99 protein-coding genes and 1 other annotated feature (2 of these 100 running past the window's edge) are annotated in these 114,048 nt (G+C 71.5%); of the genes, 34 read left to right on the forward strand and 65 right to left on the reverse strand.

The features are described from left to right. The 4 genes from EV292_RS00560 to EV292_RS00575 all read right to left on the reverse strand — a co-directional run. Nucleotides 1-157: the 5' end (the start) of a hypothetical protein gene (locus EV292_RS00560; RefSeq protein WP_132907260.1), read on the reverse strand. Its footprint begins 1,997 nt before the window's first position; 157 of the gene's 2,154 nt are visible here — the first part of the coding sequence; the start codon lies at nt 155-157; the stop codon falls past the left edge of the window. Between the two features lie 16 nt (nt 158-173). Beyond that, on the reverse strand, nt 174-2,987 hold the full coding sequence (locus tag EV292_RS00565) for a TonB-dependent receptor (protein ID WP_165926985.1): 2,814 nt from the start codon (nt 2,985-2,987) through the stop codon (nt 174-176). Nucleotides 2,988-3,063: 76 nt separating this feature from the next. Then, nucleotides 3,064-3,807 carry a FadR/GntR family transcriptional regulator gene (locus EV292_RS00570; protein WP_207913307.1) on the reverse strand — a complete coding sequence of 248 codons (744 nt, stop codon included), beginning with the start codon at nt 3,805-3,807 and terminating at the stop codon, nt 3,064-3,066. Between the two features lie 101 nt (nt 3,808-3,908). Beyond that, complete coding sequence (locus EV292_RS00575) at nt 3,909-5,246, reverse strand: MFS transporter (RefSeq protein WP_132907262.1); 1,338 nt, start codon at nt 5,244-5,246, stop codon at nt 3,909-3,911. A 70-nt stretch (nt 5,247-5,316) separates the two neighbouring features. Between EV292_RS00575 and EV292_RS00580 the strand changes: the two genes are divergently transcribed. Next, nucleotides 5,317-6,264, forward strand: coding sequence for a DUF4861 family protein (locus EV292_RS00580; RefSeq protein WP_132907263.1), 948 nt, complete (start codon nt 5,317-5,319; stop codon nt 6,262-6,264). Between the two features lie 178 nt (nt 6,265-6,442). On the opposite strand, the gene EV292_RS00585 is transcribed toward EV292_RS00580, so the two are convergent. Further along, nucleotides 6,443-8,539: a TonB-dependent siderophore receptor gene (locus EV292_RS00585; RefSeq protein ID WP_132907264.1), complete on the reverse strand. Its 2,097-nt coding sequence runs from the start codon at nt 8,537-8,539 to the stop codon at nt 6,443-6,445. 263 nt (nt 8,540-8,802) lie between these two features. Continuing rightward, nucleotides 8,803-10,029 carry a Gfo/Idh/MocA family oxidoreductase gene (locus EV292_RS00590; protein WP_132907265.1) on the reverse strand — a complete coding sequence of 409 codons (1,227 nt, stop codon included), beginning with the start codon at nt 10,027-10,029 and terminating at the stop codon, nt 8,803-8,805. Nucleotides 10,030-10,284: 255 nt separating this feature from the next. Here EV292_RS00590 and EV292_RS00595 point away from each other — a divergent pair, with 255 nt between their 5' ends. Beyond that, entirely contained in the window at nt 10,285-10,998 is a 714-nt protein-coding gene (locus EV292_RS00595) for an SDR family oxidoreductase (RefSeq protein WP_243693528.1), read from the forward strand. 42 nt (nt 10,999-11,040) lie between these two features. Here EV292_RS00595 and mntR read toward each other — a convergent pair whose 3' ends face one another. Then, on the reverse strand, nt 11,041-11,484 hold the full coding sequence (gene mntR, locus EV292_RS00600; protein ID WP_132907267.1) for a manganese-binding transcriptional regulator MntR: 444 nt from the start codon (nt 11,482-11,484) through the stop codon (nt 11,041-11,043). Between the two features lie 114 nt (nt 11,485-11,598). On the opposite strand from mntR, the gene EV292_RS00605 reads away from it, so the two are divergent. Then, a complete protein-coding gene (locus tag EV292_RS00605; protein ID WP_132907268.1) occupies nt 11,599-13,593 on the forward strand; it encodes a TonB-dependent receptor in 1,995 nt (664 codons plus the stop codon). A 156-nt stretch (nt 13,594-13,749) separates the two neighbouring features. Here EV292_RS00605 and EV292_RS00610 read toward each other — a convergent pair whose 3' ends face one another. The 4 genes from EV292_RS00610 to EV292_RS00625 all read right to left on the reverse strand — a co-directional run bounded on the left by EV292_RS00610 (nt 13,750) and on the right by EV292_RS00625 (nt 16,704). After that, the gene (locus EV292_RS00610; RefSeq protein WP_132907269.1) at nt 13,750-14,157 is read right to left on the reverse strand and encodes a hypothetical protein; all 408 of its coding nucleotides are present in this window, start codon (nt 14,155-14,157) and stop codon (nt 13,750-13,752) included. 75 nt (nt 14,158-14,232) lie between these two features. Next, nucleotides 14,233-15,297 (reverse strand): serine hydrolase, encoded by a 1,065-nt coding sequence (locus EV292_RS00615; protein WP_243693529.1) that lies wholly within the window; start codon nt 15,295-15,297, stop codon nt 14,233-14,235. 46 nt (nt 15,298-15,343) lie between these two features. Then, complete coding sequence (locus EV292_RS00620) at nt 15,344-16,351, reverse strand: NAD(P)-dependent alcohol dehydrogenase (RefSeq protein ID WP_243693530.1); 1,008 nt, start codon at nt 16,349-16,351, stop codon at nt 15,344-15,346. 155 nt (nt 16,352-16,506) lie between these two features. Beyond that, complete coding sequence (locus EV292_RS00625) at nt 16,507-16,704, reverse strand: hypothetical protein (RefSeq protein WP_132907271.1); 198 nt, start codon at nt 16,702-16,704, stop codon at nt 16,507-16,509. A gap of 466 nt (nt 16,705-17,170) precedes the next feature. Between EV292_RS00625 and EV292_RS00630 the strand changes: the two genes are divergently transcribed. Both EV292_RS00630 and EV292_RS22455 read left to right on the forward strand, forming a co-directional pair. Further along, nucleotides 17,171-20,302, forward strand: a complete 3,132-nt coding sequence (locus EV292_RS00630) for a glycoside hydrolase family 2 TIM barrel-domain containing protein (RefSeq protein WP_132907272.1) — start codon at nt 17,171-17,173, stop codon at nt 20,300-20,302. Between the two features lie 71 nt (nt 20,303-20,373). After that, nucleotides 20,374-20,976, forward strand: a complete 603-nt coding sequence (locus tag EV292_RS22455; RefSeq protein ID WP_165926986.1) for a hypothetical protein — start codon at nt 20,374-20,376, stop codon at nt 20,974-20,976. 5 nt (nt 20,977-20,981) lie between these two features. Here EV292_RS22455 and EV292_RS00645 read toward each other — a convergent pair whose 3' ends face one another. Then, on the reverse strand, nt 20,982-22,010 hold the full coding sequence (locus tag EV292_RS00645; RefSeq protein WP_132907274.1) for an oxidoreductase: 1,029 nt from the start codon (nt 22,008-22,010) through the stop codon (nt 20,982-20,984). Nucleotides 22,011-22,142: 132 nt separating this feature from the next. Here EV292_RS00645 and EV292_RS00650 point away from each other — a divergent pair, with 132 nt between their 5' ends. After that, nucleotides 22,143-24,083, forward strand: a complete 1,941-nt coding sequence (locus EV292_RS00650; RefSeq protein WP_132907275.1) for an EAL domain-containing protein — start codon at nt 22,143-22,145, stop codon at nt 24,081-24,083. 21 nt (nt 24,084-24,104) lie between these two features. On the opposite strand, the gene EV292_RS00655 is transcribed toward EV292_RS00650, so the two are convergent. The 8 genes from EV292_RS00655 to EV292_RS00690 all read right to left on the reverse strand — a co-directional run bounded on the left by EV292_RS00655 (nt 24,105) and on the right by EV292_RS00690 (nt 32,145). After that, on the reverse strand, nt 24,105-25,019 hold the full coding sequence (locus EV292_RS00655) for a crotonase/enoyl-CoA hydratase family protein (RefSeq protein ID WP_132907276.1): 915 nt from the start codon (nt 25,017-25,019) through the stop codon (nt 24,105-24,107). Nucleotides 25,020-25,141: 122 nt separating this feature from the next. Continuing rightward, entirely contained in the window at nt 25,142-26,635 is a 1,494-nt protein-coding gene (locus EV292_RS00660) for a SulP family inorganic anion transporter (protein WP_132907277.1), read from the reverse strand. Between the two features lie 62 nt (nt 26,636-26,697). Then, nucleotides 26,698-26,753 (reverse strand) — a sequence feature (sul1 is cis-regulatory element that is thought to sense ions involved in sulfur or methionine metabolism; They are found in Alphaproteobacteria). A 57-nt stretch (nt 26,754-26,810) separates the two neighbouring features. After that, a complete protein-coding gene (locus tag EV292_RS00665; RefSeq protein WP_132907278.1) occupies nt 26,811-28,082 on the reverse strand; it encodes a sulfotransferase in 1,272 nt (423 codons plus the stop codon). A 141-nt stretch (nt 28,083-28,223) separates the two neighbouring features. After that, nucleotides 28,224-29,504, reverse strand: coding sequence for a glycoside hydrolase family 130 protein (locus EV292_RS00670; protein WP_132907279.1), 1,281 nt, complete (start codon nt 29,502-29,504; stop codon nt 28,224-28,226). Between the two features lie 94 nt (nt 29,505-29,598). Further along, complete coding sequence (locus tag EV292_RS00675; RefSeq protein ID WP_132907280.1) at nt 29,599-30,021, reverse strand: cupin domain-containing protein; 423 nt, start codon at nt 30,019-30,021, stop codon at nt 29,599-29,601. Next, nucleotides 30,018-30,656, reverse strand: a complete 639-nt coding sequence (locus tag EV292_RS00680) for a DJ-1/PfpI family protein (protein WP_132907281.1) — start codon at nt 30,654-30,656, stop codon at nt 30,018-30,020. The genes EV292_RS00675 and EV292_RS00680 overlap by 4 nt, the downstream gene beginning before the upstream one ends. Then, the gene (locus EV292_RS00685; protein ID WP_132907282.1) at nt 30,649-31,227 is read right to left on the reverse strand and encodes a GNAT family N-acetyltransferase; all 579 of its coding nucleotides are present in this window, start codon (nt 31,225-31,227) and stop codon (nt 30,649-30,651) included. Before EV292_RS00685 ends, EV292_RS00680 begins: the two co-directional genes overlap by 8 nt. 48 nt (nt 31,228-31,275) lie before the next feature. After that, nucleotides 31,276-32,145 carry an alpha/beta hydrolase gene (locus EV292_RS00690; RefSeq protein ID WP_165926987.1) on the reverse strand — a complete coding sequence of 290 codons (870 nt, stop codon included), beginning with the start codon at nt 32,143-32,145 and terminating at the stop codon, nt 31,276-31,278. 116 nt (nt 32,146-32,261) lie between these two features. Between EV292_RS00690 and EV292_RS00695 the strand changes: the two genes are divergently transcribed. After that, nucleotides 32,262-33,173, forward strand: coding sequence for a LysR family transcriptional regulator (locus tag EV292_RS00695; protein ID WP_132907284.1), 912 nt, complete (start codon nt 32,262-32,264; stop codon nt 33,171-33,173). Between the two features lie 10 nt (nt 33,174-33,183). Here EV292_RS00695 and EV292_RS00700 read toward each other — a convergent pair whose 3' ends face one another. After that, nucleotides 33,184-34,071: a LysR family transcriptional regulator gene (locus EV292_RS00700; protein WP_132907285.1), complete on the reverse strand. Its 888-nt coding sequence runs from the start codon at nt 34,069-34,071 to the stop codon at nt 33,184-33,186. Between the two features lie 119 nt (nt 34,072-34,190). On the opposite strand from EV292_RS00700, the gene EV292_RS00705 reads away from it, so the two are divergent. The 3 genes from EV292_RS00705 (at nt 34,191) to EV292_RS00715 (ending at nt 36,859) form a co-directional block, all read left to right on the forward strand. After that, entirely contained in the window at nt 34,191-34,370 is a 180-nt protein-coding gene (locus tag EV292_RS00705) for a hypothetical protein (protein ID WP_132907286.1), read from the forward strand. A gap of 99 nt (nt 34,371-34,469) precedes the next feature. After that, a complete protein-coding gene (locus EV292_RS00710; protein WP_132907287.1) occupies nt 34,470-35,213 on the forward strand; it encodes a DUF1080 domain-containing protein in 744 nt (247 codons plus the stop codon). A 53-nt stretch (nt 35,214-35,266) separates the two neighbouring features. Next, nucleotides 35,267-36,859 carry a sodium/sugar symporter gene (locus EV292_RS00715; protein ID WP_132907288.1) on the forward strand — a complete coding sequence of 531 codons (1,593 nt, stop codon included), beginning with the start codon at nt 35,267-35,269 and terminating at the stop codon, nt 36,857-36,859. A 33-nt stretch (nt 36,860-36,892) separates the two neighbouring features. Here the strand turns inward: EV292_RS00715 and rnhA are convergent, their stop codons facing one another. The 3 genes from rnhA to ispH all read right to left on the reverse strand — a co-directional run bounded on the left by rnhA (nt 36,893) and on the right by ispH (nt 39,516). Then, on the reverse strand, nt 36,893-37,357 hold the full coding sequence (rnhA, locus tag EV292_RS00720; RefSeq protein ID WP_132907289.1) for a ribonuclease HI: 465 nt from the start codon (nt 37,355-37,357) through the stop codon (nt 36,893-36,895). Further along, a complete protein-coding gene (thrB, locus tag EV292_RS00725) occupies nt 37,354-38,307 on the reverse strand; it encodes a homoserine kinase (RefSeq protein ID WP_132907290.1) in 954 nt (317 codons plus the stop codon). The genes rnhA and thrB overlap by 4 nt, the downstream gene beginning before the upstream one ends. A gap of 243 nt (nt 38,308-38,550) precedes the next feature. Further along, nucleotides 38,551-39,516: a 4-hydroxy-3-methylbut-2-enyl diphosphate reductase gene (gene ispH, locus EV292_RS00730; RefSeq protein ID WP_132907291.1), complete on the reverse strand. Its 966-nt coding sequence runs from the start codon at nt 39,514-39,516 to the stop codon at nt 38,551-38,553. Between the two features lie 117 nt (nt 39,517-39,633). Here ispH and EV292_RS00735 point away from each other — a divergent pair, with 117 nt between their 5' ends. From EV292_RS00735 to EV292_RS00750, 4 genes are all read left to right on the forward strand, one after another. Continuing rightward, nucleotides 39,634-40,299: a hypothetical protein gene (locus tag EV292_RS00735; RefSeq protein WP_243693531.1), complete on the forward strand. Its 666-nt coding sequence runs from the start codon at nt 39,634-39,636 to the stop codon at nt 40,297-40,299. Nucleotides 40,300-40,427: 128 nt separating this feature from the next. Continuing rightward, complete coding sequence (locus EV292_RS00740) at nt 40,428-40,805, forward strand: hypothetical protein (protein ID WP_132907292.1); 378 nt, start codon at nt 40,428-40,430, stop codon at nt 40,803-40,805. Nucleotides 40,806-40,865: 60 nt separating this feature from the next. Next, nucleotides 40,866-41,888 carry a Holliday junction branch migration DNA helicase RuvB gene (ruvB, locus tag EV292_RS00745; protein WP_132907293.1) on the forward strand — a complete coding sequence of 341 codons (1,023 nt, stop codon included), beginning with the start codon at nt 40,866-40,868 and terminating at the stop codon, nt 41,886-41,888. 97 nt (nt 41,889-41,985) lie between these two features. Then, nucleotides 41,986-42,975 (forward strand): bile acid:sodium symporter family protein, encoded by a 990-nt coding sequence (locus EV292_RS00750; protein ID WP_132907294.1) that lies wholly within the window; start codon nt 41,986-41,988, stop codon nt 42,973-42,975. On the opposite strand, the gene EV292_RS00755 is transcribed toward EV292_RS00750, so the two are convergent. Next, on the reverse strand, nt 42,962-43,867 hold the full coding sequence (locus EV292_RS00755; RefSeq protein WP_132907295.1) for a pirin family protein: 906 nt from the start codon (nt 43,865-43,867) through the stop codon (nt 42,962-42,964). The genes EV292_RS00750 and EV292_RS00755 overlap by 14 nt on opposite strands. Before the next feature lie 133 nt (nt 43,868-44,000). On the opposite strand from EV292_RS00755, the gene EV292_RS00760 reads away from it, so the two are divergent. Further along, nucleotides 44,001-44,360 carry a hypothetical protein gene (locus tag EV292_RS00760; RefSeq protein WP_132907296.1) on the forward strand — a complete coding sequence of 120 codons (360 nt, stop codon included), beginning with the start codon at nt 44,001-44,003 and terminating at the stop codon, nt 44,358-44,360. Between the two features lie 22 nt (nt 44,361-44,382). Here the strand turns inward: EV292_RS00760 and EV292_RS00765 are convergent, their stop codons facing one another. Continuing rightward, nucleotides 44,383-45,036, reverse strand: a complete 654-nt coding sequence (locus EV292_RS00765) for a TIGR02117 family protein (RefSeq protein WP_132907297.1) — start codon at nt 45,034-45,036, stop codon at nt 44,383-44,385. Between the two features lie 22 nt (nt 45,037-45,058). Between EV292_RS00765 and phhA the strand changes: the two genes are divergently transcribed. Next, nucleotides 45,059-45,928: a phenylalanine 4-monooxygenase gene (gene phhA, locus EV292_RS00770; protein WP_132907298.1), complete on the forward strand. Its 870-nt coding sequence runs from the start codon at nt 45,059-45,061 to the stop codon at nt 45,926-45,928. A gap of 89 nt (nt 45,929-46,017) precedes the next feature. Continuing rightward, nucleotides 46,018-46,725, forward strand: coding sequence for an NAD-dependent deacylase (locus EV292_RS00775; RefSeq protein ID WP_132907299.1), 708 nt, complete (start codon nt 46,018-46,020; stop codon nt 46,723-46,725). 159 nt (nt 46,726-46,884) lie between these two features. On the opposite strand, the gene EV292_RS00780 is transcribed toward EV292_RS00775, so the two are convergent. From EV292_RS00780 to asnB, 6 genes are all read right to left on the reverse strand, one after another. Then, nucleotides 46,885-48,921 (reverse strand): ATP-binding protein, encoded by a 2,037-nt coding sequence (locus EV292_RS00780; protein ID WP_243693532.1) that lies wholly within the window; start codon nt 48,919-48,921, stop codon nt 46,885-46,887. Next, nucleotides 48,918-50,405 (reverse strand): ATPase domain-containing protein, encoded by a 1,488-nt coding sequence (locus EV292_RS00785; protein ID WP_132907300.1) that lies wholly within the window; start codon nt 50,403-50,405, stop codon nt 48,918-48,920. Before EV292_RS00785 ends, EV292_RS00780 begins: the two co-directional genes overlap by 4 nt. Nucleotides 50,406-50,697: 292 nt before the next feature. Further along, the gene (locus EV292_RS00790) at nt 50,698-51,972 is read right to left on the reverse strand and encodes an L-fuconate dehydratase (protein ID WP_132907301.1); all 1,275 of its coding nucleotides are present in this window, start codon (nt 51,970-51,972) and stop codon (nt 50,698-50,700) included. Between the two features lie 326 nt (nt 51,973-52,298). Next, nucleotides 52,299-53,087: an IclR family transcriptional regulator gene (locus EV292_RS00795; RefSeq protein WP_132907302.1), complete on the reverse strand. Its 789-nt coding sequence runs from the start codon at nt 53,085-53,087 to the stop codon at nt 52,299-52,301. Between the two features lie 372 nt (nt 53,088-53,459). After that, nucleotides 53,460-55,787, reverse strand: coding sequence for a TIM-barrel domain-containing protein (locus EV292_RS00800; protein ID WP_132907303.1), 2,328 nt, complete (start codon nt 55,785-55,787; stop codon nt 53,460-53,462). Between the two features lie 100 nt (nt 55,788-55,887). Then, nucleotides 55,888-57,855 (reverse strand): asparagine synthase (glutamine-hydrolyzing), encoded by a 1,968-nt coding sequence (gene asnB / locus EV292_RS00805; protein WP_243693533.1) that lies wholly within the window; start codon nt 57,853-57,855, stop codon nt 55,888-55,890. Between the two features lie 41 nt (nt 57,856-57,896). On the opposite strand from asnB, the gene EV292_RS00810 reads away from it, so the two are divergent. After that, on the forward strand, nt 57,897-59,225 hold the full coding sequence (locus EV292_RS00810; RefSeq protein WP_132907304.1) for a lipopolysaccharide biosynthesis protein: 1,329 nt from the start codon (nt 57,897-57,899) through the stop codon (nt 59,223-59,225). On the opposite strand, the gene EV292_RS00815 is transcribed toward EV292_RS00810, so the two are convergent. The 10 genes from EV292_RS00815 to EV292_RS00860 form a co-directional block, all read right to left on the reverse strand. After that, nucleotides 59,198-59,965 (reverse strand): nucleotidyltransferase family protein, encoded by a 768-nt coding sequence (locus tag EV292_RS00815; protein ID WP_132907305.1) that lies wholly within the window; start codon nt 59,963-59,965, stop codon nt 59,198-59,200. The two genes, EV292_RS00810 and EV292_RS00815, sit on opposite strands and share 28 nt — an antisense overlap. Beyond that, complete coding sequence (locus EV292_RS00820; protein ID WP_132907306.1) at nt 59,962-60,861, reverse strand: hypothetical protein; 900 nt, start codon at nt 60,859-60,861, stop codon at nt 59,962-59,964. The genes EV292_RS00815 and EV292_RS00820 overlap by 4 nt, the downstream gene beginning before the upstream one ends. Continuing rightward, nucleotides 60,858-61,901, reverse strand: a complete 1,044-nt coding sequence (locus tag EV292_RS00825; RefSeq protein ID WP_132907307.1) for a diacylglycerol kinase family protein — start codon at nt 61,899-61,901, stop codon at nt 60,858-60,860. Before EV292_RS00825 ends, EV292_RS00820 begins: the two co-directional genes overlap by 4 nt. A gap of 106 nt (nt 61,902-62,007) precedes the next feature. After that, the gene (locus EV292_RS00830; protein WP_132907308.1) at nt 62,008-62,481 is read right to left on the reverse strand and encodes a DUF2141 domain-containing protein; all 474 of its coding nucleotides are present in this window, start codon (nt 62,479-62,481) and stop codon (nt 62,008-62,010) included. Between the two features lie 52 nt (nt 62,482-62,533). After that, nucleotides 62,534-63,667 carry a CDP-alcohol phosphatidyltransferase family protein gene (locus EV292_RS00835; protein WP_132907309.1) on the reverse strand — a complete coding sequence of 378 codons (1,134 nt, stop codon included), beginning with the start codon at nt 63,665-63,667 and terminating at the stop codon, nt 62,534-62,536. Between the two features lie 11 nt (nt 63,668-63,678). After that, nucleotides 63,679-64,782, reverse strand: coding sequence for a hypothetical protein (locus tag EV292_RS00840; protein WP_132907310.1), 1,104 nt, complete (start codon nt 64,780-64,782; stop codon nt 63,679-63,681). After that, nucleotides 64,779-65,498 (reverse strand): NTP transferase domain-containing protein, encoded by a 720-nt coding sequence (locus EV292_RS00845; protein ID WP_132907311.1) that lies wholly within the window; start codon nt 65,496-65,498, stop codon nt 64,779-64,781. Before EV292_RS00845 ends, EV292_RS00840 begins: the two co-directional genes overlap by 4 nt. Continuing rightward, a complete protein-coding gene (locus tag EV292_RS00850) occupies nt 65,486-66,214 on the reverse strand; it encodes an HAD-IB family hydrolase (protein WP_132907312.1) in 729 nt (242 codons plus the stop codon). Before EV292_RS00850 ends, EV292_RS00845 begins: the two co-directional genes overlap by 13 nt. A 54-nt stretch (nt 66,215-66,268) precedes the next feature. Beyond that, the gene (locus EV292_RS00855) at nt 66,269-66,640 is read right to left on the reverse strand and encodes a response regulator (RefSeq protein ID WP_132907313.1); all 372 of its coding nucleotides are present in this window, start codon (nt 66,638-66,640) and stop codon (nt 66,269-66,271) included. Between the two features lie 95 nt (nt 66,641-66,735). Further along, on the reverse strand, nt 66,736-67,734 hold the full coding sequence (locus tag EV292_RS00860) for an SDR family oxidoreductase (protein ID WP_132907314.1): 999 nt from the start codon (nt 67,732-67,734) through the stop codon (nt 66,736-66,738). A 161-nt stretch (nt 67,735-67,895) separates the two neighbouring features. Between EV292_RS00860 and EV292_RS00865 the strand changes: the two genes are divergently transcribed. The 3 genes from EV292_RS00865 (at nt 67,896) to EV292_RS00875 (ending at nt 73,656) form a co-directional block, all read left to right on the forward strand. Further along, a complete protein-coding gene (locus tag EV292_RS00865) occupies nt 67,896-70,997 on the forward strand; it encodes a type II toxin-antitoxin system ParD family antitoxin (protein WP_132907315.1) in 3,102 nt (1,033 codons plus the stop codon). A gap of 128 nt (nt 70,998-71,125) precedes the next feature. Further along, on the forward strand, nt 71,126-72,640 hold the full coding sequence (locus EV292_RS00870; protein ID WP_243693534.1) for a permease: 1,515 nt from the start codon (nt 71,126-71,128) through the stop codon (nt 72,638-72,640). Then, entirely contained in the window at nt 72,637-73,656 is a 1,020-nt protein-coding gene (locus tag EV292_RS00875; RefSeq protein WP_132907316.1) for a serine hydrolase, read from the forward strand. The genes EV292_RS00870 and EV292_RS00875 overlap by 4 nt, the downstream gene beginning before the upstream one ends. A 28-nt stretch (nt 73,657-73,684) precedes the next feature. Here EV292_RS00875 and EV292_RS00880 read toward each other — a convergent pair whose 3' ends face one another. The 7 genes from EV292_RS00880 to EV292_RS00910 are packed head-to-tail and all read right to left on the reverse strand — an operon-like array spanning nt 73,685 to nt 80,194. Further along, complete coding sequence (locus EV292_RS00880; protein WP_132907317.1) at nt 73,685-74,032, reverse strand: L-rhamnose mutarotase; 348 nt, start codon at nt 74,030-74,032, stop codon at nt 73,685-73,687. Beyond that, nucleotides 74,029-74,736, reverse strand: a complete 708-nt coding sequence (locus tag EV292_RS00885) for an SDR family oxidoreductase (protein WP_243693615.1) — start codon at nt 74,734-74,736, stop codon at nt 74,029-74,031. The genes EV292_RS00880 and EV292_RS00885 overlap by 4 nt, the downstream gene beginning before the upstream one ends. A gap of 17 nt (nt 74,737-74,753) precedes the next feature. Beyond that, nucleotides 74,754-75,737: an aldo/keto reductase gene (locus EV292_RS00890; protein WP_243693535.1), complete on the reverse strand. Its 984-nt coding sequence runs from the start codon at nt 75,735-75,737 to the stop codon at nt 74,754-74,756. After that, nucleotides 75,734-76,543 (reverse strand): amidohydrolase family protein, encoded by an 810-nt coding sequence (locus EV292_RS00895; protein WP_132907319.1) that lies wholly within the window; start codon nt 76,541-76,543, stop codon nt 75,734-75,736. Before EV292_RS00895 ends, EV292_RS00890 begins: the two co-directional genes overlap by 4 nt. Then, a complete protein-coding gene (gene fucP, locus EV292_RS00900; RefSeq protein ID WP_132907320.1) occupies nt 76,540-77,769 on the reverse strand; it encodes an L-fucose:H+ symporter permease in 1,230 nt (409 codons plus the stop codon). The genes EV292_RS00895 and fucP overlap by 4 nt, the downstream gene beginning before the upstream one ends. Then, complete coding sequence (locus tag EV292_RS00905) at nt 77,766-79,397, reverse strand: alpha-L-fucosidase (protein ID WP_132907321.1); 1,632 nt, start codon at nt 79,395-79,397, stop codon at nt 77,766-77,768. The genes fucP and EV292_RS00905 overlap by 4 nt, the downstream gene beginning before the upstream one ends. 2 nt (nt 79,398-79,399) lie before the next feature. Further along, nucleotides 79,400-80,194 (reverse strand): SGNH/GDSL hydrolase family protein, encoded by a 795-nt coding sequence (locus EV292_RS00910; protein ID WP_243693536.1) that lies wholly within the window; start codon nt 80,192-80,194, stop codon nt 79,400-79,402. Between the two features lie 419 nt (nt 80,195-80,613). Here EV292_RS00910 and EV292_RS00915 point away from each other — a divergent pair, with 419 nt between their 5' ends. Then, on the forward strand, nt 80,614-81,522 hold the full coding sequence (locus EV292_RS00915; RefSeq protein WP_132907323.1) for a VOC family protein: 909 nt from the start codon (nt 80,614-80,616) through the stop codon (nt 81,520-81,522). 10 nt (nt 81,523-81,532) lie between these two features. Here the strand turns inward: EV292_RS00915 and EV292_RS00920 are convergent, their stop codons facing one another. From EV292_RS00920 to map, 4 genes are all read right to left on the reverse strand, one after another. Next, nucleotides 81,533-81,982 (reverse strand): DUF3429 family protein, encoded by a 450-nt coding sequence (locus EV292_RS00920; RefSeq protein ID WP_132907324.1) that lies wholly within the window; start codon nt 81,980-81,982, stop codon nt 81,533-81,535. 16 nt (nt 81,983-81,998) lie between these two features. After that, on the reverse strand, nt 81,999-82,622 hold the full coding sequence (locus tag EV292_RS00925) for a YbhB/YbcL family Raf kinase inhibitor-like protein (protein WP_132907325.1): 624 nt from the start codon (nt 82,620-82,622) through the stop codon (nt 81,999-82,001). A gap of 107 nt (nt 82,623-82,729) precedes the next feature. Then, complete coding sequence (locus EV292_RS00930; protein ID WP_132907326.1) at nt 82,730-85,084, reverse strand: TonB-dependent receptor; 2,355 nt, start codon at nt 85,082-85,084, stop codon at nt 82,730-82,732. Nucleotides 85,085-85,203: 119 nt separating this feature from the next. Further along, a complete protein-coding gene (map, locus tag EV292_RS00935) occupies nt 85,204-86,028 on the reverse strand; it encodes a type I methionyl aminopeptidase (RefSeq protein ID WP_132907327.1) in 825 nt (274 codons plus the stop codon). Between the two features lie 52 nt (nt 86,029-86,080). Here map and EV292_RS00940 point away from each other — a divergent pair, with 52 nt between their 5' ends. Beyond that, the gene (locus EV292_RS00940) at nt 86,081-86,839 is read left to right on the forward strand and encodes a molybdopterin-binding protein (protein WP_132907328.1); all 759 of its coding nucleotides are present in this window, start codon (nt 86,081-86,083) and stop codon (nt 86,837-86,839) included. Nucleotides 86,840-86,960: 121 nt separating this feature from the next. On the opposite strand, the gene EV292_RS00945 is transcribed toward EV292_RS00940, so the two are convergent. The 7 genes from EV292_RS00945 to EV292_RS00975 form a co-directional block, all read right to left on the reverse strand. Further along, the gene (locus EV292_RS00945; RefSeq protein WP_132907329.1) at nt 86,961-88,535 is read right to left on the reverse strand and encodes a serine hydrolase; all 1,575 of its coding nucleotides are present in this window, start codon (nt 88,533-88,535) and stop codon (nt 86,961-86,963) included. Then, a complete protein-coding gene (locus tag EV292_RS00950) occupies nt 88,532-89,635 on the reverse strand; it encodes a hypothetical protein (RefSeq protein WP_132907330.1) in 1,104 nt (367 codons plus the stop codon). Before EV292_RS00950 ends, EV292_RS00945 begins: the two co-directional genes overlap by 4 nt. Next, nucleotides 89,632-90,642, reverse strand: a complete 1,011-nt coding sequence (locus EV292_RS00955) for a DUF1611 domain-containing protein (protein WP_243693537.1) — start codon at nt 90,640-90,642, stop codon at nt 89,632-89,634. The genes EV292_RS00950 and EV292_RS00955 overlap by 4 nt, the downstream gene beginning before the upstream one ends. Before the next feature lie 8 nt (nt 90,643-90,650). Continuing rightward, the gene (locus tag EV292_RS00960; protein ID WP_132907332.1) at nt 90,651-92,894 is read right to left on the reverse strand and encodes a TonB-dependent receptor; all 2,244 of its coding nucleotides are present in this window, start codon (nt 92,892-92,894) and stop codon (nt 90,651-90,653) included. Nucleotides 92,895-92,983: 89 nt separating this feature from the next. Continuing rightward, nucleotides 92,984-94,231 carry a peptide MFS transporter gene (locus EV292_RS00965; RefSeq protein WP_132907333.1) on the reverse strand — a complete coding sequence of 416 codons (1,248 nt, stop codon included), beginning with the start codon at nt 94,229-94,231 and terminating at the stop codon, nt 92,984-92,986. Beyond that, on the reverse strand, nt 94,228-95,220 hold the full coding sequence (locus EV292_RS00970) for a dipeptide epimerase (RefSeq protein ID WP_132907334.1): 993 nt from the start codon (nt 95,218-95,220) through the stop codon (nt 94,228-94,230). The genes EV292_RS00965 and EV292_RS00970 overlap by 4 nt, the downstream gene beginning before the upstream one ends. Beyond that, nucleotides 95,220-97,226 (reverse strand): serine hydrolase domain-containing protein, encoded by a 2,007-nt coding sequence (locus EV292_RS00975; RefSeq protein ID WP_132907335.1) that lies wholly within the window; start codon nt 97,224-97,226, stop codon nt 95,220-95,222. Before EV292_RS00975 ends, EV292_RS00970 begins: the two co-directional genes overlap by 1 nt. Nucleotides 97,227-97,331: 105 nt before the next feature. Here EV292_RS00975 and EV292_RS00980 point away from each other — a divergent pair, with 105 nt between their 5' ends. Then, nucleotides 97,332-98,042, forward strand: a complete 711-nt coding sequence (locus EV292_RS00980) for an XRE family transcriptional regulator (protein WP_132907336.1) — start codon at nt 97,332-97,334, stop codon at nt 98,040-98,042. Further along, on the forward strand, nt 98,039-99,292 hold the full coding sequence (locus EV292_RS00985) for a dipeptidase (protein WP_132907337.1): 1,254 nt from the start codon (nt 98,039-98,041) through the stop codon (nt 99,290-99,292). The genes EV292_RS00980 and EV292_RS00985 overlap by 4 nt, the downstream gene beginning before the upstream one ends. Here the strand turns inward: EV292_RS00985 and EV292_RS00990 are convergent. After that, nucleotides 99,245-99,709, reverse strand: a complete 465-nt coding sequence (locus EV292_RS00990) for a YaiI/YqxD family protein (RefSeq protein WP_132907338.1) — start codon at nt 99,707-99,709, stop codon at nt 99,245-99,247. The two genes, EV292_RS00985 and EV292_RS00990, sit on opposite strands and share 48 nt — an antisense overlap. Before the next feature lie 210 nt (nt 99,710-99,919). On the opposite strand from EV292_RS00990, the gene EV292_RS00995 reads away from it, so the two are divergent. Genes EV292_RS00995 through EV292_RS01005 form a run of 3 tightly spaced genes read left to right on the forward strand, consistent with a single transcriptional unit; the run spans nt 99,920 to nt 103,751 of the window. Continuing rightward, entirely contained in the window at nt 99,920-100,426 is a 507-nt protein-coding gene (locus EV292_RS00995) for a 2Fe-2S iron-sulfur cluster-binding protein (protein ID WP_132907339.1), read from the forward strand. Further along, nucleotides 100,423-101,412 carry a xanthine dehydrogenase family protein subunit M gene (locus EV292_RS01000; RefSeq protein ID WP_132907340.1) on the forward strand — a complete coding sequence of 330 codons (990 nt, stop codon included), beginning with the start codon at nt 100,423-100,425 and terminating at the stop codon, nt 101,410-101,412. The genes EV292_RS00995 and EV292_RS01000 overlap by 4 nt, the downstream gene beginning before the upstream one ends. After that, entirely contained in the window at nt 101,409-103,751 is a 2,343-nt protein-coding gene (locus EV292_RS01005; protein ID WP_132907341.1) for a xanthine dehydrogenase family protein molybdopterin-binding subunit, read from the forward strand. The genes EV292_RS01000 and EV292_RS01005 overlap by 4 nt, the downstream gene beginning before the upstream one ends. A 7-nt stretch (nt 103,752-103,758) precedes the next feature. On the opposite strand, the gene EV292_RS01010 is transcribed toward EV292_RS01005, so the two are convergent. Further along, the gene (locus tag EV292_RS01010) at nt 103,759-104,610 is read right to left on the reverse strand and encodes an ABC transporter permease (RefSeq protein WP_132907342.1); all 852 of its coding nucleotides are present in this window, start codon (nt 104,608-104,610) and stop codon (nt 103,759-103,761) included. 61 nt (nt 104,611-104,671) lie between these two features. Here EV292_RS01010 and EV292_RS01015 point away from each other — a divergent pair, with 61 nt between their 5' ends. After that, nucleotides 104,672-105,409, forward strand: coding sequence for a GcrA family cell cycle regulator (locus tag EV292_RS01015; protein ID WP_132907343.1), 738 nt, complete (start codon nt 104,672-104,674; stop codon nt 105,407-105,409). Nucleotides 105,410-105,570: 161 nt separating this feature from the next. On the opposite strand, the gene EV292_RS01020 is transcribed toward EV292_RS01015, so the two are convergent. Beyond that, complete coding sequence (locus EV292_RS01020) at nt 105,571-106,431, reverse strand: outer membrane beta-barrel protein (RefSeq protein ID WP_132907344.1); 861 nt, start codon at nt 106,429-106,431, stop codon at nt 105,571-105,573. 130 nt (nt 106,432-106,561) lie between these two features. Here EV292_RS01020 and parE point away from each other — a divergent pair, with 130 nt between their 5' ends. The 3 genes from parE to EV292_RS01035 all read left to right on the forward strand — a co-directional run bounded on the left by parE (nt 106,562) and on the right by EV292_RS01035 (nt 111,353). After that, nucleotides 106,562-108,538 (forward strand): DNA topoisomerase IV subunit B, encoded by a 1,977-nt coding sequence (parE, locus tag EV292_RS01025; protein ID WP_132907345.1) that lies wholly within the window; start codon nt 106,562-106,564, stop codon nt 108,536-108,538. Beyond that, nucleotides 108,535-109,194: a YoaK family protein gene (locus tag EV292_RS01030; RefSeq protein WP_132907346.1), complete on the forward strand. Its 660-nt coding sequence runs from the start codon at nt 108,535-108,537 to the stop codon at nt 109,192-109,194. Before parE ends, EV292_RS01030 begins: the two co-directional genes overlap by 4 nt. Nucleotides 109,195-109,703: 509 nt before the next feature. After that, the gene (locus tag EV292_RS01035) at nt 109,704-111,353 is read left to right on the forward strand and encodes a winged helix-turn-helix domain-containing protein (RefSeq protein WP_132907347.1); all 1,650 of its coding nucleotides are present in this window, start codon (nt 109,704-109,706) and stop codon (nt 111,351-111,353) included. Between the two features lie 16 nt (nt 111,354-111,369). On the opposite strand, the gene EV292_RS01040 is transcribed toward EV292_RS01035, so the two are convergent. Next, on the reverse strand, nt 111,370-111,708 hold the full coding sequence (locus EV292_RS01040) for a UrcA family protein (RefSeq protein ID WP_132907348.1): 339 nt from the start codon (nt 111,706-111,708) through the stop codon (nt 111,370-111,372). Between the two features lie 214 nt (nt 111,709-111,922). After that, nucleotides 111,923-112,585 carry an alpha/beta hydrolase gene (locus EV292_RS01045; RefSeq protein ID WP_132907349.1) on the reverse strand — a complete coding sequence of 221 codons (663 nt, stop codon included), beginning with the start codon at nt 112,583-112,585 and terminating at the stop codon, nt 111,923-111,925. Between the two features lie 191 nt (nt 112,586-112,776). Here EV292_RS01045 and EV292_RS01050 point away from each other — a divergent pair, with 191 nt between their 5' ends. Together EV292_RS01050 and EV292_RS01055 are read left to right on the forward strand one after the other, a co-directional pair. After that, nucleotides 112,777-113,511: a TlyA family RNA methyltransferase gene (locus tag EV292_RS01050; RefSeq protein WP_207913309.1), complete on the forward strand. Its 735-nt coding sequence runs from the start codon at nt 112,777-112,779 to the stop codon at nt 113,509-113,511. A 73-nt stretch (nt 113,512-113,584) separates the two neighbouring features. Then, nucleotides 113,585-114,048 carry the 5' portion of a TspO/MBR family protein gene (locus EV292_RS01055; RefSeq protein ID WP_243693538.1) on the forward strand. It continues 97 nt past the right edge of the window, so 464 of the gene's 561 nt are visible here — the first part of the coding sequence; its start codon is at nt 113,585-113,587; its stop codon lies beyond the right edge, outside the window.

The following is a 114,048-nucleotide window of genomic DNA, read 5'->3' on the forward strand; positions in this document are numbered from 1 at the left end:
CCGCGGCGGTACGCGCGACGCGAACGTCACCCGCCAGAGCCTTGCCCGACGAGCGGAAGCCGCTGGTCGCCTGCGCGGCGACCGCGGGCGGGAGCAGCGATGCCGCGGCCGCGACCAGCGCGAGCCCCATCCATCCTCGAGCGCGCCTGCGTGCCATCATCTTGCTCCCCATCTCAGAAGTTGAACCGTACGCCGAGCGAGTAGGTCGTGTCGTCGTTGCGCACCTCGCGCACGAAGTCGGGGCGCGACTCGAACGAGCGCGTCCGCTGCCCCGTGACGTTCGTGCCCGCCACGTTGATCGTGATGTGGTCGGTCAGGTCATAGTTCAGGCCGAAGTCGAGCCGCCCCGCGGCGCGGATGCCGTTGAGGCCCACGGGAATGTCGATCGGGCGCAGCGACAGGCCGTTGGTGATGTCGGCGTCGTAATATCGCGAGCGATAGGTGTAGATCACGCGGGCGGAGACGCCGTATTTCTCATAGACCAGACCGGCGTTGTAATTATACTTCGACACGCCGAGCAGCGACAGTCCCTGGAGGCGGTCGCCGGGCGTCGTCACCTCACTGTCGATGACGGTGAAATTGCCCAGCACGCCGATCCCGTCCAGCCCCTCGGGCAGGAAGTCGAGGAAGAGCTGGCCGCTGACCTCCACGCCCTTGATCGTGGCGGAGCCGAGGTTGCGCGGCGTGGAGATGACATATTGCAGCCCGTCGATCGTCCGCGCCTCGGTGCCGGTGACGACGCGGTCGGTGATGTCGCGATAGAAGGCGACCGCCGACACGTAATTGCTGCGGCCGAAATAATATTCGAGCGAGGCATCGAAGCTGTCGGCCTTCTGCGGTCGCAGGTCGGGGTTGCCGCCCGAGCCCGAGTTCTGGATCGTGTTGACGTAGGAGACGACGTAGCTCAGCCCCGGGTTGAGCTGGGAGAAGCTCGGGCGCGACAGCGTCTTCGAATAATTGAAGCGCGATTGCAGCCCGCCGCCGAAGTCGAGACGCGCGCTGGCGTTGGGCAGCAGGTCGGTGTCGCTGGTGGTGCGGTCGACCACGACCACGCGTGACGTACTGGTCGCAGGATCGGTGACCCGCCCGGCGCCGACGATGCGGCGGTCGGTGCGGGTCAGCCGCGCGCCGACCAGGCCGTCGATCGAGAGCGCGCCGAACAGCGACAGCGCGTAGCGCGCCTGGAGAAAGCCGGCATAGTTCTTCTCGCGCGCGTCATAGTCGCGCGTCGGATCGAAGCCGGGGCGCTCCGGAGAGATGCGGTACAAGGTGCGCAGCTGGCGCTTGAAGCCCTCGTCGAGCAGATAGTCAGGATCGACCTGCAGATAGGTGGCGCCGTCATTCATCTGCGGCACGCCCGGCGCCGAGACCAGCAGGTCGGACGGCAGGCCCGCGCCGGCCACCGGCGTGGCAAACGAGCCCCCGGGCGCCGGCGGGCCACCGAGATATTGTTCGAACGAGGCGACCCGCTTGGCGACGCGGACGCCGGCCTGAACATAGTCGAGCACGCCGTCGAAGTCGTATTTGGCGTCGCTCATCACCGCCCACAGCGTCCCCTTGCTGCGGTTGATGTCCTCGGTCATGCCGTTGGTGAAGGCGAGGCCGGCGGGGTCGTTCATCGGGTTGCCCGGCGTGGTGGCGCGCACCTCGTGATCGACGTCGCGCTCCTGGATCAGCTCGGCGATGCGCTTGCCGACGTCGACGCGGAAGCTGTCGTTGCGGTTCTTCGACAGCTCGTAGGAGATGTCGGTGTTCCACGTCAGCGCGCCGATCGTCTTGTTGAAGCCGGTCGCCGCGACGAAGATGTCGGTGCGCGCGCGGTTGGCCACGGTGGCGGTGTAATATTCCACGTCGCGCGCGGTATAGCCCGTCGCGTTGCAGAGGTTCTGGACCGTGCCGGTGCCGCGCGGGTTCTCGGGCGTGCGCAGGTTGCCGGAATAATAGCCGTCCGGCCCGACGCCGAAGTCCTCGCACCGGTCGCCCGCCGTCGCCGTGAACGACGTGCCGGTGAAAGCGCGGAAGGTGGGGCGGGCCTGGAGGACGTTGCCGCGATAGCCCGCGAACAGTCCCTCGACGTACAAGGTCGTGTCGTTGTCGGGCGCCCATTCGAGCGAGACGTTCGCCTGCGGCCGCTCATAATGGCCGAACTCGGTACCCGCGGCGAAGCCGGTGGGCGCTTGCAGATTGGGCGTGGTCGAGGTGGGGGCGGCGTTGGTGCTGCGGGTCCAGTCGTTCCAAGCGATCGGCCGCGCATATTCATTGCGCTGGTACGACAGGCCGAGCATCGCGGCGACGTCGCCGATCCCGGTCGACCAGCGGTCCGCGATCAGCGCGCTGACCGCGGGGTTGATCGTGTCGTCGGAGCCGGCCTCCTTCGCATAGGTGGCGCGCGCGCTGCCCGCGAGCGTGAACTCCTTGAAGTCCAGCGCGCGACGCAGCCGCATGTTGACGCCGCCGGCGACGCCGCCCTCGATCCGGTCGGCCGAGTTGGACTTGTAGACGTCGACCCCGGCCAGCGCCTCGGCAGGCAGGTCCTGGAACGAGAAGCCGCGCCCCACCCCGGTGAAGATCTCGCGGCCGTTGAGCGTGGTGACGATGTCTTCCAGACCGCGGATGCGCGCGCCGACGATCTCGTTGTTGCCGCCGACCACGACCTGAACGCCGGGCACGCGCTGGAGCGCCGAGGCGGTGGTCAGGTCGGGCAGCTTGCCGATGTCCTCCGCGACGATCGAATCGACCACGTTGACCGACTGGCGCTTGATCTCGGCGGCGCGCGCGAGGCTCTGGCGGATGCCGGTGACGACGATGTCGGCGACCGCGTCCTGCGGCGCGCCCGCGGCGGGCGCGGCGTCGGCGGCGACGGGGGCGGTATCGGGCACGCTGCCCGCCGGCACCTCGGGCGGGGCGGCGCCGGTCTGCGCGCGCGCGCCGTCGCTCATCACCAACGCGATCAGGGCGACGGAGCCGTAGCGATAGCCCTTCTTCATGTTCCCTCTCCCATATGACATAGTATGACTATGCTTCGCGTGCGCGATCGCCGGCTAGGACGCCGGTCGTCGTCGCTTATTTCTTGGCCAGGCGCTTGATCTCGCGGTGCCGCTTGAGGCTCTCGCTCATGTGCGTGCGCGCCGCGGCGTGCGCGCGCTCGGCGTCGCGCGCCGCGATGGCGTCGAGGATGGCCTCGTGCTCCTGCCCGATCACGGCGCGATAGGCGTCGTCCATATAGGCGTCGCTCTGGCGCAGATAGACCGAGCGGGGCGGCACCAGCCGCACGCCGAGGAACTCGATCAGCTTGCCGTAATAGGTGTTGCCGCTCGCCTTGCCGATCGCGCGATGGAAGGCGACGTCGGCGGTGACGGAGCGATCCATGCCAATGTCGGATTGGCCGAGGATGCGGAGCTGACGGCGCATGTCCATCAGATCCACTTCGCTGCGCCGCTCCGCCGCCAGCCCCGCCATCTCGGTCTCCACGCCGAGGCGCAGCTCGAGCAGCTGGATCACGTCGTCGAGGTTGTCGAGTTCCTCGCGCGTCACCTGGAACGCCTGGTAGCGCGCCGTCTCGCTGACGAAGACGCCCTTGCCCTGACGCGCCTCGACGAGCCCCTCCGCCGCCAACCGCGCGACCGCCTCTCGCACCACCGTGCGGCTCACGCCGAGCGACTCGACGTACACCGCCTCGGTCGGCAATTGCGAGCCGGGCCAATGTTCCCCGTCCCGGATGCTCGCGCGGATATGCTCGCACGCGGCGTCGACCAGCGAGGGGCGGCGTCGGGCGCGGGGCGGGTCGCTGGGCGTCATATCGTTCATCAATGGTGGCCATGCCCTGCCGGCCGCTGCGCTGGAGCGCCGACGCCGGTGATCGGTCGTTCCCCGGTACAAAGCTTCGCGGCGTCCGGCAAGGCGAGTCATCATATGACCGTACCGAACGAGCGGGTCGGCTGAAGCCGCGGGCTGATCACGTGGATCGCCAGCAGCGCGAGCAGATAGGCCGAGCCCGCCACCGCGAAGATCGGCGCGTAACTGTCCGACAGGTCGAGCACATAGCCGACGAACTTGGCGATGAGCATGCCGCCGATCGCGCCCGCGGTGCCGCCGATGCCGACCACCGATCCGATCGCGCGGCGCGGGAACAGGTCCGAGGGCAGGGTCAGCAGGTTGGCGGAGAAGGCCTGGTGCGCGGCGGTGGCGAGCCCGATCAGCAGCACGGCGAGCCACAGCCGGTCGACATATTGGACGGTGACGATCGGCACGGCGGCGAGCGCGCACGCCAGCATCGTCGCCTTGCGCGCGGCGTTGACCGACCAGCCGCGCTGGAGCAGCCGCGACGAGGCCCAGCCGCCCGCCACGCTGCCCGCGTCGGAGAGCAGGTAGATCACCACCAACGGGATGCCGAACGACGTGAGATCGAGGCCGTAGCGCTTGCCGAGGAAGTCCGGCAGCCAGAACAGGAACATCCACCAGATCGGGTCGGTCAGGAACTTGGGCACGACATAGGCCCAGGTCTCGCGCACCGCGAACAGGCGCAGCCAGGGCACCTTGCCGGCGACCTCGACCGGGTCGCTGCGGATCAGCGCGAGCTCGGCCGGCGCGACCTTCGCGTGCTGCTCCGGCCGGCGATAGAAGGCCAGCCACGCGACCAGCCAGACGAGGCTGATCACCCCCGTCGCGATAAAGGCCATGCGCCAGCCATAGGCGAGCGTGATGGCGGGCACGATCAGCGGCGTGGCGATCGCCCCGACATTGGCGCCGGCGTTGAACAGGCCGATCGCGAAGGCGCGCTCGCGCTGCGGGAACCATTCCGCCACCGCCTTCAGCCCGGACGGAAAATTCCCCGCCTCGCCGAGGCCCAGCGCGAAGCGCGCCGCGGCGAACTGCGCGACCGATCCGACGAGGCCGTGCGCGATATGCGCCGCGGTCCACAATGTGAAAGCGACCGCATAGCCGAGCCGCGCGCCGACCGCGTCGACGAAGCGACCCGCGACGAGGAAGCCGATCGCATAGGCCGCCTGGAACCACAGCACGATGTCGGCATAATGCGCCTCGCTCCAGCCGAACTCCTGTTCGAGGACGGGCTTGAGCACGCCGATCATCTGCCGGTCGACATAGTTGATCGCGGTGGCGGCGAAGAGCAGGCCGCAGACGGTCCAGCGCACACGGCTCACGATCGGCACGTCCGGCTCGGCGCATGATGCGGCCACGTTGCTCTCCTCCGCGTCGCCGTCCCACTCCACGGGTTCGGTCAACATCCTCTTGCTATCAGGTCATCGGTCATCATACAACCACTGAAATAGCGACCGGGTGAGTGGGAGAGCTGAGATGACGAGGATCACGGTCACGTGCGCTTGCTGCGTCAGCGCCACCGCCCTGCTGGTCGCCGCACCGTCGACCGCGCGTCAGCAACCCGCGGCGGAGCGGCCGCCGGTCACCGGCGCGCTCGCTCCGCCCGAGCGGCGCGAGCCGGCTGCGGTCGTGACCGAGGCGGGCTATCGCTACGACGATCTGCTGTGGGAGAACGATCGCACCGCGCACCGCATCTACAGCAAGCGGCTCGAACAGGCCGAGCCGCCCTCCGGATCGGGGATCGACTCCTGGGGCAAGAACGTGCGCTGGCCGTTCGCCGACCGCCAGCTCCGCACCGGCGACCAGCACGGCTATCACGGCGAGGGTCTCGACTTCTACAATGTCGGTACCACGCGCGGCGCCGGCGGGCTGGGGATATGGCATGACAACAAACTGTGGACCTCGCGCAACGCCGTGCGCCACCGCATCCTCGCCAGCGGCGGCCAGGTCGCGGACTTCACCGTGGAGTACGCGCCCTGGCCGGTCGACGTCGATCGCAAGGTGTGGGAGACGCGGCGCTTCACCTTGCCGCTCGGCACCCACTTCACCCGGCTGGTCTCCACCATCTCGTCCGATCGCGACGCGCCGCTGCTGGTCGGGATCGGCATCGGCAAGCGCACCACCGGGCAGGGGGCGGGCGAGCTGACGGTGGATCGCGCCAAGGGCCTGCTGTCCTGGTGGGGGCCGCAGGACGGCGACCACGGCCGGATGGCGATCGCGCTGCGCGTCGCGCCGGAGATGATCGCCGAGGTGCGGTCGGATGCCGACAATCACCTCGTGCTGCTTCGGGTCACGCCCGGGCGCCCGTTCGTCTATTTTTCCGCCTCGGCCTGGACCGGGGGCGAGGGCAATTTCCAGCGACGCGCCGACTGGGACGCGTATGTGGCAGGCGAGCGGCTGGACTTCCGCCCGCCGTCGCCATGAGGGTCGCGGCGGTGTGCCTCGGCCTTGCCGGCGGGTGACGCCCCCGCATTCTATCCGCGCTGAGAGCGAGTTTGCCGCCGAGACGTCGGGCGGCGGATGCTCGTCCAGAAGGCGCATTAGCGTTGAGCGGGCCGCGAACCGCTGCTTCCCGGCCTTCGGCGACCACGGCGAGCGGGCGTCATAGGTCGAGTCGCAGCGAGGCGCGCACGGTGCGGGGAGCGCCGGGGAAGACCCAGAAACGGCTGTAGGAACTGGCGGCGTATTGCGCGTCGAACAGATTGTCTGCCTCGAGGCGGAAGCGCAGGCCGGGCGCGACGGGCGCCTCCAGCGCGGCCTTCACCTTGAGATAGTCGGGTAGGATCAAAGGCGTGGCGTCCAGCGACCCGGCGCGATCACCGACATAGGCGAGCCCGCCGCTGACCTGCCAGTCGCCGGTCGCCACGGGAAGGCGGTGGACGACCAGCAGCGTACCGGCATGTTCGGGCACGCCGAGCACCGCCGGCGTCGCGAAGCTGCTGTCGTCGTTCCGCGCGTCGACCCAGCTGTAGTTGGCGACGACGTGCCATCGCGCGCCGAGCCGCAGCGACACGTCGGCTTCCACACCCCGACTGTTGAGTTCGCCCACGGGTGCGTTGAAGGCGGCGTCGAGCGGGTCGGTGGTGAGGATGTTCGTCTTGGCGATGTCGAACCAGGTGACACCGACATCGACTCCCGCCCAGCGACCGGCCACGCCGACCTCGTAGCCACGCGCCTCCTCGGGCGAGAAGCCCTGGCCGGTGCGGCCGGTGCCCGAGTTGAGCAGGAAGGACTCGCCCCAATTGACGTGGACGGACACGTGGTCATCCACGGCGTAGCGCGCGCCCGCGCGGAACTTGACGGGCTCGTCGACGATGCGCCCGACCGCGCCGGTGTTGTTGTTGACGATCTTCTGCCGATAGGGGTCGATCCTCGCGCCGCCGACCAGGGTCAGGCGATCGGTGAGGCTCCACATGTCCTGCACGTAGATCGTGCCCGCCCAGCGGCTCTCATCGTTGTTGGTGAAGGGCAGCAACGGCGCCGCGACGGCGCCGTTGCTCGAGCCCGGGTCGTACAGATCGACCGCATAGGGGGTCGCTGCGGTGGGATTGCGGCGCATCCAGCGCTCGCCATAGGTCAGTCGATAGCCTTTGAGCCCGGCGCTCACCCGGTGCCGCCCGATCTCACCTGCGAGTTCGACCCGCGCCGACAGGTCGTCGACGGCGAAGTCGCGCGAGCGGCGCTGGCGCCACACCTGCGTGTCGACGATCCGCGACTGGTCGGCGGAGAAGCCCTTCAGCGAGCCCGTTCGCCACACCACGCCGCCGTTCAGCGCCCAGCCCGCGCCGAGTTGCGCCAGGCCGGTGAGCTGGTGCCGCTGGTTGCGGAAGCGGGTCAGGCCATTGGCGGGGTCGCCATAGTAATTGGAGCGACGCACCGCATTGGCGTCGTTGCCCACCGCCGGCACGCCGCGGTCGAAGGGCGTGTCGAACTGCATGAACTCGCCGAGATAGGTCAGGCGCAGCGCGTCGCTGGGCCGCCATGTCAGCGATGGCGAGACGGTGCGGCGGCGGAGGGTCACCGTATCGCGCCAGCCGTCGCTGTTCTCCGCCGCGACGACGATGCGACCGGCCAAGGTGGACGCGAGCGGCCCGGTCGCGTCCAGCTCGACCCGGCGCGTGTCGAAGGAGCCGTACAGCGCGGTCGCGCTCGCGCGCGGTGCGAAGCTCGGCACCTTGCTGACGATGTTGACGCGCCCGCCGGGATCGACGTCACCGAAGACCGCGCCGGCAGGGCCCTTGAGCACCTCGATCCGCTCGATCGTCGCCGGGTCGCGCGGCGGTGCCATGCCGCGGTTGGCGACGAAGCCGTCGACGTAGAATTCCGCGCCCCCGTCGGGTGTGCCGAGGAACCCGCGGATCGCGAAATTGTCGAGGACGCCGCCGCGGTTGTTCTGCTGGCTGAAACCGCTCACGAGCTCCAGAGCGTCGCTCAGGCGGTAGGTGCCGGCAGCCTCGAGCACGTCGCGCTCGAGGGAGCGGCTCGACTGCGACAGGCGCTCGGTGGCCGGATCCGAGGAGAGCGTCCGATCGACCGTCCGCCGCGTGCCGAGCACGACGATGTCGCTTCTCTCTTCCGCTCCAGCTTGCGCCTCGGCCGGGAAGGGTGCTGTGCCGAGGGCGAGAAGGAGGCCGAAGCCTGACGGTCTGCGGCGGCCGGCGGGGCGCGCAGCGATACGGGTACGGACTTGGAGAGACATGCGATTTCCTGGTGGCACCAGCCGAACGGTACCGATTTCGGTATGGTACAACATCTCATACTGTGCCGCCGCGACAACGCAACCTGGCCTGTTCGCGCCATGTGTCGGGTAAGCTGACGCGGCCGGGAGGAACCAGCGTCCGGTCACGTCGCCTGCCCCCTCGGATGCGATTCGTGACCACTCCGACTCCGTCCGCTGCTGGTACCTAAACGGTGCGCTTGCAGCCATTCACGACAAGCTAGACCAGCAGTGCGGCGGCGGTCCTAGCCAAGCATCCGGCCATCCGGCGCGAGCCGAACCGTGCGGCCGTCGCGGGCAGCGGCATAGATGGCTTCGATCAGGCGTAGGTCGCGCAGCCCCATCTCGCCGGGCGTGCGGATCGGCGTGCCATCGCGGATCGCCGCGGCGAAGTGGTCGAGCTGCGCGCCGAACTGCACCTCCGGGTCGCCGGGCGTGAGCGTGCGTTCCTGCGATCCCTTCAGTCGCATCGTCTGGCCCGAGTAACTCGTCGCCGGGTCCATGGTGAGCACGCCCTCAGTGCCGCGCACCTCCGCGAAGTTGATGCCCGCCGAATCGTAGGAGGTCGCCAGCTGCGCCACCGCGCCGGAGGGGAAGCGCCACTGCGAGGCGACATGGGCGTAGATCTCCGCGAAGCGCGGGTCGCCTGACGGCCGGAACGCCGTCGCGGCGATGCGCTCCGGCATCTCACCGGTAAGATAGAGCGCGGATTGCAGACCGTAGATGCCATAGTCTTCGAGCGGTCCGCCGCCTGCCAACGCGCGGCTGGTGCGCCAGTTGCTGGCGGGATCGGCCGGCCCCATGCGATAGGATTGTTCGGTACGGACCAGCCGCACCCTGCCGACCGCGCGCGCCTCCATCAGTTGCATGGCCTCGCGATTGTACGGCTCGAAGTGCGAGCGATAGGCGACCATCAGCTTGCGACCGGCGCGGCGACCGGCGGCGATCATGCGCTCGCAGTCGGCGCTCGTCAGCGCCATCGGCTTCTCGCAGAGCACGTGTTTTCCCGCGGCGAACGCGCGGATCACCCACTCGGCATGGAGCCCCGTCGGCAGCGCCACGTACACCGCATCGACGCGCCGGTCGGCGCCGATCCGCGCGAAATCGTCGTAGCTGTAGCGGGCATCGCGCGGGACGCCGTAAGCGTCGCCGACGCGCCGCAGCTTCTCCGCATTGCCCGAGACGATGGCGGCGATATGCGCGCGGTCGGTCGAGGCAAACCGCGGCATCATCTGATTGAGCGCATAGCTGCCCAGTCCGACGACAGCGAAGCCGACACTGTCCGGCCGTCTTTCGCGCGGCGTGGGCGAGGGCAACGATGCTCCTTCGGGCATCCTCTGACCGGTCGCTCGCGGCGAGGGGCTGGCCTGGGCAAGCGCCCCCTCAGAGACCGCGCCGGCGAACAGCGAGGCAGCCAGGCCCTTGCCGCCGCTCTCCATGAAGGCGCGACGATCCATGGCCGTGTCGGTCATCCTCGATCTCCTGTCACTGCTGTGGTTCTGCGCATCGGGATGATGCATGGCTCGCGGCGTGAGCGCCAGACGGCACGGCACCCTGCCGCGGCGATGCGCGTTTCGTCCGTTCGGCGACTGGCCATATTGCACGGCCGTCATGACAGGGGCGGGTGTGGCGCGACTTTCATCGGCCCTGTCGGCGATGCGTCACGACCAACGGGACCCTGAGCCGGGCGACGAGCAAGGAGTAGGACGATGCAGATCGACGGGGCGGTGGTGGCGATCACGGGGGCGAGCGGCGGGATGGGAGAGGCATCCGCCCGCTACCTCGCCGAGCGCGGCGCCAAAGTCGTGCTGGGCGCCCGGAACGAGGATCGCCTCCGCCGGCTCGTCGAAGAGATAAACGCGAGCGGCGGAGCAGCGACCCACCGTCGCGTCGACGTGCGACGGCGCGAGGACGTCGACGCGCTGGCGCGGCACGCGGTAGCGACCTTCGGTCGTCTCGACGTGTTCGTCGCCAATGCCGGCGCCATGCCGATCGGACCGGTCGACGATCTCGCCCTCGACGACTGGGAGATGATGGTGGACGTGAACGTGAAGGGCGTGCTGTGGAGCATCGCCGCGGCGCTGCCCATCTTCCGCCAGCAGGGGACAGGTCACTTCATCGCCGTGGCGTCGACGGCGGCGCGCAAGATCGTGCCGAACATGGCAGTCTATGCGGGCACCAAGGCGGCGGTGGTGGCGATCTGCGATGGTGTGCGCCAGGAGCTCGCCGGGGATCTGCGCGTCACCACGCTGACGCCCGGCTTCACCGCGACCGGCTTCGCGGACCACATCCGCGACGACGCGTTGCGGGAGCGCATCGCGGCGGGTGGGTCGATCGCGATGCCGCCGGAGGCGATCGCCGAGGCCATCGCCTATGCCATCGCGCAGCCGGCCGGCGTGAACGTCGGAGAGATCGTCATCAGGCCGACCGCGCAGGCCTAGGCTCTTCCGGTCATCCGGTTCTCGGTGAGCGCTCCAGGGTCGTCAGCCCGGCTCCGGAACCCCGTCGCCGGACGCGCGGGACGTGAAGCGCTTCATCGCGGCCAGCGTCCGGTCGCTGACATGATGCTCCATCCCTTCCGAATCGATCGCCACGGTGTCCGCGTCGATCCCCAAAGCGGACAGGAAGTCGGCCACGGCCTGATGCCGTTCGCGCGATCGAGCGGCCAGCGATCGCCCGTCGTCGGTGAGGAAGAGCGCGCGATAGGGCCGGTTCTCGACCAGACCTAGGGTCTTGAGCCGCTGCACGATCTTGGCCGCGGTGGGCTGCGACACGCCCATGTGCGCCGCCAGGTCGATCAGCCGTGCTTCGCCGTAGCTCTCCTGAAGGTCTCCGATCAGCTCGACATAGTCTTCGGCCATCTCGGTCGCATGCGCCTCGCGGGTGGCACGGAACGCGGCGGCTCGGCGGTGCGCATCCTCGGTCATCGCACCCTCATGCCCCAGCCAACGCGATGCCGCCAGCTTGCATCTAGATTAGCCATGGCTAATAGATGGGAGAGTAGCTGATCTTGGCAGAAGGGCGGGCCGGTGGGATCGTGGATGATCGTGCTCGTACTTTGCGGCACCGACGCGGGATCGGCGCCACAGCAGCGCGTGCCCGAGCGAGCGCAGGCGGATCACCCGGGGGATGTCGTCGTCACCGCCCGCGCCGAGCACCGCGTCGGGCTTGACACCGCTGCCAGTGCCGGCGCGGTCTCCGGCGACGATCTGCGCCGACGCCCGCTGTTGCGCACCAACGAACTGGCCGAAGCGGTGCCGGGCCTGCTCGCCGTGCAGCATTCGGGAGGCGGCAAGGCCGCGCAATATTACATCCGCGGCTTCAATCTCGACCACGGCACCGACTTCAGCGTCGCGGTCGACGGCGTCCCGATGAACCTGCCGACGCAGGCACATGCACAGGGCTATCTCGATCTCAACGGCGTGATCCCCGAGACGATCGCCCGACTGGACTATCGCAAGGGTCCGTATGACGCGCGCGACGGCGACTTCTCGTTGGTCGCGGCCGCGGACATGACGACGCTGGATCGAGCGGCGCCGTCGCTGTCGGTCGAGGCGGGCAGCTTCGGCTACCGGCGGGTGGCGGCGATCGCGTCGGAGCGGCTCGGCGCGGGCGAGCTGCTGCTCGCGGGCGAGCTCAAGGCCAATGACGGTCCGTGGGCGCTGGCGGAACGGCTCCGTCATGCCGGGGCATTGGCCAAATATACCGTGCCGACGGCGCTCGGCACGCTTCGTCTCACCGTGTCAGACTATAACGCGACGTGGCGGCCGACCGAGCAGGTGCCGGTGCGCGCGATCGGCACGCTGCTGCCCGACCGCTTCGGCACGCTCGACCCGTTCCTGCGCGGGCGAACGTCGCGGCAGATCGTGTCGGCGGCGCTGCGTTCGTCGCGCACCGAGGTCGTCCTGTACGCGCAGCGCTACCGCTTCGACCTGCTGTCGAACTTCACCTTCTTCCTCGACGATCCGGTCCGCGGCGACGAGCTGGAGCAGACGGAACGACGATCGACCTGGGGCGTGCGTGGCCGGCACGCGGTACCGTTGCGAGACGGTGTGACGCTGACCGTCGGCGCGGAGGGTCGGATCGACCGGATCGACGACCTCGGCTTCTACCAGACCGAACGCGGCCGTCGCCTCGCCACGCGCAGTCTGGCGGACGTCCGCGAGACGGCGATTGCCGGCTATGCCGCGGTGCGCTGGCAACCATGGTCGCCGCTGACCCTGACCGGCGGCGCGCGGGTCGACCATGTACGCTTCCACTCGCGCGCGCGCGGCGGCTCGGCGGTCGATGCCGGGACGGTGGCGACGCTCGCCACCCCGAAGGCGAGCGCCGCCCTGACCGTCCTGCCCGGCGTCGGATTGTACGCGAACTACGGTCAAGGCTTTCACTCGAACGACGCGCGCGGTGTGCTGGCGACGACCGATCCCGTGCCGGCGTTGGTTCGCGGTACCGGTCACGAGCTGGGCGTTCGGATCGAGCGCGGGCCGGTGGTGCTGACGCTCGACCGCTGGTGGCTGCGCTCGGACGGCGAGCTCGTCTATCTGGGCGACAGCGGCACGGTGGAGCCGCGGGGCGCCAGTCGACGGCGGGGATGGGAAGCCACGCTCTACGCGCGCGCCGCGTCCTGGCTCACGCTGGACGCCACCGTCGCCACCAATCACGCGCGCTTCGTCGACGCACCCGGTTTCGATCGCATCCCCAACGCGCTGGAGAATGCGGCGTCGCTCGGCGTGACCGCGACGGCCGCGCCGTGGACGGCCGCCGTGCGCCTGCGGCGGATCGGACCGCGACCGCTCGTCGAGGACGGCAGCGTGCGCGGGGCGGCAACCTTGGTCGCGAACGCCCGCGTCGCGCACAGCTTCGGCAGGGTGGAGGCGTCGCTCGACCTTCTCAACGTCCTCGACAGCCGTCGTGCGGACGCCGATTATTTCTACGCGTCGCGTCTTCCCGGCGAGCCGCTGGGCGGTATCGAAGGGGTGCATGCCCGCGCCGTGGAACCGCGCCAGGCACGGGTCGCGCTGCGGCTCCAGCTGTGACCCGCGCAAACCGAACAGCCGCGATGCGAGAGGCGTCCGACCCTCTCTACGCGCTCGATTGTGACGGAGCGCAGATCGACGGGTGTTCCGAGGCGCGGCCGGCGGTCGGCGCCGTCCCGCTGATGGCCGTACCGCTCATCGCGGCTGGCCCGCGCGTTAGAGAGACACATGCTCCAGGTGGCGCATGACCAGGCTCTGCTCGTCGCGCATCTGCTCCTCCATCATCCGCCAGATCCGCGCCGCCGCGGCGCGGTAGCCCGCCCAATCGGCTGCGATCGTCGCCTCGGTCCAGTCGGCGACATGCTGGTTCGACACCAGCCGATTGGCCGCGAAGGATTGCTGCAGCGCGACCATGTCGCGCGCCGAGGCGTAGGTCGCTCCCACCAGCATGCGCGGCACCACCACCTGGTTGATGAAGCGGCTGCGCTCGATGCTGATCTGGCTCAGCGCGGTGCGCGCTTTCTCGAGATCGTCGATCGCCGGCACGTCGGCCGCGCACAGCCGCTGGATGACGGCGAGCCCATGCTCGATCCGCCGGTGATAATCCTTGAGTGTCCGCAACATGTCGTCGTGATGGCCCCCGTTCCCCGCGGCTGACCTAGATCAGGACGCGCCGTGGCGGCAAGGGCGGGCGGGGCACTAGATCGCGCCGCGCTCCGCCGCGGGAACGATGCCGTCCGCGACGAGGCGGTGAAGCGCGTCGACATGTCCCTCGTCGCGCGCGCCCTCCGATGCCGATGTCATCACCACCGTCAGCCGCAGGTCGGGCAGGACATACACCATCTGCCCGCCATAGCCCCAGGCGTAGCGCAGCGGATGTGCGCCCACCGTGCCGACGAACCAGCCATAGCCATAGCGTCCGCCGCTCCACGGCGACGTGGCGCGCGGCGTCCAGCTCTGCGCGATCCAGTCGGCGGAGAGGATCCGCTTGCCGTCGACGACGCCGCCCAAGCGGTACAGCTCGCCGAAGCGCGCCAGTGCGCGCGGCGACAGACGCATGTCGTTGCCGCCGAAGTAGATCCCTTGCGGGTCGGTGGGCCAGGCGGGGATGGCGATACCGAGCGGCTCGCCCAGCCAGGCGCGCGCGAGCTGGAGCGTGCTGCGCCCGGTCGCGCGCGTCAGCATCGCGGAGAGCAGGTGCGTGTTCCCGGTCGAGTAGAGCATCGCGCCGCCGGGCGCATCGACGAAGGGGCGCGCCAGTGCGGCGCGCACCCAGTTGGGGCTCGACACCCAGCGCCCGTAATAAGCGCCCGACGTGCGCTCCAGCCCGGCCTGCATCGACAGCAGATTGCCCACCGTCACGCGCGCCAGCCGCGGGTCGCCGTTCGGAGGGGCGTCGCGGCGGAGCACCGCCAGGATCGGCTGATCGACCCCCGAGAGCACGCCGCGATCGATCGCGATCCCGACCAGCGCCGACATCACCGACTTGGAGGCGGACTTGACGTTGACCGGCTGATCGAGCGGCGGGCCGCCGTTGAACCGATGCTCCGCCAGCGTCCTGCCGTCGCGCAGCACGAGCAGGGCACGCAGCCGCGGGAGACGCGTCGCGGCCGCGACGGTGCGCTGCATCGCGCCGGGATCGAGCCCCTGCGTCGGCGCGGTAGGAGCGTCGCGCGGCGCGCTGTTGCCCGGCGCGGGCGCGCCGCAGCCCATGAGCAGGACCAGCGTCGCACCCGCGATCGCGCGCATCGCGCCAGAGCTCACCGGACTGTCCGTTCGATCGTGCGCGGGGTGGGTGGGTCGGCGGTGCTCACCACTCGATCCCGATCTTGCCGAAATGGCTGGCACCCGCCTCGTGGCGGAACGCGTCGGCGAGCTGTTCCAGCGGGAAGCGGCGATCCACGACCGGGCGGATCCCGGTCGCGTCGAGCGCGCGCACCATGTCCTGCTGGTCGCGGCGGCTGCCGACGATCAGGCCCTGGAGCCGCGCCTGCTTCGCCATCAGTGCCGCGGTCGGCACCTCGCCCGCGCCACCAGTCAGCACGCCGATCAGCGAGATATGGCCGCCGATCCGCACCGCCTCGATCGACTGCGCCAGCGTTCCCGGTCCGCCGACCTCGACGACATGGTCGATGCCGCGCCCGCCGGTCCAACGCCGCACCGTCTGCCCCCATGCCGCATCCTCGCGATAGTTGACCGTGAGGTCGGCGCCGAGCGCGCGGGCGCGCTCGAGCTTCTCCGCCGAGGAGGAGGTGATCGCGACCGTCGCCCCCATCGCCCTGGCCAGCTGGAGCGCCCAGATCGATACACCGCCGGTGCCGAGCAGCAGCACCGTATCGCCGGGTTTGAGCTTGCCGTCGACGACCAAGGCGCGCCAGGCGGTCAGCCCCGCGGTGGTGATCGTCGCCGCCTCCACCGCGTCATAGCCGCGCGGCGCGCGCGTGAAGGCGGTCGCAGGGCGCACCACGTGATCCTGCGCGAAGCCGTCGATCCCGTCCCCGGGCGTGCGCGCGAAGTCCCCGACGCGGGGAGCGCCGTCCTGCCAGTCGGGAAAGAAACAGGACACCACCGTGTCGCCCGCGGCGAACTCGGTGACGCCCGCGCCGACGGCTTCCACGATGCCGGCGCCGTCGGCGAGCGGGATGCGGCCACCCTCCGTTGGCATTCGTCCGGTCGCGACGCCGAGGTCATGATAGTTCAGCGAGCTGCCGTGGAGCGCGACGCGGATCTCGCCCGCACCCGGCGCGCCGGGGTCGGGCCGATCGTCCAGGGTCAGTCGGTCGAGCCCGATCGGGGGCTGCAATATCATCGCCTTCACGCTCGGCCTCCTTGCTGGTCAGCGCGGGCAACGAACGAACCGGACGGGCTTTCCCTCGCACGCGGCGACGAGCACCGGCGCGACGAGCACCGCGCCCGCGGCGCAAGCCCTCTCCGCGGAAGGAGAGGGCGGCGGCCGCGGTCGTGCGGCTCAGCTCAGCCTGAGACCAAGATGCAGTAGAGCAGAAGGGGGACGCCGATCAGCAGGATCATCATCAGCAGCTCGACATCGACGTAGCGCGCGAGCGACCGTAGCGCTGACCCGCGCCGCAGGCCGGCGCCGGCGGCGCGTTTGCCGTCGTGGGAATAAGAGGGGGCGGGCATGAGCCCGCGCGGGTCATAGCCGTCGTTCATGTCACGGTTTCCGCTTGCTCGAGGTGGCGGACGCGAGGGGCGTCCAGCGCGATCAGGTCGGAAGGTCCCGAGCTCGAGCGGCCACGCCCTCGAACTCGGGCTAACCGCGTGCGGCGAGTTGGCCCGCGTGGTTGCGAAACCGCTGAAATTGAACAGCGAACGACATGAAGACAATATGTCGCCGCGGCTCCTCGACGTCAAGGTGACGGCCTAACTTGCGTCATGGATGTTGTCCGTTTTTCTGGCCTGATCGTGTGACAAACAGTGAGATGCACGCAGGCGGCGCTCTGTTGAGGGCGCGGCGCTTCTGTGACCTCAACTCCTTCTCGATCGACGGCGATCGGCTACTTGGCGTGTCACGCGCGTCGTCGCCGCATGCGGTCCGCGCGAACCATACCGCCCCGGCGCGATTGACAGCCCGCGCCCGCGCCGCGACACCCAAGCGGCGGAGAGAAAAGGAGGAACAATGCGCGGCCGACACAGAGCGACCAGCATCCTCGTCGGTGCCCTCGGCGCCCTCGCTCTCGCCTCCACGGCAGTGGCGCAGCCGGCTTCCCCCGCCGACGCGGGTGCGCCGTCGACCGAGACGATCATGCTCTCCGGCCACGGCCCAGAGGATGCCGTGCCCTGGGACTTCACGATCGACACGGGCCGTCGCGCCGGCGAGCGCGCGACGATCCCCGTTCCGTCCAACTGGCAGCAGCACGGCTTCGGCACCTATGCCTTCGGCCAGACCGACGGCCCGCGCAGCGGCGGGCGCGCCACCTATCGCCGAAGGTTCGCGGTCCCGCTCGCCTGGAAGGATCGTCGCGTCCGCCTGATCTTCGACGGCGTGATGACCGACGCGCGCGTGACGGTGAACGGCACGTTGGCGGGCGCGGTCCACCAGGGTGGCTTCTACCGCTTCGGCTATGACGTCAGCCGGCTGGTGCGCTACGGCGGCGACAATGTCGTCGAGGTGGAGGTATCGGAAGCCTCCGCCAACGCCGACACCGAGCGCGCCGAGCGGCACGGCGACTATTGGAACTTCGGCGGCATCTTCCGCCCCGTCCGGCTGGAGGCGACGCCGCCGCAGGCGATCGCGCACAGCGCGGTCGACGCGCAGGCGAGCGGCGCGCTCACCGTCGACGTCACCCTCGCCGCGCCGCGCACCGTCACCCGCCTCGTCGGACAGGTGGTGGACGCGGCGGGGCGGGCGGTCGGCGCGCCGTTCGCGGCGCCGGTACCGCCCGGCGGCGCGGGCAGCGTGCGGCTGGCGACGCGGATCGACTCGCCGCGGCGCTGGACCGCCGAGACCCCGACGCTCTACGGGCTGGTGCTCACGCTGTTCGAGGGCGAGCGCGCGGTGCATCGCACCCGCGAGCGCTTCGGCTTCCGCACCTTCGAGGTGCGCGCCGGCGACGGACTCTACCTCAACGGCCAGCGCGTGCTGCTCAAGGGCGTGAACCGGCACAGCTTCCGCCCCGACACCGCGCGCGCGCTCACCCGCCGCGACAATTACGACGACGTGCGGCTGATCCGCGCGATGAACATGAACGCGGTGCGGATGTCGCATTATCCCCCCGACGAGTCCTTCCTGGAGGCGTGCGACGAACTGGGCCTGTACGTGCTCGACGAACTCAGCGGCTGGCAACACGCGCACGACACCGACGTGGGGCGGCGACTGGTGCGCGAGATGGTCGAGCGCGACGTCAACCATCCCAGCATCGTTCTGTGGGACAATGGCAACGAGGGCGGGTTCAACCGCGAGCTCGACGGCGACTTCGCGCTCTACGACCCGCAGCGCCGTCGCGTGATGCACCCGTGGGAGCTGCACGACGGCGTCGACACGCGCCATTATCCCGATTTCGCCGACCTCACGCGGCGGCTCGCCGGCCCGAATCTGCTCATGCCGACCGAGTTCATGCACGGCCTCTTCGACGGCGGCGGGGGCGCGGGCTTCGAGGATTATTGGACCGCGCTGTCGCGCTCGCCGCGCGGTGCGGGCGGTTTCGTCTGGGTGTTCGCGGACGAGGGGATCGCACGCACCGACCGGGGCGGGGCGCTGGACAATTTCGGCACCAACGCGCCCGACGGCCTGGTCGACGCGCGCCATCGCAAGGAGCCGAGTTTCTATACCATCAAGGACGTGCTCGCCCCGGTCCAGATCGCGCCGCCACGGCTCGACGCCGGCTTCACCGGCGCGCTGACCGTCGACAATCATTATGATTTCACCGCGCTCGACGCCGTGGATTTCCGGTGGCGCCTGCTGGCCTTCCCGTCCGCGCCGGGCAAGGGACGGGAGCCGCGCACAGTGCGGCAGGGTCAGGCGCGGACGGCGGTGGCACCGCACGCGCGGGGCGAGCTGCGGCTGGCGCTGCCCGACGACTGGCGCGCGGCCGACGCTTTGTCGCTCACCGCGACGCGCGGCGACGACGCGCTATGGACCTGGGTATGGCCGGTCGAACGGCCCGCCACGCCGGTCGCCCGCGGCAGCGCGGGCGGCGCGCCGCCGACCGCGACGCGTGACGGGGCGGACTGGGTACTTGCCGCGGGCGACGTCACCGCGCGCTTCGATGGCAGCTCCGGGCTGCTCACCGGCGTGACGCGGCGCGGACGCCCCGTCGCGGTCGCCAACGGCCCGCGGCTCGTCGCCACCGGCGCGCGCGTCGACACCCCACCGGCGTGGCGCGAGCTGATCGAGGCGGCCGGGCTGTGGCGCGCCGCCGAACCGGCTTTGGCGAACGTGATCGAGGTGCTCACCTCCGACCCGCGGCGCGAGGGCTGGGTGGGCTATCGCCTCGAGGTGTCGAGCGACGGCACCGACTGGCGCACCCTCTATGACGGCAAGCGCAAGCCGGGCGATCCCAAGCGGTTCCTGCTCGCCCCGCAGCGGGTCGCGGCGGTGCGGATCAGCGGGCTGGCCGTATCCGAGGGGGCGCTGCCCCGGATCACCGCGGTGCGCGTCGCGCACGAGGCCACGCGGTTCGCGCCGCGCGCGGACGCGCCGCTGCGGCTGAGCGCGGGGCAGGCGCGCGATCCCGCGACCGGCGCGCCCTCCGCCTGGCTCGAGGCGAGCGGGGCGGGCGGCCTCGACCGCGCGCGTTGGACGCTCGCGCGCGACGGGACGCTGTCGCTCGACTATCGTTACGCTTTGTCGGGCCGGTACGAATATCACGGGATCAGCTTCGACGCGGCGCTGGCCGATGTCGCGACGGTGGAAGCACTCGCCGAGGGGCCGCGGCCGGTGTGGCAGAACCGGCTGCGCGGCAACGCGCTCGGCGTCCACCGGCTCGCGGGCCGCGGCGACGCGGCGGTACCGCTTCCCGAGCGCGCCGGCTATTTCGCGGGCGTGCGCTGGGCGCGGTTCGACGCGGCGGCGGGCAAGGGCGACTGGAGCGTGACCAGCGCGACGCCGACCTATCTGCGCCTCGGCACGCGGTTGAACGACTATCCCACCACCACCGCGGACTATCCACCCGGCGACGTCTCGTTCCTCGGCGCGATCCCCGCGATGGGATCGAAGTTCATCACCGCCGCCGCCTCCGGCCCGAGCGGCGAGCCCGCGCGCGCGGACGGCAGCTATGCGGGCACGCTGACCTTCTCCTTCAAGGATTGAGGCGAGGGCGAGGGAACGTCGCGGAGCGCCGGGTCTTTGATGATCGGGACGGAGGCGAGGAGCAGGCCATCATGATGTCGCAACGGGCGCGCGGACTCGCGCTGCTGCTGGTCGCCGGCTCGGTCGCGGCGTGTCAGCGTGAGCAACCCGCCGCCGACACCCCGTCCGCGCCCGCGACGTCCTCCGCCGAGGCCAAAGCCACACCCGCGCCGACGCCGTCGTCATCGAGTACCGCGCCGGTCAGCGCGGCACGGGATATCGCCGCGCTGACGGGGCAATGGCGGGTGACGCGGCTGGCGGTCGGAGACGGGGTACAGGCGCTCGCGGCGGACGATCCCGCTTACGTCGGGCAGCGGCTCGTGCTCGGCACCGATCGCTTCGCCTGGGCGACGCCGCGCGCATCGGGGGCGACGCTGAGCGACGTGTGCGACGGGCCGGCGCTCGCGCCGTTGCCGGAACCGGGCGCGGGCGCCGAGCAACGCCAGCACGCGACCGCGCTGGCGCGGCTCGGGGTGACGAAGGCCGACGCGCTCGCGGTCGAGTGCGATCGCGGCACATGGGGACCCGAGGCAGCGGGCGGCGCGATCCTGTTCCCCGCGGGCGACGACCGGCTGGCGATGAGCTGGTACGACGGCGGCATGCTGCTGCTGGTGCGCGAGCCCGATCTGCGCTAGCTCCGCTACAGCGCCACCTCGCGTCGTTCCGCCGCGCTGCGCAACCCGGCGTCGAGCACCTCCATCACCGCCAGCGCCTCGTGCGCGGGGACGGGGTTGGGCGCCTCCCCGCGCACCGCCGCGGCCAGCGCCTCCCAGAAGAGCCGGTAATCGCCGCGCAGGTTGGGATGCGCCCGCGCCGCACCCTGATCGTCACCGGGCGTCAGCCATCCCTCGCGCGCGTCATGCCCCCAATCGTCGCCGCCGGGCGCGCGTCCGGCCAGCGTCGCGGCCTCCTGCGGATCGAGCCCGTGCTTGATCCAGCTCGCGCGCGTGCCATGGACCGCGAACCGCAGCGCATGATCGGCGGCGAGCTTGGTCGAATGCAGCGTCACGCGCCGGTCCGGATAGCGCAGCGTCGCGCGGAAATAATCGGGCGCGGGGGCGTCGGCGCGCAGCGCGGCGAGATCGGCGTGGACCGCGAGCGGGCGGCCGAACAGCAGCAAGGCCTGGTCGACCAGATGCGGCCCCAAATCGAGCCACGATCCACCCGCGCGCGCCTCCTTCCACACCGCCGCGGCGCTCGGCCGCCAGCGATCGAAGCGGCTCTCCATCGTCGCCACCTCGCCGAGCGTGCCGTCGCGCAACAGCGCGCGCAGCGTGAGGAAATCCGCGTCCCAGCGGCGATTGTGGAAGACCGACAGCAGTCGCCCCGCCGACTCCGCCGCGGCGACGATCCGCCGCGCGTCGCCGAGCGAGGTGGCGAACGGCTTGTCGACCAGCACGTGCCGCCCCGCCGCCAGCGCCGCGATCGCGTGCTCGGCGTGGAGCGCGTCGGGGCTCGACACGATCACCAACTCGATATCGGGCTCGGCGAGCAGCGCCTCCACGGTCGGCACCACGCGCATCGTCGGCAGGTCGGCTTGAACCTTGGCAGGGTCGCGCGACACCACCGCGCGCAGCGCCAGCCCCGGGGTGGCCGCGACATAGGGCGCGTGAAAGGCCCGGCCGCCGAGGCCATAGCCGATCAGTCCCACTCCGATCATCCTCGTCATGACGCTCTCTCCCGGCTCGGCCGCTGCGACGATGGGCGCGCGCGGCGCGTCAGATCAAGAGGGGGCGACGCCGGCGTCGATCGCGGGGCGGCTCTTTAGCCGGTCTAGAGAGTTTGCGCCCAAGAGGATGGCATGGCGCGTCTAATCGATCGACTGAGGAGGTTGCGGCAGTCCGACGACCTGATCACGGCCCAGGTCCGCGCCGTCCTGGTCGAATCGCTCTACGCCTCGCCGCAGTCGCTCATCATCGGTGCGCTCACCAGCGGGACGATCGCCACCGTCGTCGCCGCGGCCAGCGGGGACATGTGGCTGAGCGTCTGCGCGGTGCTGATCGGTCTGGTCGGGCTGTTCCGGATCGTCGATGCCGCGCGGCTGCATCGCGCGGCGCGCGGCGACGACGGCGCTGCCACCGCCTCGGTGCGACGGCAGGAGGCGAGCTATCGTCTCGCCGCGCTGACCTATTCCGGGCTGCTCGGCGCGCTCGGCCTGTGCTCACTGATCCGCACCGACGATGGCGTGCTGCAACTCCTCTCGGTCACCACCGCGATCGGCTATGCCGCGGGGATCGCGGGCCGCAACGCCGGGCGACCGTGGATCGCGCTGGCGCAATTGTGCTGCGCCTCCCTGCCGCTCGCGCTGGGGCTGCTCGTCACGCTCGAGCCGCTCAAGATGGTGCTGGCGGTGGTGATCCTGCTGTTCGTCGTCGCGATGATGGACATCACGCTCCAGACCTATGACGCGATCCTCGGTGCGGTGATCGCCTCCAACGAGAAAGCGCTGCTGGCCGAGCACAATGCCAGCATGGCGCGACGCGACGACCTCACCGGACTGGCCAATCGCACCGCCTTTCACGAACAATTCGCGGCGCGGCTCGCGCGGCTAGTGCCGGGGCAGGGGCGGCTGGCGCTACTGTGGCTCGATCTCGACCGGTTCAAGGAGGTGAACGACTCGGTCGGGCATCTCGCCGGCAACGCGCTGCTCGCCGCGGTGGCGGAGCGGGTGCAGCGGCGCTTCGGCGACACCAGCGTCGTGGCGCGGCTGGGCGGCGACGAGTTCGCGATGGTGTGCCCGATCGCGCATCGCAGCGACGCGGTGGAGATCGGGCGGATCGTGCTGGCGCTGGTGCGGCAGCCGGTCGCCTTCGACGCGCACCGGCTGCGCACCAGCGTCTCGGTCGGCGTCGCGGTCGCGCCCGAGGACGGCACCGACGCCGACATCCTGCTGCGCAACGCCGACCTCGCGCTCTATCGTGCCAAGGAGAGCGGGCGCGGCCAGCTGATGTTCTACGAACCCGTGATGGACGAGAAGGTGGAGCGCCGTCGCCAGCTCGCCGCCGAGCTGGACGGGGCGCTGGAGCGCGGCGAATTCCACCTGCTGTTCCAGCCGATCTACGATCTGGCGGGCGAGCGCGTCACGGCGTGCGAGACGTTGCTGCGCTGGACCAGCCGGCGCCACGGCGCGGTCTCGCCCGCCGAGTTCATCCCGATCGCGGAGGACAATGGCCAGATCGTCGCGATCGGCAATTGGGTGATCCATCAGGCCTGCCGCGTCGCCACCGCCTGGCCCGCGGACGTGACGGTCGCGGTCAATCTCTCGCCGGTGCAGTTGCGCGCGACCCATCTGCCCGCGGTGGTGATCAGCGCGCTCGACGCGAGCGGCCTCGCGGCGGAGCGGCTCAGCCTCGAGGTCACCGAGTCGGTGCTGCTCGAGGACGTCGACGCCTCGCTCGCCGCGCTGGGCGCGCTCAACCGGATCAGGGTGCAGACGACGCTCGACGATTTCGGCACCGGCTATTCCTCGCTGAGCTATCTGACGCGCTTCCCGTTCCAGACGCTCAAGATCGACCGGTCGTTCGTCGCCGATCTGGATCACAGCCCGGCGTCTGTCGCGATCGTCCAGACCGTGGTCGATCTGGCCGCCAAGCTGGGCATGCGCACCGTCGCCGAGGGCGTCGAGACGCAGGCGCAGCTCGACCAGCTGCGCCGCACGCGCTGCGATGCGGTGCAGGGCTTTCTGCTCGCGCGGCCGATGCCGGCGGACATGGTCGCTGCCATGTTCGCCGGCACGTGCTGACCCTCCGGGCGGTCGGTGCGCTCAGTCGCGCATCCGGTCGTGCAGCCGCGTCTGCGCGCCGGTGAGCCGCCGCATCAGCTTGAGGTCGGTCTCGCTCAGCCGCAGCGCGGCGTCGGCCCAGAGCGTCACCACCGCTTCCAGCTCGGCGAGCGGCAGCGGATTGACGGCACGCGATGCCTCGTAGATCGCGCAATGCGCGCTGTGACGACGCTGGTTCTGCCGGATATAGTCCGCCACCGCGGCGCGCCCGCCGCCCGGCTCGGCGAGCGCGTGGATCAGCCCCAGCTCGTACAATTCCTCCGCTTCATAGGTCCGCCCGCTCAGAATCATCTGCTCCGCGCGTGCGGCGCCGAGCCGGCGCGACAGGAAGCAATGTGCCCCCATGCCCGGGAACAGCCCGAACAACGTCTCGGGCAGGCCGAAGCGGGTGCCGCGCTCCGCGATCACCACGTTGAAGGAGAGCAGCGCCTCGAACCCGCCGCCGAGCGCGTCGCCCTCCACCAGCGCGATCGTGACGATCGGCAGGTCCAGCCCGCTCATGTTGCGGTGGAGGATGCGAACGCACGCCCGGCCGTAGCCGATCAGCGCCTCGCGGTCGCGCGCGCGGATATGCCGCGCGAACAGGTCGAGGTCGCCGCCCAGCGAGAAGACGCCGGGACAGCGCGAGCCGAGCACCAGATAGCGGATCGGCATCGCCCCGCCGGCGCAGGCGAGCGCGATGTCGTCCTGCCAGGTGACGAAATCGCGCAGCAGGTCGGGGTTGAAGCTCGGCCGCGTGTCGGGCCGCATATAGGTCCACAAGCTCCGCGACGCCGGGTCGAAGCTGACCTCGAGCTGGTCGAGCCGGAACAGCGCGTGTGACTCCGCGCGCGCGGGGGGTGGGGGGATGCGGCGCCGGCGCGGGCCGGGCACCACCGGGGGATGTTCGACGGTCATCTGCTTTCCTCTTCTCTTGCAGCACGTTGCCGCGTGCAGAGAATAGGTCGGCGACCATCGCGATGCGGGCACGACGGTGCCGGGCGACGGGCTTTCGCGCCCGACCGCCCGGCGTCGGCCGATCAATGCGGCGTCGCGCCGAGCTCGACGCCGGTCTTGTCGTGGCGGGCGAAGCGGTCGACCAGATCGGCGCTCGCGCGATTGTAGCCGACCACGCTCACGGTCGCCCCGTCGCGCCGCAGCCGCGCGACGATCCGGTCGAGCGCGCCGACCCCCGATATGTCCCAGAAGTGCGCGCCGGCGACGTCGATCACCACCTCGGCGCGCCCCTCGCCGCGGAAGGCGCGGGTGAAGCGCTGGACCGAGGCGAAGAAGATCTCGCCCGAGACGCGATAGCGCACCGCGCCGGTCGCAGCGTCGACGCTGCGCTCCACCGCGAACATCCGCTGCACCTTGCCCGCGAAGAAGATGCCCGACAGCAGCACCCCCGCCAGCACGCCCATCGACAGGTCGCTGGTCGCCACCACCACCGCCACCGTCACCAGCATCACCACCGACGAGGTCGGCGGATGGCGGCGCAGGTTGGCGATCGAGTTCCAGCTGAACGTGCCGATCGACACCATGATCATCACCGCCACCAGCGCGGGCATCGGCACCTGCCCGACCCATGGCCCCAGCACCGCGAGCAGGAACAGCAGGAACAGCCCGGCCACCAGCGTCGACAGCCGCGTGCGCCCGCCCGAGGTGACGTTGATCACCGACTGGCCGATCATCGCGCAGCCGCCCATGCCGCCGAACAGCGCGGCGACGACATTGGCGCCGCCCTGGCCGGCGCATTCGCGGCGCTTGTTGCTGTCGGTGTCGGTCATGTCGTCGACGATCTGCGCGGTGAGCAGCGACTCCAGCAGGCCGACCGCCGCCATCGTCAGCGAATAGGGCAGGATGATCTGGAGCGTCTCGAGCGTCAGCGGCACCTGTGGCAGCGTCAGGCTCGGCAGTCCCTCGGGCAGCTGGCCCATGTCGCCCACGGTGTTGACCGGCAGCGCCAGCCCCATGCTGATCGCGCTGAGCACCAGGATGGCGACGAGCGGCGAGGGCACCGCGCGCGTCAGCCGCGGCAGCAGGTAGATGATCGCCAGCCCGGCCGCGACCAGCGCGTAGCTCTCCCAGCCGACGCCCGTCAGCTGCGGCAGCTGCGCGAGGAAGATGAGGATGGCGAGCGCGTTGACGAAGCCGGTGATGACCGAGCGCGACACGAACTGCATCACGAGGTGCAGCCGCAGCAGCCCCGCGATCACCTGGAACAGCCCCATCAGGATCGTCGCGGCGAAGAGATAGTCGACACCATATTGGCGCACCAGCGGCCCGACCAGCACCGCCACCGCCGCGGTCGCGGCCGAGATCATGCCGGGTCGTCCGCCGATCAGCGCGATCGTCGTCGCGATCGCGACCGAGGCGTAGAGCCCGACGCGCGGATCGACGCCCGCGATGATCGAGAAGCCGATCGCCTCGGGGATCAGCGCCAGCGCCACCACGATCCCGGCGAGCATGTCGCGCCGCGCGGTGGCGGCGTCGGTCGGCCATTGCTGACGATAAGCGGAGGAGAAAAGGGTCATGGCGTTTCCACATCACGGCCCATCGCGCCGGGGCAGGCGCGGCGCGGATGAAGCGCGTGTGATGTTGTCCGGCGGATCGGCGGCCGGCATAGCCACCCGGATTTGCACCGGGTCCATGCGAATGCCCGGTCCATAAGCGATGCCGTCGCCCCGACGCAAGCCGCGGGGCGGGCGATCACGCCGTCGCGGGGGACGGAGCGGGCAGCGGCACGGACGGAACGATGCGATGCGCCTCATAGACGTGGCGCGGCCGGCGCGCCGGGTCGGTGGCGCGCAGATAGCACCGCATCCGTTCGCGCACCGCGGCGGTGAGCGGCAGGCCGAGCAGGCGATAGACGCGCCGCATCTCGCCGTGCCAGTCGCGCGTGACGTCGTCGAAGCTCACCTCCACCTCCGCCGCGCCGGCGCCGCCGCGCGCGGCCTCGACGCGGCGTTCGCGCAACGCCACCTTGCGCGCCCATTCGCGCGCCACCCAGCGCGCGTCGACATGGTGCGACTGGATCCGCATCTGGTTGCACACCAGCGAGGCGGACGAGGCGACCACGTCGGCCGGGTCGCGGCGCAGGTGGATCACCCGCGCGTCGGGGAAGACGCGGAGCAGCGCGGGCAGGTCCTGGGTGAATTGCGGCACCTTGAGGATCCAGGGCCGATCCGCCGCGTCGCCGCGCGCCCAGCCCAGCGTCTGCAGCAGGTGCCGGAACTCGCGATAGACCGCGACGCCCTCGTCGCGCTCGATCGCGGCGGTGAAGTGCGGCACGCGCCACTGCGCCTCGAACGCCGCGCCGAAGATCGACAGATTGTGCAGCCCGATCTCCTCGTCGGGGGCGTGCCAGGCGGTGGGATGGAGCGTGGCGAAATCGGGGTTGAGCATCAGCGCGCAGCCCAGCCCGAGCCGCCCCTTCATCTTGCGCGCGTCGAGCCGCGCGCCGGGACGCGTCGGGATCGGGTTCCAGCTCTCGTAGAAGCGCGTGTAGGTCAGCCGCGGGTCGCAGGCGAGCAGCCGCTGCATCCGCGTGCTGCCCGAGCGCATCTGCCCCACGACGATGATCGGCGCGGTGACGGGACGCTCGGCGATCTCGGGATGACGCCGCCACAGCGCATGCGCGCGGAAGCGTGCGCCCAGCGCGGCGACGAGCTGCCCGTGCGCGAGCGTTCGGCCGAGGTCGCTCAACCGTGCGTGGCGGTCGAGATCGTCGCACAGGATGTCGAGCCGCGCGCGCCAGCCGACGCGATCCGCGTCGGGATCGAGGCGGGTGGCGGCCGCGGCCTTGGCGATCAGCACCTCCGGGTCGAGCGATGGCCGGTTCGCCCAGCCCGCCGACCAGAGCCGCCGCAGCGCCGCATTGGCGAGGCGCAGCCGGACCGAGGGGACACGCTGTGGTGCTGGCGAGCGCGGGGCAGCGAGCGCCGGGGGAAGGGGCGAGGCCATGGCGAGCGAACGCGCCATCCTCGCCGACGTGCCGCCGGGATGAAAATAGATCAATCAAATCATTGGCTTGTCACGCCACTCGTGCGGCAATCTCATGCCGGCGACGCAGACGGGGCCAGCCCGACGCTCCCGCTTGCGGGCGCCCTTCGCGTCGTCGCCTCAGCACATCGCCGAGAGCAGGTCGTCGACGCTGCCGGTGGCGAAGGCGGTATATTCGTCGCCGATCGCATAGGGGAGCAGGATACGGCGTCTGTGGAGCAAGGCGCCGCAGCTGTAAGTCACGTTGGGCACGTAACCGCCGCGCTGCTCCGCGCTCGGGAACAGCAGCGGGGAGGGCGTGCGCGCCAGCACCTTGGCGGGATCGTCCTTGTCGAGGAGGCACGCCCCGACGCAATAGCCGCGCACCAGCCCGACGCCGTGCGTGAACACCAGCCAGCCCTCGTCCAGCTCGATCGGCGAGCCGCAATTGCCGATCTGGACGAACTCCCACGGGAAGCGCGGGCGCAGGATGATCTCGCCCTGCGCCCAGTCGTGCAGGTCGTCCGAGCGGAGCAGCCAGATATTCTCGTTGTCCTGTCGACCCAGCATCACGAACTGCCTGTCGATCCGCCGCGGGAACAGCGCCATCCCCTTGTAGCCCGCCATCGCGCCGGTCAGCGGCCGCATCTCATAGGTGCGCACGTCGATCCCGCGCAGCATCTCGGCGCGCGCGTCGCGACCGTCATAGGCGGTGTAGGTGCCGATCACGCTCTCGGTGCCGTCGTGATCGGTGAAGCGCACCAGCCGCAGATCCTCGACGCCCTGGCGCTGGCTCGGCAGGATCGGGAAGATCACCGTCTCGGAGATGTCCTCACTGTCGTCGGAGCGCAGCCGCACCCAGCCGCCGTCGTCGTCCTGCTCGATGCGCGGTGGCACGCCTTGCGGGCTCGGCGGATCGATCACCAGCGAGTCGAGGCCGTCCCACGTGCCCGAGCGGAAGGTCACCGAGGAGATATGGCCCTCGCCGACCCCGCGCAGCGAGAGCAGGAAGGCGATGCTGTCGTCGTCACGGTCCTGATCGGGCAGCGCGACGATCGACGGATTGAACAGCGCGGCGCTCTCGAACGCATATTCCTGGCTGAAATAGGCACCGAGCAGCAGCCGGTCGCACGCCGCCTCGACCGTGATCCCCAGCGTCGGGCCGACCTCGTCGAAGCGACGCAGGAACACCTCGTCGACGCGGCGATGCCGCGCCCGCATCGCCTCGTTGAGCAGCCCGAGCATCCGCTGCCGCATCTGGGGATCGAGTGCCATCAGCCGCTCCGCCACCACGCGCGGGCGCGGCGCGCGGCCGTCCGCGAAGGCGGCGGGATAGCCGAAGGAGAAGGGGCGGATGACCGTGCGCGACGGATCCGGCTTCAGCTCGATCGAGAGGGTGGTGAAGACGTCGGCGGCGTCCATCGGTTCGTCCCGTGCTGGTGTCGCCAGCCTCAGCGCAGCGCGCGCCGCATCGATCCGTCTTCACCTGTATCAATATGTTGCGTGAAGGCGCCGCTCAGTCCGGCGACCAGCCGGGCGGCGCCAGCTCGAAGCCGTCGAAGGCGAAACCGGGCGCCACGACGCAACTCACCAGCGTCCACCCCGCGTCCGCCTCGGCCGACTGCCAGCGGCCCGCGGGGACCAGCGCCTGGAGCTGCTGCCCGCGCGCGACGTCGCCGCCGAGCGTCACGCGGGCTTCTCCCTCGATCGCGAGCGCGAGCGGCGCGCCCGCCTGCCACAGCCACAATTCGTCGGCGTCGACGCGGTGCCAGTGCGAGCGCTCGCCGGCCTGGAGCAGGAACAGGATCGCGGTCATCCGCGACCGCCCGTCCGGCCCGTCGGCGACGCGGACGGTCTCGCGATAATGGCCGCCCTCCGGATGCGGCGCGAGTGCCAGCCGCTCGATCAGCTCGGACGCGGTCGCTGCCGCCGCGGTCACGCGCGCGTCTCCGGCGGGGTCCAGTCGATCGCGAACGGATCCTCGTCGGGATTCTCGTTCCAGACATATTCGGCGCTGCGCGCGGTCGCCTCGGCGGTGGCGCGGTCGTACAGTTCGGCGACGAGCGCGAGTGCCATGTCGGTGCCCGCCGACACGCCCGACGCGGTCATATAGCGGTCGTCGACCACCCAGCGCGCGCGCGGCTGCCACGCCACCTTGTCGGACTGGCGCGCCACCCAGTCGAACGCGACCTTGTTGGTGGTGGCGCGTCGCCCGTCGAGCACCCCCGCGCGCGCCAGCAGCGCGGCCCCGGTGCATACCGAGGTGACCCAGCGCGCCGTCGCGCTCTGGCGCCGCAGGAAGTCGAGGAGCACGGGGTCGTCGACTCCCGCGCGCGTACCCTGGCCGCCCGGGACCAGCAGCACGTCGAACGGCGGCGCGCCCGCGAAATCATGCTGCACCACGGTCGCCAGCCCCTGCGACGAGGTCGCGGGCGCCCCCGTCGCCGAGACCGCGACGAGCCGGTGGTCGCGCAGCCGCCCGAGCATCTGGACCGGTCCGAAGACGTCGAGCGTCTCGAACCCGTCGAACAGCACGATGCCGATGATGGCCGGTGCGGCGGCGGGGTCAGTCATGATCTCTCCTCTCCTCGTCGATCGTCGTCGCGGGTGCGAGCGGCTTGCGCATCAGGCGCAGCCGCAGCGCGGTCCCGCTCGGCAGCGGCAGATCCAGGTCGCCGACCTCGCGATAGCCGAAGGCGGCGTAGAAGGGGATGGCGGGCAGCGTCGCGGTCAACTCGGCGTGGCGAAACCCCGCCGCCGCGGCGGCGCGCTCGCTGACGCCGAGCAGCAGCGCGCCGACGCCGCGGCGTGCCTGCGCCGGGTCGACGTAGAAGGCGCGAAGCCGTGCGGCGTCGCGCCCCGGTATCAGCGGCGCGGCCGCCGGATCGTCGGGGCCGTGCGCCCCGGCGATGGTGTGGCGGAAGCTCCACCCGCCTGCGCCCGCGAGCGCGCCGTCGACCGTGGCGACGAAGTAGGTCGCGTCGCGCACCAGCTGCCAGTCGACGCCATAAGCGTGCGCGACGGCCTCCTCGATCACCGCGGCGGGATAGGCGCCGGCGTGGAGCGCGCGGATCGATCGCGCCGCCAAGGCGTCGATCGCCGCGACGTCCGCGCCCACCGCCGCACGCCAGGCCAAGTCCACCATCCGATCGCTCTCCTCGCGCGCCGCGTTGTCAGCGCGACGCCCGCCGCGTCAACCGCGCAGCGACCGGCCGAGGAAATCGCGCATATGATCTGCGATCTCGCGGTAGTGCGTCTCCAGCGCGAAATGACCGGTGTCGAGCAGATGCACCTCGGCATCGGGCAGATCGGTGCGATAGGCGGCCGCGCCGGCGGGGACGAAGGCGGGATCGTGCCGCCCCCATACCGCGAGCAGCGGCGGGCGATGCGTCCGGAAATAGTCCTGGAAGGCGGGATAGAGCGCGACGTTGCTGCGATAGTCGAGGATCAGGTCGAGCTGGATCTCCTCCGCTCCCGGACGCGCCATATAGGCGATGTCGAGCTCATAGCCGTCGGGCGAGAGCCGCGTCGGGTCGGCGCCGGTGCCATATTGCCAGTCGCGGATCGTCGCCGGCGCGAGCGAATCGCGGCACGCCTCGCGGTTGGCCGCGCTCGGCTCGCGCCAATAGGCCTGCCACGCGCCCCATCCGTCGCTGAATCCTTCGAGATAGGCGTTGCCGTTCTGCGACACGATCGCGCTGACCCGCTCGGGATGCGCCAGCGCCAGCCGCAGCCCGACCGGCGCGCCGTAATCGAAGATGTAGAGCGCGTAGCGCGTCAGCCCCAGCGCCTCGACGAAGCCGCCGACCGTCTCGGCCAGCGCGTCGAACGTGTAGGCATAGCTGCCGCGTGGCGGTGCCTTGGTCTGGCCGAAGCCGGGCAGATCGGGCGCGATCACGCGATAGCGATCTGCCAGATGCGGGATCAGGTCGCGGAACATGTGGCTGGCGGAGGGGAAGCCGTGGAGCAACAGCACCACGGGCGCGTCCGCCGGGCCCGCCTCGCGGTAGAACATCTCCACCTCGCCGACCTGCTGCGTGCGATAGCTCACCGCCGACATCATCTTGCTCCTCTTATCCGTTGGCCGGGCGGCTTTCCGCCGCGCCGCCCAGGATGTAAGCATTGCAGCGACGCGCATAACCCGCCGCGCGCGCACGACAGTATTGCAGGATGTGAAACATGGACCGGCTCGATGCCATGGCGCTGTTCGTCACGGTCGCGGAGGCGGGGTCGCTCGCCGCGGCGGCGCGACGCCACGGACGCTCGCCCGCGACGGTGACGCGCGCGGTGGCGTTGCTGGAGCGCGACGTGGGCGAGCCGCTGCTGCTGCGGTCGACGCGCCACCTCAGCCTCACCGCGGCGGGCGAGCGCTATCGCGCGGTATGGCGCGACGTGCTGGCGCAGCTCGCCGCGGTGCGCGCCGCCCCCGGGGCGATGCTCGACGGCGAGATCACGCTGACCGCGCCCGAATTGTTCGGCCAGATGGCGGTGATGCCGCTGGTGGAGGCGTTCCTGCGCGACCATGTGCGCGTGTCGGCGCGCGTGCTGCTGGTCAACCGCGTCGTCAACCTCGTCGCCGAGGGGATCGACCTGGCGGTCCGGCTCGCGCCGCTGCCCGACTCGGGCCTGACCGCGGTGGCGTTGGGGCATGTCCGCGCGCTGCACTGCGCCTCGCCCGATTATCTCGCGGCGCGCGGCCGGCCGGCGACGCCGCGCGAGCTCGCCGCGCATGATTGCATCGGGCTCAACACGGGCGGCGATGCCGAGAGCTGGGGGTTCGGCCCCGGCACGCGCGGTCGCGCGGTGCGGGTACCGACGCGGCTCAGCGTCAACAGCGCGGCCGCGGCGATCGACGCGGCGCTGCGCGGGTGCGGGATCGTCGCGGCGCGCTCCTATCAGGTGGCGGCGCACCTCGCCGAGGGGCGGCTGGTGCGCCTGCTCAGCGATCACGAGGCGCCGCCCGTGCCGGCCCATCTCGTCTTCGCCGCGGAACGCGCGCGCGGCGGCGCGGTACGCGGCTTCATCGACGCGGCGGTCCCCGCTCTGCGCCGCCGTCTCGCGGAGGTGGAGGCGATGCTGCCGCCGGCGTGAGCCCGCGCGCTCAGGCGACGAAGCCGGCGAGTTCCTCGGGCGAGCCGGTCGGAAACGTGTCGCGCAGATGGTCGAGGAAGGCCGCGACGCGCGCGCTGAGCAGCCGCCGCGACGGGTAGAGCGTCCATAGCGCGATCTCGGGCGCGTCGAGATCGCCCCAGCACACCAGCCGCCCCGCCGCGATATCGCCGCCGACCAGCGATATCGGCAGCTGTGCCGCGCCCGCGCCGGCGCGCACCGCGTCACGGATCATCACCATCGACGACAGCGCGAGCACGGGCGCGACCGCCAGCGTCTCCACCCCGGCATCGCCGCGCAGCCGCCACGCGCCGGTGTCGCCGGCACGCCGCACCACCGCGGGCGCCGCAGCGCCGGGGGTGGGGCGCGCCACCGCCGGGGCCGCGACCACCACCAGCCGGTCGCGCAGGAGGGCCCGCCCGACCAACGCCACGTCGGGGGCGGGTTCGACCCGGATCGCGAGGTCATATCCCTCCTCGATCAGATCGACCGCGCGGTCCTCCGCGGTGACGTCGAGCTGCACCGCGGGATGACGCCGCGCGAATTCGGCGGCGATCCTGCCCATCGCCACCTGCGCGAACAGCAACGGCGCGCTGACGCGCAGGCGACCGCGCGGCGTCGTCCCACCCGAGGCGATCGCCGCCGCGGTCTCGTCCAGCTCGGTCAGCAGCGCGGCCGCGCGCTCGTACAGAGCGCGCCCCTCCTCGGTGAGCTTGAGGTCGCGCGCGCCGCGCTCGAACAGCCGCAGCCGCAGCGTCGCCTCCAACTCGGCGACGCGGCGCGACAGCGTCGCCTTGGGGCGCGCGGTGGCGCGCGCCGCCTTGCCGATCCCGCCGTGCCGGGCAACCAGGGTGAAGTCGGCGAGCGCGAGCAGGTCCAAGGATCGTTCCCTCCACGGAACAGGCCGAACGATCATAGCGTGATCCTGCGCGGGAATGGAACGGCGAACCGCGCGCACATCGGCTTGGCGCGGGGGAACGAAAGGCGCTAAGCCGCGTCATGGCCGAACGCTTCGAACGTCACCGCCAACCGTGGCGCCCCGACGAGATCCAGAAACTCCACACGCTCGCGAAAAAGGGCATGGCGCTGAAGGCCATCGCCAAGGCGCTGACGCGCAGCGAGGAATCGGTGAAGGAGCGGGCCAAGCTGGACGGCCTGTCGATCGCCAAGCTGCACTGACCTACCGACGCAGCGGCGTGACTTCGCGCGCGGCGCGGGGCATAGCCGCCGCGGACGTTCGCCGCCCCGCCCGAGCGGGGCGCACACGGGAGAGACCTTATGCGCCGATCGATCACCTTCGCGCTCGCGATGTTCGCGCTCGCCGCCGCGCCGGCGCCGGCGCTCGCGCAGGAGGGGCCGCTCAACCAATTGTCCGCGCAGGAGCGCGCCGCCGGCTGGCGGCTGCTGTTCAACGGCCGCGACCTGACCGGCTGGCGCGCTTATGGCGGCGGGACGCCGTCGCCCACCTGGGTGGTGCGTGACGGGGCGCTGACGCTCAGCGCCGAGGGCGGCGCGATGAGCGGCAGCGATCTCGCCACGGTGGAGGAATATGGCACGTTCGAGCTGACGCTCGACTGGAAGGTGGAGCGCGGCGGCAACAGCGGCGTCATCTATCTCTCACGCGAGGCGCCGGGTACCACGCACAGCTACGAGACCGGGCTGGAGATGCAGGTGCTCGACAATGACGGCCATCCCGACGGCAAGATCCCGTCGCACCGCGCGGGCGCGCTGTACGACATCACCGTCCCGCCGGCCGCGGCGGCGCACCCGGCGGGGAGCTGGAACCACGCGCGGCTGCTGGTCGAGCCCGGCCGGATTCGCCAGTGGCTCAACGGCACCCCCACCGCCGACGTCACCTTCGGCGACGACACGTGGAAGAAGCGCGTCGCCGGCTCCAAGTTCGCCAAGATGCCGCTGTTTGGCACCTTCCGCTCGGGGCTGATCGCGTTGCAGGACCATGGCGAGCCGGTCGCCTATCGCAACATAAAGCTGCGGCCGCTGGGCAAGGCCAAGCCGCGCTGATCGCGCGCGGCATAATATAAATAGGTTTCTGGGCCGGGCAGGGGGAGAGGGCCGTGCAGCTTGCCACGATCGACGTGCTGGTGGTGGTCGCTTATGCGATCTTCATCTTCGCGCTGGCGCAATGGGTGAGCCGCGACAAGGCGGGCGCCGGGCCCAAGAACACCACCGATTATTTCCTCGCGTCGAAGAACCTGCCGTGGTGGGCGATCGGCGCGAGCCTGATCGCCGCCAACATCTCGGCGGAGCAGATCGTCGGCATGTCGGGCTCGGGCTATGCCATCGGGCTGGCGATCGCGTCCTATGAGTGGATGGCGGCGCTGACGCTGCTGATCGTCGGCAAATTCTTCCTGCCGATCTTCCTGCGCAACGAGATCTACACGATGCCGCAGTTCCTCGAGCGGCGCTACGGCCCCTCGATCCGGACGCTGATGGCGCTGTTCTGGCTCGCGCTCTACGTCTTCGTGAACCTGACCAGCATCATCTGGCTCGGCTCGATCGCGGTGACCAAGGTCGCCGGGGTCAACCAGGATCTCGCGCTGGTCGTGCTGGGGCTGTTCGCGCTGCTGTATCAGCTGCGCGGCGGGCTCAAGGCGGTGGCGCTGACCGACATCGTCCAGGTGACGCTGCTGGTGCTGGGCGGGCTCATCATCGCCTATCTGACGCTCGGCGAGCTCGGCCAGGGCGCCGGTCAGATCGCGGGCTTCACCCGGCTGATGCGCGAGCTGCCCGATCATTTCGAGATGATCCTGGCGCCCGGCAACCCGCATTACATGGACCTGCCGGGCCTGTCGGTGCTGATCGGCGGGATGTGGATCGCCAACCTCAGCTACTGGGGCTTCAACCAATATATCATCCAGCGCGCGCTCGCGGCCAAGTCGCTCAACGAGGCGCAGAAGGGCGTGCTGTTCGCCTCCTTCCTCAAGATGCTGATGCCGATCATCATCGTGCTGCCGGGCATCGCCGCGGTGGTGCTGGCGCCCGGGCTGGCCAAGCCCGACGAGGCCTATCCGACGATGATGCGGCTGCTGCCGACCGGGCTGCTGGGGCTGGTGTTCGCCGCGCTGGTGGCGGCGATCATCGCCTCGACCGCCTCCAAGATCAACTCGATCGCGACCATCTTCACGCTCGACGTCTGGGCCAAGTTCCGCGGGGAGCGCAGCGCCGCCGAGGGGCAGGCGGGCGCGGACGATTCGCGGCTGGTGCTGGTCGGGCGCGTCGCGGCGATGGTCGCCACGGTGGTGGCGATCCTCACCGCGCGCCCCTTGGTCGGCTCGTCGGAGCAGGCGTTCCAGTTCATCCAGGAGTTCACCGGCTTCTTCACGCCGGGGATCACGGTGATCTTCCTGCTCGGCCTGTTCTGGAAACGCGCCAACGAGGCGGGCGCGATCGTCGCGGCGGTCGCCTCGGTGCTGCTGTCCTGGGGGTTCAAGCTGCTCGCGCCGGGGCTGCCGTTCATGGACCGGATGGGGCTGGTGTTCCTGATCGCGCTGGCGCTGGCGGTGGTCACCTCGCTGCTGACGCGGACGCGCGAGGGGCGCGACACGATCGTCACCAGCGACGTTCGCTATGCCACCTCGGCGGCGTTCAACGTCGGCGCGCTGGCGGTGGGGCTGATCCTGGTCGCGCTCTACGCCACCTTCTGGTGAGCGCGCGGGCCGAGCCCGGCGCGGAACGACCGATCAGCCCGCCCGGCGCACCGGCTTGGCCGCGGCGAGCGCGGCGTCGCTGGCGAGCCGGTCGGCGCGCTCGTTCTCGGGGTGGCCGGCATGGCCCTTCACCCACTCCCATTCGACGCGGTGCGGCTCCGCGGCGGCGAGCAGCGCCTGCCACAATTCGGCGTTCTTGACCGGCTTCTTGTCCGCGGTCTTCCAGCCGTTGCGGCGCCAGCCGTGGATCCATTTGGTCAGCCCGTCCATGACGTAGCGGCTGTCGGTCATCAGCTTGACGCGGCACGGCCGAGTGAGCGCGCTGAGCCCCTCGATCGCGGCGGTCAGCTCCATCCGGTTGTTGGTGGTCACCGGCTCGCCCCCGCTCAGCTCCTTCTCGTGGCTGCCCGCGCGGATCACCACGCCCCAGCCGCCCGGGCCGGGATTGCCCTTGCAGGCGCCGTCGGTGAACATCTCGACCAGGGTCAATTCGGTCATCGCGTGAAATCCGGGTTGGCGTCGTACCACTCTAGGCGGCGGAGATAGGCGAGCGGGTCCTTGCGCGTCACCAGCGCATCGGCGGGGGTGTGCAGCCAATCCCAGGCGCGGCTGAGCAGGAAGCGCACGCAGGCGCCGCGCGCCAGCAGCGGCAGCGCGGCGCGCTCGGTCGCGGAGAACGGCGCCGCCGCGGCATAACCGGCGAGCAGCGCGGCGCCGACCGCGCGGTCCCCCGGGTTGCCGGCGGCGTCGAAGGCCCAGGCGGAGTGCATCACCGCCAGGTCATAGGCGCGCAGGTCGGTGCAGGCGAAGTAGAAGTCGATCAGCCCGGTGACGCGGTCGTCGAGCATCAGGACATTGTCGGGGAAGAGGTCGGCGTGGATCGCGCCGCTCGGCAGATCGTGCGGCCAGTCGCGCTCGATCGAGTCGAGCGCGTGCGCGACGCGATCGAACAGGCCGGGCTGGATCGTATCGATGTCGCGGCCGCAGCGTTCCAGCAGCGGGCGCCACGTCGCCACCCCCATGGAATTGACGCGGGTCGGCGCGAAATCGGCGAGGGCGCGGTGCATCGCGCCCATCGATTCCGCCGCCGCGCGCGCCTGTGCCGCGCTGGGCCGGGTGACCGACACCCCCGGCAGGAAGCGGATCAGGCAGGCGGGCCGCCCCGCGAGCTGCTGGATCGCGACGCCCTCGCGGTCCGCGATCGCGGGCGGGACGGGCAGGCCGCGCGCCGCGAGATGATCGAGCAGCGCGAGGAAGAAGGGCAGGTCGTCGGCGGCGACGCGCTTCTCGTACAGCGTCAGGATGAAGCGCGCCGCGCTGGTGTCGACGAGATAGTTGGAATTCTCGACCCCCTCGGCGATGCCCTTGGCCGAGACCAGCGCGCCCGCGTCGTAGCGCGTCAGGAAGGCGGCGAGCGCCTCGGCGGATACCTGCGTATAGACTGCCACCTGTCGCCCCCTTGTGAACGGCCGTCCGAGCGCCCGCGGCGCTTCGTTCGCGGAAGAGAGGATGCCCGGTCAAGCCGGCAGAGCGATAAAGGGCGCGTCTCTCGCCGCTTGCGCCGTCATCCCGGACGTGTTCCGAGGGCCAGCGTTCCTGAACCTCTTCGGCCGATGCACGTGCGGGACGGTGGAGTCCGGGATGACGCTACGTGGGCAGGGCCGGAGCCGGCGAGCGAAGGCCGCGTGCGGCTAGGCCGCCTCCGTCTCCAGACCGCGCGGCAGCTTGAACGCGATCGTCTCGCGCGTGGTCTCCTCCTCGCGCTCGGTGACGTCGAAGCGCGTCGCCAGCAGATCGACCAGCTCGCGCACCAGCAGCTCGGGCGCGGAGGCGCCCGCCGTCACGCCCAGGGTGCCGACGCCGTCGAGGAACGACCAGTCGAGATCCGCCGCGCGCTGGATCAGCGCCGAACGAATCCCCTGGCGCTCCGCCACCTCGACCAGCCGCAGCGAGTTGGACGAGTTGGGCGCGCCGATCACCAGCACCGCGTCGCACGCCGCCGCGATCGCCTTGACCGCGGCCTGACGGTTGGAGGTGGCGTAGCAGATGTCCTCGCCGTGTGGCGCCTGGATCGCGGGGAAGCGCGCGTGCAGCGCGGCCACCACCGCCGCGGTATCGTCGACCGACAGCGTCGTCTGGGTCAGGAAGGCGAGGTTGGCGGGATCGGCCGGGGCCAGCGCGGCGACGTCGTCGACCGTCTCGATCAGCGTCATCGCGCCCGGCGGCACCTGGCCGAAGGTGCCGATCACCTCGGGATGGCCGGCATGGCCGATGAACAGGATGTGCCGCCCCGCCGCGACCAGCCGCTCCGCCTGACGATGCACCTTGGACACCAAGGGGCAGGTGGCGTCGAGATAGGCCAGCCCGCGATCCTGCGCCGCCGCGGGCACCGATTTGGGGACGCCATGCGCGGAGAAGACCACCGGCGCACCGTCGGGCACCTCGTCCAGCTCCTCGACGAAGATCGCGCCCTTGGCCTTGAGCGAGTCGACCACGAACTTGTTGTGGACGATCTCGTGGCGGACGTAGACGGGCGCGCCGTGCTTCTCGATCGCGAGTTCGACGATGCGGATCGCGCGATCGACTCCGGCGCAGAAGCCGCGCGGGGCGGCGATCAGCAGCTCGAGCGGGCGGCGGTCTGGTGCGATATCGGCCATGGTCCCGGCGTCTACGCCAATGCTTGCTCCGGCGATAGTCGGTTCCTATGCTGCGGGGGTGATCGGGGTCGTTCGCGCGGCCCCGTTGTCGCATGTGCTGATTGTCGGGATTACCCTGTGACTCCTCCCCGCGTGACCTTCTCCCGCCCGCTCGCCGCGTCGCTGGTCCTCCTGCTCGCGGCCGGCTGCGCGCGCACCGGCGAGATCGACGTCTCGCGCGGCGGCGCGGGCATCACCGCGGTGCGCTCCGCCTGTCCGATCGTGGCGGTGCCCGCGGGCACGGGCGACGTCACGCTGTTCGACCCGCCCGCCAGCCGCACCGCCAGCGCGATCGACACCGTGGCGACGATCAGCAACGTGCGCTCGACCTGCGACGATCAGGGCAGCGACGTGATCACGCGCGTCACCTTCGACGTGCGCGCGCGCCGCGTCCGCGTCGACGCCCCGCGCGACGTGACCTTGCCCTATTTCATCGCGATCACGCGCGGGGGCAGCTCGGTGGTGGCGAAGCGGCTCGGCCAGATCGCGCTGCATTTCGACGCCGGCCAGCCGGTCGCGACCGCCTCGGCGGAGGCGACCAGCGCGGTGGCGCGGTCGGCCGCGACGCTGCCCACCGAGGTGCGCGACCGGCTGACCAAGAAGCGCAAGGCCGGCGACGAGGATGCCGCGCTCGACCCGCTCGCCGATCCGCAGGTGCGCACCGCGGTGGCCTCCGCCAGCTTCGAGGCGCTGGTCGGCTTCCAGCTCACCCCCGATCAGCTGAAATATAACGCAACCCGCTGAACCGGCGCCTTAAACTGCCGATCTGCGACGTGCCGGGCGGCATGCGCGATCGACCGGTCACCTTTGAGCAACCATTACCGGCCTAAGCCTTTGGTCGAAGGCGCTGGACGCTGCTCAGGGAATTGTTCGTGACCGCATTGACGCCGCTGCTGTCGTCCTCGTCGCTGGTGCCGGTACCCGCCGTCGCGGCGGGGCGGCCGGCCGCGTCGGTCGATGGCGCTCCCGCCGCGGCGCCGAGCGCGCGCGACGCCACGATCGCGGCGCGCGTCGACGCGCAGGTGAACGGTGGCGCGCTGACGGCGGGCCAGGGCGCGTCGCTCAAGGAGTTCTTCGGCGAGGAGGGGGCGGCGGGCTCGACCGGCAGCCTGATGCAGCGCGCCGGCGCGCAGCTCGACCAGTTCGACCGCGTGCTGGACTCGCTGCGCGCCAGCCTGGGCGGCGGTGCGACCTACGGCAGCGGCGCTGCCGCGAATGGCACGGGGCTGGTGGTCGACCGGCTCGCCTGAGCGACGGCGCCCGCAGCAGAGGGCTTTGCCCGGCGGTCGACGCGCGCTACGGAACGAAGCGTGACCGACGCCGACCGCCTGATCTCTCCCGCGCGCCGCGTCGAGGACGTCGACGCCGCGCTGCGCCCGCGTACCCTCGACGATTTCGTCGGCCAGAAGGCCGCGCGCGAGAATCTGCGCGTCTTCATCGATGCCGCGCGCGCGCGCGGCGACGCGCTCGATCACGTCCTGTTCTTCGGGCCGCCGGGATTGGGCAAGACGACGCTGGCGCAGATCATCGCGCGCGAGATGGGGGTCGGCTTCCGCGCCACATCGGGCCCGGTGATCGCCAAATCGGGCGATCTCGCCGCGCTGCTCACCAACCTCGAGGACGGCGACGTGCTGTTCATCGACGAGATCCACCGCCTCCAGCCCGCGGTCGAGGAGGTGCTCTATCCCGCGATGGAGGACCGCGCGCTCGACCTGATGATCGGCGAGGGGCCGTCCGCGCGCTCGGTGCGGATCGACCTGCCGCGCTTCACCCTGGTGGGGGCGACGACGCGCCAGGGGCTGCTGACGACGCCGCTGCGCGATCGGTTCGGCATCCCGGTGCGGCTGCAATTCTACACGGTGGAGGAACTGACCCGCGTGGTGGCGCGCGCCGCCGGGCTGCTCGAGCTGGGCATCGCGCCCGACGGGGCGAGCGAGATCGCGCGCCGCGCGCGCGGCACGCCGCGGATCGCCGGCCGTCTGCTGCGACGCGTGCGCGACTTCGCCAATGTCGCGGGCGCCGCGACGGTGGACGCCGCGACCGCCGATCGCGCGCTCAACCGGCTGGAGGTCGACACGCTCGGGCTCGACGCGATGGACCGGCGCTATCTGACGATGATCGCGGACGTCTATCGCGGCGGACCGGTCGGGGTGGAGACGCTCGCGGCGGGGCTGAGCGAACCGCGCGACACGATCGAGGAAGTGATCGAGCCCTATCTGATCCAGCTCGGGCTGGTCGCGCGCACCGCGCGCGGGCGGATGCTCAACGCGGGCGGATGGAAGCATCTCGGACTCAACCCGCCCGCGGGCAGTCAGGACGGGCTGTTCGACTGAGATTTGAGTCTCGCGCCGATCGCGCCTAGGAAGCGGGCAAGTGCACGCGCCGCCGTCCGAGCGGCCCCTGGTTGCGAGGCACGCCAAGGTGAGACTCATGGATTCCCCCACCACGCGGCGCTGGCCGCGCGTCGACCGCTATCTGCTGCTCCTGATCGCGACCGTGGCGATCGCCGCGCTGCTGCCGGCGCGCGGCGTCTTCGCTGGCATCGCCGATGGCGCGGTCACCGTCGCGGTGGCGGTGCTGTTCCTGCTCTATGGCGCACGGCTCGCGCCCGAGGCGATCTGGGCGGGGCTGACGCATTGGCGGCTCCAGGCGCTGGTGTTCGCCAGCACCTTCGTGCTGTTCCCGCTGATCGGCATCGCCGTCGCGGCCGCGACGCGCTCGGTCCTGCCGGCACCGGCGGTGACGGGGCTGCTGTTCCTCACCCTGCTGCCGTCGACGGTGCAATCCTCGATCGCCTTCACCTCGATCGCGCGCGGCAACGTCCCCGCGGCGCTGTGCAGCGCGTCGCTCTCCAACCTGATCGGCACGTTGCTGACGCCGCTGCTGGTGGCGCGGCTGATGCCCGCGGCGAGCGGGGGCGTCTCGCTCGCCGCGCTGGAGGAGATCGCGGTGCAGATCCTGCTGCCGTTCGTGGTCGGCCAGGCGCTGCGCCCGCTGATCGGCGGATGGCTGATGCGTCACCCGCGCCTGACCGCGACGGTGGATCGCGGTTCGGTGCTGGTCGTGGTCTATGCCGCGTTCAGCGCCGGGATGGTGGCGGGGATCTGGACGCAGGTCTCGCTGCTCGACCTGCTGCTGATCGTCGCGGTGGCGTGCGTGATGCTGGCGATCGTGATCGGGGCGACCCGCTTCGCCAGCCGCGCGCTGGGCTTCACCACCGAGGACGAGATCGCGATCGTCTTCTGCGGGTCGAAGAAGAGCATGGCCAGCGGCATCCCGATGGCGGCGATCCTGTTCCCCGCCGCCTCGGTCGGGCTGATCGTGCTGCCGCTGATGCTGTTCCACCAGATCCAGCTGTTCGTCTGCGCGGTGCTCGCGCGGCGCTATGCCGAGCGGCCGGTCACCGTCACGGATAGCTGACGGTCTTGGGCACCTCTGGGATCGGGATCCACTCCTTCTCGTCGCCGGGGACGCGCGCGAACTCGCCCGCGGTCCAGGCACGCTTCGCCTCGCGGATCGCGTCGCGCGACGAGTGGACGAAATTCCACCAGACGTGGCGCGGCGTGGCGAAGGCGGCGCCGCCCGCCAGCATCGCACGCCCACCCCGCGTCGAGCGCAGCGTCGCCGTGACGCCGGGACGCAGCACGTACAGGCGCTGCGGCGCGAGCGCGAGGTCGTCCAGCACCGCCTCACCCTCGGCGAGGTAGAGCGCACGCTCGTCGGTGCTGACATCGATCGGGACGCTCGCGCCCGGGTCGAGCACGATGTCGGCGTAGATCGTGTCGGCATAAGTGGTGGTCGGCGCGCTGGCGCCCCACAGGCTGCCCATGATGACGCGTGCCCGCGCGCCCCCCGCCGCGACGATCGGCAGCTCGCCCGCGCCGACATGTTCGAACGCGGGGGCGATGTCCTCGCGGCCGTCGGGCAGCGCGAGCCAGGTCTGGATGCCCGCGAGCGCCGGGCCGTCGGCGCGGACGTCGTTGGGGGAGCGTTCGGAATGGACGATGCCGGTGCCCGCGGTCATCAGGTTCACCGCGCCCGGCGTGATCCGCGCGTCCGTACCGAGCGAGTCCTTGTGCTGGAACGCACCCTCGAACAGATAGGTTACCGTCGATAGCCCGATATGCGGATGCGGGCGCACGTCGACGCCGTCGCCGGGGGCGAGATGCGCCGGCCCCATCTGGTCGAAGAACAGGAACGGCCCCACCATCGTGCGCTCGCGATGCGGCAGCGTGCGATAGACCTTGAAGCCGCCGAGATCGTGCGTGGCGGGCTCCAGCGTCTGCAGGATCAGGTCGTCGCGGGTCGACATGGCGCGCCTCTCGGTTGCGGGCGGCCGGGCTAGCAGGTTGAGCGTGTTGCGCAAACCTCCTCAGCGCCGCGCTCGTCGCCGTCACGGGTGAGCGCCGCGGGAACGCGTGCGCGCGCCGCCCGTTGACGCGCGCATGACCCAGAAGAGCAAGGCCAAGGGCAAGCGCGGCTACAAGCCCGATCATCAACGCCGCAACCGCGCGATCGCCGCCGCGGGAACGATCGGCGCGATCGCCGCCGGTATCGGCGCGGCGCTGAAATTCGGTTGGCTCGACCGCTATTTCCCAGGTGGCGACGCGGAGCATGCCGCGCCCGACCTCGCCGCCGACGCCCCGACCCCCGGCACCGACCGCGCGCCCGAGGCCTTCCGTCCCGACCCGACCGCGGCGGTGCCGGCGTCCGAGCGTGAGTCGCTGCGCCCCGCGACGGGACCGGCGCCGACGCTCGCCGCGACGCGCGGCGAGATGGCGAACCAGACCGGCGCGGCCAACTGAACCTGGCGCCTCGCGCGCCGGCTCAGAACCAGTGCATGACGCCGGCGGGGAAGGGCGTCCAGCGTCCCACGCGCACGCCCGCCGCGGCGAGCGTGTTGCCCGTCCAGGCATTGCAGGTGGTGATCGCGTCGTAGCGGCCCCTGCCGGGATAGAAAGCGTCATAGCCGTAATAGCCGCGTTCCGCCCGCCCGGGCGCGCGGCTCGCGCGGATCGTGGCGGCGAGACGGACATATTCCTCGGGGCGCAGCGTGATCGCGCGGACCTGCGCGCCGACGAGCGGGCGCGCCACGTGCTCGACATGGACCAGCGTCGCCTCGCTGCCGAACGCGGCGCCCAACAGAACCCCGGGGCGGACGTCCCACCAGGTCGGTGTCCCGAGATAGAAGCCGCGCTCCCCCCAGCCGACCGCGACATAGCCGAGCGCGGCGTAGCGCGGGTCGGCCAGATCGCCCGCGGGGAAATCACGCGTCCAATCGATCCCGGCGGCCCGCTTGGGCAGCACCAGGCCGGTGTGGACGCCGTTGTCCTCCACCCAGATCGTCACGCCGCGTGCGGGCGGCCGCCAGCCGGGATGACGCGGGATCAGCCCGCCGATCGCCCCCGCCAGCGCATAGCCGAACAGCACCAGCGCGAGCAGGGCGAGCGATCGGCCGAGGTTGGCGGATAGTCGGGCCACGCGCGCATGCTATACCGATGCCATGACCGAGGAAACACACGTGCTCGACTCACCGCCGACGGGCGCCGCCCCCGACTGGACCATCGCGCAGGACTGGGCGCATTACAGCGCCGAGGACCATGCGACCTGGGACACGCTGTTCCGGCGCCAGCGCGCCCTGCTGCCGGGGCGCGCGTCGGACGCCTATCTGCGCGGGCTCGACGTGCTCAATCTCTCGCGCCCCGGCATCCCCGATTTCGACGAACTGTCGGAGCGGCTGATGAAGCTGACCGGCTGGCAGGTGGTGGCGGTGCCCGGTCTGGTGCCCGACGACGTCTTCTTCGACCATATGGCCAATCGCCGCTTCGTCGCGGGCAATTTCATCCGGCGCCCGGACCAGCTCGACTATATCCAGGAGCCGGACGTCTTCCACGACGTGTTCGGCCACGTGCCGATGCTCGCCGATCCGGTCTTCGCCGACTATCTGGAGGCTTATGGTCGCGGCGGGCAGCGCGCGCTGGAGCTCGGCGCGCTCAAGCAGCTCGCGCGGCTCTACTGGTACACCGTCGAGTTCGGGCTGATCGCGGAAGGCGGCGGGTTGCGCATCTATGGCTCGGGGATCGTCTCCTCGGCGGCGGAGACGCGCTTCGCGCTGGAGAGCGACAGCCCGAACCGGCTCGGCTTCGATCTGCGCCGCGTGATGCGCAGCGCCTATCGCATCGACGATTTCCAGCAGAACTACTTCGTGATCCCCAGCTACGAGGCGCTGCTGCGCGCGACGGTGGAGACCGATTTCGCGCCGCTCTACGCCGAGATCCTGGCGCAGCCCGATATCCCGATCGCGACGATCCTTCCCGAGGATGAGGTGATCACGCGCGGGACACAGCGCCACGCGAGCGCGGCCGCGGGCTGAGCGCAGGCGGGCGCGACCCGCTCGCCGGGGGCGCGGCAAGTGACCCGCCGCCGCTGGTCGCCCGACGCGGCGCGGGCTATCCCGCTGGCATGTCGACCCTGCACCAGCTCGTCGTGCTCACCGGCGCGGGTATCTCCGCCGAGAGCGGGATCGCTACCTTCCGCGGACCGGGCGGGCTGTGGGAGGGGCATCGGGTCGAGGACGTCTGCACGCCGGAGGCGCTCGAACGCGACCCGGCGCTGGTCCACCGCTTCTACGACCTGCGCCGTGCCGCGCTCGCGACCGTCGCCCCGAACGCCGCGCATCGCGCGCTCGCCCGGCTCGACGCGGCCTGGCCGGGCGAGCTGCTGATCGTCACCCAGAACGTCGACGACCTGCACGAGCGCGCCGGGACGCGACGGCTGCTCCACATGCACGGTGCGCTGCGCTCCGCGCTGTGCGCCGCCTGCGGCACGCGGCACCAATGGGAGGGAGCGCTGCCGCCGGGCACCGGCTGCGCTGCCTGTGGCGCACCCGCGCTGCGTCCCGACATCGTCTTCTTCGGGGAGATGCCCTATGGGATGGAGCGGATCGAGGCCGCGGTGGCGCGTGCCGATCTGTTCGTCTCGATCGGCACCTCGGGCGCGGTCTATCCCGCCGCCGGGCTGGTGCGCGCCGCTTCGGCGGCCGGCGCGACGACGCTGGAGCTCAATCTCGAGCGATCGGCCGGGAGCGACTGGTTCGACACGAGCCGGCTCGGTCCCGCGGCGTCGCTGGTGCCGGAATGGGTCGACTCGATCCTCTCGGCGCAAAAATAGGGTCTTATCCACCCCCGTACCGTGCTCCTGCGGAAGCAGGAGCCCAGTGCCGCCAACATGACGCTCGTGGCTCTGGGCTCCTGCGTCCGCAGGAGCACCCCGCTGGTTCGCACCAGGGGGATCACACGCTAGGTTTCGATCCCGGCATTCGACGGTGCGTCAGCGGCGCCGGTCGGCCAGGCGCACCACCTTGCCGCTGTCGATGAGCGCGGCGAGCGCCGCCGCCAGCTCCGCCCGGCGAAACGGCTTGGCGAGCTGCGGCAGGCCCAGCGTCAGGTCACCCCCGGCATAGCCGGTCACCACCAGCACCGGCAGCGCCGGACGACGGCGGCAGACCTCGGCGGCCAGCTCGGCGCCGTTCATCCGCGGCATCATATAGTCGGTCAGCACCGCGTCGACCGCCAGACCCTGGTCCAGCAGCGCCAGCGCGCTCGTGGCGTCGGCGGCCTCGTGGACCTCATGGCCGAGATCGCGCAGCATGTCCGCCGTCCCCGCGCGCACCAGCTCCTCATCGTCGACCAGCAGGATCGCGAGCGGGCGCATGGCGTGATCGATGCGATCGGCCGGCACGCCGCGCCGCTCCTCGCCGCCCGCGCGATCCGCGACCGGCAGGAACAGATCGGCGCGCGTGCCGCGCCCCGGCGCGCTGGTGATCTCGAACGCACCGCCCAGCTGTGCGGCGAGGCCGTGGACCATCGACAGGCCCAGCCCGGTGCCCTTGCCGCGCTCCTTGGTGGAATAGAAAGGCTCGATCGCGCGCGCGAGCGTCGCCTCGTCCATGCCGCTGCCGGTGTCGATCACCGCCAGCCGCACATAGGCGCCGGGCGACAGCCGCAGAGCGCTGCCCGGCCCGACCGCCACCGCCTCCGCCATCACGGTCAGCCGCCCGCCCTCGGGCATCGCGTCGCGCGCGTTGACGCAGAGGTTGAGCAGCGCCAGTTCGAGCTGGTTGGGATCGGCGAGCGCCGGGGGAAGATCGTCGGGCAGCACCAGCCGCAGCTCCACCAGCCCGCCGACCGAGCTGGCGATCAGGTCGCGCATCCCCTCGATCAGCGCCGCGCTGTCGACCGCACGTTTCTCCAGCGCCTGCCGCCGCGCGAACTGGAGCAGGCGCTGGACCAGCGTCTTGGCGCGCTCGGCCGATTGCAGCGCGCCGTCGATCAACCGCGCCGCGCGCGCATCCTCGGTGAAGCGCCGCCCGAGCAGATCGAGCGCCCCGGTGATGGGCGTGAGCAGATTGTTGAAATCATGCGCGACCCCGCCGGTGAGCTGGCCGATCGTCTCCAGCTTCTGCGCCTCGTGCAGCTGCGCCAGCGCGACCTCGCGCTCGTCGATCGCGGCGGTGACGCGGCGCTCGAGCGAATCGTTCAGCTCGCGCAGCGCGATCTCGGCGCGCTTGCGCTCGGTCACGTCCTGGAACAGCACCGCCACCTCGCGCCGACTGGCGGGCTCGATGCGGAAGGCGGCGAGTTCGAGGTGGCGCCGCGTCGCGACCAGCTCGCGCTCGAAGCGGATCGACTCGCCGCTGGTCAGCACGCCGCGGTACAGCTCGATCCAGCCCTCCGCCTCGTCGCCGACCATGTCGCGCACCTTCTGCCCGACGACGTTGGCGATCCCGGTATGACGCTCATAGGCCGGATTGGCCTGGACATGGACATAGTCGCTCAGCGGCCCGTGCGGTCCGTCGAGGAACTCGATCACGCAGAAGCCCTCGTCCATCGTGTCGAACAGGGTGCGCAACCGCGCCTCGCTCTCGCGGATCGAGACGAGGCGCGCGCGCGCCTCATATTGCCGTCGCCGCGCGCGGATCGCGGCGCGGGCGAGGCTGATCAGCGTGGTCGGGTGGAAAGGGCGCTCGAGGAAGGTGACGTTGCCGAGCAGTTCGAGGTGGCGCACCGCCGCGGGGTTGCGCTCCAGCCCGCCGCCGCGGCTGGTCAGCAGGATGAACGGCTGGTCGGACCATTCCTCCTGCTCGCCGATCCAGCGCGACAGCGCGCGCACGTCGGCGGTGGCGACCGCCTCCTCGGTGACGATGGCATAGCCGGCGCCGCGATCGAGCTCGGCCACCAGATCGGCCAATGTCTCGCACGCGCGCGCTTCCAGCCCGGCCTCGGCGAGCATCTCGGTCGCCACCGCGGCGTCGCGGCCGCGCGGCGCGAGCACCAGCGCGCGTTCGGAGAGGGTGGTGCGTTTCACGCGTCCTCGCGCCGCAGCAGCGAGGGATCGCCGCGCAGCTCGGGTATGCCGCCGAGCACGCCCTGGAAGCCGGTCAGCGGCTCGCCGAGCGTGATGCCGCGCGCGCCGATCTGATATTCGCGGATCGTGTCCTCGTGCGGGCCGGTCCGCTTCTTCATCACCGAGACGGCGCGGCGCACGCGCCCCAGCGCCTCGAAATAGCGCAGCAGGATGACGGTGTCGGCGAGATAGGTGACGTCGACCGGCGTGCTCATCCCGCCGACCAGACCGTGCTGCGCCACGGTGAGGAAGGTCGTCGCGCCGCGTCGGTTGAGATATTGCAGCAGCTCGTGGAGGTGCAGCACCAGCGCCTGCTCGCCGGGCATCGCCGCCTGATAGCCGTTGAGACTGTCGACCACGATGGTCTGCGCGTCATGCTCCTCGACGCAGCGGCGCACGCGCGCCGAGAATTCGCCCGGGGTCAGCTCGGCGGCGTCGACCTGCTCCAAGGTGAGGCCACCCGCCTCGACCATGGCGGCGAGATCGATGCCGAGCGCGCGGGCACGCTGCACCAGGGTGCCGATCTCCTCGTCGAACACGAACATCGCGGCGCGCTCGCCGCGCGCCACCGCGGTGGCGATGAAGGTGAGCATGAGCAGCGACTTGCCCGTGCCGGCCGGGCCGAGCACCAGCACGCTGGAGCCGCGCTCGATGCCGCCGCCCAGCAGCCCGTTGAGCTCGGGCGTGTCGGTAGTGACGAGGTCGCGCGCGAACTCCACCTTGTGTTCGGCCGAGACCAGCCGCGGGTAGACGTGGACGCCGCCGGTGAGGATGGTGAAGTCGTGATAGCCGCCGCGATAGCGCCGCCCGCGATATTTGATCACGCGCATCCGCCGCCGCTCCGCGCCATAATCGGGGGCGAGCTCCTCCAGCCGGATCACGCCGTGCGCGACCGAGTGGACGGTCTTGTCGTTGGTGTCGGTGGTGAGGTCGTCGAGCATCACCACGGTGGCGCCGCTTCGCGCGAAATAATGCTTCAGCGCCAGGATCTGGCGGCGGTAGCGCAAGGAGCTCTGCGCGAGCAGCCGGATCTCGGACAGGCTGTCGATCACGACGCGGTCGGGGCGGGTGCGCTCGAACGCCTTGAAGATCCGCCTGGTGGTCTCGCCCAGTTCGAGGTCGGAGGAGTAGAGCAGGCTCTGCTGCTGTTCCTCGTCGAGCAAATTCTCGGGCGGGACCAGCTCGTAGATCTCGACGCCGGTGAGGTCCCAGCCGTGCGACGCGGCGGTGGCGCGCAGCTCGTCCTCGGTCTCGGACAGCGTGACGTAGAGGCAGCGCTCGCCCAGCGCCGCGCCGGCGCGCAGAAATTGCAGCGCGATCGTGGTCTTGCCGGTGCCGGGGCTGCCCTCGGTCAGGAAGGTGCGCGCGCGCTCCAGGCCGCCGCCGAGCACGTCGTCGAGCCCGGCGATCCCGATCCGCGCGTCGCCTGCGCTAGTTACTGGCAATTCGTCCTCCGCCTCGCGTCGGCGCGCACCCTAGCACAGCCCCGCGGGGAGGGTAGCGCCAGCGCGTCGAGGGGGATCAAGGCAGGTGAGGCACGATCCTCCCGGTTCCCGTCCCGCCGTCATCCCGGGCTCGATCCGGGATCCATGGTGCCGCGAGAACGACGGCTTATCGGTATGCGGCGCCATGGATCCCGGGTCGAGCCCGGGATGACGGGACGGCAGGGGGCGAGCGGACGCTCTACCAATTGGCCGATGCGATCGCCCTGCCGCCCGTGGGAAGGATCGTGCCCGCTCAGCCGTGGCGGTACGCCACCAGCGTCTCGGGCCGCATCTCGATCGAATAGCCCGGCGCAGTCGGTGCCTGATAGGCGCCGTCGCGGACGACGCAGGGCTCGAGGAAATGCTCGTGGAGATGGTCGACATATTCCGCCACGCGTCCCTCGGCGGTGCCGGCGAAGCAGAGATAGTCGATCATCGCGAGATGCTGGACATATTCGCACAGCCCCACGCCGCCGGCGTGCGGGCAGACCGGCAGCTCGGCCTTGGCCGCCATCAGCAGCACCGCCAGCACCTCGTTGACGCCGCCCAGGCGGCAGGCGTCGATCTGCACCACGTCGATCGCGCCCTCGGCGATGAACTGCTTGAACACAATGCGGTTCTGGCACATCTCGCCGGTCGCGACCTGGACCGGGGCGACGCCGCGGCGGATCGCGGCATGGCCGGCGACGTCGTCGGGGCTGGTCGGCTCCTCGATGAACCAGGGCCGCGCGAAGGCGAGCGCGTTGACGTGATCGATCGCCTGGCCGACCTCCCACACCTGATTGGCGTCGATCATCAGCACCGCGTCGTCGCCGATCGCTTGGCGCGCGATGCCGACGCGGCGGACGTCGTCCTCGAGGCTGACGCCGACCTTGAGCTTGACGTGGCGAAAGCCCTCGGCGATCGCCTCGCGGCACAGCCGCTCCAGCTTCTCGTCCGAATAGCCGAGCCAGCCCGCCGAGGTGGTGTAGCAGGGATAGCCGGAGCGCTCGAGTTCGGCGATGCGCTGTTCCTTGCCCGCCGCGCGCGCGGTGAGCAGCGCCAGCGCCTCCTCCTCGGTGATGTAATCGGTGAGGTAGGTGAAGGGGATCTGTCGCACCAGCTCGGCCGGCGTCATCTCCGCGACCAGCCGCCACAGCGGCTTGCCCGCTTGCTTGGCGAGCAGGTCCCACACCGCGTTGACCACCGCGCCGGTGGCGAGGTGGATCACGCCCTTGTCGGGGCCGACCCAGCGTAGCTGGCTATCCCCGGTGACGCGACGCCAGAAGGCGGCGCCGTCGGCGCACACGGTGGCGAGATCGAGCCCGACGACCAGTGGGCGCAGCGCCTCGATCGCGGCGCAGCACAGGTCGTTGCCGCGCCCGATCGTGAAGGTGAGGCCATGGCCTGCGAGGCCGGGCGTGTCGGTCTCGAGGATGCAATAGGCCGCGGAATAATCCGGATCGGGGTTCATCGCGTCCGAGCCGTCGAGCGAGGCCGAGGTCGGGAAGCGCAGGTCGAGCACCTGCAGGCCGGTGATTACGGTCATGCTGCTGCTCCCGGTGCGGGTGTGCCGACCGCTGCGTCGCGATTGCCGAGAATGATGCCGCCTCCCCCTGTCGATGTGTTCGTCGGTGCTACCGATTTTCACGGGTGCGCACAACGGGGATGAGGGCGTCTGCACAGTCAACTACGTCATCCTGAACTCGTTTCAGGATCCACGGTGCGGCAAGAGCCTCGCGCGCAGGGATGCGGCACGGTGGATCCTGAGACAAGCTCAGGATGACGCCAGCGGCAGGGGCGGGGGCGGCGCGGACCGCAGCGGCAGAGGCGGCGCGGGCGGCGAGCGTCGAAGGCGGGCGCCAAGACCGCCGCTCAGTACAGCCGGCTGTCCGCCTCGACGAGCTGCGCCGAGATCGCGTCCGCCGCCGCGCGCACCGCCTTGGCGGCGGCGCGCGGCAGCAGGTCGGCGCCGATCTTCTTGAGGAACGGCACGGTCAGCGCCGCTGCCGCCGCCCCGCCGCGCATCACCGGCGCGGAGATGTCGGTGACGCCGGTGACGAACGGGCTGGGGGTCAGCTCGACACGGCGCTCGCGCACCGCGTCGGCGTGCGCGCGGAAGGCGGCGAGTTCCTCGGGCGAGAGCGGCGGGTCGAGCAGCGCCTCCCAGCGGCGCCGCACGTCCTCGGGCTGGAAGGCGTAGAGCACCGCGCCCGAGGCGACCTGCGCCAGCGGCTTGCGATAGCCCACGCGGACCGAGAAGCCGAGCTGCTCGCTCGATTCCATCCGCGCCACCACCACCATCTCGCCCAGCGTGTGCAGCGCGAGGTGGCACGACTGCTGGATGTCGAGCGACAGCTGCCGCATCACCGGCAGCGCGACCTCGACCAGGCTCTGCGTGCGCGGCTGCTTCATGCCGAGCGAGAACAGCCGATCGGTGAGGAAATAGCCGTCGTCGCTCGGGTCCTGATCGAGGTAGCCGCGGAACTGGAGCACCTGCACCATGCGGAACAACTCGCCGTGACTGCGGCCGAGCCGGTTGACGATCGCGGTGAAGGTGAGGGGGCTGGGCGCGGCGGCGAGCAGCTCAAGGATGTCGAGCCCCTTCTCCAGCGCGGGCGCGCGATAGCGGCGCTCGTCCTCGCCCGCGCTGTCCTCGATCATCGGCGTCCTCTCCCGTGGCGCGCGTCGTCGCCTGTCAGACGCTGTGTAGGCGGGGGAGGGGGCGCGCGGTCAAGGACTTCGTCGCGATGAGGGAGCGGCGGTGAACGTCGGGCCATGCCTTTCCCCGTACCGTCATCCCGGACTTGTTCCGGGATCCACCGGGCCGCATCCTCTTCGGCCGTTGCTCTCGCGGAAGGCTGGATCCCGGAACAAGTCCGGGATGACGGAGGTGGAGGGAGGTGATGAAGGTGAGGGAGGTGACGAAGGTGAGTGAGGTGACGAAGGTGAGGGAGGTGACGAAGGTGAGGGAGACGGCGGCGGTGAGGATGGCGACGGAGGTCACCAACGCCATCGTCCCAGCGACACGCCGCGCTACCGCCCCACCACCTTCACCAGCCCCGCCACCGATTGGCCGGTCGGCAGCGCGCCCGCGGCGGTGAGCCGGCCCGCCGCCTCGTCCCAGCGCAGCGTCGCGCTGCGGCCGCCGGTCTTGCGATACGCCTCGCTGGTGCCGTCGTCGTCATACAGGCGCGCGGTCGCGTCGCGGCCCGGGAACACGCGGATCTCGGCCAGCGCCTGCTTCTCCGACGTGTTCGCCACCGGCGCGCCGATCGGCACGATCGAGCCCGCGCGGACGAACAGCGGCATGCGCTCGATCGGCGCGGCGGCGTCGATCCACTGGCCGCCGGCATGCTTCTGGTTGGTCCACCAATCATACCAGTCGCTGCCCGCGGGCAGGTACACGCGGCGGCTGGTCGCGCCCTGCTCGGTCACGGGCGCCACCAGGAAGGCGGGGCCGAACATATATTCGTCGCCGACCGTCGCCACCTGCGGGTCGCTGGCGAAGTCCATCCACAGCGCACGCATGAACGGCGCGCCGGTCTCGTAGGTGGTCCGCGCCAGCGGGTAGATGTACGGCAGCAGCGAGTAGCGCAGCTTCGACCAGCTCGCCAGGATCGGCTCGGCCGCGGCGCCGTAGTCCCAGATCGCGGTCGCCGGACGCTGGCCGTGGATGCGCAGCGTCGGGGTGAAGCTGTTATACTGGAACCAGCGCACGAACAGCTCGGGATAATCCGGATAGTTCGCGCCCATCGCGGTGGCGCCCGCCGGGCTGAGCAGCGGCGCGTGCGCCGGCTTGCTGCTGCCGGGATATTGCCAGCCGCCGGTGTCGCTCGACCACAGCGCGATGCCCGAGGCGGTCATGTTGAGACCGGTCGGTACCTGGCGGCGCAGCGATTCCCAGGTCGACTGGATGTCCGACGACCAGAACAGGCAGCCGTTCGCCTGCGTGCCGAGATAGGCCGCCCGGCACAGGATCATGTTGCGGAAGTCGGGGCGATCGCGCCGCGATCCCTCGGCCGCGCCGTCGGTGTGGAGCAGCGGGAAGACGTTGTGGTAGCGGTCGCCCGAGCCGATCGAGTAGAAATAGCCGTCGGGCACGAGATCGGGCTCGGTCTCGTCGAGCCAGAGATAGTCGAAGCCCTGGCTGAGGATGTTGTCGCGCACCTTGCCCCAGAACCAGCCGCGCGCGGCGGGATTGGTCGAATCGATCAGCGCGCCGGCGCGGTCGGAGCGTACCGGCAGGCCGTCGACGGTCTTGCCGTCGGCGTCCTTGAGGAACCAGCCCTTCGCGTCCAGCTCGTTGAAGTAGCGGCTCTCCTTCTCGAAACGCGGCCAAACCGAGATGATCGAGTGCAGCCCGCGCTGGTGCAGCTCGCGGTTCATGCCGGCGGGATCGGGGAAGAAGTTCCGGTCGATGTCGAGCTGGCCCATGCGGGTCCAGTGGAACCAGTCGAGCACCATTATATCGAGGGGATAGCCGCGGCTGCGATAGCCGTCCGCCACCGCCATCAGCTCCTGCTGGCTCTCGTAGCGCGCCTTGGACTGGATCAGCCCGAACGCGGCCTTGGGCGGCAGCGGGGTCTTGCCAGTCAATTTGGCATAGCCGGCGTAGAGCTCGTCGCTCGATTTGCCGGTGATGACGAAGAAGCTGACCCGGTCACCCACCTCGCTCTCGAAACGGGTCTGGCCGTGGATCCCCGGCGAGACCCGGGTGGCGGAGGGATTGTCCCACACGATCGCGTAGTTGCGGCTGGAGACGAGGACGGGCACGCAGACCTGCTCACCCGCCGGCGCGTCATACCAGTGGCGGCAGTCGATCGTGCGCCCGCGCAGGTCGAGGATACCCTCCTGGTTCTGCCCGAGCCCGTAGAAATGCTCGTTCGGATCGGCCTCGAAGCTGGCGCCGGCGAGGAAGGTCTTCTCGCCCGAGACGATGTGCGGCGCCAACGACCAGCCGCCCATGGTGATGGTGCGCCCGTCGGCGGTGGTGATCGCGACCGAGACCGGCGGCAGCGAGGGGGCGAAATAGCGCTGCATCTGACTCGGCGCGCCGGGCCAGGGCTGCGCCTTGACGGTGACGGTCAGCGCGCCCGAGGCGAAGACGTCGCCCGCCTGGGTGGTGCTGTGCGACCAGCCCGCGGCGTCGGCGGCGGCGCTGATGCCGTAGCCGGGCTTGCCGTCGGCCTGGTCGCGCTCGGTGGCGATGGTGACGCGGACGATGTTCGGGGCATAGGGCTCGATCGCGACGAGGCTGCCGTTGCGATCGACCGTGGCGACCGGCTCGGCGACCGCCTGTGTGCCGAGCGCGAGCAGCCCGAGCGGTAGCGTTCGCGCCCAGCGCGCCGTCCTGCGGTTCATCGTCTTTCCCCTCCGATTGATATGACCGCTTCTGCCCAAGTGAACGTTATCGCTCAAGCGCTTTTCGGTAGCGGTACCATGGAAGTGGGAGGGCGTGGTCTCAAGCGGCCGGCCGGCTCGACCACCAGAGGCAGAACAGGCTCAGCGCGTAGAGCAGCCGGCCGTGGTCGCGGCGTCCCGCGCGATGCTCGGCGAAGCACGCCTCCACCGCCGCCGGGTTGAGCAGCCCCGACGCGCTCACCCCGCTGTCGCGCCACAGCTCGCGCGCGTAACCGTCGAGGTCGCCGCGGAACCATTCGCCGACGGGCATCTGAAAACCCTGTTTGCGGCGGTCGAGCAGGCCGGGCGGCAGCCACGGTGCCACCGCCGCGCGCACCGGATATTTGCCCACGCCCGCGCGCAGCTTGACGTCCGCGGGCATGCGCAGCGCCAGCGCCACCACCGACTGCGCCAGCATCGGCACGCGCACCTCCAGCGAGTGCGCCATGCTCGCGCGGTCGACCTTGGTCAGCATCGCGGCGGGCAGGTTGAGCTGCAGGTCCGCCATCGCGAATTGTTCGAGCCCATCGGGCGAGATCGCCGCAGGATCGGGGTAGTGATCGCGCGCGAGCGCCTCGATCGCGTCGGCGCCGTCCTGTCCATCGAGCAAGGTGCCCGCGAACAGTCGGCGCCGCAGCTCGGGCGCGGTGATCTGGGTCTTGGCGAAGAAGCGCGCGACGCCGCTCGACAGCGCGGCGCTGCGCGCAGTCTTCTGCCAGCGCTGGAGCGTGCGATTGCCCGCCTCCCACGGCAGCGGGGGCAGCGCGGCGAACCCGCGCATGCCGTGGCGCACCGCCGCGGGGAGGCGCGCGATGCGGCGCTCGGTGAGATGGCGCTTGTAGCCGAAGAACAGCTCGTCGCCGCCGTCGCCCGAGAGCACCACCTTGACCTCGCTGGCCGCCACCTCGCTGAGATACCAGGTCGGCACCGCGGACGGATCGGCGAAGGGCTCGTCATAGGCGCGCTGGATCGCGGGCAGCACCGCCCAGGCTTGCTGCGGGTCGATGCGATGCGTGCGGTGGACGCAGCCGAGATGCCGCGCCACGGCCTCGGCATAGGGCGATTCGTCATAGGCGCGCTCGGCGAAGCCGATCGTGAAGGTCTTGATCGGCCGCTCCGACTGCCGCGCCATCGCGGCCACCACCGCGGACGAATCGACCCCGCCCGAGAGAAAGGCGCCGACGTCGACGTCGGCCGCCAGCATCTGCGCGCGCACCGCCTCCAGCCAGGTCGCGCGGAACGCCTCGACCCAGTCGTCGTCGGCGCGCGCGGGCGCGCGCTCGTAGCGGGCGCGCCAGAACGCCTCGAGGCGGGGCTCGCCGCCGGGATCGAGCCGCAGCACGTGACCGGGCGGCAGCACCGCGACCTGGCGGTAGATCGAGCGCGGCGCGCGGACATGGCCGAAGCTGAAATAATCGTGGACCGCGCGCGGATCGGGATCGAAGCGCAGCCCCGGCACGACGAGCAGCGCCTTCAGCTCGGACCCGAACGCCAGGCGCCCGCCCTGCCAGCTGTAATAGAGCGGCTTGATGCCGAGTTGGTCGCGCGCCAGCGTCAGCCGCCGGGTCTCGCCGTCCCAGATCGCGGCGGCGAACATGCCGTCGAGCCGCTCCCAGGCGGCGTCGCCCCATTGCCGCCACGCCGCCAGGATCACCTCGGTATCGCCCTGGGTCGCGAAGCGGTGGCCGAGCGCGCGCAACTCGTCGCGCAGCGCGCGGTAATTGTAGATCTCGCCGTTGAAGACGATGGCGTGGCGGCGATCCTCGCTGAAGATCGGCTGGTCGCTGCCCGCGAGATCGATGATGCTCAGCCGGCGCATCCCGATCCCGAGATCGCCGTCGACGTGGAGCCCGTGGCTGTCGGGGCCGCGGTGAAGGATCGTGTCGCACTGGCGCGCGACCGTCTCCGGGGCGACCGGGCCGAGCCGCGGCGCGTACAGGCCGGCGATGCCGCAGATGGTGGCTCTCCCGATACGGCGCGGGGATCGCGACCGGCAGCGCCATGTAGGCGCGACGCGACGCGGTGTCACCGTCGCTTGCTGCGACGGGGCGGGCCAATTAGGCGAGGCGGATGACGGCCGATCCCGGAGAATCAGCGCCCTATCCCGGCGGCGCGATGCGTGCCGCGCTGCGCAACCTGGGCTGGCTGCTCGCCAGCCGCGGCGTGCTGGCGGTGCTGTCGCTGCTGTATCTCGGGCTGGCGACGCGCACTCTGGGGCTCGCCGACTTCGGCCGCTTCGCGCTGGTCACCGGCGCGGCGCAGGGGCTGGCGGTGCTGGTCGGGTTCCAGACGTGGCAGGTGGTGGTCCGCTTCGGGATGGATCATCGCACCCGCGGCGACGAGGCGGCGCTGGGTCGGTTGTATCGCGCCTGCATGCTGCTCGACGCGGGCAGCGCGGTCCTGGGGGTCGCGCTCGCCGCGCTGATCCTGTCGGTGTGGAGCGACCGGCTCGGCATCTCGGCGGAGCTGCTGCGCGACACCGTGATCCTCACCGCCGCGCAATTGCTGTCGATCCGCTCCACCGCGGTGGGCATCCTGCGGCTGTCAGACCGCTTCCGCGAGGCGGCGGCGGCGGACAGCGTCACCCCGATCGTGCGCTTCGTCGGCGCGGTGCTCGCGGCGGCGCTGATGCCGACGCTCCAGGCGTTCCTCTGGGCGTGGAGCGTCGCGGAGATCGTCACCGCCGCGGCCTATTGGCTGCTGCTCGTGCGCCACGGTGATGCCGCGCGGATGTGGCGTGCCCGGCTCGATCGCGCGGTCGCGGCGGAGAACCCGCAGATCGGGCGCTTCCTGGTCAACAGCAATCTCGTCTCGTCGCTCGGGCTGGCGACCAAGCAGCTGCCGCTGCTGCTCGTCGGCGGCTTCGTCGGCCCGGCCGCGGCGGGCGCGTTCCGGCTGGCGCTGCAGATCGCGCAGGCGCTCGCCAAGCTGGCGCAGCTGATCGCGCGCGCGGCCTTCCCCGAGGTGGTCCGCACCGTCCGCGGCGCCGCGCCCGGCGAGATCGCGGGCAAGCTCGCGCGGATGGTGGGCGCGAGCAGCCTCGGCGCGCTCGTGATCCTGCTGCTGATCGCGCTGGTGGGGCGGCCGCTGCTGGTGCTGGTCGGCGGCGACGCCAGTTACGGCGATGCCTATTGGCTGCTGCTGTGGCTGGCGGCGGCGGGGTCGATCGATCTCGCGGTGGTCGCGCTCGAGCCCGTGCTGCTCGCCGCCGACCGCTCGGGCGCGGCGATGGCGGCGCGCGCGGCGGGGGTGGCGGTGCAGCTCGCGCTGTCGCTGTCGCTGCTGCCGCGGATCGGTGCGGCGGGGGCGAGCATCGGCGTGTTCGGCGCGTCGCTGGTCGGCGCGCTGCTGCTGGGCGTGCTGGTGCGACGCTACGCGCGCTCGGCCGCGGCGCGCTGAGCCAGCCGCGCGCGCGCGTCGTCGAGATCGGCGGGCGTGTCGACGTCGACCGCGGCGAGCCCGTCGGCCGCCGCGACGATCGCCGCGGTCACGCCCGCGCGCCGGCCGAGATGCGCCACCGCCGCGGCCAGCGTCAGCCGCCCCGCCAGATAGCGCAGCAACAGCCCCGGCCCGAGCCGCCGCACGATCCGCCACGGTCGCTTGCGATCGCGCTCCACCTCCTGCCACAGCCGGATCATCGCGGCGGCCTGCGGGGTCGCGAGATAGAAGAGGTTGCAGCCGGACCAATGGCCGTCGGCGAAGCGCAGATAGGTGCGCCGCGATCCCGGCGCCGCGCGCTCGATCGCCTCGCGCCGCGCGAGCAGCACCGCGACGTCCGCGTCGGCCGGCACCGCGGCGACGAAGTCGGTCACCCACTCGGGGCGCAGCAGCGCGTGGTCGCCGGTAGTAACGAGCAGCGGCGCGCCGAGCCGCTCCAGCGCCAGCGCGGTGCTCGCGCTCGGCCCGGGCTCCGTGGGGAGCGGCGTGGCGCCGAGCCGCTCCGCCGCGGCCACCACCGTCGGGCTGGTGGCGGACACCGCCACCTGCGCCACGCCCGCGGCGTGTAGCGCCTCGACCACGCGCGCCAGCATCGTCCGTCCGCCCAGCTCGGCGAGCGCCTTGTCGGAGACCCCCGCCGCCGCTGCGACCGGATCGATGCCGCCGCGCGAACCGGCCAGCACGAGTGCGGCGGGGATCATGCCGATCGCCGCCACACGCGCCAGAACACGCCGGGCGCGGCGAGGATCGGGTGGCGTTCGCGGAACGGTGTCAGCGCGATCCGCACCCCGGTGTGGCGCTCGATCTTCCACAGGCCGTAGCGCGCCGCGCCCTCGAAGGTGAAGGCCGCCTTGGTGAGCCGGATCAGGTTGAGCCACTTGCCCGCGCGCGCGACGCGCAGCCACGCCGCGGCGATCGCGCGCGACTGGCGCACGGTCGGGCGCGCGCGCAGCGCGGCGTCGCGTTGCTCGAAGGCGATCCCACCCGATCGCCACGCCAGCGGCAGCAGCGCGTCGTAGCGGCCGCGGTCATAGCCCAGGATCTGGTCCTCGCGCCCGGGCGCCTCGACGCGCAGCTCGGTCGTGTAGGTCGCGCGGAACAGTGCGCGCCAATGGTCGCCCGCGGCCGCCCCCGCGGCGCCGTGCAGCGCGGTGAACCAGCCCGCGGTGACCGCCGCATCCGCCACCGCCGCGGTGACGCGCTGCCGCGTCGCCTCGTCCTGCGACCAGATCAGCGCGGACGGCTGGACGAAGCGCGCCCAGATCGTGGTGTCCAGCGTCGCGCCGCGCGCCGCGCGCTCGAACGTGGCGAGCTGCATCGCGGCGACCTTGGCGCGCACGATCCGCCCGCCGGTCTCCACCTCATGGTAGCTCACGTCGGGCCAGATCAGCCGGCTCAACAGCCCCGGACGGGTCGAGGGCGGGCGCAGCACGTAGAAGTCGAGCACGCCGTCGAGGTCGCCGGTCCGCAGCACCGAGCCGTAGAACAGCACCGCCCCGCCGCCGACACGCCGCGCGATGGCATGGGCCGCGTCGGCGATGATCGGGAGGACGGGGCGGCCCAATTCCTCCTCCACCAGGTCGCCCAGCGTGGTCACGGAGTGACGAAGCGGATCGGTGCCCCGGTTCGAACCGTGATCGACTCGGCGGCGAAGGCTTCGCCGTCGAGGATGAAGCCGCCGCGCAGATCGAGCTGGAAGGCGGGCACGTCGTGGCAATGGTGATAGCCGGCGCGCTCCAGCCAGCCGCCCTCGCGCCCCGCCAGGATCGCGGGCGCGGCGAGCGGCAGCAGCCGCGGCGGCGCCTCCACCGCGAGCAAATTGAGCCCCGCGCGATTGGCGCCGAGCGGGCGCAGCCCCAGCGGCAAGCGTCGCAGCGTCGAGCCGAGCAGCAGATAGAGATCCTGCGTCCGCGCGGTGCCGTCGCGCAGGTTCGCCATCTTCATCGGCTCGCCCGCGCGCCACGGATTGTCGCGGCCGCCGAAGACGGTCTGCGCGATCGCGCCTGCCACCGACAGGCCCACCGCGATCCCGCCGAACGCGCCGATCGCATGGGTGCGTTGCGCCAGCTCGGTGGCGCGGACGAAGCCGCCCGCGCCGAACAGAAAGCCGCGCAGCGTCACGCCATCCTCGCGCGTGATCTCCACCGGGGTGCGCGTCTCGACGCGACCCGCGGCGAAGGCGGCGCGCGCGTCGGTCGCGGTCCAGGTCGCGGGCACGCCGAGATCGATCGCGAGCGCGTTGGTCTTGCCCGACGGGATCACCGCCACCGTCGGCATCGCGCTGCCGAAGGCGGCGGGGGCGGCGGTGAGCACGTCGCGGACGGTGCCGTCGCCGCCGTCGACCACCAGCAGTTCGATCCGCGCCGCGGCGAGCTCGACCAGCGCCTCGGCCAGCGCGCGCTGGCTGGTGGGCGCGCGCGTCATCACCTCGCCCTCGACCCGCTCGGAGAAGGCATGGGCGCGGTTGCGGCGGCTGAGCGGATTGCCGATCACCCCGACGCGCGACGGCGCCAGCGGCGGCGGTACCACCGCGCGCCGTCCGGTGCGCTCGAGCAGCTGCGGCGCGATCTGCTCCTTCAGCAGATCGCCCACCGCGGCGGGCGCGAGTGTCACAGCATTGCCGATCCCGGGGTTCACCTGAACGCCGCTCCTCACGAAATTGTCACAGGCCGCTTGTACGAGAGATACTGGCCGAATTGTGGCAGCTCAGGCGCTTAGCCGCAATGACCCGCGCATCGACCGCTTATCGGGCATAGCGCGTCTTGATTCGGATCGACGTGTCGCCCGGCCCGACGGCGAAGCGCACGCGCTCGAACCGCGGCAGGCCCAGCGTGGTCGGGGCGTCGTTGGAGAAGCCGAACCCTTCCTTGATCGAGAACAGCGTGCGATTGAAATCATGGTCGCCGTTCTCGTCATGATACATGGCGACCGCATAATGACCGGGCGCGACCCAGAAGCAGGTGCTGGTCTCGGGCGCGCGCGTCGGCACGCGCGCGCGCGCCAGCTTGCCCTTTTTGGCGAGGAAACGGCGCGAGTCGTCGGGATAGACGGTGACCGCCACCTCGCCCGCGGCGTTGCGCAGGTCGGTCGACACCACGGTGAGGCGCACGCTGTTCGCCGCGCGCGTGCCGAGACAGGTTCCCGGCTGCGCGGCCGCGGGCGCCGCCAGCGCGACGCTCGCGACCGCCCCCGTCAGAATAGTTAAGACACGAAACATGCGCGCGATATGGGTCGTCGGCCGCGCGGTGCAACCGCTCGCGCGGCGGCGCTCAGGCGAGCCAGCTCACCAGCGTCGCCCCGCGCTGCGCCGCCACCATCGCCTGGCCGAGGCGGACGAGATGGACGAGGAGCGACACGATCGTCCACCCCGCCACCGCGATGATGCCCCAGTCGGGACGCCCGACGAGCAGCAGCGCGAACAGGATGACCATGTTCGGGTTGCGCCGCGCGGTGACGAGGCGGAAGCGGCTGTCGAACCGCTCCCACACGTGGATGTGCATGCCGAAGCGCACGATGAACGCGCCCTCGATCAGCCGCTGCGCGACATAGCCGACCAGCATCGCGGCCATCACCGCCCAGAAGGTGGTGTCGTCGAGCGGCCGGCCGTAGGGCGCGCATCCCGCCGCCCAGGCCCACCACCAGAACGGCGGATGGACCAGATCGACGCCATGGTCCCAGGCATTGCCCAGCTTGGACGAGGTGATGGTGCAGCGCGCCAGCTTTCCGTCGACCGTGTCGAGCACCATGAAGATCAGCCCGGTCGCCAGTCCGGTCCAGAACCAGCCGTACCAGAAGGCGATCGTCGCCACGACGCACAGCACCGATCCGATCGCGGTGATCATGTTGGGGGAAAGCCCCAGCCGTGCCGCCAGGCGGGTCAGCGCGAAGGCCCATTCGGGCCAGAGATATTTGGTCAGGAGGTCGGTCACCCCCTTGTACGCGCCGACATAGCTGGCGCGCTCGATCAGCGCGACCTGTTCGGGCACCAGCCGCTCGGCGAAGGGGCGCTCGCGCTTGCGCAGCGCCTCGTTGAAGATGCCCTCGTCGCGCTCGGCCGCGATCGTCTCCAGCCCCGGTGGCAGCGGCGCGCGCGCCTCGATCGCGCGCGTCGTCGCGGCGCGGTCCGCCGCCGCGACATGCGCGAGAAACGGTTCGCCGTCGCGCGTCAGCACCGTGCCGGGGCGCCGCGCCAGCCAGTCGATCCAGGCCGGATCGAAGGCGAAGCGCAGGTCGGCGAGGATCACCGGGGCACCGTCGCCCGCCCCGGCCTCGGCGAGCGCGAGCCCGCGCGCCGCCGCGATCCGGCGCAGCCGCTCGCGCGCGCTCATTCCCCACAAGGGCGTGTCATTGTGGTTGAGCGGCACCACCACGGGCCGCGTCTCGGTAAGGTCACCGTCGCGCATGCGCAGCGCCTCTAGCGTCCGGCCGTCGCCGTGGCGAGCACCCGCAGCACCTCGTCCGCCGCGCGCGCGGCGCCGGCACCGGAGGAGTCGCCCAGGGCCGCCTCGGCGATCTCCCGCTGCGCCGAAACGAAATGCGCATGGCGTTCAGGCGCGCGCGCGATCGCGGGCAGCAGCGCGTCGAGGTCGGTCACCACCTCGCCCGCGCGCCACATCGCATAATCGGGATCGTCCTCCCACTGGCGCGCGAGCGGGTCGAGGAAGACCGCGGGGCGCGGACGGATCAGGAACTCGATCAGCTGGCTCGACGTGTCGCCCAGATACAGGTCGGCGGCGGCGGTGTAGCTGCCGTCCACCATCGCGAAGGAGTCGAGGTCGCAGTGGACGTGCGGGAGATCGGCCACCGCGGCGAGCGCGGCGCGCAGCTCCGGCGCGCGCTCGACCAGCCGCTGGTGCGGCGCCAGGATCACGTTCCACGCGCGTTGCGCGGCGAGCGCGGTCACGATCGCTTGTCCCCAGGCCGGCCAGGACGAGCGATGCGGCTGCCAGTGCGGCGCATAGAGCAGGGTGGGGCGCGGCGTCTCGAACAGCGCGCGCGCCGGGGTGCGCTGGCGGAACGCCGCCTTGACATAGCCGGTGGCGACGATCCGCTCCGCGGGCATCCCGCGCGCCAGATAGGTCTGCCGCTCCTGCTCGCTGGGCACGAGCGTGTGATGCGCCGCCATCCGGCGCGGGTCGTCGCGCGCGCTCATCGAGCCGACGCCGTGCGACGTCTTGACGAAGCGCGGCGGCAGCCACGGCAGCAGCCGCGGGATCCACAGGCTGGTCTGCTCGGCGCACACCACCACGGGCACGCGCGCGAGCCGCGGCACCAGCCGCGCCAGCGTCGCCAGCTTGGGGGCGGGGCGCGCGTCGTGGCGGAAGCCGGGGCTGCGCCGCACCCGCACGTTCGCCCAGGGCGCGGCCCAGGGCGTGACCAGCCACTCCACCGCGGCGTTCGACACCCACAGGTCGATCGGCAGATCCGGCGAGCGCTCCGCCAGCTTCTCCACGATCGGGAAGAGGTGCGGGATCAGCAGCGTCTCGCCCAGCAGCAGGAAGGCGACGCGCGGGGTCACGTCGGTGGCGCCGAGCGCGCGTCCCAGCGGCTGATGTCCTCGGGCCGGTCGATCTCGACCCAGCCGCCGCTGTCCTCGACGATCGCGGCGACCTGCCCCTGCGCCGCGAGCGCGGCGACGACGTCGTGATGATAGGCGTGGATGCCGTCCTCCGCGGCGATGACGCGGTCGAGCACCGCGCCATAGCCGCTGCGCGCCCCCGCCACGATCACGCCGAGCGAGCGATGCGTCGCCTGCTCGGGCGCCAGCGACTTGGCCACCGCGGTCACGCGTCCGTCGACGACGCGGACGAGCATGTCGTCCAGCGCGGCGCCAGCGAGCGGCTCGACCACCAGCGCGACCGGCGCGCGCGGCGCGGCGAAGGCGCGCGCCAGGATCGCGCCGGTCAGCGTCGTGTCGCCGTTGATGAGGCAGAAAGCGTCGGCGAACGCGTCGCGCGCGATCCACGCGCTGCCGATGCTGCTCGACACCGACCAGAAGGGATTGAAGCGCAGCTCGACCGGCAGCGGCGGCTGATGCGTCGCGAGATGCGCCCCGACCTGATCGAAGCGGTAACCCGCCACCACGATCGCCGCGCTCGCGCCCGCCGCCGCCAGCGCGTCGAGCTGATGGTCGAGGATCGCGCGCCCGCCGACCGGGACGAGGCATTTCGGCATCATCTCGGTGAGCGGCAGCAGGCGCGATCCGCGCCCCGCGCTCAGGATCACCGCGCGCATGCTGGCTGCTCCGAGGCGGTGGGAGCGGGGATGGGGGCGGCGCGCGCGCTCCAGTCGAGGACCGGCCAGTGCCGTTCGGCCGCGAGGGCGCGAAGCCGGCGGTGCGGGTTCACCGCGAAGCCCTCGTCGGCGAAGGCGAGGCTGGGCGCGTCCGACGCATGGTCCGAATAGACGCGCACCCAGGCGTCGCCGCGCGCCACGCCGCGCGCCGCGAGCCAGCGCTCCACCGCGGCCAGCTTGGCCGCGCCATAGACGTTCGCGCCGTCGAGTAGGTGCGCCAGCGCGCCGTCGTCCGTCCGCCGTGCCTCGGTGGCGATGACGTCCTCGATCCCGAGCGCGCGCGCGATCGCCTCGGCGTAGAAGCGGTGCGCCGCGGTGGCGAGCACCACGCGATAGCCCGCGGCGCGATCGGCCGCGATCTGCGCGCGTGCTCCCGGCCGGATGTTGCGCGCCAGCACGCGCGCGGCGAAATCGGCGGCGAGCCTGGCCTCGGCCGCGGCGGGCAGCGCGCGGCCGAGGAACAGCGCGTGCATCACTTCCTTCAGCCGGTCACGCGAGATCCACCCCGCGCGCTGCGCCAGCGCGGGTGCGGCGAGCAGCGGCAGCAGCGCCAGCCGCCATGGCGCGCGGCGCGCCGCGGCGAAGAACAGGAAGGCGGACCAGGTCGGCAGGCGGGTGACGGTGCGATCGAGGTCATAGAAGGCGAAACGCGGCATCCACCGCTGTTGCCATGGAAGTAGGGCGCCGGAAAGGCGATGGTAGGGCGGGGTTTAGCCGGCGAGCAGCGCGTCCAGTTCGCGCGACAGCGCGTCGAAGCGATACGGCTTGGCGAGGAAGCGCCCCGCGTCGGGGATCACCGCGCGCGTCGGGCGCGTGTCCCCCGAGGTCAACAGGATACGGATCGAGGGCCAGCGACGGTGGACCTCGCTGGCGAGCGCGAGCCCGTCCATCGAGCCCGGCATGCGGATATCGGTGAACAGCACCTGCACGTCGTCGCTGCGCTCGAGCCGCGCGAGTGCCTCGTCGGCGTCGCCCGCCTCGATCACGCGATAGCCTGCGTCGGCGAGCGCGTCGGCACCGATCATGCGAACGAACAGCTCATCCTCGACGAGGAGGACGGTGGTGCCGCATGCCTGACCCATAAATATGATCTACCCTGTTGATCTACAGGACAAACCCGATCGGGGCCCGGGACGTTCCCCGCCAAGTGTCTAACCTAAGTAGAAGAGGCACGCGCTCATCCCCGGCCGCGCAGCCGTGCCAGCACCGCCAGCCCCAGCCCCGCGCCCACCGCGGTGGCGGTGGCGAACTTGTGTCGTCCGGCGGCGTCGTACAGGCTCACCGCGCGGCCGTGCTGGTCGTGCGAGCGCTCGCGCCCGCCGTCGAAGGGCACGAGCAGATTGTCGCGTCGCGTCGGCGCGCGCGTGCGATCCTGCAGCATCGGCAGCAGTCGATGGCCGAGCTTGTCGAGCAGCGGCGGGAAATGCTCCGCCACCAGCACCTGCAACCGCCCGGTCCCGCCCACGGTGATGTCGCGCTTCGGATGCTGCGCCGCTTCCAGGATCGCCTCGGCGACCAGCTCGGGGGCGTAGACCGGCGGCGGCAGCAGCGCGGCGCCGTCGAGATGATTGGCGGCATGTTCCGCGATCGGCGTGTCGATCCCCGATGGTTTCACCAGCGTCACCGAGATCGGCAGCCGGTCGCCCTCCAGCTCGATCCGCAGCGAGTCGACATAGCCCTTCACCGCATGCTTGCTCGCGGCATAGGCACCCATCCCCGCGGTGGGGATGTCGCCGACGATCGAGCCGATCGTGATGAGCGCGCCGCCGTCGCGCTGGAGCTGCTCCACCGCGGTGAGGCAGCCGTGAACCGTGCCGAGATAATTGGTGCGCAGCAGTTGCTCGTGCTCGTCCATCGGCGTGTCGACCAGCTTGGCATAGATCGCCACCCCGGCGGCGTTCACCCAGGTGTCGATGCGCCCGAACCGCTCCACCGCCTTGCTGGCGGCGCGCTGGACGTCGCGCAGGTCGCCGACGTCCGCGGTGGCGAACTCGGCCTTGCCGCCCGCCGCCTCGATCTCGCGCGCGACCGTGGCGAGCGTCTCGCCGTCGCGCGCGACCAGCACCACCTTGGCGCCGCGCTTCGCCGCGGTGCGCGCGGTGACGAGCCCGATGCCCGAGCTGGCGCCGGTGATCAGGATCACCTGCTGGTCGATCGGCTTGAGCTGCGGCGGCATGGGGCATCCTCTCGTCGTTGCGCGGGGGTAACCCCCGCGGGCCGCGATCGGTTCACCACGCCCCGTCGCTGCGCCGTAACCGGATCGAAAGCCAACACAGATCAGTGACATCGCGGCTGACACTCATTGACACACTGCCAACGGAGGCCAGATTGCCGCGCATGACCCAACGCCAGTCGCGCAACGTGTCGCTGACCCCCGAGCTCGAGACCTTCATCACCGACGCCCTCGCCTCCGGCGATTACGGCAATGCCAGCGAGGTGGTGCGCACCGCACTGCGGCTGCTGCGCGAGCGCGGCGCGCCCGGGGCGGCGGTGCCGTGGCTCGTCGGCGGGGGCGAGACCGGCGCGCTGATCCGCGCGCGCGACTGGGGGCGCAGCGGGCTCGGCGCGCTGGGCGATTGGTCGCCGCAGCTGCGCACCACCGTCGCCAACGTGGTCAACTCGCCGGTGCCCAAGGTGCTGATGTGGGGTCGCGAGGGCGTGATGCTCTACAATGACGCCTATCGCGCGATCGCGGGCGAGCATCATCCCGCCGCGATGGGGCAGAGCGCGGCCACCGTCTTTCCCGAGATCTGGGAGTGGAACCGCGCGATCCTGGAGCGCGGTTTCGCCGGCGAGATCGTCTCCTACCGCGACCAGTCGCTGACCTTGCTGCGCGACGGTGTGCCGGCGCCGCTCGTCTTCGACCTCTATTACACACCGGTCTATGACGGCGACGGCGCGGTGGGCGGCGTGCTGTGTACCGTGATCGACAACACGGGGCGCGTCTCGCTGGAGCGACAACTCGCCGACAGCGAGGCCGAGCTGCGCACCGTCACCGACGCGCTGCCGCTGCTGGTGTCGTTCATCGACCGCGACCACGTCTTCCGCTTCGCCAATCGTTATTACCTCGAGTGGTTCGGGTTGAGCCCGGACGAGGTGGTCGGCCGCCACGCGCGCGACGTCATCGGCGAGGAGAATTACGCTCAGCGCCGCGCGCTGATGGACCGCGCGCTCGCGGGCGAGACGATCGTGTCCGATTCGTCGATCCAGCACGGCGACGGCAGCTGGCGACGCGCCGACGTGCGCTACCTGCCGCGCCGCGCCGCCGATGGCAGCGTCACCGGCTTCCAGGTGATCGTGCTCGACATCGAGGAGCGCGTCCGCCGCGAGGAGGCGCTCCACGCCAGCAACGCACGCTTCCGCGCCGCGATGGAGGCGATGCACGGCGTGCTGTGGACCAACGACGCCCATGGGCGGATGATCGGCGAGCAGCCGGGCTGGGCCTTGCTCACCGGCCAGTCGTTCGACGATTACCAAGGCCATGGCTGGTCCTCCGCGGTCCATCCCGACGATGTCGCGCCGACGCTGGCGGCGTGGGAACAGGCGGTCGCGGCCAAGACCACCTTCGTGTTCGAGCATCGCGTGCGGCGCCATTGCGGCGCCTGGCGCACCTTCGCGATCCGCGCGGTGCCGCGGCTCGACGCCAGCGGCGCGATCGCCGAATGGGTCGGCGTCCATACCGATATCACGCACCAGCGCGCCGCCGAGGCCGCGCTGCGCGACCATGCCGAGCAGCTCGAGCGCCAGGTGCATCACCGCGAGCGCGCGGAAGACCAGTTGCGCCAGCTCAACGAGACGCTGGAGACGCGCGTGATCGACGAGATCGCGACGCGCCGCGCCGCCGAGGCCAAGCTGGCGCAGGCGCAGAAGATGGAGACGGTGGGCAAGCTCACCGGGGGCGTGGCGCACGACTTCAACAACCTGCTCCAGGTCGTCTCGGGCAACCTCCAGCTGCTGCAGAAGGACATCGCGGGGAACGAGCGTGCCGAGACGCGCGTCGCCAACGCGCTGGCGGGCGTGTCGCGCGGGTCGCGGCTGGCGTCGCAGCTGCTCGCGTTCGGGCGGCGCCAGGCGCTGGAGCCGAAGACGGTCAACGTCACGCGCTTCGTGCGCGGCATGGACGACATGCTGCGCCGCGCGATCGGCGAGGGGATCGAGGTGGAGACGGTGTTCGGCGGGGGGCTGTGGAACACCTTCATCGACCCGGGCCAGATCGAGAACGCGCTGCTCAACCTCGCGATCAACGCGCGCGACGCGATGGAGGGGCAGGGCAAGCTGACGATCGAGCTGGCCAACGCTTATCTCGACGACGATTACGCGCGCCTCCACGACGAGGTGACCGCGGGCCAATATGTCATGCTGGCGGTCAGCGACACCGGCTCGGGCATGACGGCCGAGGTGCTGGAGAAGGTGTTCGAGCCTTTCTTCTCGACCAAGGCCGAGGGCAAGGGATCGGGGCTCGGCCTGTCGATGGTCTATGGCTTCGTCAAACAGTCGGGCGGGCACGTCAACATCTACTCGGAGCCGGGGCACGGGACGACGATCCGGCTGTATCTGCCGCGCGCGATGGAGAGCGAGGACGTCGAGGTGGCGGTCGACATCGGCCCGATCACCGGCGGCACCGAGACGGTGCTGGTGGTGGAGGACGACGACGAGGTCCGCGCCACCGTGATCGAGCTGCTCGCCGACCTCGGCTATCGCGTGCTCAAGGCGGTGGACGCGCAGAGCGCGCTCCATGTGGTGGAGAGCGGCATCGCGATCGACCTGCTGTTCACCGATGTGGTGATGCCGGGCACGCTCAAGAGCCCCGAACTGGCGCGCAAGGCGCGCGAGCGGCTGCCCGACATGGCGGTGCTGTTCACCTCGGGCTATACCGAGAATTCGATCGTCCACGGCGGGCGGCTCGACGCGGGGGTGGAGCTGCTGTCCAAGCCCTATACGCGCGAGGCGCTGGCGCGGAAGATCCGCCACGTGCTCGCCAACCAGCGCCAGCGCGCGGCGCTGCCGTCCCGTGTGGCGTCCGCGGCCCTGTCCGCGCCGGAGCATGATCCCGCCGCCGCCCCGGCGCGTGCCACCGTGCTGCTGGTCGAGGACGACGCGCTGATCCGCTCGGCCACCGCCGAGGTGCTTCAGGAAGCGGGTCAGGTGGTGGTCGAGGCGGCGAGCGCGGAGGAGGCGATGGCCGCGCTCCAGACCGCGCCGATCGACGTGCTGGTGACCGACATCCACCTGCCCGGCAGTTCGGGGCTCGCGCTGGCGGAGCGCGCGCGCGCGCTGCGCCCGGGGGTGCGGATCGTGATGGCCAGCGGCGACATCGCCGCGGTAGAGCACCTCGAGGACGGCACCCGGCTGCTCGCCAAGCCGTACAGCGCCGTGGAATTGCTCCGCGTCGTCGGCGTCGCGAACGCCGACCGCCGCACGCTGGAGCGCGAGGGATAAGGCGCGCGGGCGCGACGATCGGCCGATCGCCGCACCGCACGCCGTCCCGGCTCGCTCCGCCGCCGCGCGCTTGACGCGGGCGCGTCGCGCGCGGAGGTTCGTGCGCTCGTCTCCTGCGGAAGCCACCGATGACCGACGCCGCGGTCGCGCTCGACCCACCCGCCGCCGATCCCGCCGCCACGGCGCCGCATGGCATGCCGCTCTACGCGCTGCTCGGTTTCGCCGCGGGGCTGCCCTTCTATCTCTTCTCCACCGTGCTCGCGCTGCGGCTCCAGGCGCATGGTGTCGCGCTCACCGTGATCGGCTTCTTCGCCTGGGTACAATTGCTGCCGACCTTCAAGTTCGTCTGGGCGCCGCTGCTCGATCGCTACGACGTTCCCGGCTTCGCGCGCTTCTGGGGCAAGCGGCGCGGCTGGATCATGCTGGCGCAGCTCGGCATCGTCGCCGCCACCGTGGCGATGGCGCTGACCGCGTCGGACGCCAGCCTGCCGCTGACCGCGCTGTTCGCGGTATTGCTCGCCTTCTGGACCACGACGCTGGAGATCGCCGCCGACGCGTGGCGGATCGAGCTGTTTCCGACGCAGGACCAGCAGGGGCCGATCGTCGCGGCGAACCTGTGGGGCTATCGCGGCGCGATGGTGGCGGCGGGATCGGGCGCGCTGCTCCTCGCCGACGCCGGGGGCTGGACGCTCGCTTATCTCGCGATAGCGGCCGCCGCCTTCCTGCCCTTCCCGCTGCTGGTCGCGACCGCGCCGCAGCCGGGGCGGGACGCGCGCGGCGGGCGCTGGCGCGCGCTCGCCGCGGGGCTCGCCGCGGCGGTCGCGATCCTGATCGCGCTCGCGCTCGTCACCGCCGCGCTGGGCTGGCTCGCGCTGTCGCTCGCCGCGGCGGCGGGGATCGGCGGGGCGAGCAACGTCACGCCCTATGTCCTGGCGCTGTGCCTCGTGCCCTTCGTCGCGATGGCGGCGGCACTGCCGCGAATCCGCCGCGCCGCGCCGGGGTCGCGCTGGCGCCGCTCCGCCGCGCTCGGCCCCTATGTCGACTTCTTCTGGCGCTATGGCGGCGCGGCGATCGGGCTGATGGCGTTCGTGTCGCTGTATCGCATGGGCGACGTGCTCGCGCTCAACCTGTCCAAGCCGATGATCAAGGAGGCGGGCTATACGCTCAGCCAGATCGGACGCGCCGACAGCCTGATCGCGCTGGGCGCGAGCGTCGCGGGGGTGGGCGCGGGCGGCTGGCTGGTCACGCGCGCCGCGATGCCCGCCGCGCTCGCGATGGGGGCGGTGGTGGCGGCGATCGGCAATCTCGGCTTCGTCTGGCTGGCGCATCGCCCGGCCGGCGAGCCCGCGCTGTACCTCGCCACCGCCGCCGACCAGTTCGGCAACGGCATGGCGGGCGCGGTGTTCGTCGTCTACCTCTCGCTGCTGGTCAACCCGCGCTTCCCGGGGGCGCAATATGCCTTTCTGACCGGTTTCGCCTTCCTGCTGCCGCGGCTGCTCGCCGGCGCGGGCGGCGCGATCGTCGGCGCGATCGGCTATGACGGCTTCTTCCTGCTGTCGGGCGCGCTCAGCCTCGCCGTGCTGCCCTTCATTCCCTTTCTGTCGCGGCTACGCCCGCGCGCCGATGACGGGGTGGCGGCATGATCGAGCAGGTCGCCGATCTCGGCTTCGCACCCGCCGCGGAGATGGTCGCGGCCGGACGCATCCCCGGTGCGACCCTGGGCGTGGTGGCGCGCGACGGCGCGCGCGCGGTGCGCTGGGCCGGGCTCGCGCGGCGCGAGCCGAGCCCCGAGCCGCTCACCCGCGCGCATTGGTTCGATCTCGCCTCGGTCAGCAAGGTGCTCGCCACCACGCGGCACGTGCTGCGGCTCGCCGACGCGGGGCGGATCGATCTCGACCGGCCGCTCACCGACGCGATCCCCGACCTGCGGCAATATGACGTGGCAGGCGCGGCGGAGCGGCGCATCACCTTCCGCGACTGTCTGGTCCACCGCACCTTCCTGCCCGCGGTCGAGCCGATCTACACCTATGGCGACGATCCCGCGCGGCTGCGTGCCTTCGTGCTCCAGCGCCAATGGCGTCACGGGCCGCCGGTCTATTCCGACATCAACTTCATCCTGCTCGGCATCGCGCTGGAGCGGCTGACCGGCGCGGGACTGGACCAGCTGCCGCTCGGCAGCGACGGGCTCGGCTGGTCGCCGCCGCCCGGGCCCGCGGTCGCCACCGAGCGCTGCACCTGGCGCGGGCGCGTGATCCAGGGCGAGGTGCATGACGAGAATTGTTTCGCGCTGGGCGGGCGGACCGGCCATGCCGGGCTGTTCGGCACCGTCGACGGCGTGCTCGACGCGGCGCTCTCGCTGCTCGACGGCAGCGGCGATTCACCGGCGGCGCTGGCCGCGATGCGGACGCCCGTGAACGGGGTCCGCACCCATGGCTGGGAGGTGCGTCACCCCGACTGGTCGGGTGGACAGGCCTGTTCGGCGGGAACGATCGGTCACACCGGTTTCACCGGCACGGGGCTGTGGGTCGACCACGCGCGCGGGCTGGCGTGGACGCTGCTGACCAACCGCGTCCATCCGACGCGTCACGGCGACGGCGTGATCTTCACGCTGCGCCCCGCCGTCGGCGAGGCGGTGGTCGGCGCGTGGGACGCGGGGTGAGCCGTCGGGCGTCAGCGAGGCGGGGCGATCACTGCGCCGCGAGGTCGAAGATCAGCCCGGCCTCGACCCACTTCTCCCCCGCCGCCGCCCAGGGCAGGCGCTGCTGGAAGCCGTCCATCAGCGTCTCCCAGGCGACCACGTCGGGGTCGGCGGCATCGGCGCGCGCCTTCGCCGCGGGGTCGAACGCCGCGGTGACGTCCATCACCATCACTAGCCGGTTGCCGCTACGGAAGATCTGCATCGCCGCGATCCCCGCGGCGCGGATGCTCGCCACCACCGGCTTGGGCACCGCGCCGGCGGCATGCCACGCCTCGTAGCGCGCGATCGACTCCGGCTCGTCGACGAGGTCGAGCAGCAGGACGTGGCGCTGGGTCAATTGATCCAGCCCCCGTCGATGATGTGCGCTTGGCCGGTCGTGAACGCGGATTCGTCGCTGGCGAGATACAGCGCCAGCGCGGCGACCTCCTCGGGTCGCCCGAGCCGCCCCATCGGCTGTCGCGCGGTGAATTCGGCGCGCGCCTTGGCATAATCGCCGGTGTCGTGGAGCCGCTGCTGGAGCGAGGGCGAGTCGATCGTGCCCGGGCAGATCGCGTTGCAGCGCACCCCGCGCGCGACGAAATCGGCCGCGACCGCCTTGGTCAGCCCGATCACCGCCGCTTTGGTGGCGCCATAAGCGAAGCGGTTGGGGATGCCCTTGATCGAGCTGGCGATCGACGCGACGTTGACGATGCTGCCGCCGCCGCGCTCCAGCATCGCCGGCAGGAAGGCGCGCGTTGTGCGGTACATGGCGGTGACGTTGAGCTCGTTCGAGAAGGCCCAGTCGTCCTCGTCGCAATCGAGGATCGTGCCGCTGTGGACGAAGCCGGCGCAGTTGACGAGCACGTCGACCGGCCCGGCCCGTCCCGGCAGCGCCGCGACCGCGGCGGCGTCGCGCACGTCGAGCGGGAGCGTCTCGGCGTCGAGGCCGTCGAGCTTGGCGAGGTCGATGTCGCTGGCGATGACGCGCGCGCCCTCGCGCGCGAACAGCTCGGCGGTGGCGCGGCCGATGCCCTGGCCCGCGGCGGTGATGAAGGCGGTCATGCCCGCCAGACGGTCGCTCACGCAGATGTCTCCGTTGATGTTAGGTCGAGCGCGGCGCGACATTCGTCCCACAGCGGCTCGGGGATGGGACGGCGCGCGTAGCGCAGCGTGTCTGCCACCTGCGCTTCGCCGACGAGGCCCGGGATGACGCTGGCCACCGCCGGCGCGCGGGTGGGGAATTGCAGCGCGGCTGCGGGCAGCGGCACGCCGTGGCGCGCGCAGACCCGCTCCAGCGCGGCGACCCGCGCGACCACCTCGGCGGGGGCGGGGGCGTAGTTGAAGTGGCTACGCGAGGCGCTGCCCTCGACCAGGATCCCGCTGTTGTACGGGCCGCCGATCACCACGCGCGTGCCGACCCGCGCGCAGCGATCGAGCAGCGCGGCGGCGGCGTCGGGCTCCAGCAGCGTGTAGCGCCCGGCGAGCAGGATCACGTCGAGCTCGACCGCGTCGAGCAGCCGCTCGCATACCGCGATCTCGTTGACGCCCAGTCCGATCGCGTCGATCGCGCCGGCGTCGCGCAGGTCGCGCAGCGCGCGATAGCCGCCGTCGAGGAAGGCGCGCAGGTGGCGCTCGGCATCCGCACCATGCGTGACCTCGCCGAGATCGTGCGCGAACAGCAGCTCGACGCGATCGCGCCGGAGCCGCGCGAGGCTGGCTTCGTGGCTGCGCAGCACCGCGTCGCGGCCATAGTCGAACACCGGCTCGAGCGGCGGCGCGGCGACGAAGCCGTGCCGCTCGGGCGCGTCGCTATCGGTCGGCACCAGCAGCCGGCCGACCTTGGTCGAGACGATCGTGCGCGCCTTTGGATCATGGCGCGCCAGCGCGCGGCCGAGCCGTTCCTCCGCCAGCCCGAAGCCGTAGTGCGGGGCGACGTCGAAATAGCCGATCCCGGCGGCGAGCGCGGCGGCGACGGTGGCCTCGGCCGTCGCCTCGTCGACCTCGCGGTAGAGGTTGCCGATCCCGGCACAGCCCATGCCGAGCGGCGGCAGCGTCAGCGTCATGCGGCGATCCCGTAGGTGGCGCGCGCGGTGCCATCGAACACCGAGGCGTGATGCTCCGCCGGCACCAGCGCGCGCGCCTGCGCCTGCCACCCGGCATAGTCGCCCGCGAGCGCGAGCACGGGCCAGTCGCTGCCCCACATCAGTCGCTCGGGCGCGAACAGCGCGACCAGCGCGGCGGCGGCGGGCGCGATCGCCGCGGGCGGTTCGGCGGGGCCGCGCTCGGTGAGCAGGCCGGAGAGTTTGCAGCGCACCCCCGGCAGCGCGGCGAGCGCGGCCAGGTCGGCCTGCCACGCCGCGAGGTCGCCGAGCACCGGCTTGGCGCCGTGATCGATCACGATCGTGAGCGCGGGATGCCGCGCCGCGAGCCGCGCGAGGCTCGGCAGGTGGCGCGGGCGCACCAGCGCTTCGAGGACCAGCCCGGTGCGCGCCATCGCGTCCCACACCGCGTCGCGCGCGGGGTCGTCATACCAGTCGGCGGCGAGGTCCTGCACCATTGGGCGCAATGCGCGCAGCTTGGGCGCGCGCGCCAGCCGCTCGACCGTGGCGACCGCGTCGGGCGCGTCCACGTCGGCCCAGCCGGTCACCGCCAGCACCTGCGGCTCCCTCGAAGCGACCTCGATCAGCCACGCGGTGTCGCGCGCGTCCGGCTGCGACTGCACCAGCACCACGCCCTCGACCGTCGCCGCGCCCGGCAGCGCGCGCCAGTCCTCCATCAGGAAGTCGCGGTGGATCGCGGTGAGGTCGGGCGTGGGCCAGCGGTGGCCGTTGGCGCCGATGCGCCAGAGGTGGACGTGCGTGTCGATCACGCGCGCCCCCGCCGCAGCGACAACGCAAAGAGCAGCACCACCGCGAAGCAGGCCGCGGGTACGACCATGGCGACGACGATCGAGCCAATGCGGTCCGACACCAGCCCCATCAGCGCCGGGAACACCGCGCCACCCACGATCGCCATCACCAGCAGCGCCGCGGCCGACTTGGTCAGCGCGCCGAGGTCGCGCACCGCCTCGGCGAAGATCGTCGGATACATGATCGACATGAAGAAGCTGGTCGCCACCAGCGCGACGATGCCGATCGCGCCGCCGAGCAGCGCCGCCGCCAGCGTCAGCGCGCCCGCGATCGCGGCGAAGGCGGCGAGCAGCCGCGCCGGCGCGACGCGCGTCATCAGCGCGGTGCCCGCGAACCGCCCCGCCATGAACAGCACGAGCGACAGCGTCAGGTAATGCGCCGCGGTGCGCTCGCCCGTGCCGGGCACCGCCACCTCGCTGTAGCGGATCAGGAAGCTCCAGATGCCGACCTGCGCCCCGACGTAGAAGAACTGCGCCGCGACGCCGCCGCGCACCCGCGCCGAGCGCACCACCGTGGCGAAGTCACCCGCGGCGCCGACGCCTTCCTCGACGTCGCGTTCGGTCGCGACCGACGGGAAGGGCGTCAGCCTGATCAGCACCGCCCATGCTAGCACGCCCAGCCCGATGACGAGATAGGGCAGCTGCACCGCCGCCGCCTCGGCCGCGCGCGCGGCGTCGCCTGTGACCGGACCGGACTGGCCCGAGAGGATGAACTGGCTGCCGATCAGCACGCCCGTGATCGAGCCGAGCGGGTTGAACGCCTGCGCCAAGTTGAGTCGCCGCGCCGCGCTGTCCTCGCTGCCCAGCTTCGCCATCAGCGGGTTGGCCGAGGTCTCGAGGAAGCCGAGCCCGCTCGCGATCACGAACAGCGCGAGCAGGAAGGCGGGATAGCTCTGCCAGGCCGCGGCGGGCCAAAACATCAGCGCGCCCGCGCCGTATAGCAACAGCCCGAGCAGCACCGCGGCGCGATAGCCGAAGCGCCGCATCGTCAGCGCCGCCGGGATGGCGAGGCAGAAATAGCCGAGGTAGAAGGCCGACTGCACCAGCCCCGCGCCGAGATCGCTCAGCACGAACAGCTTCTTGAAATGCGCGATCAGCACGTCGTTGAGGTTGTTGGCGACGCCCCACAGGAAGAAGAGCGCGACGACGAGCACCAGCGGCAGCCGCCGCATCGACGCGCCGCTCATGCCAGCCCGCGCCCGTCGACCCGCACCGCGGGGACGAACCCGCCCGGCGCACGCCCGTCCAGGTCGAACTCGAGCCCGCGCGGCGTCTGGCGGTGCGCGACCGTGCCGCCGCCCAGCAGCGTAACTCGCTCGACCACCGGCGCGTTCGGCTTGGCCGCCAGCGCGGCGACGGTCGCGGTGCCGGCGGGCGGCTTGAGGAACAGAGCGTAGAGCGCGCCGGCGCGCGTGGTGAAGCGCACGTCCTCGGCGGTGAAAGGTTTGGCCGCCTCCTCGTTCTGCGCGCCGGCGGCGACCTGGGTCGGCCCCTCGCCATAGATCCGCCACGGGCGCGAGGCGAAGATCGCCTCGCCGTTGATCGCCATCCAGCGCTCCATCGCGTCCAGGATCGTCTCCTCCTCGGCGTCGATCGCGCCGTGACCCGGCTGGGGGATCGAGAGCAGCAGGTTGCCGTTCTTCGAGACGACGTCGGCGAGCCGCTGCACCACGTCCTCGGCGGTCTTGTAGCTGCGGTCGTTGAGCCTGGCGACATTGTAGAACCAGTCGCCGATGCAGGTGTCGGTCTGCCACGGCTCGGCGCGCAGCCGGTCGCTGAAGCCGCGCTCGACGTCCTCGACGATGCCGCCGAGCTGGTGCGGCTCCAGCTTCTTGCCGGTCAGCACCACCTCGGGCGCGCCATGCCACGCGATCGCGCGGTTGTAATAGTCCGCCGCCGCCTCCAGCCCGATCGCGCCGAACGGCAGCGCGGTGTCGTCCATGTAGCAGAGGTCGGGCTTGTACTTGGCCATCAGGTCGGCCTGGCGCAGCAGCCACCGGGCGGCGTAGCGCGGCTCGGCCGGGGGCGGCGTCTCGATCCACTGGCCGTCGTGCGCCTCGTGCCACGTGCCCATCGCCGCGGCGGTGCGGATGCCGTCGGGCGCGACCATGTGGCGGCCGGTGTAGAGCTGCTGCGGGTCGAGCCCGTCCCACCAGGTGCCGCGGCCGTCGGCGCGGGTCAGGTGATAGGCGTCGTAGCGCTCGCCCGCGCGCGGGCCCTCGGGATCGTAGGCGTAGGCGGTCTGGTACCAGTGCCAGGCGTGCGCGGCGTGGTTGGACACGCCGAACTTGAGCCCCGCCTGCCGCGCCGCGCGCTCCCACGTGCCGACCACGTCGCGCTTCGGCCCGACGCGCAGCGAGTTCCAATCGTGGTAGCGGCTGTCGTAGCAGTCGAGATTGTCGTGGTGGCAGGCGAGCGCCATGAAATACTTGGCGCCGACGCGCTTGTAGCGGTCCACCAGCGCCTGCGGGTCCCAGCGCTCGGCCTTCCACAGGTTCTGGATGTCCTTCATCCCGACCTTGGTCGGGTGGCCGTAGGTGCGCAGGTGGTGCTCGTAGACCGGATGCCCCTGCATGTAGAGGAAGCGGCCGTACCAGTCGCCCTGCTCGGGCACCGCCTGCGGCCCCCAGTGCGACCACAGCCCCAGCTTGGCGTCGCGGAACCACTCGGGCACGCGATAGTGCGAGCGCAGCGACTCCCACGTCGGCTGCACCGGCCCGCGCACTGCACCGGTCGGACTGGCGGCGAGGCCGGCGCGCGCGGCGAGCACCGCGGCCGAGCCGGCGAGAAAGGCGCGGCGCTGGATCGCGGCCACGCTCAGCGCCCGAGCGCGCGGCGGATCGAGTCGAGCGCGACCGGCGCCATCGCGGCATAGCCCGCCGCGGTCGGGTGGACGCCGTCGCTCGCCAGCCCCTCGCGCATCGCGCCCGACGGCGTGGCGAGTACCGGGTGATAGTCGACCCAGGTCGCGCCGCTGCGGCGCGCATAGGCCTTGAGCCAGGCGTTGAGCGCGGCGATCTGCGGGGCGGGGCGCTTGTCGGGGCTCCACGGGAAGGCCGCGGCGGGCGGGACCGACGCGAGGATCACCTTGATCCCGTTGGCGCGTGCCAGCTCGGCCATGCTCTGGATATGGCCCTCGACCGTCTCGATCGTGGCGGCGCCGGTGTTGCCGGCGACGTCGTTGGTGCCCGCCATGATGTGGACCGCCTGCGGGTGCAGATCGATCACGTCCTGGCGGAAGCGCAGCAGCATCTGCGAGGTGGTCTGCCCGCTGATGCCGCGGTCGACCCGGCCATCGCGCCAGAAGTCGGGCGCGAGGTTGATCCAATTGTCGGTGATCGAGTCGCCCATGAAGACGACCAACGGTTTCTCCGTCATCGCGCGGTTGGCCGCGGCGTAGCGGCACAGCTGGCCGTGATCGCGCGTGAGACCGTGGAGTTTGGCGATCGCGCGCGCCGAGTCATCGGCTGGCTTGGGGTGAGCGGGGCAGGGGTCGGCGACGATGCCCGAGGGATCGTCGGCATGGGGATCGCCCGGGATCTTGGTCTGCGCGGCGGCGGCGGTCGCGGTGGCGAGCAGCACCGCGGCCACCCAGCTGATCGATGCGCGCAACGCTCCGTCTCCCTTCCGCGGCGCCATTCGGTCGGTCAGCGCTCCTGCCGCGACGCTACAGCAGGCGGCAGGGCCGGCGCAACCGGGCATGAAGCGTGTTTTTACTGGTGAAGTAGTGCCGATGCCGCGGCGTAGCAGGTACCCGCCTTTCTTTTCTCGTCATCCCGGGCTCGACCCGGGATCCATGGTGCCGCGAGGAGAGCCGGTGTTGCTCGCGCGGACGGATGGATCCCGGGTCGAGCCCGGGATGACGGTGAGGGAAGACGCGTCGTCTCCCCATCACGACGCGTCGGGCGGGTGAGGCGCGATCGAGCGGCCTCGTCGCGCTTCCCTGCCCGCAGCCCCGTGACACGCCCGAAGTCAGCCGCTAACCTCCAGTTACAACGCCATTATCCGGCGAAATCAGGGGGAGGTGGCCGATGCGGCTCGGGCGAGTGGCGACGGCAGTGGCGGCGATAATGCTGGTCGGCGCACGCGCGCCCGAACGTCCTCCCATCACCGGCATCTCGCATCTCGCGGTCTACAGCCGCGATCTCGCCGCCGCCGAGCGCTTCTACGTCGGCGTGCTCGGCGCGCGCAGCGAGACGAACCCGGAGAATCCCGCCGGCCGCCGCTTCGCGCTCAGCGGCACGCAATATGTCGAGGTGCTCCCCGCGCCGCCCGGGCTCGGCGCGAGCCTGTTCGCGCACGCCGGCTATCGCACCGCCGATGCCGCGGCGCTGCGCGGCTGGCTCCTCGCCAACGGCGCGCGCGACGTCGGCGCGCTCGCGGGGCGCCCGGGTGATCGCTGGTTCGCCGCGCGCGACGCCGAGGGCAATCAGGTCCAGTTCGTCGAGACGCGCACGAGCGACGCGGCGGTGCCCGGCGCGGTCAGCGGGCGCATCATCCATGTCGGCCATGCGGTGCGCGACCGCGCCGCGCAGGACGGCTTCTATCGCCGCCTGCTCGGCTTCCGCCCTTATTGGCTCGGCTCGTTCGAGCCGCCCAAGGTCGACTGGGTATCGCAGCAGACGCCTGACGGGCGCGACTGGCTCGAATATATGATGGTCGGCCAGGGCTCGCGCGTGACCGAGGCGTCATTGGACGCGCGCCAGCTCGGCGTGCTCAACCACCTCTCGCTCGGCGTGCGCAACATGCAGACCGCCGTCACCGAACTCTACCGCGGCAAGAAGATGACCGGCCGCCATGACGGCCCGCAGATGGGGCTCGACGGCAAGTGGCAGGCCAATCTCTACGATCCCGACGGTACGCGGATCGAGCTGATGGAATTCCATGCGGTGACCGAGCCGTGCTGCTCCCCCTTCACCGCCCCCGATCCGGAGGGGTGAGCCGCGCCGGCTAGCGCGCCAGCAGCGCGAGCAGCAGCGTCAGCGATCCGAGCCCGGCCGACAGGGTCAACCGCAGCGCCCACCAGCCCGGCAGGTCGTGGACCGCGGCGGTGGCGGCGCGGTCGGCGAGCGGCGACACCAGCACCGCCGCGCCCAGCGCCACCAGCGACGAGGCCGGCGGCGCGCCCCCCAGCAGCCAGGCGAGCAGCGCCGCCCATGCGATCAGGCTCGGCGCGACCGCCAGGACGTAGGGCGCCACCGCGCCGACCCGCCGCTCGAGCGAGTCCATCCACCACAGGCCGCCGAGGAACGACAGGATTATCGCGGCATAGAGTCCGCCGACCAGCGCCGCGGCGGGCTGGAACGCGGGCAGCGCCAGCGCCACCGCGACGCAGCCCGCTGGCGGCAGCAGCCCGGCAAGCCCGAGCCAGCGCGGCGCGGCGGGGATCGCGCGGGGCATGGGATCGCGCATCGGGTCAGGCGGGCTGGGCGGTGCCGACCGGCCCGACCGCGGCGGGCTCACCGCGCGAATAGGTGCCGACCAGCATCCCCGCGGCGAGCACGCGCCCGCGCAGCGCCTCCAGCACCGCGCTGCGCCCGGGATTCACGTCCAGTGTGGCGGCGTCGCTGAGCGCGAACAGTTGGAAGACATAGTCATGGCTGCCGTGGCCGGTGGGCGGATCGGGCGGCAGCCAGCCTTCCTGCTGATAGCTGTTGCGCCCGACGTCGGAGCCGTCGAAGGCGCCGCGCCCGTCCGCCGCGATCGCGCCCTCGTCGAGCCCCGACGCGTCGGCGGGCAGGTTCCACACCACCGCATGGACAAGCGGGCTGGGCGTGGGGGCGTCGGGATCCTCGACCAGCAGCGCGAGCGCGACCGTGCCCGCGGGCACGCCCGACCACAGGAGCGGCGGCGACACGCCGTCACCGTCGGCGGTGAAGCGATCGGGCAGCCGCGCGCCATCGGCGAAGGCCGGGCTGGAGAGCGCCAGTTGCGCGCCGCCGGCGGGCACGATCCCGTCCTGCACGATCACCAGCTTGGAATGGCCCGCGCGGACGTTGTGCAACAGGCTGCCGAGCCAATGGGGAACGTGTTCGAGCATAGCGCCTCCTGCGATGATGCGGTGTTGAACCGCCGGGAGACGCGGGTGGTTGCGCGGCGCACACCTCGGACCGGCCCATCGAGGGAAGGGCCGACCCGCGATCCGGCTCAGAAGCCGCGCCGCAGCGTGACGAAGAACTGACGCGGCGCGCCGGCGAGCAGCGTCTGATTGTCACCGCTGGCGGCGAAGCCGTTGCTGCCGATCGTCGCGACATATTTCTTGTCGGTCAGGTTGGTGACGCTGCCCTCGAGCGCGAAGCCGCGGAAGACGCCCATGTTCTCGCCGAAGCGCACGCCGATGCTGGCGTCCACCAGCACGCGCGACACGATCGACAGGTCGTTGAGGTAGGTGAAATAGCGCTTCGCCATATAGTCCGCGCCGACGCGGCCGAAGAAGCGGCTGTCGTCGTACACGATCTCGCCCTTGGCCATGTGCTCGGGCGTGTCGACCACGGTCTTGCCCGCGGTCGCGGTCAGCACATTGCCCGCGGCGTCGACGACGTCGTCCTGATAGGTCGCCTTGTTGTAGCTGTAGCTGGCGAACAGGCTGAGCGGCGGGAGCACGCGATAGAAGGCCGAGACCTCGCCGCCGTAGCTCTCGACGCCGCCGGCGTTGTTGAGCGTCGGCGGGTTGCCCTGGATGCCCGAGCCGTTCTGGAAGGTGAGCAGCCGGTCGTTGAAGTCGATGTAATAGCCCACCGCGGAGAGCTGGAGCCCGCCGGCGCGCAGGCGCACGCCGCCCTCCGCGGTCTTCGACGTCTCGGGCCGGATGCGCGAGCGGATCGCGTCGAAGCCGGTCTGGGTGGTGCCGAACGGCCCCGCCGTACCCGAGACGAAGGCGCGCATATTCTCGGTGTAGCTGGCGAACAGCTCGGCGCCGCCGCCCAGCGCGAAGACCGCGCCGGCCTGGGGCAGGAACCAGTCCTTCGACTCGATTGTGCCCGCCACCAGCACGCCGGTGAGCAGGTTGGCCTTGTTCTCGACGCGCATGCCCTTCCAGCCCGCGTTGATCGTCAGCCGGCCGAGCTGGAGCGTGTCGGCGACGTGATATTGCAGCGTCTCGGTGTCGTAATTGCCCGCCCATTGCGTGAAGAACGGGTTCGCCTGATAGTCGAGCGCGCGGCGATTGGGCGTGGTGCCGTCGGCCATGCCGTAGAAGCGGCGCGCCTGGTCGAAGGCGTTGCTCTCATACCAGGCGCCGACCTCGAGGCGGTTGGCGCCGAGCTCGAGCGCGGCGTTGGTGACATTGCCCGCGCGCATGATGCGATATTCGGTGGTGCGGAACGACAGCGCCGAGCCGCCCGTGATCGGCGTGCCGTCGGCGTTCGGGGCGCCCGCCGGCGTGGGCTGATAGGGCGTGATCCACGAACCCTGCCCCTTGTTGCGGTGGATATAGCTGGTCGACACGATCGACAGCTGCGGCAGCAGCTGCGCCTCGAAGGTCACCCCGCCGAGCCAGTCGCGGCGCAGCCCGGCGGCGTCGTAATAGACGTCGTCGAGCGTGCCGATCCCCGCCGGGAAGGCGAGGCCCACGCCCGGATAGGGCAGGGCCGCGGTGGCGCTGGCCGCGCGCGCGGCCTGGTTCTGCGCGATCTGCGCGAGCTGGAGCGCGAGCGGATAGTTGTCGGAGATATTGTCGTTGTTCAGCCCGCGGCGGCGGATGATGTCCAGGCTGAGGTCCTGATAGTCGTTCTCGCGCCGGTCGGAGAAATTGAGGAAGGCGGTGATCTTGCCGTGCTCGCCCACCTCCTTCACCACCTTGGCATTGGCCTGGTGCTGGCGCTGCTCGCCGAAGCCCTTCCACTTGTCGGTCTTGAGGAAGCCGTAGCTGAAATAGCCCTTGAGCCCGCCGCCGAGATCGCCCGATTCGGCGCGGACGAAGGCGCGATAGGTCTGGTCGCTGCCATAGGTGCCCGAGGCGGCGAGGTCGGCGGTGTCCGACGGCGCGCGGCTGACGAACTGGAGCGTGCCGCCGAGGTTGCTGGTCGAGGCGGTGCCGAGCGCGCCCGCGCCCTGCGCCACCGTGGTGCTAGCGATGTTCTCCGAGAGGATCGCGCGGCTGATGTGAAGGCCGTTGACGTTGCCGTAGCTCATGTCGCCGAGCGGCACGCCGTCGAGCGTGAAGCCGAGCTGGTTCTGGTTGAAGCCGCGCAGCGAGATGCGGGTCGACCATTCGTACGCGCCGAACGCGTCGGCCGACTGGAAGTTGACGCCGGGCAGCTTGGAGACCGCCTTGAGCGGCGAGGTACCGGGGGTGAGCCGCTCGAGATCGGCCGCGGTGACGGTCTGCACCTGACGGCTCTGGCCGAAGCCGAGCACGACGACATCCTCGCCCTCGGTCGGCTGCTCCGGTGCGCCGCGGTCGATCGTCGCGGCGGTGGCGGGGGGTGGCGCGTCCTGCGCCAGCACGGGCGCGGAAAACAGGCAGGCGGCGCCGGCGAGCAGCGCGAATTTGGCGGTCATGGTTCAATCCCCCGTCATCGTTGACGGAGGCGCCTGCACTAGGTCGGGGTCGGCCCCATGACGGTTTGATTGCCGTTATGAGACAGGGAGATGCGGGATCGAGCGAGCGCGCGCGGCGCTCAATAGGGCGGCTTGTCGAGCCCGGCGGGAGAGCTGGTGAAGATCTCGCAGCCGTCCTCGGTGATGCCGATCGAATGTTCGAACTGCGCCGAGAGCGAGCGGTCGCGCGTGACCGCGGTCCAGCCGTCGTCGAGCAGCTTCACGTCGGGGCGGCCGATGTTGATCATCGGCTCGATCGTGAAGATCATGCCCGGCCGCAGCTCCACCCCCGTGCCCGGTCGCCCGACATGGACCACCTCGGGCGCGTCGTGGAACAGCCGGCCCAGCCCGTGCCCGCAGAAGTCGCGCACCACGCCGTAGCGGTGCGACTCGGCGTGGCGCTGGATCGCATGCGCCACGTCCCCCATGTGGTTGCCGGGGCGCGCCTGCTCGATGCCGAGCATCAGGCACTCATAGGTCACCTCGACCAGCCGCTTCGCCTTCAGCGGCACGTCGCCGATCAGGTACATGCGGCTCGAGTCGCCGTGCCAGCCGTCGACGATCGGAGTCACGTCGACGTTGACGATATCGCCCGACTTGAGCGGCTTGTCCGCGGGGATGCCGTGGCAGACGACATGGTTGATCGAGATGCAGGTGCTGTGCGCATAGCCGCGATAGCCGAGCGTCGCGGGCACGCCGCCACCCGCCAGGATGAAGTCGTAGATCAACTTGTCGAGCGCCGCGGTGGTCACGCCGGGCACCATGTGCGGCACCAGCATGTCGAGCGTCTCGGCGGCGAGCCGGCCGGCCTTGTGCATGCCGTCGAAGGCATCGCGCCCGTGCAGCTTGATCGCGCCGGTGCGCCCGTGCGGCGCGTCGCTGGTGACGGTGACATAATCGGTCATCGCGGCGATATAGCGTGGCGAGGGCGCGAATGCGAGGCTATGCCCGCCCGCTATGGAGACCGAACGCATCTGGACCGCGGCGCTCGTCGTGATCGGCGACGAGATCCTCTCCGGCCGCACCCAGGACAAGAACGTGGCGCAACTGGCGAGCTGGCTCAACGTCCAGGGCATCCGCCTCGCCGAGGTGCGCGTGGTGGCGGACCGTGAGGCCGCGATCGTCGAGGCGGTCAACCAGCTGCGCGCGCGCAACGACTATCTCTTCACCACCGGCGGCATCGGCCCGACGCACGACGACATCACAGTGGATTCGATCGCCGCCGCGCTGGGCGTCGCGGTGGTGCATCACCCCGAGGCGGTGGCGGTGCTGGAGCGCTATTACGCCACGCGCGGCGGCGTCACCCCGGCGCGGCTGCGGATGGCGCGCGTGCCGGACGGGGCGACGCTGATCGAGAACCGCGTCTCGGGCGCACCGGGGATCCGCGTCGGCAATATCTTCATCATGGCGGGGGTGCCGCACATCACCGCGGGGATGCTCGACGCGCTGACGGGAACGCTCGAGGGCGGGCGCCCGGTGGTGAGCGGCACGATCGGCTGCTGGGTGGCGGAGAGCGAGGTCGCCGACTTGCTCCGCGACGCCGAACGCGCGCACGAGGGCGTCGCGATCGGCAGCTACCCCTTCTTCCGCGACGGGCGGACCGGCGCCAATTTCGTCGTGCGCTCGCCCGACCCCGCCGCGGTCGAGCGCTGCCTCGCGATGCTCACCACCGCCTTGACTGCGGCGGGGCATGAGGTGGTGGCCGGCGGGATCTGACGCGGTGCGCGCGCCGGCCGTTGGTGTGGGACCCTGCGCAAGCGGGACCTTCGCGAAGTCCTTCTGTCATCCCGGGCGAGGTCCGGGATGACGGAAGAGAAGAAGCGTCCCGCGACCTGTCCTAGCGCGCCGCCGTCACGGGGGTGAACAGCAGGTCCTGATAGTCGAAGCTGAAATCGGCGAGCGGCGACACCGGCTTGGCGGTGATCCGCGCGACCTGGCCCTCGGCGTCGAGCGCGAAGGTCAGATAGGCGGGCTCGATCGCCGCGTCGCTGAACGTGGCCACGAAGGTATCATACTGATAATGCACCAGCCGCGCGCGCATATTGGGCGTGGTGGTGAAATCGGCGGTCAGCCCGCGCGCGTCGCGGCCGATCACCAGCTCGCCGTACCAGGGATCGGCATAGCGCCCGGCGTAGCGCGGCAGCGACAGTGATGGCCCCACCTTGGCGGGCGCGGCGGCGCGCTGGCGCACCACCGCCTCCGCCGCCGCGATGCGCGCGCGGCGATACTGGCCGAAGCGCGCGGGCCAATCCTGCGCGGGCAGGCCGAGATAATGGTCGATCAACTCCCACATCAGCCCGTGGCGCGGCTCGGCTTCCTCGCTGTTGAGCGCGATCGCGAAGCCCACTTTCTTCTCCGGGATCAGGACCACCACCGTGGTGAAGCCGAACAACCCGCCGGCGTGCCACACGATCTGCGCGCCATGATAGTCGCGCACGTCCCAACCCAGCGCATAGGCCTGGTATTGGGGCGTGATCTCCGCGACCGGCGCGGGATAGGGCTCGATCGGCATCGGCGTCACCGGCGTCCACATCTCCGCCGCCTGCGCCGCGGAATAGAGCCGGCCCTTGCCCTCGGGCAGCGCGCCTTGCGCGAGCTGGATCTGGAGCCAGCGCGCGAGATCGGTCGCGCTCGCCGCGATCAGCCCCGCGGGTGCGCCCGCCTGGCCGAGCCGGTCCCGCTCGTCGAGCAGCCGCATCGCGCCGGTGCCGCGCACCGCGCCGCCAGCGCGGGCGTGCGGCTGCGCGCGATCGGGTGCGCCGAGCTGGCGCACCATGTCCGCGGTGGCGGAGCGCAACCCGGCGGGGCGGAACACATGATCGCGCATGTAATCCTCCCACGTCTGGCCGCTGACCCGCTCGATCAGCGCGCCCGCGACGGTGTAGAGGATGTTGTCATAAGCGTAGCCGCTGCGGAAACTGGTGGCGGGGCGAAGGAAGCGCAGCCGCCGGACCAGCTCCGCGCGCGACAGCTTGCCGCGCGGCACCATCAGCAGGTCGCCCGCGCCCAACCCGAGCCCGCTGCGATGCACCAGCAGGTCGCGCACCGTGATCTCGCGCGTGACCCAGGGATCGTACATCTGGAAATCGGGCAGATGATCGATGACGCGATCGTCCCAGCCGATCCGGCCCGCGTCCACCAGCGTCGCCAGCGCCGCGCTGGTGAAGGCCTTGCCGGTGGAGCCGATCATGAACAAGGTGTCGGCGTCGACCGGGGCCGTCTCGCCGAGCCGGCGCACGCCATAGCCCTTGGCGAGCACCACCTTGCCATCCTCGACGATCGCCACCGCCATGCCCGGCGTGCCCGAGGCGGCGCGCACCGCCTCGATACGGCGGTCGAGCCCGGCGGGCGGGTCGGCGCTGGCGGGCGCGGCGAGCAACAGCAGCGGGGCGAGCGCGATCGGGGTCTTCATGGCGTCTCCGGGAGCGGCGCGCGCGCCGGGGTGGCGCGCAGCAGCGTCACCCACAGCAGCGGCAGGACGTAGATCGCGATCAGCGCCCAGGCGAGCGCGCGATAGCCGGCGGCGATCAGCGTGACGAGCCCGACGCGGTCCGCCACCAGCATGCACGGCAGCAGCAGCGCGAGCGCGAGCGCGGCGCGACGCGGCGCGGTCAGCGTCACGCCGGCGCGCGCGACGCGCTCGTTCACCGCATGGACCGCGCCGGTGCCGCTCTCCAGCAGCGCGGCGAAGATCATCAGCTGGAACAGCAGGTGGAACAGCGGCTGGCCGAGCCGCGCCAGGATATAATCGGACGGCAGCACCGCGCTCGCCACGTCGGGCAGGAAGGCGACCATGCTGACGAAGAAGAGCAGCGCGGGCAGCATCGCGAGCGGTCCCGCGATCGCGCCGGCGATCAGCGCGTCGCGCGCGCCGCGGAAGTGGCGCGTCACCGGCAGCACGATCACCGCGCCGACGATATTGTAGCCCGCATAGGTCAGTCCACCGAGCGCCCAGTCGCCCGACGGCGCGGGCGCGGCGGCGAAGCCCGCGGCGACACGATCGCCGAACCCCGCGAAGGCGAGCGCCAGGAAGGCGGCGTAAGTGGCGTAGAGGAGCAGCGACACCCAGGCGAAGACGCGCTCCACCCCGACATTGCCGAAGGCGACGCAGCCGGTGATGCCGACCAGCAGCGCGACCGTCCCGACCAGCGGGGCAAGCCCCAGCGTCGCCGCGCCGATCGCGCCCGCCGCGGCGCCGAACACCGCGAGCACCAGCACGACGAAGGCGGCATAGGCCGCCTCGAAGGCCACCCACCAGCGGCCCAGCAGCGCCTGGAAGAAATGGCGGTAATCGCGCGCGCCGACGTGATGCGCGAGGCGGAAGGTCAGCGCCGCCACCACCGCCCAGACGATCGTCGCCAGCAGCATCGCGGCGAGCCCGCCCCAGGCGCCCGCGGGCAGGAAGAATTCGGCGATCTCGCGCCCGGTCGCATAGCCCCCGCCGATCACCACCGCCTTGAAGGCGAGGCCGGGCAGCAGATAGCGCCGGAAGCGGTCGCGCCAGCGGCTCATGTCTCGCAGGCGTCGAGCAGCCGCTCGAAGGCGTCGCCGCCGCGCATCGGGTCCGCCGCGGGCAGCGCGAGCCGCTCGCTGGTCTCGGCGATGGCGCGCGCCGCTGCGTCGGGATCGAGCCGCGCGGTGTTGAGGCTCACGCCGGCGCAGCGGATCGCCGGATTGGTCAGCCGCCCTGCCGCGATCGTCTGCGCGATCACCGCCTCGACGGCGGGCACCGGATAATGCGCATGGCCCAGGATCTGGCGCCGTCCCGGCTCGTGGCACACGACGAACAGATCGGGCTGGCTGCCGTGGAGCAGCGCCAGCGACACCGGCGCATAGGCCGGGTGGAACAGCGAGCCCTGACCCTCGATCACATCGAGATGGTCGGGGTCGGCGGCGGGGCTGAGCAGCTCGGCGGCGCCGGTGGCGAAGTCGGCCACCACGGCGTCGATCGCGATGCCGCTGCCCGCGATCATGATCCCGGTCTGTCCGCTGGCGCGGAAGGTGGCGTCCACCCCGCGCGCCGCCAGCCCGCGCGCGATCGCCAGCGCGGTATATTTCTTGCCCAGCGCGCAATCGGTGCCGACCGTCAGCAGCCGTCGGCCGGCGCGCCGCCGCCCGCTCGCGATCGGCAGGTCGGCCGGCGGGACGCGCAGGTCGTGGAGCTGGCGCCCGTGGCGCGCCGCGGCGTCGCGCAGCCGCGGCAGGTCGGTCAGCCGCGCGTGCATTCCCGCCACCAGGTCGAGCCCCGCGGCGAGCGCCTGTTCCAGCGCGGGCAGCCAGGCGTCGGGGATCACGCCGCCCTGGTTGGCGACCCCGATCACCAGCGCGCGCGCGCCCTGCGCGGCCGCTTCCGCGGGCGTGAGCCGCGGCAGCCCCGTCGTCACCGTCGCCGCGGGCAGCGCATGTTCGCCGAGGCAGCGATCGCGCGCCCAGTCGCGCAGGCCGAACGCGGTCTTGGCGAAACCCGGCTCGGTGACGTCGCCGAGGAAGAGCAGATAGGGGGCGGGGAGGTCGACCACCGCGCGGCTCAGAAACCGGCGCCCAGCGTCACGCCGACGGTTCGCGGCCGGATCACGCCCGCGCTCGCGGCGCCGAACGGGGCATTGGGCGGGGCGGCGAGATCGAGCGATGTCTTGCCATCCACGTCGGTGAGGTTCTTGGCATAGACCTCGACCGAGAAGCGTCCGAAGTCCACCCCCGCGCGCAGGTCGACCACCTCATAGCCGTCGATCGACGCCTGCCGCCCGTTCGCCGCGCGCAGCGACGCATTGTAGCTGGCGGGCTGATCCGACAGCAGCCGGATCGAGCCGCCGACGAACGCCTGGGCATCGCGCCCGACCGACCATTCGTAGTCGGCGTTGGCCGCGACGCTCCACTCGGGGGTGTAGGGCAGGCGATCGCCGCGCAGTCCGCCGACCTGTTCGGGCGTGTCGTCGCGCAGCTTGGCGTCGGTATAGGCGCCGTTGAGCGAGGTGACGAGCCCGCGGGTCGGGCGCAGCGTCGCGGTGAACTCGAAGCCGTCGCTGCGCGCCTTGCCGCCATTGAAGTTGAGCCCGAACTGGCCGATCTGGCCGATCACCTGGATGTCGGACCAGTCGATGTGGAAGGCGGCGAGATCGATGGCGAAGCTGCGGTCGCTCGTCTCCGCCTTCACCCCGGCCTCGTAGCTGACGAGGCTGTCGGAATCATAGGTGCGCAGCTCGGGCGGCGCGTCGGGCGAGAGCGCATTGGGGCCGCCCGGGCGGAACCCCTTGGCGACGCGCGCATAGACCGCGGCGCGCTCGCCCAGATTGATCTTGGGCGAGACCGACCAGGTGAACACGTCCTCCTTCGACCGCGCGGTCGGCAGGATGGTCAGCGGCGCGCCCGTCAGCGCGCCGTCGGTGGTCTGGTCGGCGCGCTGGCTGTTGTGGCTGTAGCGGCCGCCGAAGGTGAGATCGAACACGCGCCCGAGGTGCAGCGTCGCGTTGGCGAAGCCCGCTACCTCCTCGTAGCGCGAGTCGAGCACCGACAGGCCGAGCAGCGGCAGCCCTGCCACCGGCGTGGTCGTGCCCGGCGTATAGGCGAGGTAATCCTGATCGATCCTGCCCTTCTCGTGCGAGTAATAGCCGCCCACCAGCCACTCGAACATGGTGCTCGCGGGCGACTGGAGCCGCAGCTCCTGGGTGAAGCGCTTCACCTCGGTGCGCTGCAGCTGCGCGAAATCGTTGGCGACGCCGAGCTGCTCCTCGACGATCGCGCCGATCGAGGGCGTCAAATCGGCGCTGAAGCGCTGCGCCAGCGTGCTGTAGCTGGTCGCGGACACGATGCTGGCGAAGCCCAGGTCATAGTCGACCACGCCGTTGTAGACGCGATAGCGGATGTCGCTGGGCTCGGGCGAGAAGCGCGACTGGGTCAGCCGGCCGTAGAGCGTCCGCCCGGTAGTCGGATCGGCGTCGACGCTGTCCGACGCGTCGACGTCGAGGTTCTGGAGGTTGGCGCTGAGCTGGATCGAGAGAGCGGCGCTCGGCTGGAACAGCAGCGAGGCGCGCCCGCCATAGCTGCGCGACCCGTTGATGTCGCGCGCCACGTCCGAGCCGCCGGTGCCGACCGAATCGATGAACCCGCCGATGTCGCGGTAGAAGCCCGAGGCGCGCACCGCGAGCGTCTCCGCCAGCGGCAGGTTGATCACCGCGCTGCCCAGATAGGATTCGCGCCCGCCCTTCACCGCCTCGACGCTGCCGCGCGCGCGCAGCTCGATCCGGTCGAACTCGGGCTTGTTGGTGACGAACTTGAGGATGCCGCCGAGCGCGTTGGCGCCGTACAGCGTGCCCTGCGGCCCGCGCAGCACCTCGATCCGCGCGACGTCGAACGTGTCGAAATCGCCCGCCAGGATGCCGCCGTTGACCAGCCCGCTCGACGAGCCGAACACGGTCTCGTCCTGATAGACCGCCACCGTCGAGGCTACCCCGCCGGTGTTGATCCCGCGCAGCACCAGCCGGCCGAACCCCGGCGTCGTCTGGTTGAGCTGGAGCCCGGGGACGAGCTTCAGATAATCCTTGAAACTGGTCGCCTGGTTGCGCTCCAGCGCCTCGCCGCCGACCACCGACACCGATTGCGGCACGTCGATCAGCGTCTGCTCGCGCTTCTGCGCGGTGACCACCACCTCCTCGCCCTGCGGCCGCGCGGTCTCGGCGGCGTCCTCGGGCGCGGCCTGCGCGCGCGCCGTGCCGGCGGCGAGCAGCGCGGCGACCGCGGTGGTGATCGTCAGCATGCGCTTCGATGTCGTCATCAGCCCAACCCCTTGCCGATGGACCCGCGCGGGACTCGATCGCCGCGACTTTGTCCGATCGGAGAATAGTTGTCCTAATCGGAAATAAGTCAATCCCGTTTCGCGATCCGGCGCTCATAGGGGGCGATCGCCAGCAGCAGCAGCGCGGCCGCACCCGCGATCGCGCCGAGCAGCAGGAAATAGGCGCCGGGATCGAGCCGGCTCCACAGCGTGCCGACCAGCCCCGCCGAGAAGCTGCCCGCGAAGATCGAGAGGTACCACGCCGCCACCGTGGTCGCGCCGAAGCCCGCGGGGGCGAGCCGCGCGAACAGCCCCAGCCCGGTCGGCAGGATGTAGAGCTCGCCCAGCGTGAACACCGCGAAGAAGGCGGCGAGCCAGGCCCAATGCGTCGTGCCCCCGCGCGCGGTCAGTGCGGCGAGCAGCAGATAGGCGAGCGCGACCACCGCCGCGCCCGCCGCCATCTTGCGCGCGGGCGCCTCGGCGCGCCCCGCCGCGGCGCGGCGCCGCCAATGCGCCAGCAACGCGGGGGTCAGCAGCATCACCAGCAGCGGGTTGAGCGACTGGAACCAGGTCATCGGCACCGTCAGCGCGCCCGCGCGCCGGTCCACCCCGGTGTCGGCCCAGAGCGCGACGGTGTTGCCCACCTGCTCATAGGCACCGCGGAACACCGTCACCGCCAGCGCGATCGCGACCAGCAGCAGCGCGGTGCGCCGCGGGAAGCCGCTTCCCGCGACGCGCGCGGGCGGCGGGCGCCGCGCCGCCTCGGGCAGGTAGCGCTGGCCCCACAGATAGACGCCGAGCCCCAGCACCATCCCCACCGCGGCGACGCCGAACCCCCAATGCCAGCCGTACAGCTCGCCCAAGGTCCCGCACAGCAGCGGCGCGAGAAAGCCGCCGATGTTCACCCCGACGTAATAGACGTTGTACGCCCAGCCCAGGCGCGGGTCGCCCGGGGCGTAGAGGTCGTCGATCTGGCTCGGCAGGCTCGGCAGGAACAGGCCGTTGCCCAGCGCGATCGTCGCGAGCGCGGCGTAGAACAGCGGCTCGAAGGTCATCATCACGTGCCCCGCCGCCATCAGCGTGCCGCCGATCACGATCGCGCGCTTCTTGCCGAGCAGCCGGTCGGCGATCACCCCGCCCGCGATCGGCGTGAGATAGGCGCCGGCGGTATAGGCGCCATAGACCAGCGAGGCATGGCCCTGCGCGAACAGCAGCTGCTTGGTCATGTAATAGACCAGCAGCGCGCGCATCCCGTAGTAAGAGAATTGCTCCCACATATTGGTGAGGAACAGGATCGTCAGCCCGCGCGGCTGGCCGAACCAGGTCGGCTCGCTCACGCGCCGCCGCCCCAGACGTCCGCTCCCGCGAACAGCGTGCCGTCGGCATAGCTCACGCCGGGGGAGTGGTCCTGCGCGAGGAAGGTGGGGCCGTCGAGATCGACCAGGTCGGCGAGCTGGCCGAGCACGAAGCCGGGTGCGGTGGCGAGGCTGGTGCCCACCATCGTGCCCACCATCACCCCCAGGCCGAGGTCGCGCGCGGCGCGCGCCATCAGCAGCCCCTCGGTGAGGCCGCCGCATTTGTCGAGCTTGATGTTGACCACGTCGAACCGCCCCACCGCGCCCGCCACGTCGGCGAGCGACAACAGACTCTCGTCGCCCGCGATCGGGATCGGCGAGGCGAGCCCCTCCAGCTCGGCGTCGGCGCCGCGCGGCAACGGCTGCTCCAGCAGCGCCACGCCGCACGCCACCAATCCCTCGATCAGCCGCGGCAGGTCGGCGCGGGCGAAACCCTGGTTGCCGTCCACGCCCAGCCACACGTCGGGGCGCGCCGCGCGGATCGCGGTGACGCGATCGAGGTCGAGGTCGAGCTCGCCGGTCAGCTTCACCTTGATCGAGCGCGCGCCGGCATAGCCGCGTGCCTTGGCCGCCATCGCCGCGGGTGTGTCGGCGGGGACGGTCAGCGTGGTGAGCAAGGCGCGCGGCGGCTCGAGCCCCGCGAGCTGCCACACCGGCCGTCCCGCGCGCGCGGCCTCCAGCTCCCACGATGCCGCGTCGATCGCATTGCGCGCGCCGCCCGGGGGCAGGATCGTTCGCAACGCATCGCGGGTCGCGCCCGCCTCGATCGCGGCGCGCGCCGACTCGATCTGCGCGCGCATGTGTGCCAGGTCGTCCCCGAGATAGTAGACGCCCGCGGCCTCGCCGCGCCCGCGGTGCGTCCCGTCGTCGAGCGTGGCGACCAGCACGTCCGCGGTCTCGAAGACATAGCCGGTGATGCGGAACGGCTCGGCGAGCCGCAGCGTCTGGGTCGCGACCGTGAGCCGAGGCATCAGTAGCTCGCCGTCATCGCCAGCAGCCCGAACGTCTCGGCGACATAGACGACGACGAGCGAGGCGAGCAGCATCAGCACCGACCAGCCGCGCCGCGCCCAGCCGCGCCCGTCGCGCCACGTCTGCCACGCGTTCCACGCCATGATGACCACCGCCCCGTAGAAGACGATCGCGCCGAGAAGCTGGAGCAGCCAGACGAGCCAGTCGTTGCTGCGCCCGAGCATGTCGAGATTGCTGAAAGCCATGAGGATGAACGTCGTCCAGGCGCCGAGCAGCGCGATCTCGGCCCAGGCCATCACGCGGCTGGCGCGATAGGCGCGCAGCCCGGCGCCGGCGGCGGTCGCGGCCACCTTGTAGCGGCGCCGCACGAACCAGGCGGCGGGCCAGAACAAGGCGCTGAGCGCGAGCACCGCGAGGCTGGCGTAGAGCGCGGGGAGCAGCCACGCCGCCGAGCGCGACGCGGGCACGCGGTCGAACACCATGAAGGGCGAGAAGCCATCGTGGCTCCAGCGCACCACCTTGCCGTCGATCACCTTGGCGGCGAGCCGGTCGTGGCCGCCGCGGTCACGCCAGACATAAGGCGCGATCTCGTCCCACACCTGGGTCGCGCCGCCGGGGCCCTTGAGCGCGTCGATCACGAGCCGCCCGTCGCCGTTGACCGCCACCTTGGTCTCGCCGAACAGGTTGAGCACGTCGATGAAGTTGGACTGTGAGTGGCGGCTGTTCTGCCACAGTCCCACCATCGCGCGCGCGTGCGCCGCGGCGGTTCCGGCATCGACGCGCCCGTCGCGCGCGGTGGCGGGATAGTAACGGTCGGCGAAATCCTGGAACAACTGGCCGCGGATCGTGTGCGCCGCGCCGTCGCGCCCCGCGCTGTTGAACGACACGTACAGTCCCACGCCCTCGTCGAGGAACAGGTGCAGCGAGGTGTGGAAATTCTCGGTATCGCCGAGATGCGCGATCACCTCGCGGCCGTTGACGTTGGTCTCGAAGAAGCCGAGCTCCATGCGGTTGAGCGGCGGGATCAGCGACATCGGGTCGACGCGGTCGAGCGGGCTCTGGTGCATCATCCGCGCGGTGTCGGCGCGCATCAGCCCGCGCCCGCCCTGGAGATGCGCGATCATGAACTTGGCCATGTCGAGCCCCGAGGCGGACAGCGCGCCCGCCGGGGCGGGGACGACGATCTCGAACGCGCCGGGCTTCTCCGAGGCGCGCGGATAGCCGCTCGCCATCAGCGGGCGCAGCGCGGGGGGCAGCGGCTGGCGGAAGCTCGCGGTGCGCATGCCCAGCGCACCGAACACGCGCTGCTCGACATAATCGTCGAACGACCGGCCCGCGACGCGCGCGACGATATAGCCCGCGAGCGACGTGCCCCAGTTGGAATAGCCCGGGGTCGTGCCCGGCGCGAAGATCCGCCGCGGCACCCAGCGCTTCAGATAGGCGTCGAGCGGCAGCAGCGCCTTGGGATCGTGCGCGATCAGATCCTTGACCGCTTCCTCGAAGCCCGCGGTGTGCGTCATCAGCTGGCGCATCGTCACGGGCTTGCCGTCGCGCGGCGGGATGCGGAAATCGAGATAGGCGTTGACGTCGCGGTCAAGGTCGATCTTCCCCGCCTCGACCTGCTGCATCACCGCGGTCCAGGTCACCAGCTTGGACACCGAGCCGGGGCGGAACAGCGTGCGCGCCGGGTCGACCGGGCGGCGCGACGCCACGTCGGCATAGCCATAGCCCTTGTTTGCGATGATCTGCCCGTTCTGCACCACCGTCACCACCGCGCCCGCGATGTCGCCCTGGTGGAGCGCGTAGGGCATGAAGCCGTCGAGCCAGGCCGCCAGATCCTCCGCCGTCAGCGCGCGCGCGCCCTGCGTCGCCGCGGCGATCGGGGCGGGGGCGGGCGCGGCGGTCGCGACCGCGCGCGGGGCGGGGACCGGTGCCGGGCCCTGCGCCGCGCCGGTGCCCGCGGCCAGCGCCGCGACGATCGCCGTCATCCAAGGTCTGATCCGCATCGCGCTCCCCTCTGTCTCGGCCAGTTGCCCCCGGCGCACCGCCCCGGTAGGATTGAAACACTTGTTCCGATCAGGACAGTGTGATCCCGAATGGAAAACGCGTCAATGGCTGAGAAACATCGATCCGCCGACACCGCGCCGCCGACGCTGGGCGCGCTGCTCAAGGGGCTGCGTGCGCGCGAGGGGTGGACGCTCAAAGAGATGAGTGCGCGCAGCGGCATCCCGGTCTCGACCCTATCCAAGATCGAGCACGACCGGCTGACGCTGACCTATGACAAGCTCCAGTCGCTCGGCCAGCGACTCGGGCTGCGCATGTCCGAACTGTTCGCCGAGGGCGAGGAGGATCCCGCCCAGCCGGTCACCGCGCGCCGCAGCCTCGGCGACACCGAGCGCTCGGTGCGGGTCGAGACGCCCAACTACGATTATTACTATCTCTGCACCGAGCTGCGGCGGAAGCGGATGATCCCGGTCGTCACCAAGATCCGCGCGCGCAGCCTCGCCGAGTTCGGCGCGCCGGTGCGTCATTCGGGGGAGGAATTCATCTACGTGCTCAGCGGCAAGGTGGTGGTCCACACCGAATTCTACGATCCGGTCACACTGTCGCCGGGGCAGGCGATCTACATCGACTCGAACATGGGGCACGCCTATCTCGCCGCGGAGGATTGCGACGAGGCCGAGGTGCTCGGCGTGATGTCGAGCCCCGACGAGACGCTGATGGAATCCATGCTCCATCTCCACGAGGTGCAGCGCCAGGCCGGCGCCCCCGCCAACGAGGATGGCCCCGCCGCCCCGCGCCGCGCGCGGGCGCCGCGATGATCGCCGCGTTGATCGCGCTGGCGGCCGCGGCGCCGGCCGCCCCGAGCCCCGCGCTGGCGGCGCGCGTCGCGCAGATCCTGCGCGAGACCCCGCTGATCGACGGCCACAACGACTGGCCCGAGGCGCTGCGCGAGAATGAGGGCGAGGCGCGCTGGTCGCTCGACCTGCGCGACCTCGGAGCGCGGCCGGCGCGCTACGAGACCGACCTCGCGCGATTGCGACGCGGCAGGGTCGGCGGCCAGTTCTGGTCGGTGTGGGTGTCGCCCGATCTGCCCGGCAAGGAACAGGTGGAGCAGACGCTCGAGCAGATCGATCTCGTCAAGGCGATCGTGCGCCGCTACCCCGACACGTTCGCGCTGGCGCGCACGGCCGCCGACGTCCGCCGCGCGCATCGCGCGGGCCGGATCGCCGCGCTGATCGGAGTCGAGGGCGGCGGGCAGATCGACGGCAACCTCTCCGTGCTGCGCAGCTATGCGGCGCTGGGCGCGGGCTATCTGACGCTGACCCATTCGCGCACGATCGCCTGGGCCGACAGCGCCACCGACGATCCGCGCCACGACGGCCTCACCGCCTTCGGCCGCGACGTGGTGCGCGAGTGCAACCGGCTGAACGTGCTGGTCGATCTCAGCCATGTCAGCGAGAAGGTGATGCGCGACGCGCTGGCGGTCACGCGCGCGCCGGTGATCTTCTCGCATTCCAGCGCGCGCGCGCTGGACGACCATCCGCGCAACGTGTCGGACGACGTGCTGCGGCTGGTGGCGCGCAACGGCGGGGTGGTGATGGTCAATTTCGCCACGCCCTATATCTCGGACGCGATGCGGCGCTGGTCGGCGGATTCGGCGGCGGAGAAGACGCGGCTCAACGCGCCGCCGTACAATGGCATCGCGATCGGCCAGCCCGACAAGGCCGCGTCGCTCTATGCCGCGTGGCTGGCGGCGCATCCCGCGCCGCGGGTGACGCTGGGCGAGGTGGCCGACCATATCGACCATATCGCGCGCGTCGCGGGCGTCGACCATGTCGGGATCGGCTCCGACTTCGACGGGGTCGGCGGCCAATTGCCCGAGGGGCTCGGCGACGTCTCGACCTATCCCGCGCTGCTCGCCGAGCTGCTGCGCCGCGGCTGGCGCGACGCCGATGTCGCCAAGCTGGCCGGGGGCAACGTGCTGCGGGTGATGGAGGCGGCGGAGCGCGTCGCCGCGGCGTCAGCGCCGGGCGCGACCGGCGCGGACCAGCGCGGCGTCGAGCGCTGACAGGAAACGCGAGCGATCCTCCTTGCCGAACGGGGCGGGGCCGCCGATGCGGTCGCCGCCCGCGCGCAGGTCGCTCATGATCGCGCGCACCGCCACCGCGCTGCCGATCGAGCTGGTGGTGAAGGGCTTGCCATTGGGCGCGATCACCGCCGCGGCGCCGGCCTTGAGGCAGCGGTCGGCGAGCAGGATGTCCGCGGTGACGACGATCGCGGCCGGGTCGGTGTGCGCGGCGATCCAGTCGTCCGCCGCGTCGAACGTGTCGGCGACCACGACGCGCTCGATCAGCGGGTGCGCGGGGACGCGCAGATGCGCGTTGCTGACGATCGCGACGCGCGCGCCGGTGCGCCAGGCGACGCGGTAGATCTCGTCCTTGACCGGGCAGGCGTCGGCGTCGACCAGGATACGGAGCGATGCCATAAGCGCGCCATGCCACGGCGGGACGCGCCCATGGAAGAGGGCGGGCGAGCCGCCCGCTCCACGGGGCAGGCCCAGCGGCAATGCCGCGCGCCACGACGCCCCGGCGGCACGCCGGGCGGAGCGGCGGCGCCGCGATCGGTGCAGCCGCCCCATGCAACTTGATGTATCTTAACGCGTCTAAGCGCCGAACCCAGGAGAGGGGAGTCCGCCATGTCGCTCATCGTCAACGGCACCGCGACCGAGCCGCCCGCCGACCCGCGCGTCTCGCTGCTCGACCATCTGCGCGAGACGCTGCACCTCGCCGGCACCAAGAAGGGCTGCAACCAGGGCGCGTGCGGCGCCTGCACCGTGCTGGTCGACGGCGAGCGCATCCTGTCCTGCCTCGCGCTGGCGGTGCAATATGACGGCCGCGCGATCACCACGATCGAGGGGCTGGCGGAGGGCGACGCGCTCCACCCGCTCCAGGCCGCGTTCATCGAGCATGACGGCTTTCAATGCGGCTATTGCACCCCGGGCCAGATCTGTTCCGCGATCGGCATGGCGGCGGAGGCGCGGCGCGGCGTGCCCAGCCACGTCAGCGCCGATCTCGACGCCGAGGTGACGCTCAGCCGCGAGGAGGTGCAGGAGCGGATGAGCGGCAATCTGTGCCGCTGCGGCGCGCATAACGGCATCATCGCCGCGATCCAGCAGACCGTCGCCGGCGAGGTGGCGGCATGACCCCGTTCCGCTACGAGCGCGCCGCCGACGCGGGCGAGGCGCTGCGGCTCGGCGCCGGGGCGGCGACAGCCTATCTCGGCGGCGGCACCAATCTGGTCGACCTGATGCGCGAGACGGTGGCGCGCCCCGATCATCTCGTCGACGTCACCGGCCTGTCCGCCACGATCACCGAACGCGACGATGGCGGGCTGCTGATCGGCGCCGCGGTGCGCAACACCGCGCTGGCGGAGCATCGCGCGGTCCGCGCGCGTTATCCGATGCTGACGCGCGCGATCCTGGCGGGCGCCTCGGCGCAGATCCGCAACATGGCGACGGTGGGGGGCAATCTGCTCCAGCGCACGCGCTGCGCCTATTTCTACGACACCGAGGGCGCGCGCTGCAACAAGCGCCAGCCCGGCGCGGGGTGCGACGCGCGCGACGGCTTCAACCGCATCCACGCGGTGCTCGGCGCGTCCGAGGCCTGCGTCGCGACCCATCCCAGCGACATGTGCGTCGCGCTGGTCGCGCTCGACGCGATCGTCCATGTCGCGGGCGCGGGCGGCGAGCGCACGCTGCCGCTCGCCGAGCTGCACCGGCTGCCAGGCGATCGCCCCGATCTCGACACGGTGCTCGCGCCCGGCGAGCTGATCACCGCGGTGGAGCTGCCCGCGCTCGGGCTCGCCGCGCGCTCGACCTATCGCAAGGTGCGCGACCGCGCGAGCTATGCCTTCGCGCTGGTGTCGGTCGCCGCCGCGCTCGAGCTCGACGGCGATCGCGTTCGCGACGTGCGGGTCGCGTTCGGCGGGGTGGCGGCCAAGCCGTGGCGCGCGCTCGCCGCCGAGGCGGCGCTGCGCGGCGGCCCCGCCACCGCGGCCGCCTTCCACGCCGCGGCCGAGGCGGAATTCGCGACGGCGCAGCCGTTGCGCCACAATGCGTTCAAGCCCGCGCTGGCGGCGCGCACGCTGGCCGCGGTGCTGGCCGATCTGGCGAAGGGAGAGGCGGCATGACGATGCTCGACGACGCGAAACAGGCGGCGCAGGGGCTGGTGCAGGGCGCCATGGCCAAGCTGGTCCCGCTCGCCCCCGACAGCTGGATCGCCGGTGGCGTCCCCGACCCGCTGATCGCGCGCAAGCACGGGTTGATCGGCACGCCGGTGTCGCGGCTCGACGGCGCGCTCAAGGTCAGCGGCGGCGCGCCCTTCGCCGCCGAGTTCCGCTTCGACGGGATGGTCTATGCCGCGCTGGCCTATGCGACGATCGCGCGCGGCCGGATCGCCGCGATCGACTCCGCCGCGGCGGAGACCGCGCCGGGCGTGGTGCTGGTGATGACCCATCGCAACGCGCCGCGGATGCGCCCGCCCGCGGCGTTCGGTTCCTCGCCCGGCGGCGTCGGCCCCGCCGACCTGCCGATCATGCAGGACGATCGCATCCACTGGAACGGGCAGCCGGTCGCGGTGGTGCTGGCGGAGACGCAGGAACAGGCCGATCACGCCGCCTCGCTGCTGCGGATCGACTATGCCGCGGAGCCGTCCACGACCACGCTCGACGGCGCGCGCGCCAACGGTGTGGCGCAGGGCATGTTCATGGGCCAGCCGCTCCTCAACGAGATCGGCGACCCGGTCGCCGCCTTGGCGGCGGCGCCGCACAAGGTCGACCAAGTCTATCGCACGCCGCGGCACAACCACAATCCGATCGAGCCGCACGCGGTCACGCTCGCCTGGGTCGATGGTGGGCTGGTGATCCACGATGCCAGTCAGATGGTGGCGCAGCAGGCGCAGACGATCGGCGAGGTGTTCGACCTGACGCCCGATCAGGTCCATCTCACCTCGCCCTATGTCGGCGGCGGCTTCGGCAGCAAGGGGCTGTGGGATCACCAGATCCTCGCCGCCGCGGCGGCGCGGCTGGCGGGGCGGCCGGTGCGCGCCACGCTCTCGCGCGAGGGGGTGTATCGCGTCGTCGGCGGGCGCACGCTGACCGAACAGCGCGTCGCGATCGGCGCGGAGGCGGACGGGCGGATCACCGCGCTGGTCCATACCGGGCTGTCGGTGATGTCGCCGCACAACAACATGCCCGAGCCGTTCATCCTCGGCACGCGCGCCGCCTATGCTGCGCCCAACATGCGGTTGCAGGTGGAGGTGGCGCAGATGAACATGCTCGCCAACACCTTCATGCGCGCGCCCGGCGAGGCGGTCGGGACGTTCGCGCTCGAGTCCGCGATCGACGAGCTGGCGGTGGCGCTCAACATGGATCCGGTGGAACTGCGGCTGCGCAACGAGCCGGAGAAGGATCCGGTCACCGGACTGCCCTTCTCATCGCGCCACATCGCCGAGGCATGGCGCAGCGGCGCGGCGCGCTTCGGCTGGGGCGATCGTGCGCCCGCGGCGGGGATGCGGCGCGAGGGCGAGTGGCAGATCGGCGTCGGCTGCGCCACCGGTACCTATCCTTATTATCGCATGCCCGGCGCCGAGGCACGGGTCACGCTGCACCGCGACGGCGACGCGGTCCGCGCCACGGTCGAGGTCGCCGCGGCGGAGATGGGGATGGGCACGTCCACCACCACCGCGATCGTCGCTGCCGACCGGCTCGGGCTCGGGCTCGAGCAGGTCGAGGTGGGCTATGCCGATTCGCGCATCCCCGGCGCGATCATGGCGGGGGGCTCGCAGCAGACCGCCGCGATCGGCGCCGCGGTGATCGCGGCGCATCACGCGCTGGTGGCCGAGCTGCTCCAGCTCGCGGGCAACGACTCGCCGCTGGCCGGCCTCTCGCCCGCGGAGGTGGGGAGCAGCGACGCCGGGCTCGCCAAGCTGGACGATCCGGCGCGGCGCGAGAGCTACGCCTCGATCCTCGCGCGCGCGCGCCGCGACACGGTGAGCGTCACGCGCGCGGGCTCACCCCCGCTCGAGCTGATGCACTGGTCGATGCACTCGCACAGCGCCTTGTTCTGCGAGGTGCGCGTCAATGCGGTGACGGGCGAGACGCGGGTCAGCCGCTTCCTGGGCTCGTTCGACTGCGGCCGTATCCTCAACCCCAAGACCGCGGCGAGCCAGTTCCGCGGCGGCATCATCATGGGGCTGGGGATGGCGCTGATGGAGGAAACCCAGTTCGACGAGCGCAACGGTCGCATCATGAACCCCAGCCTCGCCGAATATCACGTGCCGGTGCATCTCGACGTGCCCGAGATCGACGTGATCTGGACCGACATCCCCGACCCGCACACCCCGATGGGGGCGCATGGCGTGGGGGAGATCGGGATCACCGGCGTGGCGGCGGCGGTGGCCAATGCGGTCCATCACGCCACCGGCCGGCGCATCCGCGACCTGCCGATCACGCTGGACAAGCTGCTGTAGCTGCGGATCAGCTCTTCAGCTTCCAGCCGCGCTTGAGCAGGACATAGCACAGCACGCCGAGCGCCACGTCGATCGCGAGGATCACCACGCTGCCCACCGCCACGGGCGAGTCGGCGCTGCCGAGGAAGCCGTAGCGGAAGCCGGAGATCACGTAGAAGAACGGGTTGACGTGGCTGAACGCGCGGAACGCGGGCGCGAGATGGTCGACCGAGTAGAAGGTGCCCGACAGCAGCGTCAGCGGCGCGATCAGGAAGTTGGTCACCGCCGCGGCATGGTCGAACTTGTCCGCCCAGATCGAGGTGAGCACGCCCGCGAACGACAGGAACATCGCGCCGAGCAGCCCGAACCACAGCACCGCGAGCGGGTGGATCGGGGTGACGTGGACGCCGGGCCACAGCGCCATCGCCAGCCACACCGCGCCGCCGACGCAGAAGGCGCGCGTCACCGCCGCGCCGACCAGCGCGGCGAGCAGCTCGCTGGTGGACAGCGGCGGCTGGAGATAGTCGACGATATTGCCCTGGATCTTGCCGACCAGCAGCGAGAAGCTGGCGTTGGCGAAGGCGTTGTTGAGCATCCCCATCACGATCAGGCCGGGCGCGATGAAATCGGCGAAGGCGACCGGCGCGCCGCCGACGTTGACCGGGCTGCGCGCGCCGTTGGCGACGGTGAAGATGACGAGGAACATCAGCGTCGTCACCGCCGGCGCCCACACCGTCTGGAGCTGCACCTTGAAGAAACGGCGCACCTCCTTCACATAGAGCGTTCGCAGGCCGCCCCAATTGACGTTCCGGATCACCGGTTCGCCGGGGGCGTGCCTGATGGCTGACGGAATTTGTCCGGTAGGAGGCTGGCTGCTCATCGCCTGTGCGGGTAACCGCTGCGGCGCGCGCCCGCAACCGGAACGCTAGAGGAAGACAAGGATGTCCTGGACCGACGAGCGGATCGACACGCTGAAGACGATGTGGGAGGCGGGCCAGACTGCCAGCCAGATCGCCGAGGCGCTCGGCGGTGTCAGCCGCAACGCGGTGATCGGCAAGGCGCATCGTCTCGGCCTCCAGTCGCGCCCGTCGCCGGTGACGACCAAGGAGGAGGCGCGCGCCGCCGAGCCCGCGCCCGCCGCCGCCGCGGCGAGCGCGCCGCCCCCGCCGCGGCCAGCGCCCGCGCCGCGTGCGGCGACGCCGGCGCCGTCCGCGCGTCCGGCGCCGCCGCCCTTCGCGACTCAGTCGACCCCGGCGGCACCCACGCCGCCGGTCGCGCGCGCCACCGAGGCCGAGGCGGAGACGGGCGACGACGAGGCCCCCAGCGCGCCGCCGGCCAAGCGCGAGCCGGTGCTGCGCTCGGTCGGGCCGGGCGGCTTCGTCCGCCAGGCGCCGGGCGAGCAGCAGCCGCCGATCGCGCCCGCGCCGCCGCGCCGGCTGGTGCCCGCGCGCACCGCGCCCGAGTTCGCCAACAAGACGTCGCTGCTCGATCTCAACGACAAGATCTGCAAATGGCCGCTGGGTCACCCGGGCGAGCCCGACTTCCATTTCTGCGGCGACAAGGTGAACCCCGGTTTCCCGTATTGCGTCGAGCATTGCGGCCACGCCTATCAGGCGCAGCTGCCGCGTCGCGACCGTCGCGCGCCGCCGCTGCCGTTCGGCGGCCCCCGCATGCGCTGAGGGTGAGCGCCGTTACATAAAGCCGTTGTTCCCCGGCGAAGGCCGGGGTCCAGTTGCGGCGGCCGTGGTGTGTCTCACCACCCCGCCCAACTGGGCCCCGGCCTTCGCCGGGGAACGAAGAGAATGGGGCGCGGGCGCTCCGCCGCCCCCGCCCCATCACCTCAGAAGCGGAACGCCGCGGTGGCGCGCATGCTGTGCCAGCGGAACTTGTCGTCCGAGCGGCGGAAGTCGGTGCCCTCCAGCGTCCCGCCGTTGGCGGCGTTGGTGAAGGGCGTGCCCGCCGGGCCGGCGGCGCGGACGCGATAGTCGTTGTCCTGATACTGGTGGTAGACATATTCGAGCCCGACCGAGAAATGGTCGCCGAAGCGCTGCTCGATGCCGCCGCCGCCCTGAAAGCCGAACTGGTCCTGCCGCCCGCGCGCGGTGAAGCTGTTGGTGCTCTGGCTCGACGAGAATTCGCTGGCGATCCGCGCCAGCGACGGGCCGAACGTGCCGTAGAACAAGGTCGAGTCGTTGGGCGTGTAGCCCGCGCGCGCGCGCACCGCGGCCTCCCAATTGACCTGGCGGTACATCACGTAATTGGCCGGGGTGGTGGAGAAGCCCGTGGTGCTGTCGTTGATGTGCGTCCGCCCGAACTCGCCGACCACGCCATAGACGATCGGCCCGCTCTGCTGGTCGAACCCGACACGGCCATAATAGCTGAACGCGTCGCGGTCCTTGCGGCAGCCCGGCCCGCCGTTGCGCGGCCCCTGCGCGCCCTGCGCGCGCCCGCCGCAGAAGCCCGGCGAGAAGGCGTTGGCGCCGGTGCCGGTCAGTACCGTGTCGCCGAAGCGGCCGTCGAGGTTGCGGTCGAACTCGATGCGCGCGCCGCCATCATTGGGCTGCACGTCATAACCGCCGGCGGCGCCGACATAGATGCCGGAGAAGCCGCTGCTGACCGACGGGTCGCCGCCGTCCTGCGCCATGGCGGGGACAGCCGTCAGCGACGCCGCGATCGCGGCGGCGGTCAAATACGCTCTCATGTAGGTCACTCCCTGATCGAACGATCCGCGAACGAGCCTCGATCAGAATAGGTTTCGTGAGGAATGATTGCCGTGGAAACCGACGCCCCGCGCGCTTGGGTCACGGGCGCGGCGTGGTTATATGAGCGTCATGGCCGATCTGTTCGCTTCCCCCACCGCCGGCGCCACCACCTATGACGCGTCGTCGATCGAGGTGCTCGAGGGGCTCGAGCCCGTCCGCCGCCGCCCCGGCATGTACGTCGGCGGCACCGACGAGCGCGCGATGCACCACCTCGCCGCCGAGGTGCTCGACAATGCGATGGACGAGGCGGTGGCGGGCCACGCCACGCGCATCGAGATCACGCTGGAGCCGGGCAACCGACTGACCATCGTCGACAACGGCCGCGGCATGCCGGTCGACCCGCATCCCAAATTCCCCGACAAGTCGGCGCTCGAGGTGATCCTCTCGATGCTCCACTCGGGCGGCAAGTTCGCGGGCAAGGCCTATGCCACCTCGGGCGGCCTGCACGGCGTCGGCGTCTCGGTGGTCAATGCGCTGTCGAGCGACACCGTGGTCGAGGTCGCGCGCGACCGCCAGCTCTACCGTCAGCGCTTCGGCAAGGGGCAGACGCTCGGCCCGCTGGAGAATGTCGGCGCCGCCCCCAACCGCCGCGGCACCTCGGTGGCCTTCACGCCCGACACCGAGATCTTCGGCCCCGAGCTGCTGTTCAAGCCCGCGCGGCTCTACAAGCTGGCGCGTTCCAAGGCCTATCTGTTCGCGGGCGTCGAGATCCGCTGGCATTGCGCGCCCGAGCTGATCGGTGACGGCACGCCGGCGGAGGCGGTGTTCCAATTCCCCGGTGGCCTCTCCGACCATCTGCGCGAGCAGATCGCCGGCCGCGAATGCGCCACCGCCGATTTCTTCGCGGGCCAGCAGGACTTCCCCGACCAGCAGGGCAAGGTCGAATGGGCGATCGCCTGGCCGCTGTGGAGTGAGGGCAGCTACAGCTGGTATTGCAACACCATCCCCACGCCCGACGGCGGCACGCACGAGCAGGGGCTGCGCCAGGCGCTGGTGCGCGGGCTGCGCCAGTTCGCCGACTTGGTCGGCAACAAGCGCGCCAAGGAGCTCACCGCGGACGACGTGATGGTGGGCAGCGAGCTGATGCTCAGCGTGTTCATCCGCGAGCCGCAGTTCCAGTCGCAGACCAAGGACCGGCTCACCTCGCCCGAGGCGGCCGGGCTGGTCGAGAAAGCGATGCGCGACCATTTCGACCATTGGCTCGGGCAGAATATCGAGCGCGGCAAGGCGCTGCTCGGCTATGTGCTGGAGCGGATGGACGAGCGGCTGCGGCGCAAGGCCGAGCGCGACGTCAAGCGCAAGACCGCCACCTCGGCGCGCAAGATCCGGCTGCCGGGCAAGCTCACCGACTGCGCCTCCGACAGCTCCGAGGGTACCGAATTGTTCATCGTCGAGGGCGATTCGGCGGGCGGCTCGGCCAAGCAGGCGCGCGACCGCAAGACCCAGGCGATCCTGCCGATCCGCGGCAAGATTCTCAACGTCGCCTCGGCCACCTCGGCCAAGATCCTGGCCAATCAGGAGATCGCCGACCTGATTCAGGCGCTCGGCTGCGGCACGCGCAAGGACTGCCGGCCCGAGCAGCTGCGTTACGAGAAGATCGTCATCATGACCGACGCCGACGTCGACGGCGCGCATATCGCGACGCTGCTGATGACCTTCTTCTTCCAGGAGATGCCCGAGCTGGTGCGGCAGGGGCATCTGCACCTCGCGCAGCCGCCGCTGTACCGCCTGACGGTCGGCGCCAAGTCGCTCTACGCGCGCGACGACGCGCACCGCGCCGAGCTGGAGCGCACCGTCTTCCGCGGCAAGAAGGTGGAGGTGGCGCGCTTCAAGGGCCTGGGCGAGATGAACCCGCAACAGCTCCGCGAGACGACGATGGACCCCGCCAGGCGCAGCATGATCCGGATCACGCTGCCGCAGGAATATGAGGAACGCGCCGGCGTGAAGGACCTGGTCGACCGGCTGATGGGCACCAATCCCGCGCACCGCTTCGCCTTCATCCAAGAGAATGCGGCGCGCCTGGACGAGGAAGCGATCGACGCGTGACCCGGCATCCACGACGTGAATGGTGGCTGGCGATCGCGCTGGCGGCGCTGGCGGGCTATGTCGACGCGATCGGCTTCCTGCGGCTCAACGGGCTGTTCGTCTCGTTCATGAGCGGCAATTCGACCCGGCTGGCGGTGGCGCTGGCGGGCGGTTCGCCGCTGGCGCTCACCGCGGCGTCGCTGATCCTCGCCTTCGTCGCGGGCGTGGTGGCGGCCTCCACCGCGGGGATCGCGCTGGGGCGCTGGCGCGCGCCGGGGGTGATCGTGCTCGCGGCGGTGCCGCTCGCGGTGGCGGCGGCGCTGCCCGAGTTCGGTCCGCTCGGCGCGCTGGGGACGGTACTGCTGGCGCTGGCGATGGGGATGCTCAACGCGGTGTTCCAGCGCGGCGGCGAGGTGACCATCGGGGTGACTTACATGACCGGGGCGCTGGTGAAGTTCGGCCAGCATCTGGCCAATGCGCTGATGGGCAGCGGTGCGCGCTGGGACTGGCTGCCGTATCTGCTGCTGTGGTCGGGGCTGGTCGCGGGGGCGTTCCTGGGGACGGCGGATTATGTCGCGCCCGACAATGCGGCGCTGTGGCGCGCGACGATGGCGGCGCTGGGGATCGCGCTGCTCGCGGCGGCGGTCAGCGCGGGGGACCGCTCGCCGCGCGAGTGAGACGGGGAGGGGGCGACGACGATGGGGGGCGAGGCCATGTGCAAGCAACGCGCCCGCGCGGCGCCAAGGTCGGGCGGCCCTCGTGGGTCGCGAGGCGATGTTGCACGCGGAGAACACCGCCGCCTCGTCGGCCAAGGTCAACACCCCGGCCCACACCGGCATCAACGCCCCCTCCGATGGCGTCATCCTGAACTCGTTTCAGGATCCACGGCGCCGCGGGCGCGGCGGCGGCGAGTCATGCGGGTCAGTGCATCCGGACCCAGGCGATCCCTTGTCGCGGAACTGGCTTGCCCCACCCGTCATCCCAAGCTCGATCCGGGATCCATGGCGCCGCGAGAGTCACCGGCGTTGTTCTCGCGGAAGGATGGATCCCGGCTCGAGGCCGGGATGACGGTGACGGAAGAGCGAGCCACCTTCTGGGACCGAACCCGTGGCTCCCGAGACGAGCTCGGGATGACGCCCGTCGAGGAGCGGCGCGACGCCTGTTTCGCCGACGAACGGCCGGCGCGATGATCGACCTCGCGCGCACGCCCGATCTCGACCTCGCCGGACTGCTCGTCCGCCCGTCGCTGCGCACCGTCGCGCTGGGCGAGCAGGAGGAGCTGCTCGAACCGCGCGTCATGCAGGTGCTGGTGGCGCTCGCGCGCGCGCATGGCGCGGTGGTGTCGCGCGACGCGCTGGTCGAGCAATGCTGGGACGGTCGGATCGTCGGCGACGACGCGATCAACCGCGCGGTCGGTCGCCTGCGTCGTCTCGCCGAGGGCATCGCCGCGGGACGCTTCCGCATCGAGACGATCGCGCGCGTCGGCTATCGCCTGACCGTCACCGCGGGCGCGGGCGCGGGCGCATCGCCATCGACGGGGGCGCCGTCGCCGGACACCGACGTCACCGCGGCCAACGCCACCGACACGACCGCCGCGCGCCAAGCCGTCGACGCCGCACCGCCCGGCAACGCCGCAGGCCCGAGCGATACCGCCGCCGCATCGCTGCCGCCGCGCCGTGCCCTGCTCGCCGGGCTCGGCATCGCGACGGCGGCGGCCGCGGTGGGCGCCTGGTGGTGGCAGCGCGCGCGCCCGGCGCCGCGCTCGGACGAGGTCGCCGCACTGATCGCGCAGGCGCGCGACGCGCAGCGCCAGGCGGATCGCGCCGGGCTGTGGCAGGCGATCGGGCTGTTCCGCCGCGCGGTGCTGCTCGCCCCCGACGACGCCGATGCCTGGGGGCAGCTCGCGATCGGCTGCGCGGTGGCGGCGCGGATCGGCGCGATGGCCGACCGCGCGGCGTTCGCGCAGCGCGCGCTCGCGGCCGAGCGACGCGCCGAGGCGATCGATCCCGGCAACGCTTATGCCGCGCTCGCGCGGATGCGGCGCGCACCGATGCTCGGCAACTGGCTGACGCAGGAGCGCGTCACCCGCGGCGCCGCGCGCCAGCACCCCGACGACGATGTGATCGCCGACGCGCTCGGCCGCATCCTCCAGATGGTCGGGCGGATGCGCGAGGCGGAGGCGGAATATGCGCGCGGCCTCGCCAGCGGCGGGCCGTCGCCGATCGCGATGTACCAGCGCGTCGTCTCGCTGTGGAGCACCGACCGGCTCGAACAGGCCGATCGCGCGATGGACGAAGCCTATGCGCTCTACCCGCTCCATTACTCCGTCTGGTTCACGCGCCTGTTCCTGCTGTCCTACACGGGGCGCGGTGCGGAGGCGCTGCGGATGGTCGAGGACGGTGACCACCGCCCCGCCAATATCGACGAGCCGAGCTTCGCGCTCGCCGCGGGGATCGCGCGCGCGCTGCAGACGCGCGACCCGCGCGAGATCGACGCCACCGCCACCGCCTATCTCGACGCCGCGCACCGCGGCGCGGGCCATGCCGAGAACGCGATCCAGTTCCTCAGCGCGGCGGGGCGGCTCGACCAGGCTTTCCAGGTGGCGGAGGGGTATTTCCTCGGGCGCGGCTTCGCGGTGGCCGCGCTGCGCTTCTCGCGCCGCCAGGGGACCTATACCGCGCCCGACCAGCGCGTGACCTGGTTCCTGTTCGCGCCGCCCTGCACCGCGCTGCGACGCGACCCCCGCTTCGCGACGCTGGCGCGCGCGATCGGGCTGGAGCGCTACTGGCGCGACTCGGGCACGCGCCCCGACGATACCGCGGTGGCGCGCGGCTGAGGCGCGCGCGGCACGATCAGCGCTGCGCGAGTGCGGTCGCGTCACGCTCGCTCAGCGCACGCCGCAGCGTCGCCGAGCCGCGCGCCGCGGCCGCGACCGACGCGGTGGCGCAGGCGCGCCGGTCGATCGCGAGCGGTTCGTGCGCGCAGAGTCTGCTGGCGGCGCGTTCGACCCGCGCGAGCATCGCGGCGCGTCCGGTGTCGCTGCTCTGGTCGAGGTCCTGGCCGGTGACGTGATAGGCGTGGTCGCCGATCCGCCAGACATGCTGCGCGGCCGCCTCGGGCGCGGCGAGCGCGGCGATCACGAGGAGAAGGGCGGGGACGGGCGCGGCGACCGCGGGGACGAGGTGACGCATGCTGGCTCTCCGATGGCGCGACGGGGATCGTCGCGGTCGGGAGTCTCGCGCCGGCGTGGGCCGGTGGCGCGGCGGGTCAGCCGATGATTGACCGATCGTTCGCCGATGATCGGCCGCGAAGAAGCAGGACGGCGGGTGGGGGCAGGGCGGCGGGAGAGGGCGGCCGGTGAGGGCGGGGCGGCGGGTGAGGCGCGCCTGCCGCCGCCCCGCCCGGTCAGGCGCGCAGGCCGGCGCCGTGGTCGCGCGGTCGCGCCAGGATCGCGCGCGCGTCGCCCGGGGTGCGCGCCTCGCCGTGCGGGCCGCCCGCCGCGGCGATCACGCGGTCGAGCAGTTCCAGCCCGTCGGGCCAGCGCCCCAGCCCGCTCGCGGCGTTGAGGTGGCCGCACGCGCCATAGTCGATGAAGTGGCTGCCCCAGTCGACCGCGAGGCTGTGCGCGCGCTCGATCGACACCCAGGGATCGTCGGTCGAGGCGACCACGATCGACGGGAAGGGCAAGGGCTGTTTCGGCGCCGGCGCGAAGGGTGCGAGCTCGTCCGCCACGTCGGCGCGGTCGACGTCGGCGGGCGCCACCAGCAGCGCGCCCGCGACCGGCCAGCCATAAGGTTGCGGGCTCAGCGAGGCCCACCACGCCACCGCGACGCAGCCCAGGCTATGCGCCACCAGGATCACCGGCGCGCGCGCGCTCGCCACCGCCTGGTCGATCTTGGTGACCCAGGCGTTGCGATGCGGACGGTCCCACATGCCCAGCTCGATCCGGGCGGTGTCGGGTCGGCTCTTTTCCCACAATGTCTGCCAATGTGCCGGCCCCGATCCGCCCAGCCCCGGGACGGTCAGAACGGTCGGCTGCACCGACAGATCGAACGCGGTATGTCCCATGACAAACCTCCTGTTGGTGAGGCCGCGGCTATCAGTCTAGGGGTCGGCAGTGCCGCGGCCTCTGTCGCATAGCTATTACCTACTAAATCGATCGGCAATCCTGCGGCGCAGCATTTGACGCGAACGGAGGCGCGGCAGCGACGAGCGGATGGACGGTTGCGGCGCGCGCGCGCGGAGGCGATAGCGGCGCCATGCCCAAGCAGCGCGTGGACCAGATGCTCGTCGATCGCGGCCTCGCCGAGTCGCGCACGCGCGCACAGGCGTTGGTGATGGCGGGGCTGGTCTTCGCCGGCGAGCGCAAGGTCGACAAGCCCGGCCAGACGCTGGCCGAGGATGTGCGGCTGGAGGTGCGCGGGCGCGACCATCCCTGGGTATCGCGCGGCGGCGTCAAGCTGGCGCACGGGCTCGACCGCTTCGGCTGGGACGTCACCGGGGCGGTGGCGATCGACGTCGGCAGCTCGACCGGCGGCTTCACCGAAGTGCTGCTCAGCCGCGGCGCGGCGCGCGTCTATGCGGTCGACAGCGGCACCAACCAGCTCGCGTGGAAACTGCGTCAGGACGCGCGCGTGATCGTCCACGAACAGACCAGCGCGCGCCTGCTCACCGCGGCGCACGTGCCCGAGCCGGTCGATCTGGTGGTGTGCGACGCGAGCTTCATCGGGCTGGCCAAGGTGCTCGCGGTGCCGCTCGGCTTCGTCCGCCCCGGCGGGCGCGTGCTCGCGCTGATCAAGCCGCAGTTCGAGGCCGGGCGTGCCGAGGTCGGCAAGGGTGGGGTGGTGCGCGACCCGGCGGTCCACGCGCGCGTCTGCGCCGAGGTGGTGGCGTGGCTGACTGCGACGGGCTGGCGCGTCGAGGGGGTCGAGCAGAGCCCGATCACTGGCCCAGAGGGCAATGTGGAGTTCCTCGTCGCCGCGACGCGGGACTGAATCTGGTACAGGGGCCATTTACCTGGATCGGGCGTTAGGGCAGCACGTCCGGGTCGGACCGATCGCGAGGGAGATGCGGGTGGGCACAGTCGCTTCCAAGGAACAATTGCGCATGTCGTTCCTGCGCTGGGCCGCGGTGGCGGTGCCGGGGGTGCTGCTGCTCGGCTTTCTGTCGGGGCGCACCGTGCCCTCGGGCGACCAGAACGGCTGGTATCGCGCGCTCGCCAAGCCCGAGCTGACGCCCCCCGGCTGGCTGTTCCCGCTGGCCTGGTCGCTGCTGTATGTGATGATGGGGCTCGCGCTGGCGCTGGTGCTCAGCGCGCGCGGCGCGCGGCTGCGCTGGCTGGCGGTGGCGCTGTTCGCCGCGCAGTTCGTCGGCAACCTGCTGTGGACGCCCTTGTTCTTCGGCGCACACCGGGTGTCGGCGGCGTTCCTGCTGATCGTCGCGATCCTGGGGCTGACGATCCTCACCACCTTCGTGTTCGCGCAGGTGCGCCGGACCGCGGCGTGGCTGCTGGTGCCGTATATGATGTGGCT

The organism is Sphingomonas sp. BK235 (genome assembly GCF_004345855.1).
GTDB lineage: Bacteria > Pseudomonadota > Alphaproteobacteria > Sphingomonadales > Sphingomonadaceae > Sphingomonas.

Excerpts from the sequence above, each read along its gene's own strand:
- EV292_RS01020 (WP_132907344.1), bottom strand. The coding sequence starts at position 106,431 with ATGAGAGCGTATTTGACCGCCGCCGCGATCGCGGCGTCGCTGACGGCT.
- EV292_RS00755 (WP_132907295.1), bottom strand. The coding sequence starts at position 43,867 with ATGTCGACCCGCGACGACCTGATCCTGCAGACGCTGGAGCCCGCCACG.
- EV292_RS01035 (WP_132907347.1), top strand. The coding sequence starts at position 109,704 with ATGATCGACCTCGCGCGCACGCCCGATCTCGACCTCGCCGGACTGCTC.
- rnhA (WP_132907289.1), bottom strand. The coding sequence starts at position 37,357 with ATGACCGAATTGACCCTGGTCGAGATGTTCACCGACGGCGCCTGCAAG.
- EV292_RS00875 (WP_132907316.1), top strand. The coding sequence starts at position 72,637 with ATGATCGAGCAGGTCGCCGATCTCGGCTTCGCACCCGCCGCGGAGATG.
- EV292_RS00590 (WP_132907265.1), bottom strand. The coding sequence starts at position 10,029 with ATGACCGACACGGCCATGGATCGTCGCGCCTTCATGGAGAGCGGCGGC.
- EV292_RS00890 (WP_243693535.1), bottom strand. The coding sequence starts at position 75,737 with ATGACGCTGACGCTGCCGCCGCTCGGCATGGGCTGTGCCGGGATCGGC.
- EV292_RS00945 (WP_132907329.1), bottom strand. The coding sequence starts at position 88,535 with ATGAAGACCCCGATCGCGCTCGCCCCGCTGCTGTTGCTCGCCGCGCCC.
- phhA (WP_132907298.1), top strand. The coding sequence starts at position 45,059 with ATGACCGAGGAAACACACGTGCTCGACTCACCGCCGACGGGCGCCGCC.
- EV292_RS00800 (WP_132907303.1), bottom strand. The coding sequence starts at position 55,787 with ATGAACCGCAGGACGGCGCGCTGGGCGCGAACGCTACCGCTCGGGCTG.
- EV292_RS00850 (WP_132907312.1), bottom strand. The coding sequence starts at position 66,214 with ATGCCGCGTTTCGCCTTCTATGACCTCGATCGCACCGTCACCCGCCTG.
- EV292_RS00690 (WP_165926987.1), bottom strand. The coding sequence starts at position 32,145 with ATGATGTCGGCGGTGAGCTATCGCACGCAGCAGGTCGGCGAGGTGGAG.
- EV292_RS00940 (WP_132907328.1), top strand. The coding sequence starts at position 86,081 with ATGGAGACCGAACGCATCTGGACCGCGGCGCTCGTCGTGATCGGCGAC.
- EV292_RS00885 (WP_243693615.1), bottom strand. The coding sequence starts at position 74,736 with ATGACCGCCTTCATCACCGCCGCGGGCCAGGGCATCGGCCGCGCCACC.
- EV292_RS01050 (WP_207913309.1), top strand. The coding sequence starts at position 112,777 with ATGCCCAAGCAGCGCGTGGACCAGATGCTCGTCGATCGCGGCCTCGCC.
- EV292_RS00985 (WP_132907337.1), top strand. The coding sequence starts at position 98,039 with ATGATCGCCGCGTTGATCGCGCTGGCGGCCGCGGCGCCGGCCGCCCCG.
- EV292_RS00610 (WP_132907269.1), bottom strand. The coding sequence starts at position 14,157 with ATGTTGCGGACACTCAAGGATTATCACCGGCGGATCGAGCATGGGCTC.
- EV292_RS00665 (WP_132907278.1), bottom strand. The coding sequence starts at position 28,082 with ATGGCGCGTTCGCTCGCCATGGCCTCGCCCCTTCCCCCGGCGCTCGCT.
- EV292_RS01010 (WP_132907342.1), bottom strand. The coding sequence starts at position 104,610 with ATGAGCAGCCAGCCTCCTACCGGACAAATTCCGTCAGCCATCAGGCAC.
- EV292_RS00930 (WP_132907326.1), bottom strand. The coding sequence starts at position 85,084 with ATGACCGCCAAATTCGCGCTGCTCGCCGGCGCCGCCTGCCTGTTTTCC.
- EV292_RS00855 (WP_132907313.1), bottom strand. The coding sequence starts at position 66,640 with ATGGGTCAGGCATGCGGCACCACCGTCCTCCTCGTCGAGGATGAGCTG.
- EV292_RS00915 (WP_132907323.1), top strand. The coding sequence starts at position 80,614 with ATGCGGCTCGGGCGAGTGGCGACGGCAGTGGCGGCGATAATGCTGGTC.
- EV292_RS00790 (WP_132907301.1), bottom strand. The coding sequence starts at position 51,972 with ATGACCGTAATCACCGGCCTGCAGGTGCTCGACCTGCGCTTCCCGACC.
- EV292_RS00670 (WP_132907279.1), bottom strand. The coding sequence starts at position 29,504 with ATGGACGCCGCCGACGTCTTCACCACCCTCTCGATCGAGCTGAAGCCG.
- EV292_RS22455 (WP_165926986.1), top strand. The coding sequence starts at position 20,374 with ATGATGTCGCAACGGGCGCGCGGACTCGCGCTGCTGCTGGTCGCCGGC.
- EV292_RS00570 (WP_207913307.1), bottom strand. The coding sequence starts at position 3,807 with ATGAACGATATGACGCCCAGCGACCCGCCCCGCGCCCGACGCCGCCCC.
- fucP (WP_132907320.1), bottom strand. The coding sequence starts at position 77,769 with ATGAGCGGCGCGTCGATGCGGCGGCTGCCGCTGGTGCTCGTCGTCGCG.
- EV292_RS00870 (WP_243693534.1), top strand. The coding sequence starts at position 71,126 with ATGACCGACGCCGCGGTCGCGCTCGACCCACCCGCCGCCGATCCCGCC.
- EV292_RS00650 (WP_132907275.1), top strand. The coding sequence starts at position 22,143 with ATGGCGCGTCTAATCGATCGACTGAGGAGGTTGCGGCAGTCCGACGAC.
- EV292_RS00950 (WP_132907330.1), bottom strand. The coding sequence starts at position 89,635 with ATGAGCCGCTGGCGCGACCGCTTCCGGCGCTATCTGCTGCCCGGCCTC.
- EV292_RS00565 (WP_165926985.1), bottom strand. The coding sequence starts at position 2,987 with ATGAAGAAGGGCTATCGCTACGGCTCCGTCGCCCTGATCGCGTTGGTG.
- EV292_RS00865 (WP_132907315.1), top strand. The coding sequence starts at position 67,896 with ATGACCCAACGCCAGTCGCGCAACGTGTCGCTGACCCCCGAGCTCGAG.
- EV292_RS00815 (WP_132907305.1), bottom strand. The coding sequence starts at position 59,965 with ATGATCCCCGCCGCACTCGTGCTGGCCGGTTCGCGCGGCGGCATCGAT.
- EV292_RS00655 (WP_132907276.1), bottom strand. The coding sequence starts at position 25,019 with ATGACCGTCGAACATCCCCCGGTGGTGCCCGGCCCGCGCCGGCGCCGC.
- map (WP_132907327.1), bottom strand. The coding sequence starts at position 86,028 with ATGACCGATTATGTCACCGTCACCAGCGACGCGCCGCACGGGCGCACC.
- EV292_RS00925 (WP_132907325.1), bottom strand. The coding sequence starts at position 82,622 with ATGCTCGAACACGTTCCCCATTGGCTCGGCAGCCTGTTGCACAACGTC.
- EV292_RS00680 (WP_132907281.1), bottom strand. The coding sequence starts at position 30,656 with ATGACTGACCCCGCCGCCGCACCGGCCATCATCGGCATCGTGCTGTTC.
- EV292_RS01005 (WP_132907341.1), top strand. The coding sequence starts at position 101,409 with ATGACGATGCTCGACGACGCGAAACAGGCGGCGCAGGGGCTGGTGCAG.
- EV292_RS00795 (WP_132907302.1), bottom strand. The coding sequence starts at position 53,087 with ATGATCGAGGACAGCGCGGGCGAGGACGAGCGCCGCTATCGCGCGCCC.
- mntR (WP_132907267.1), bottom strand. The coding sequence starts at position 11,484 with ATGACCGAGGATGCGCACCGCCGAGCCGCCGCGTTCCGTGCCACCCGC.
- EV292_RS00995 (WP_132907339.1), top strand. The coding sequence starts at position 99,920 with ATGTCGCTCATCGTCAACGGCACCGCGACCGAGCCGCCCGCCGACCCG.
- EV292_RS00605 (WP_132907268.1), top strand. The coding sequence starts at position 11,599 with ATGATCGTGCTCGTACTTTGCGGCACCGACGCGGGATCGGCGCCACAG.
- EV292_RS00695 (WP_132907284.1), top strand. The coding sequence starts at position 32,262 with ATGGACCGGCTCGATGCCATGGCGCTGTTCGTCACGGTCGCGGAGGCG.
- EV292_RS00625 (WP_132907271.1), bottom strand. The coding sequence starts at position 16,704 with ATGAACGACGGCTATGACCCGCGCGGGCTCATGCCCGCCCCCTCTTAT.
- EV292_RS00580 (WP_132907263.1), top strand. The coding sequence starts at position 5,317 with ATGACGAGGATCACGGTCACGTGCGCTTGCTGCGTCAGCGCCACCGCC.
- EV292_RS00685 (WP_132907282.1), bottom strand. The coding sequence starts at position 31,227 with ATGGTGGACTTGGCCTGGCGTGCGGCGGTGGGCGCGGACGTCGCGGCG.
- EV292_RS00975 (WP_132907335.1), bottom strand. The coding sequence starts at position 97,226 with ATGCGGATCAGACCTTGGATGACGGCGATCGTCGCGGCGCTGGCCGCG.
- EV292_RS00660 (WP_132907277.1), bottom strand. The coding sequence starts at position 26,635 with ATGACCCTTTTCTCCTCCGCTTATCGTCAGCAATGGCCGACCGACGCC.
- EV292_RS01015 (WP_132907343.1), top strand. The coding sequence starts at position 104,672 with ATGTCCTGGACCGACGAGCGGATCGACACGCTGAAGACGATGTGGGAG.
- EV292_RS01040 (WP_132907348.1), bottom strand. The coding sequence starts at position 111,708 with ATGCGTCACCTCGTCCCCGCGGTCGCCGCGCCCGTCCCCGCCCTTCTC.
- EV292_RS00845 (WP_132907311.1), bottom strand. The coding sequence starts at position 65,498 with ATGCGCGCGGTGATCCTGAGCGCGGGGCGCGGATCGCGCCTGCTGCCG.
- EV292_RS00835 (WP_132907309.1), bottom strand. The coding sequence starts at position 63,667 with ATGCGCGACGGTGACCTTACCGAGACGCGGCCCGTGGTGGTGCCGCTC.
- EV292_RS00860 (WP_132907314.1), bottom strand. The coding sequence starts at position 67,734 with ATGCCGCCGCAGCTCAAGCCGATCGACCAGCAGGTGATCCTGATCACC.
- EV292_RS00970 (WP_132907334.1), bottom strand. The coding sequence starts at position 95,220 with ATGCCTCGGCTCACGGTCGCGACCCAGACGCTGCGGCTCGCCGAGCCG.
- EV292_RS00810 (WP_132907304.1), top strand. The coding sequence starts at position 57,897 with ATGACGGCCGATCCCGGAGAATCAGCGCCCTATCCCGGCGGCGCGATG.
- EV292_RS00645 (WP_132907274.1), bottom strand. The coding sequence starts at position 22,010 with ATGACGAGGATGATCGGAGTGGGACTGATCGGCTATGGCCTCGGCGGC.
- EV292_RS00760 (WP_132907296.1), top strand. The coding sequence starts at position 44,001 with ATGACCCAGAAGAGCAAGGCCAAGGGCAAGCGCGGCTACAAGCCCGAT.
- EV292_RS00990 (WP_132907338.1), bottom strand. The coding sequence starts at position 99,709 with ATGGCATCGCTCCGTATCCTGGTCGACGCCGACGCCTGCCCGGTCAAG.
- EV292_RS00750 (WP_132907294.1), top strand. The coding sequence starts at position 41,986 with ATGGATTCCCCCACCACGCGGCGCTGGCCGCGCGTCGACCGCTATCTG.
- EV292_RS00920 (WP_132907324.1), bottom strand. The coding sequence starts at position 81,982 with ATGCCCCGCGCGATCCCCGCCGCGCCGCGCTGGCTCGGGCTTGCCGGG.
- EV292_RS00710 (WP_132907287.1), top strand. The coding sequence starts at position 34,470 with ATGCGCCGATCGATCACCTTCGCGCTCGCGATGTTCGCGCTCGCCGCC.
- EV292_RS00980 (WP_132907336.1), top strand. The coding sequence starts at position 97,332 with ATGGCTGAGAAACATCGATCCGCCGACACCGCGCCGCCGACGCTGGGC.
- EV292_RS00960 (WP_132907332.1), bottom strand. The coding sequence starts at position 92,894 with ATGACGACATCGAAGCGCATGCTGACGATCACCACCGCGGTCGCCGCG.
- EV292_RS00830 (WP_132907308.1), bottom strand. The coding sequence starts at position 62,481 with ATGTTTCGTGTCTTAACTATTCTGACGGGGGCGGTCGCGAGCGTCGCG.
- EV292_RS00630 (WP_132907272.1), top strand. The coding sequence starts at position 17,171 with ATGCGCGGCCGACACAGAGCGACCAGCATCCTCGTCGGTGCCCTCGGC.
- EV292_RS00705 (WP_132907286.1), top strand. The coding sequence starts at position 34,191 with ATGGCCGAACGCTTCGAACGTCACCGCCAACCGTGGCGCCCCGACGAG.
- ispH (WP_132907291.1), bottom strand. The coding sequence starts at position 39,516 with ATGGCCGATATCGCACCAGACCGCCGCCCGCTCGAGCTGCTGATCGCC.
- EV292_RS01000 (WP_132907340.1), top strand. The coding sequence starts at position 100,423 with ATGACCCCGTTCCGCTACGAGCGCGCCGCCGACGCGGGCGAGGCGCTG.
- EV292_RS00775 (WP_132907299.1), top strand. The coding sequence starts at position 46,018 with ATGTCGACCCTGCACCAGCTCGTCGTGCTCACCGGCGCGGGTATCTCC.
- EV292_RS01045 (WP_132907349.1), bottom strand. The coding sequence starts at position 112,585 with ATGGGACATACCGCGTTCGATCTGTCGGTGCAGCCGACCGTTCTGACC.
- EV292_RS00585 (WP_132907264.1), bottom strand. The coding sequence starts at position 8,539 with ATGTCTCTCCAAGTCCGTACCCGTATCGCTGCGCGCCCCGCCGGCCGC.
- EV292_RS00575 (WP_132907262.1), bottom strand. The coding sequence starts at position 5,246 with ATGTTGACCGAACCCGTGGAGTGGGACGGCGACGCGGAGGAGAGCAAC.
- parE (WP_132907345.1), top strand. The coding sequence starts at position 106,562 with ATGGCCGATCTGTTCGCTTCCCCCACCGCCGGCGCCACCACCTATGAC.